This window comes from Achromobacter ruhlandii (assembly GCF_902859695.1).
Taxonomy (GTDB): domain Bacteria; phylum Pseudomonadota; class Gammaproteobacteria; order Burkholderiales; family Burkholderiaceae_B; genus Achromobacter; species Achromobacter ruhlandii.
The window spans coordinates 337,022-447,250 of the sequence record NZ_CADIJL010000003.1; the positions used below are offsets into that span (position 1 = coordinate 337,022).

107 protein-coding genes, 2 tRNA genes and 1 pseudogene (2 of these 110 only partly in view) are annotated in these 110,229 nt (G+C 67.9%); 62 read left to right on the top strand and 48 right to left on the bottom strand.

Going from position 1 to position 110,229, the window contains the following annotated elements:
• The 5 genes in view from lptB to HV742_RS05975 are tightly spaced (at most 33 nt apart) and all read right to left on the bottom strand, a layout consistent with a single transcriptional unit that may run on beyond the window.
• On the bottom strand, positions 1–533 hold the 5' portion of the coding sequence (gene lptB / locus HV742_RS05955) for an LPS export ABC transporter ATP-binding protein (RefSeq protein ID WP_049076872.1). 262 nt of this gene lie to the left of the window's left edge; only the first 533 of its 795 coding nucleotides appear in the window; it begins with the start codon at positions 531–533; the stop codon falls past the left edge of the window.
• A 33-nt stretch (positions 534–566) separates the two neighbouring features.
• Positions 567–1,211 (bottom strand): lipopolysaccharide transport periplasmic protein LptA, encoded by a 645-nt coding sequence (gene lptA, locus HV742_RS05960; protein WP_049076870.1) that lies wholly within the window; start codon positions 1,209–1,211, stop codon positions 567–569.
• Positions 1,208–1,840, bottom strand: coding sequence for an LPS export ABC transporter periplasmic protein LptC (lptC, locus tag HV742_RS05965; protein ID WP_054419996.1), 633 nt, complete (start codon positions 1,838–1,840; stop codon positions 1,208–1,210). The genes lptA and lptC overlap by 4 nt, the downstream gene beginning before the upstream one ends.
• Positions 1,841–1,871: 31 nt before the next feature.
• On the bottom strand, positions 1,872–2,480 hold the full coding sequence (locus HV742_RS05970) for a KdsC family phosphatase (RefSeq protein ID WP_080977522.1): 609 nt from the start codon (positions 2,478–2,480) through the stop codon (positions 1,872–1,874).
• Positions 2,477–3,466, bottom strand: a complete 990-nt coding sequence (locus HV742_RS05975) for a KpsF/GutQ family sugar-phosphate isomerase (RefSeq protein ID WP_175144669.1) — start codon at positions 3,464–3,466, stop codon at positions 2,477–2,479. Before HV742_RS05975 ends, HV742_RS05970 begins: the two co-directional genes overlap by 4 nt.
• Before the next feature lie 105 nt (positions 3,467–3,571).
• On the opposite strand from HV742_RS05975, the gene purT reads away from it, so the two are divergent.
• The 8 genes from purT to HV742_RS06015 all read left to right on the top strand — a co-directional run bounded on the left by purT (position 3,572) and on the right by HV742_RS06015 (position 12,669).
• Complete coding sequence (purT, locus tag HV742_RS05980) at positions 3,572–4,789, top strand: formate-dependent phosphoribosylglycinamide formyltransferase (protein ID WP_175144670.1); 1,218 nt, start codon at positions 3,572–3,574, stop codon at positions 4,787–4,789.
• Between the two features lie 274 nt (positions 4,790–5,063).
• Complete coding sequence (locus HV742_RS05985) at positions 5,064–5,609, top strand: GbsR/MarR family transcriptional regulator (RefSeq protein ID WP_175144671.1); 546 nt, start codon at positions 5,064–5,066, stop codon at positions 5,607–5,609.
• A 129-nt stretch (positions 5,610–5,738) separates the two neighbouring features.
• On the top strand, positions 5,739–7,313 hold the full coding sequence (locus HV742_RS05990; RefSeq protein WP_049076857.1) for a cytochrome ubiquinol oxidase subunit I: 1,575 nt from the start codon (positions 5,739–5,741) through the stop codon (positions 7,311–7,313).
• Between the two features lie 13 nt (positions 7,314–7,326).
• Entirely contained in the window at positions 7,327–8,478 is a 1,152-nt protein-coding gene (gene cydB / locus HV742_RS05995) for a cytochrome d ubiquinol oxidase subunit II (protein ID WP_068981173.1), read from the top strand.
• Between the two features lie 17 nt (positions 8,479–8,495).
• Positions 8,496–8,621 carry a cytochrome bd-I oxidase subunit CydX gene (cydX, locus tag HV742_RS06000; protein WP_006389893.1) on the top strand — a complete coding sequence of 42 codons (126 nt, stop codon included), beginning with the start codon at positions 8,496–8,498 and terminating at the stop codon, positions 8,619–8,621.
• Positions 8,618–10,369 (top strand): thiol reductant ABC exporter subunit CydD, encoded by a 1,752-nt coding sequence (gene cydD, locus HV742_RS06005; RefSeq protein WP_175144672.1) that lies wholly within the window; start codon positions 8,618–8,620, stop codon positions 10,367–10,369. The genes cydX and cydD overlap by 4 nt, the downstream gene beginning before the upstream one ends.
• Positions 10,366–12,063 (top strand): thiol reductant ABC exporter subunit CydC, encoded by a 1,698-nt coding sequence (gene cydC / locus HV742_RS06010; RefSeq protein ID WP_059272783.1) that lies wholly within the window; start codon positions 10,366–10,368, stop codon positions 12,061–12,063. Before cydD ends, cydC begins: the two co-directional genes overlap by 4 nt.
• A gap of 54 nt (positions 12,064–12,117) precedes the next feature.
• On the top strand, positions 12,118–12,669 hold the full coding sequence (locus HV742_RS06015; protein ID WP_006391794.1) for an adenine phosphoribosyltransferase: 552 nt from the start codon (positions 12,118–12,120) through the stop codon (positions 12,667–12,669).
• Positions 12,670–12,687: 18 nt separating this feature from the next.
• Here HV742_RS06015 and HV742_RS06020 read toward each other — a convergent pair whose 3' ends face one another.
• Positions 12,688–13,578: a LysR family transcriptional regulator gene (locus HV742_RS06020; RefSeq protein WP_049076849.1), complete on the bottom strand. Its 891-nt coding sequence runs from the start codon at positions 13,576–13,578 to the stop codon at positions 12,688–12,690.
• A gap of 383 nt (positions 13,579–13,961) precedes the next feature.
• Between HV742_RS06020 and HV742_RS06025 the strand changes: the two genes are divergently transcribed.
• Both HV742_RS06025 and HV742_RS06030 read left to right on the top strand, forming a co-directional pair.
• The gene (locus tag HV742_RS06025; protein WP_049076847.1) at positions 13,962–14,345 is read left to right on the top strand and encodes a DUF4148 domain-containing protein; all 384 of its coding nucleotides are present in this window, start codon (positions 13,962–13,964) and stop codon (positions 14,343–14,345) included.
• Positions 14,346–14,777: 432 nt separating this feature from the next.
• Complete coding sequence (locus HV742_RS06030; RefSeq protein WP_175144673.1) at positions 14,778–15,902, top strand: porin; 1,125 nt, start codon at positions 14,778–14,780, stop codon at positions 15,900–15,902.
• 171 nt (positions 15,903–16,073) lie between these two features.
• Here the strand turns inward: HV742_RS06030 and ilvA are convergent.
• Positions 16,074–17,645: pseudogene (gene ilvA, locus HV742_RS06035) on the bottom strand (threonine ammonia-lyase, biosynthetic); the annotation flags it as partial.
• Between the two features lie 108 nt (positions 17,646–17,753).
• Between ilvA and HV742_RS06040 the strand changes: the two are divergent.
• The 3 genes from HV742_RS06040 to HV742_RS06050 all read left to right on the top strand — a co-directional run bounded on the left by HV742_RS06040 (position 17,754) and on the right by HV742_RS06050 (position 24,506).
• Entirely contained in the window at positions 17,754–18,278 is a 525-nt protein-coding gene (locus HV742_RS06040; RefSeq protein WP_049076839.1) for a YqaA family protein, read from the top strand.
• Positions 18,279–18,411: 133 nt separating this feature from the next.
• A complete protein-coding gene (locus tag HV742_RS06045; RefSeq protein ID WP_063581670.1) occupies positions 18,412–22,371 on the top strand; it encodes a DUF3683 domain-containing protein in 3,960 nt (1,319 codons plus the stop codon).
• Between the two features lie 161 nt (positions 22,372–22,532).
• Positions 22,533–24,506: a DUF3857 domain-containing transglutaminase family protein gene (locus HV742_RS06050; RefSeq protein WP_254600982.1), complete on the top strand. Its 1,974-nt coding sequence runs from the start codon at positions 22,533–22,535 to the stop codon at positions 24,504–24,506.
• On the opposite strand, the gene HV742_RS06055 is transcribed toward HV742_RS06050, so the two are convergent.
• Both HV742_RS06055 and HV742_RS06060 read right to left on the bottom strand, forming a co-directional pair.
• The gene (locus HV742_RS06055) at positions 24,493–25,461 is read right to left on the bottom strand and encodes a Bug family tripartite tricarboxylate transporter substrate binding protein (protein ID WP_175144674.1); all 969 of its coding nucleotides are present in this window, start codon (positions 25,459–25,461) and stop codon (positions 24,493–24,495) included. The genes HV742_RS06050 and HV742_RS06055 overlap by 14 nt on opposite strands.
• Positions 25,462–25,546: 85 nt before the next feature.
• On the bottom strand, positions 25,547–26,266 hold the full coding sequence (locus HV742_RS06060) for a YggS family pyridoxal phosphate-dependent enzyme (protein WP_175144675.1): 720 nt from the start codon (positions 26,264–26,266) through the stop codon (positions 25,547–25,549).
• 214 nt (positions 26,267–26,480) lie between these two features.
• On the opposite strand from HV742_RS06060, the gene HV742_RS06065 reads away from it, so the two are divergent.
• Positions 26,481–27,722 (top strand): aminotransferase-like domain-containing protein, encoded by a 1,242-nt coding sequence (locus tag HV742_RS06065; RefSeq protein WP_100507629.1) that lies wholly within the window; start codon positions 26,481–26,483, stop codon positions 27,720–27,722.
• Between the two features lie 127 nt (positions 27,723–27,849).
• Positions 27,850–28,866: an amino acid ABC transporter substrate-binding protein gene (locus HV742_RS06070; RefSeq protein WP_175144676.1), complete on the top strand. Its 1,017-nt coding sequence runs from the start codon at positions 27,850–27,852 to the stop codon at positions 28,864–28,866.
• 109 nt (positions 28,867–28,975) lie between these two features.
• Here the strand turns inward: HV742_RS06070 and HV742_RS06075 are convergent, their stop codons facing one another.
• From HV742_RS06075 to dprA, 3 genes are all read right to left on the bottom strand, one after another.
• Entirely contained in the window at positions 28,976–29,449 is a 474-nt protein-coding gene (locus tag HV742_RS06075) for a hypothetical protein (RefSeq protein WP_175144677.1), read from the bottom strand.
• A gap of 96 nt (positions 29,450–29,545) precedes the next feature.
• Positions 29,546–30,454: a hydroxymethylglutaryl-CoA lyase gene (locus HV742_RS06080; protein WP_049076821.1), complete on the bottom strand. Its 909-nt coding sequence runs from the start codon at positions 30,452–30,454 to the stop codon at positions 29,546–29,548.
• Between the two features lie 149 nt (positions 30,455–30,603).
• On the bottom strand, positions 30,604–31,719 hold the full coding sequence (gene dprA, locus HV742_RS06085; protein ID WP_175144678.1) for a DNA-processing protein DprA: 1,116 nt from the start codon (positions 31,717–31,719) through the stop codon (positions 30,604–30,606).
• Positions 31,720–31,976: 257 nt separating this feature from the next.
• Between dprA and def the strand changes: the two genes are divergently transcribed.
• Both def and fmt read left to right on the top strand, forming a co-directional pair.
• Complete coding sequence (gene def / locus HV742_RS06090) at positions 31,977–32,489, top strand: peptide deformylase (RefSeq protein ID WP_006389914.1); 513 nt, start codon at positions 31,977–31,979, stop codon at positions 32,487–32,489.
• 29 nt (positions 32,490–32,518) lie between these two features.
• The gene (gene fmt / locus HV742_RS06095) at positions 32,519–33,460 is read left to right on the top strand and encodes a methionyl-tRNA formyltransferase (protein ID WP_175144679.1); all 942 of its coding nucleotides are present in this window, start codon (positions 32,519–32,521) and stop codon (positions 33,458–33,460) included.
• Between the two features lie 58 nt (positions 33,461–33,518).
• Here fmt and HV742_RS06100 read toward each other — a convergent pair whose 3' ends face one another.
• The 4 genes from HV742_RS06100 to HV742_RS06115 are packed head-to-tail and all read right to left on the bottom strand — an operon-like array spanning position 33,519 to position 35,889.
• Positions 33,519–34,034 (bottom strand): class IV adenylate cyclase, encoded by a 516-nt coding sequence (locus tag HV742_RS06100; protein WP_054417863.1) that lies wholly within the window; start codon positions 34,032–34,034, stop codon positions 33,519–33,521.
• A gap of 22 nt (positions 34,035–34,056) precedes the next feature.
• On the bottom strand, positions 34,057–34,683 hold the full coding sequence (locus tag HV742_RS06105; RefSeq protein WP_100505053.1) for an HAD hydrolase-like protein: 627 nt from the start codon (positions 34,681–34,683) through the stop codon (positions 34,057–34,059).
• Positions 34,684–34,703: 20 nt separating this feature from the next.
• Entirely contained in the window at positions 34,704–35,264 is a 561-nt protein-coding gene (locus HV742_RS06110) for a hypothetical protein (protein ID WP_100505054.1), read from the bottom strand.
• A gap of 22 nt (positions 35,265–35,286) precedes the next feature.
• Positions 35,287–35,889 (bottom strand): LOG family protein, encoded by a 603-nt coding sequence (locus HV742_RS06115; protein WP_049076806.1) that lies wholly within the window; start codon positions 35,887–35,889, stop codon positions 35,287–35,289.
• A gap of 228 nt (positions 35,890–36,117) precedes the next feature.
• Between HV742_RS06115 and HV742_RS06120 the strand changes: the two genes are divergently transcribed.
• The gene (locus tag HV742_RS06120; RefSeq protein ID WP_049076804.1) at positions 36,118–36,678 is read left to right on the top strand and encodes a ferritin-like domain-containing protein; all 561 of its coding nucleotides are present in this window, start codon (positions 36,118–36,120) and stop codon (positions 36,676–36,678) included.
• A 99-nt stretch (positions 36,679–36,777) separates the two neighbouring features.
• Here the strand turns inward: HV742_RS06120 and HV742_RS06125 are convergent, their stop codons facing one another.
• On the bottom strand, positions 36,778–37,164 hold the full coding sequence (locus tag HV742_RS06125; RefSeq protein WP_063581663.1) for a winged helix-turn-helix transcriptional regulator: 387 nt from the start codon (positions 37,162–37,164) through the stop codon (positions 36,778–36,780).
• 95 nt (positions 37,165–37,259) lie between these two features.
• Here HV742_RS06125 and HV742_RS06130 point away from each other — a divergent pair, with 95 nt between their 5' ends.
• A complete protein-coding gene (locus tag HV742_RS06130; RefSeq protein ID WP_049076802.1) occupies positions 37,260–37,577 on the top strand; it encodes a DMT family transporter in 318 nt (105 codons plus the stop codon).
• A 38-nt stretch (positions 37,578–37,615) separates the two neighbouring features.
• Here HV742_RS06130 and rimO read toward each other — a convergent pair whose 3' ends face one another.
• Entirely contained in the window at positions 37,616–38,932 is a 1,317-nt protein-coding gene (rimO, locus tag HV742_RS06135; protein ID WP_049076800.1) for a 30S ribosomal protein S12 methylthiotransferase RimO, read from the bottom strand.
• Positions 38,933–39,081: 149 nt separating this feature from the next.
• Complete coding sequence (locus HV742_RS06140; RefSeq protein ID WP_049076798.1) at positions 39,082–39,714, bottom strand: LysE family translocator; 633 nt, start codon at positions 39,712–39,714, stop codon at positions 39,082–39,084.
• Between the two features lie 130 nt (positions 39,715–39,844).
• Between HV742_RS06140 and rsmB the strand changes: the two genes are divergently transcribed.
• From rsmB to HV742_RS06175, 7 genes are all read left to right on the top strand, one after another.
• On the top strand, positions 39,845–41,182 hold the full coding sequence (gene rsmB, locus HV742_RS06145; protein WP_175144680.1) for a 16S rRNA (cytosine(967)-C(5))-methyltransferase RsmB: 1,338 nt from the start codon (positions 39,845–39,847) through the stop codon (positions 41,180–41,182).
• Positions 41,183–41,221: 39 nt separating this feature from the next.
• The gene (locus HV742_RS06150; protein ID WP_100505058.1) at positions 41,222–41,812 is read left to right on the top strand and encodes a DUF4390 domain-containing protein; all 591 of its coding nucleotides are present in this window, start codon (positions 41,222–41,224) and stop codon (positions 41,810–41,812) included.
• On the top strand, positions 41,809–44,130 hold the full coding sequence (locus HV742_RS06155) for a sensor histidine kinase (RefSeq protein WP_049076790.1): 2,322 nt from the start codon (positions 41,809–41,811) through the stop codon (positions 44,128–44,130). The genes HV742_RS06150 and HV742_RS06155 overlap by 4 nt, the downstream gene beginning before the upstream one ends.
• An 11-nt stretch (positions 44,131–44,141) precedes the next feature.
• Positions 44,142–44,831 carry a response regulator gene (locus HV742_RS06160; protein ID WP_049076780.1) on the top strand — a complete coding sequence of 230 codons (690 nt, stop codon included), beginning with the start codon at positions 44,142–44,144 and terminating at the stop codon, positions 44,829–44,831.
• On the top strand, positions 44,828–46,207 hold the full coding sequence (gene trkA, locus HV742_RS06165; RefSeq protein WP_049076778.1) for a Trk system potassium transporter TrkA: 1,380 nt from the start codon (positions 44,828–44,830) through the stop codon (positions 46,205–46,207). Before HV742_RS06160 ends, trkA begins: the two co-directional genes overlap by 4 nt.
• Positions 46,208–46,259: 52 nt before the next feature.
• Complete coding sequence (locus HV742_RS06170) at positions 46,260–47,729, top strand: TrkH family potassium uptake protein (RefSeq protein WP_049076775.1); 1,470 nt, start codon at positions 46,260–46,262, stop codon at positions 47,727–47,729.
• Between the two features lie 376 nt (positions 47,730–48,105).
• On the top strand, positions 48,106–49,350 hold the full coding sequence (locus HV742_RS06175) for a YbdK family carboxylate-amine ligase (RefSeq protein WP_049076772.1): 1,245 nt from the start codon (positions 48,106–48,108) through the stop codon (positions 49,348–49,350).
• Positions 49,351–49,428: 78 nt separating this feature from the next.
• Here the strand turns inward: HV742_RS06175 and HV742_RS06180 are convergent, their stop codons facing one another.
• A complete protein-coding gene (locus tag HV742_RS06180) occupies positions 49,429–50,361 on the bottom strand; it encodes a methyltransferase domain-containing protein (RefSeq protein ID WP_049076769.1) in 933 nt (310 codons plus the stop codon).
• A 311-nt stretch (positions 50,362–50,672) separates the two neighbouring features.
• Here HV742_RS06180 and HV742_RS06185 point away from each other — a divergent pair, with 311 nt between their 5' ends.
• Together HV742_RS06185 and HV742_RS06190 are read left to right on the top strand one after the other, a co-directional pair.
• The gene (locus HV742_RS06185; protein ID WP_367647921.1) at positions 50,673–51,170 is read left to right on the top strand and encodes a ComF family protein; all 498 of its coding nucleotides are present in this window, start codon (positions 50,673–50,675) and stop codon (positions 51,168–51,170) included.
• Positions 51,171–51,287: 117 nt separating this feature from the next.
• Positions 51,288–51,758 (top strand): tRNA (cytidine(34)-2'-O)-methyltransferase, encoded by a 471-nt coding sequence (locus tag HV742_RS06190; RefSeq protein WP_054417870.1) that lies wholly within the window; start codon positions 51,288–51,290, stop codon positions 51,756–51,758.
• A 53-nt stretch (positions 51,759–51,811) separates the two neighbouring features.
• Here HV742_RS06190 and HV742_RS06195 read toward each other — a convergent pair whose 3' ends face one another.
• From HV742_RS06195 to HV742_RS06215, 5 genes are read right to left on the bottom strand one after another with little or no spacing between them, the layout of a single operon-like run.
• The gene (locus HV742_RS06195) at positions 51,812–52,807 is read right to left on the bottom strand and encodes a Bug family tripartite tricarboxylate transporter substrate binding protein (RefSeq protein WP_049076764.1); all 996 of its coding nucleotides are present in this window, start codon (positions 52,805–52,807) and stop codon (positions 51,812–51,814) included.
• A 59-nt stretch (positions 52,808–52,866) separates the two neighbouring features.
• Positions 52,867–53,916, bottom strand: a complete 1,050-nt coding sequence (locus tag HV742_RS06200) for an NAD(P)H-dependent glycerol-3-phosphate dehydrogenase (protein WP_175144681.1) — start codon at positions 53,914–53,916, stop codon at positions 52,867–52,869.
• Between the two features lie 18 nt (positions 53,917–53,934).
• Complete coding sequence (gene secB / locus HV742_RS06205; protein ID WP_049076759.1) at positions 53,935–54,468, bottom strand: protein-export chaperone SecB; 534 nt, start codon at positions 54,466–54,468, stop codon at positions 53,935–53,937.
• 36 nt (positions 54,469–54,504) lie between these two features.
• Entirely contained in the window at positions 54,505–54,762 is a 258-nt protein-coding gene (gene grxC, locus HV742_RS06210) for a glutaredoxin 3 (RefSeq protein WP_068950383.1), read from the bottom strand.
• 50 nt (positions 54,763–54,812) lie between these two features.
• The gene (locus HV742_RS06215; RefSeq protein ID WP_049076757.1) at positions 54,813–55,235 is read right to left on the bottom strand and encodes a rhodanese-like domain-containing protein; all 423 of its coding nucleotides are present in this window, start codon (positions 55,233–55,235) and stop codon (positions 54,813–54,815) included.
• Positions 55,236–55,396: 161 nt separating this feature from the next.
• On the opposite strand from HV742_RS06215, the gene gpmA reads away from it, so the two are divergent.
• The 7 genes from gpmA (at position 55,397) to HV742_RS06250 (ending at position 63,527) form a co-directional block, all read left to right on the top strand.
• Positions 55,397–56,149: a 2,3-diphosphoglycerate-dependent phosphoglycerate mutase gene (gene gpmA / locus HV742_RS06220; protein ID WP_049076754.1), complete on the top strand. Its 753-nt coding sequence runs from the start codon at positions 55,397–55,399 to the stop codon at positions 56,147–56,149.
• Between the two features lie 3 nt (positions 56,150–56,152).
• A complete protein-coding gene (locus HV742_RS06225; RefSeq protein ID WP_175144682.1) occupies positions 56,153–57,754 on the top strand; it encodes a murein hydrolase activator EnvC family protein in 1,602 nt (533 codons plus the stop codon).
• A 41-nt stretch (positions 57,755–57,795) separates the two neighbouring features.
• Positions 57,796–59,241 (top strand): S41 family peptidase, encoded by a 1,446-nt coding sequence (locus HV742_RS06230; RefSeq protein ID WP_049076753.1) that lies wholly within the window; start codon positions 57,796–57,798, stop codon positions 59,239–59,241.
• Complete coding sequence (locus HV742_RS06235) at positions 59,238–59,993, top strand: HesA/MoeB/ThiF family protein (RefSeq protein WP_049076750.1); 756 nt, start codon at positions 59,238–59,240, stop codon at positions 59,991–59,993. The genes HV742_RS06230 and HV742_RS06235 overlap by 4 nt, the downstream gene beginning before the upstream one ends.
• Positions 59,994–60,122: 129 nt before the next feature.
• Positions 60,123–61,313, top strand: a complete 1,191-nt coding sequence (locus HV742_RS06240) for a GGDEF domain-containing protein (protein ID WP_049076749.1) — start codon at positions 60,123–60,125, stop codon at positions 61,311–61,313.
• 85 nt (positions 61,314–61,398) lie between these two features.
• Positions 61,399–62,118, top strand: coding sequence for a FadR/GntR family transcriptional regulator (locus HV742_RS06245; protein ID WP_169535759.1), 720 nt, complete (start codon positions 61,399–61,401; stop codon positions 62,116–62,118).
• Positions 62,115–63,527 carry an FAD-binding oxidoreductase gene (locus HV742_RS06250; protein ID WP_175144683.1) on the top strand — a complete coding sequence of 471 codons (1,413 nt, stop codon included), beginning with the start codon at positions 62,115–62,117 and terminating at the stop codon, positions 63,525–63,527. The genes HV742_RS06245 and HV742_RS06250 overlap by 4 nt, the downstream gene beginning before the upstream one ends.
• A 321-nt stretch (positions 63,528–63,848) precedes the next feature.
• On the opposite strand, the gene thiC is transcribed toward HV742_RS06250, so the two are convergent.
• Entirely contained in the window at positions 63,849–65,762 is a 1,914-nt protein-coding gene (gene thiC, locus HV742_RS06255) for a phosphomethylpyrimidine synthase ThiC (protein WP_049076743.1), read from the bottom strand.
• 372 nt (positions 65,763–66,134) lie between these two features.
• On the opposite strand from thiC, the gene HV742_RS06260 reads away from it, so the two are divergent.
• Complete coding sequence (locus HV742_RS06260; RefSeq protein WP_054417875.1) at positions 66,135–66,698, top strand: SecDF P1 head subdomain-containing protein; 564 nt, start codon at positions 66,135–66,137, stop codon at positions 66,696–66,698.
• 74 nt (positions 66,699–66,772) lie between these two features.
• On the opposite strand, the gene HV742_RS06265 is transcribed toward HV742_RS06260, so the two are convergent.
• Positions 66,773–67,222 carry a helix-turn-helix domain-containing protein gene (locus HV742_RS06265; protein WP_049076739.1) on the bottom strand — a complete coding sequence of 150 codons (450 nt, stop codon included), beginning with the start codon at positions 67,220–67,222 and terminating at the stop codon, positions 66,773–66,775.
• A 139-nt stretch (positions 67,223–67,361) separates the two neighbouring features.
• On the opposite strand from HV742_RS06265, the gene HV742_RS06270 reads away from it, so the two are divergent.
• On the top strand, positions 67,362–68,006 hold the full coding sequence (locus HV742_RS06270; RefSeq protein WP_231891625.1) for a winged helix-turn-helix domain-containing protein: 645 nt from the start codon (positions 67,362–67,364) through the stop codon (positions 68,004–68,006).
• A gap of 13 nt (positions 68,007–68,019) precedes the next feature.
• Here the strand turns inward: HV742_RS06270 and proB are convergent, their stop codons facing one another.
• The 4 genes from proB to rplU form a co-directional block, all read right to left on the bottom strand.
• Positions 68,020–69,156, bottom strand: coding sequence for a glutamate 5-kinase (gene proB, locus HV742_RS06275; protein ID WP_064524041.1), 1,137 nt, complete (start codon positions 69,154–69,156; stop codon positions 68,020–68,022).
• Between the two features lie 58 nt (positions 69,157–69,214).
• Positions 69,215–70,351: a GTPase ObgE gene (gene obgE / locus HV742_RS06280; RefSeq protein WP_049076732.1), complete on the bottom strand. Its 1,137-nt coding sequence runs from the start codon at positions 70,349–70,351 to the stop codon at positions 69,215–69,217.
• Positions 70,352–70,693: 342 nt separating this feature from the next.
• Complete coding sequence (gene rpmA, locus HV742_RS06285) at positions 70,694–70,954, bottom strand: 50S ribosomal protein L27 (protein WP_006389959.1); 261 nt, start codon at positions 70,952–70,954, stop codon at positions 70,694–70,696.
• Positions 70,955–70,989: 35 nt separating this feature from the next.
• Positions 70,990–71,301, bottom strand: a complete 312-nt coding sequence (gene rplU / locus HV742_RS06290) for a 50S ribosomal protein L21 (protein ID WP_006389960.1) — start codon at positions 71,299–71,301, stop codon at positions 70,990–70,992.
• A gap of 471 nt (positions 71,302–71,772) precedes the next feature.
• Here rplU and ispB point away from each other — a divergent pair, with 471 nt between their 5' ends.
• From ispB to HV742_RS06305, 3 genes are all read left to right on the top strand, one after another.
• Positions 71,773–72,738 (top strand): octaprenyl diphosphate synthase, encoded by a 966-nt coding sequence (gene ispB / locus HV742_RS06295; RefSeq protein ID WP_054417878.1) that lies wholly within the window; start codon positions 71,773–71,775, stop codon positions 72,736–72,738.
• A gap of 161 nt (positions 72,739–72,899) precedes the next feature.
• Positions 72,900–72,976 (top strand) — tRNA-Pro (locus HV742_RS06300).
• 115 nt (positions 72,977–73,091) lie between these two features.
• Positions 73,092–73,706: a DUF3182 family protein gene (locus HV742_RS06305; RefSeq protein WP_175144684.1), complete on the top strand. Its 615-nt coding sequence runs from the start codon at positions 73,092–73,094 to the stop codon at positions 73,704–73,706.
• A 75-nt stretch (positions 73,707–73,781) separates the two neighbouring features.
• On the opposite strand, the gene HV742_RS06310 is transcribed toward HV742_RS06305, so the two are convergent.
• The 4 genes from HV742_RS06310 to HV742_RS06325 form a co-directional block, all read right to left on the bottom strand.
• Positions 73,782–74,597: a carbon-nitrogen hydrolase family protein gene (locus HV742_RS06310; protein WP_217482370.1), complete on the bottom strand. Its 816-nt coding sequence runs from the start codon at positions 74,595–74,597 to the stop codon at positions 73,782–73,784.
• Positions 74,598–74,609: 12 nt separating this feature from the next.
• The gene (locus HV742_RS06315) at positions 74,610–75,473 is read right to left on the bottom strand and encodes a serine hydrolase (protein WP_175144685.1); all 864 of its coding nucleotides are present in this window, start codon (positions 75,471–75,473) and stop codon (positions 74,610–74,612) included.
• Between the two features lie 11 nt (positions 75,474–75,484).
• Entirely contained in the window at positions 75,485–76,930 is a 1,446-nt protein-coding gene (locus HV742_RS06320; RefSeq protein ID WP_175144686.1) for a gluconate:proton symporter, read from the bottom strand.
• A 435-nt stretch (positions 76,931–77,365) separates the two neighbouring features.
• The gene (locus HV742_RS06325; RefSeq protein ID WP_175144687.1) at positions 77,366–77,752 is read right to left on the bottom strand and encodes a MerR family transcriptional regulator; all 387 of its coding nucleotides are present in this window, start codon (positions 77,750–77,752) and stop codon (positions 77,366–77,368) included.
• A 90-nt stretch (positions 77,753–77,842) separates the two neighbouring features.
• Here HV742_RS06325 and HV742_RS06330 point away from each other — a divergent pair, with 90 nt between their 5' ends.
• Positions 77,843–78,751 (top strand): alpha/beta fold hydrolase, encoded by a 909-nt coding sequence (locus HV742_RS06330; RefSeq protein ID WP_175144688.1) that lies wholly within the window; start codon positions 77,843–77,845, stop codon positions 78,749–78,751.
• 48 nt (positions 78,752–78,799) lie between these two features.
• Here the strand turns inward: HV742_RS06330 and HV742_RS06335 are convergent, their stop codons facing one another.
• Positions 78,800–79,234 (bottom strand): SecDF P1 head subdomain-containing protein, encoded by a 435-nt coding sequence (locus tag HV742_RS06335; protein WP_175144689.1) that lies wholly within the window; start codon positions 79,232–79,234, stop codon positions 78,800–78,802.
• A 194-nt stretch (positions 79,235–79,428) separates the two neighbouring features.
• On the opposite strand from HV742_RS06335, the gene HV742_RS06340 reads away from it, so the two are divergent.
• The 6 genes from HV742_RS06340 to otnK all read left to right on the top strand — a co-directional run bounded on the left by HV742_RS06340 (position 79,429) and on the right by otnK (position 84,638).
• A complete protein-coding gene (locus HV742_RS06340) occupies positions 79,429–79,875 on the top strand; it encodes a hypothetical protein (protein WP_049076714.1) in 447 nt (148 codons plus the stop codon).
• 166 nt (positions 79,876–80,041) lie between these two features.
• Positions 80,042–80,680 carry a 3-oxo-tetronate 4-phosphate decarboxylase gene (gene otnC / locus HV742_RS06345; protein ID WP_175144690.1) on the top strand — a complete coding sequence of 213 codons (639 nt, stop codon included), beginning with the start codon at positions 80,042–80,044 and terminating at the stop codon, positions 80,678–80,680.
• A gap of 31 nt (positions 80,681–80,711) precedes the next feature.
• On the top strand, positions 80,712–81,503 hold the full coding sequence (gene otnI / locus HV742_RS06350; RefSeq protein WP_100505074.1) for a 2-oxo-tetronate isomerase: 792 nt from the start codon (positions 80,712–80,714) through the stop codon (positions 81,501–81,503).
• Positions 81,500–82,477 (top strand): D-erythronate dehydrogenase, encoded by a 978-nt coding sequence (gene denD, locus HV742_RS06355; RefSeq protein WP_059272752.1) that lies wholly within the window; start codon positions 81,500–81,502, stop codon positions 82,475–82,477. Before otnI (HV742_RS06350) ends, denD begins: the two co-directional genes overlap by 4 nt.
• Entirely contained in the window at positions 82,474–83,379 is a 906-nt protein-coding gene (gene ltnD, locus HV742_RS06360; protein ID WP_049076707.1) for an L-threonate dehydrogenase, read from the top strand. The genes denD and ltnD overlap by 4 nt, the downstream gene beginning before the upstream one ends.
• On the top strand, positions 83,376–84,638 hold the full coding sequence (otnK, locus tag HV742_RS06365; protein ID WP_175144691.1) for a 3-oxo-tetronate kinase: 1,263 nt from the start codon (positions 83,376–83,378) through the stop codon (positions 84,636–84,638). The genes ltnD and otnK overlap by 4 nt, the downstream gene beginning before the upstream one ends.
• Positions 84,639–84,684: 46 nt before the next feature.
• Here otnK and HV742_RS06370 read toward each other — a convergent pair whose 3' ends face one another.
• Both HV742_RS06370 and HV742_RS06375 read right to left on the bottom strand, forming a co-directional pair.
• On the bottom strand, positions 84,685–85,392 hold the full coding sequence (locus tag HV742_RS06370) for a FadR/GntR family transcriptional regulator (RefSeq protein WP_175144692.1): 708 nt from the start codon (positions 85,390–85,392) through the stop codon (positions 84,685–84,687).
• A gap of 49 nt (positions 85,393–85,441) precedes the next feature.
• Positions 85,442–86,362 carry a LysR substrate-binding domain-containing protein gene (locus tag HV742_RS06375; protein WP_231891624.1) on the bottom strand — a complete coding sequence of 307 codons (921 nt, stop codon included), beginning with the start codon at positions 86,360–86,362 and terminating at the stop codon, positions 85,442–85,444.
• Positions 86,363–86,538: 176 nt separating this feature from the next.
• Here HV742_RS06375 and HV742_RS06380 point away from each other — a divergent pair, with 176 nt between their 5' ends.
• From HV742_RS06380 to HV742_RS06400, 5 genes are all read left to right on the top strand, one after another.
• Entirely contained in the window at positions 86,539–87,870 is a 1,332-nt protein-coding gene (locus HV742_RS06380) for an MFS transporter (protein ID WP_049076697.1), read from the top strand.
• Positions 87,870–88,961 (top strand): M14 family metallopeptidase, encoded by a 1,092-nt coding sequence (locus tag HV742_RS06385; RefSeq protein ID WP_049076688.1) that lies wholly within the window; start codon positions 87,870–87,872, stop codon positions 88,959–88,961. Before HV742_RS06380 ends, HV742_RS06385 begins: the two co-directional genes overlap by 1 nt.
• A 153-nt stretch (positions 88,962–89,114) precedes the next feature.
• Positions 89,115–91,202: a TonB-dependent receptor domain-containing protein gene (locus tag HV742_RS06390; protein WP_437340585.1), complete on the top strand. Its 2,088-nt coding sequence runs from the start codon at positions 89,115–89,117 to the stop codon at positions 91,200–91,202.
• A 78-nt stretch (positions 91,203–91,280) separates the two neighbouring features.
• On the top strand, positions 91,281–92,066 hold the full coding sequence (otnI, locus tag HV742_RS06395; RefSeq protein WP_049076684.1) for a 2-oxo-tetronate isomerase: 786 nt from the start codon (positions 91,281–91,283) through the stop codon (positions 92,064–92,066).
• Between the two features lie 119 nt (positions 92,067–92,185).
• Entirely contained in the window at positions 92,186–93,169 is a 984-nt protein-coding gene (locus HV742_RS06400) for a Bug family tripartite tricarboxylate transporter substrate binding protein (RefSeq protein WP_049076683.1), read from the top strand.
• Positions 93,170–93,297: 128 nt separating this feature from the next.
• On the opposite strand, the gene HV742_RS06405 is transcribed toward HV742_RS06400, so the two are convergent.
• A complete protein-coding gene (locus tag HV742_RS06405; RefSeq protein WP_175144694.1) occupies positions 93,298–94,194 on the bottom strand; it encodes an EamA family transporter in 897 nt (298 codons plus the stop codon).
• 22 nt (positions 94,195–94,216) lie between these two features.
• Positions 94,217–94,861, bottom strand: coding sequence for a LysE family translocator (locus HV742_RS06410; RefSeq protein WP_081273596.1), 645 nt, complete (start codon positions 94,859–94,861; stop codon positions 94,217–94,219).
• A 195-nt stretch (positions 94,862–95,056) separates the two neighbouring features.
• On the opposite strand from HV742_RS06410, the gene HV742_RS06415 reads away from it, so the two are divergent.
• Positions 95,057–95,533 carry an Lrp/AsnC family transcriptional regulator gene (locus HV742_RS06415; protein WP_063581637.1) on the top strand — a complete coding sequence of 159 codons (477 nt, stop codon included), beginning with the start codon at positions 95,057–95,059 and terminating at the stop codon, positions 95,531–95,533.
• 78 nt (positions 95,534–95,611) lie between these two features.
• Positions 95,612–96,220, top strand: coding sequence for a LysE family translocator (locus HV742_RS06420; RefSeq protein ID WP_175144695.1), 609 nt, complete (start codon positions 95,612–95,614; stop codon positions 96,218–96,220).
• A gap of 201 nt (positions 96,221–96,421) precedes the next feature.
• Here HV742_RS06420 and HV742_RS06425 read toward each other — a convergent pair.
• Positions 96,422–96,497: transfer RNA gene (locus tag HV742_RS06425), tRNA-Phe, on the bottom strand.
• A 327-nt stretch (positions 96,498–96,824) separates the two neighbouring features.
• Here HV742_RS06425 and hemA point away from each other — a divergent pair.
• The 5 genes from hemA (at position 96,825) to HV742_RS06450 (ending at position 101,164) form a co-directional block, all read left to right on the top strand.
• The gene (gene hemA, locus HV742_RS06430; protein WP_006391699.1) at positions 96,825–98,099 is read left to right on the top strand and encodes a glutamyl-tRNA reductase; all 1,275 of its coding nucleotides are present in this window, start codon (positions 96,825–96,827) and stop codon (positions 98,097–98,099) included.
• 82 nt (positions 98,100–98,181) lie between these two features.
• Positions 98,182–99,264, top strand: a complete 1,083-nt coding sequence (gene prfA, locus HV742_RS06435) for a peptide chain release factor 1 (RefSeq protein ID WP_049076675.1) — start codon at positions 98,182–98,184, stop codon at positions 99,262–99,264.
• A gap of 38 nt (positions 99,265–99,302) precedes the next feature.
• The gene (gene prmC, locus HV742_RS06440) at positions 99,303–100,130 is read left to right on the top strand and encodes a peptide chain release factor N(5)-glutamine methyltransferase (RefSeq protein WP_175144696.1); all 828 of its coding nucleotides are present in this window, start codon (positions 99,303–99,305) and stop codon (positions 100,128–100,130) included.
• Positions 100,131–100,269: 139 nt separating this feature from the next.
• Positions 100,270–100,596, top strand: a complete 327-nt coding sequence (gene grxD, locus HV742_RS06445; protein WP_020926055.1) for a Grx4 family monothiol glutaredoxin — start codon at positions 100,270–100,272, stop codon at positions 100,594–100,596.
• 4 nt (positions 100,597–100,600) lie between these two features.
• Positions 100,601–101,164 carry a UbiX family flavin prenyltransferase gene (locus HV742_RS06450; RefSeq protein WP_020926056.1) on the top strand — a complete coding sequence of 188 codons (564 nt, stop codon included), beginning with the start codon at positions 100,601–100,603 and terminating at the stop codon, positions 101,162–101,164.
• Between the two features lie 104 nt (positions 101,165–101,268).
• Here HV742_RS06450 and HV742_RS06455 read toward each other — a convergent pair whose 3' ends face one another.
• Positions 101,269–102,348: a DUF6817 domain-containing protein gene (locus HV742_RS06455; RefSeq protein ID WP_175144697.1), complete on the bottom strand. Its 1,080-nt coding sequence runs from the start codon at positions 102,346–102,348 to the stop codon at positions 101,269–101,271.
• Between the two features lie 180 nt (positions 102,349–102,528).
• On the opposite strand from HV742_RS06455, the gene HV742_RS06460 reads away from it, so the two are divergent.
• Together HV742_RS06460 and HV742_RS06465 are read left to right on the top strand one after the other, a co-directional pair.
• A complete protein-coding gene (locus HV742_RS06460) occupies positions 102,529–103,326 on the top strand; it encodes a MetQ/NlpA family ABC transporter substrate-binding protein (RefSeq protein ID WP_175144698.1) in 798 nt (265 codons plus the stop codon).
• A gap of 3 nt (positions 103,327–103,329) precedes the next feature.
• Complete coding sequence (locus HV742_RS06465; protein ID WP_175144699.1) at positions 103,330–103,869, top strand: 1,2-dihydroxy-3-keto-5-methylthiopentene dioxygenase; 540 nt, start codon at positions 103,330–103,332, stop codon at positions 103,867–103,869.
• 111 nt (positions 103,870–103,980) lie between these two features.
• Here HV742_RS06465 and HV742_RS06470 read toward each other — a convergent pair whose 3' ends face one another.
• The 4 genes from HV742_RS06470 to HV742_RS06485 are packed head-to-tail and all read right to left on the bottom strand — an operon-like array spanning position 103,981 to position 108,084.
• Positions 103,981–104,796, bottom strand: coding sequence for an SDR family NAD(P)-dependent oxidoreductase (locus tag HV742_RS06470; RefSeq protein WP_175144700.1), 816 nt, complete (start codon positions 104,794–104,796; stop codon positions 103,981–103,983).
• The gene (locus HV742_RS06475; protein ID WP_175144701.1) at positions 104,793–105,581 is read right to left on the bottom strand and encodes a citryl-CoA lyase; all 789 of its coding nucleotides are present in this window, start codon (positions 105,579–105,581) and stop codon (positions 104,793–104,795) included. Before HV742_RS06475 ends, HV742_RS06470 begins: the two co-directional genes overlap by 4 nt.
• A complete protein-coding gene (locus tag HV742_RS06480) occupies positions 105,578–107,083 on the bottom strand; it encodes a class I adenylate-forming enzyme family protein (RefSeq protein WP_175144702.1) in 1,506 nt (501 codons plus the stop codon). The genes HV742_RS06475 and HV742_RS06480 overlap by 4 nt, the downstream gene beginning before the upstream one ends.
• Before the next feature lie 11 nt (positions 107,084–107,094).
• Positions 107,095–108,084 (bottom strand): Bug family tripartite tricarboxylate transporter substrate binding protein, encoded by a 990-nt coding sequence (locus tag HV742_RS06485; protein ID WP_054417904.1) that lies wholly within the window; start codon positions 108,082–108,084, stop codon positions 107,095–107,097.
• 102 nt (positions 108,085–108,186) lie between these two features.
• Between HV742_RS06485 and HV742_RS06490 the strand changes: the two genes are divergently transcribed.
• Entirely contained in the window at positions 108,187–108,990 is an 804-nt protein-coding gene (locus HV742_RS06490; protein ID WP_024070597.1) for an IclR family transcriptional regulator, read from the top strand.
• A gap of 50 nt (positions 108,991–109,040) precedes the next feature.
• Here HV742_RS06490 and HV742_RS06495 read toward each other — a convergent pair whose 3' ends face one another.
• Both HV742_RS06495 and HV742_RS06500 read right to left on the bottom strand, forming a co-directional pair.
• Positions 109,041–109,586, bottom strand: a complete 546-nt coding sequence (locus HV742_RS06495) for a DUF934 domain-containing protein (RefSeq protein WP_063584765.1) — start codon at positions 109,584–109,586, stop codon at positions 109,041–109,043.
• Positions 109,579–110,229: the 3' portion of a nitrite/sulfite reductase gene (locus tag HV742_RS06500; protein WP_175144703.1), read on the bottom strand. 1,086 nt of this gene lie beyond the right edge of the window; only the last 651 of its 1,737 coding nucleotides appear in the window; its start codon lies off the right edge, out of view; its stop codon occupies positions 109,579–109,581. The genes HV742_RS06495 and HV742_RS06500 overlap by 8 nt, the downstream gene beginning before the upstream one ends.

Consider the following 110,229-nt stretch of genomic DNA (forward strand, 5'->3'; position numbering starts at 1 on the left):
CTGGTGGCCAGCGCGCGCGCGATTTCGACGCGGCGGCGCTCGCCGCCCGACAGCGAAATGGCGGCGTTGCTGCGGATGTGGCCGATCTGCAGCTCTTCGAGCAGCAGTTCCATCTGCTCGTTGATCTTGGGCGTGGACAGCGTGCGGCCGTCCGGCCCGATCTGCAGTTCGAGGACCGCGCGGATGTTCTGCTCGACCGTCAGGCGGCGGAACACCGAGGCGTCCTGGGGCAGGTACGACAGTCCCATGCGGGCGCGCTTGTGGATCGGCATCGCGGTGATGACCGAGCCATCGATCTCGATACGACCGGCGTCGGCCGGCACCAGGCCCACGATCATGTAGAAGCTGGTGGTCTTGCCCGCGCCGTTGGGGCCGAGCAGGCCGACCACTTCGCCGCTGGACACGGACAGGGACACGTCCTGCACCACCGTGCGGCCGTTGTAGGTCTTGCGCAAGCCGGTTGCGCGCAGGCTGCCCTGCTTGACGCCCGAAGGGGCGGAGGTCACGGGAGTCTGCACTGAAGGTTGGTTCATCGTGGCTGCGTGTGGATGACGTGGGAGGCGCTTTCAGCGCCCCTTCTTCGATTCTTGCTGCTTGCGGCATTCGGCCACCGCGGCGTCCGACTTGGCGCGCGGCTCGGCCACGGAGCGCACGCGGCCGCCGGCGGCCGCCGAGTTCGGGCCGCCCTGGGCTTCATAGGTGCCGCTCTTTTCGTTGTAGCGTACGCGATCGCCGCGAATGGTGTCGAAAGGCTTGCCGCAGACATAGCGCACCACCACGGCCTGGCCGATCAGGTCGAAGGTGCTCTTGGTGCCATCGTATTCGGCGCGCAGGCCCTTGCCTTCGATCAGTTCGTAGGTCTCGGGACGTTCCTGGCGGATGGTCACCACCTTGCCCTTGTTGGCGGTGGCGGTGCCGTACTGGTTGCCGGCCGCGTCCTCATGCATTTCCAGCGTGTCGGAGGTCAGCGTCATCAACCCGCGCGTCATGTTGACGTTGCCGGTGAACACGCTTTGCTTTTTCACGTCGTCGTAGTGCAGCGTGTCCGACAGGATCGTCGTGGTGGGCTCCTCGGCGGGCGCGGTCTTGCTCGAACCGGCGGCGGCCGGCTTGGGGTCGGCCGCGAGCGCCGGCGCCATCGCCGATGCCATCAGCAGCACCGCGCCCAGCAGGCGCGTGGTGGGGGCAATGCGAATCCGGAGGTCGGTCATGGTTTCTTCTGGTCAGAGGAGTTGGCAGGGGTTTCGGCGGGACGGCGCGATTTGTTTTCCGTGCCGGCGATTTCCACGTCCGTGGAGGCCGACACCTGCAGTTGGCGTGTCTTGTTGTTGTAGTGCATGCCCTTGCCGTTCATGCGCGAGCGGCCCTTGATGACCTCGGCCGGCAGGTCGGTGTAGACCACGTCGTCGTCGGGCAGGAGGATCAGTTGCTGGCTGCGCACGTCCAGGACGTCGTTGTTGGCATCGGGCTGGCGGTGCACGTGCGCATCGCCGTTCATGACGATGCGCTTGCCGCCTTGTTCCATGACGGCCGTCTTGGACACGCCCACGGTGATCGGGCTGGCTTCGCGCTGGCCGATGGCCCGCGGCTGGGTGATGTGATAGGAGTCGTCGTCCGGGAAGTGCTCGGCGTATTCGCCCTCCAGCCGGTTGATGGGACGGCCGGTGGGGTCGGTGCGCAGCATCACGAAATTACGCGACCAGGCGTCCATTTCGTGCGTGACGCGGCGCGGCGGATCCGTCTGGATCGCGCGCTGCGCGTAGTCGGCGGCCCAATACGTGCTGGCGACGAGCACCAGCAGCAGGAACAGCGCGATCAGGGAAGGGAAACGATCTTTCATCGGTATGCGAAGGGGTGATGGGCGCGCCGACTTACTGGATGGCGCCCGGGCCGAGCAGCCCCGGCGCCGCCAGGAAACCGCCCAGCCGGCCTTGGGAGGCCAACAGCAGGTCGCAGCATTCGCGCACCGCGCCCCCGCCGCCCGGTTGCGTGGCGATCCAGTGGGCCGCCTGGCTGACGTAGCCCGGCGCGTTCGGCACGCTGGCGGCGAAGCCTGCGCGTTGCATCGCCGGCAGGTCGATGATGTCATCGCCCATATAGCCGGTCTGGTTCAGTTGGACCGCGCTGCGCTGCGCAAGTTCGGCCAGCGCCGCGCCCTTGTCGCGTACGCCCTGCATGACCTCCGAAATGCCCAGTTCGGCGGCGCGGCGGGCCACGATGGGGCCGGAACGGCCGGTCATCAGCGCGACCTTCAGGCCACCTTCCATCAGCAGGCGCAGCCCGTGGCCGTCTAGCGAGTGGAAGCGCTTCTGGACTTCGCCGGTCTCGCCGTAATACAGGCTGCCGTCGGTCAGCACGCCGTCGACGTCGAAGACCATCAGGCGCACGGCGGCGGCGCGTTCGCGCACGCCCGGCGCAATACGGGCCAGGACCAGGGCTTCGGCGGGGTGGGTGATCGAAGGAGGGAGAGTCATAGTCATACCACTTTGGCGGCCATCAGGTCGTGCATGTGCAAGGCGCCGAGCAGGGCGCCGTCGGCGTCCAGCACCAGCATTTGATTGAGCCGCAGTTCGTCCATCTGGCGCGCGGCCTCGACGGCCAGCGCGTCCGGGTTGATGCTGCGCGGCGAGCGCGTCATGCCGGCTTCGACGTTCAGGCTGCGGATGTCGCCGTAGCGTGCGATCAGGCGGCGCAGGTCGCCATCGGTGAAGATGCCCACCGGGCGGTGTTGCGGGTCGCAGACGACCGTCATGCCCATGCCCTTGGCCGACATGACTTCGAGCGCCTGCGAGACCGGCGTGCCCAGCGCCACCACGGGCAGGGCGTCGCCCTGGCGCATGACGTTGCGCACGTGGGTCAGCAGCCGGCGACCGAGCGCCCCGCCGGGATGCGAGCGGGCAAAATCCTGCGGACCGAAGCCGCGCGCTTCGAGACAGGCCACGGCCAGCGCGTCGCCCAGGGCCAGCGCCGTGGTGGTGCTGGCGGTGGGCGCCAGGTTCAGCGGGCAGGCTTCCTGGGACACGCTGGCGTCCAGGTGGACGTCGGCGAGCCGCGCCAGCTCGGACTGCGGGTTGCCGGTAATGGCCACCAGGCTGGCGCCCATGCGGCGCACGACCGGCAGGATGGTGAGCAGTTCCTGGCCCGACCCGGAGTACGAAATGGCGATCAGGACATCGTCGCGGGTGATCATGCCCAGGTCGCCGTGCACCGCTTCGGCCGCGTGCACGAAAAAGGCGGGCGTGCCGGTGGAAGCGAAGGTGGCGGCGATCTTGCGGGCGATGTGGCCGGTCTTGCCGATGCCGCTGACGACCACGCGCCCACGGCAGGCGAGCAGCATGGCGACGACCTGCGCGAAGCGGTCGTCCAGCCGCGCGGACAGGTCCAGGATGCCCTGGCTTTCGATTTGCAGCGTCCTGCGCGCGGATGCCAGCGCAGACTCGGACGATGTGGTGGGATGGTCGGTCATCAGGGGATTTTAATATCAGGTTGCGGGTTTGCCCCGGGCTGGGGGGTATGGCATCCTGGCGGCTCTTTCATCCGGCTATCAATCTTTCCTTTCCAGGCCCGCTCCATGTCCAGCATTCCCAGCCCCGTCCTTGGCACGCCCCTGTCTCCCCTGGCCACCCGCGTCATGCTGCTCGGCTCGGGCGAACTGGGCAAAGAGGTCATCATCGCCCTGCAGCGCCTGGGCGTGGAAGTGATTGCGGTGGATCGGTACGCCGACGCGCCGGGTCACCAGGTGGCGCACCGCGCCCATGTGGTGTCGATGACGGACCCGGCGGCCCTGGAAAAGATCATCCGGCAGGAGCAGCCGCACGTTATTGTCCCCGAAATCGAGGCCATTGCCACCAATTTGCTGGTGGACCTGGAAGCGGCCGGCGTGGCGCGGGTCACCCCGACCGCCCGGGCGGCGCAATTGACCATGAACCGCGAGGGCATCCGCCGGCTGGCCGCCGAGACCCTGGGTCTGCCCACTTCGCCCTACGCCTTCGTCGATACCGAAGACGAACTGCGCCAGGCCATCGATGGCGGCATCGGCTACCCCTGCGTCATCAAGCCGGTCATGTCCTCGTCGGGCAAGGGCCAGTCCGTCATCAAGGGCGCGGACGACCTGGCCGCGGCCTGGCGCTATGCCCAGGAAGGCGGCCGGGTGGGCGGCGGCCGCGCCATCGTCGAGGGTTTCATCCGCTTCGACTACGAAATCACGCTGCTGACCGTGCGCGCCCGGGGCGTCGATGGCCAGGTCGAGACCCGCTACTGCGAGCCGATCGGCCACAAGCAGGTCGACGGCGACTACGTCGAGAGCTGGCAGCCCCATCCCATGTCGCCCGCGGCGCTGGAGCGTGCCCGCGAGATCGCCCTTGCCGTGACGGCCGAGCTGGGCGGCCTTGGAATTTTCGGCGTCGAACTGTTCGTGGCCGGCGACCAGGTGTGGTTCTCGGAAGTCAGCCCGCGCCCGCACGACACCGGCATGGTCACCATGATCACCCAGGTTCAGAACGAATTCGAGCTGCACGCCCGCGCCCTGCTGGGCCTGCCGGTGGACACCTCGCTGCGCCAGCCCGGCGCCAGCAGCGTCATCTATGGCGGGGTCGAGGCCAAGGCCGTGTCGTTCCACAACGTGGCCCAGGCGCTGGCCGAGCCCGGCACCGACATCCGCCTGTTCGGCAAGCCCGAGTCCTTCGTCAAGCGTCGCATGGGCGTGGGCCTGGCGGTCGCCGAGGACGTGGCCGCCGCGCGCGCCAAGGCCAAGCGCGTGTCGGCCGCCGTCACCGTCAAAGCCGGCTGACGCCCCAGCCCGCTCCGGGTCACACGCCCGGGCTGCCTGTCGTTTGCAAGCCACCCGCCTATCGGCGGGTGGCTTTTTTCGTCGTGCGCCCACAACAGATTGCGACTGATTTCGAGGGCGGGGCGGCAGAATTGTCATCCCTTGCGGCTATACCCCTGCTACCGGTGTGGTTTGTGTTTTCGCACAGTTTGTTCGATAATTTCAGGAATTTCTGAAAACGGCGTAACTATTTATTTATGTTTGCCGTCGTTGCATTTGCTGGCCTGGATGGATCATGGTGCTTACCCCTCAAAACGAACGTTTCGTCCTGCACTTTGGCGAAATGGGCAGCCGTTGGGGCGTGAACCGCACCGTCGGCCAGATCTACGCCTTGCTGTTCCTGGCGCCCCAGCCCCTGCATGCCGACGACATCGCCGAAACGCTGGGCTTTTCCCGTTCGAACGTCAGCCTGGGCCTGAAAGAGCTGCAGTCCTGGCGCCTGGTGAAGCTGGTGCACCAGGTCGGCGACCGCCGCGACTACTTCGAGACGCCCAAGGATGTCTGGGAGATCTTCCGCATCCTGATGGAAGAGAAGCGCAAGCGCGAAATCGATCCCACCCTGACCTTGCTGCGAGACACCCTGCTGGAGCCCCCCGCGGGGCCCGACGGCGCCTATGCGCAGCAACGCATGACCGAAATGCTGGAGCTCATCGAACTGTCCACCGGGTGGTTCGATGAGGTTCAACGTCTGCCGCCGGAGACACTGCAGAACCTGATGAAGCTGGGTTCCAAGGTGCAGAAAGTGCTGGGCTTCGCCGGCAAGTTGCGGGGCAAAGGCTGATCGCCGATCCGCCCCGATTTTTTCAGGAAACCTCTATGAAGCTGTATACAACGCCCTTATCATGGCGCCAGAGACGGCCTGGGAACCATGCCGGTTGCTGTGGCTACTCACCTGCATGGGAGCGCCCCAATGATTGATCTCGACGTCGTCAACCTGTCGCGATTCCAGTTTGCCGCGACCGCGCTGTACCACTTCCTCTTCGTCCCCCTCACGCTCGGCCTGTCGTTCATCCTGGCCATCATGGAAAGCGTGTACGTCATGACTGGCCGCCCCATCTGGAAGCGGATGACGATGTTCTGGGGCACCCTGTTCGGCATCAACTTCGCGCTGGGCGTGGCCACGGGCGTGGTCATGGAGTTCCAGTTCGGCATGAACTGGTCGTACTACAGCCACTACGTGGGCGACATCTTCGGCGCGCCGCTGGCGCTCGAAGGGCTGATGGCCTTCTTCCTGGAAGCCACCTTCGTCGGCCTGTTCTTCTTCGGCTGGAATCGCATGTCCAAGGTCAGCCACCTGGTGGTGACCTGGCTGGTGGCGTTCGGCACCAACTTCTCGGCGCTGTGGATTCTCATCGCCAACGGCTGGATGCAGAACCCGGTGGGCGCGGTGTTCAACCCCGACACCATGCGCATGGAAATGACCGACTTCGCCGCGGTGATCTTCAATCCGGTGGCGCAGGCCAAGTTCGTGCACACGGTCAGCGCGGGCTACGTGGCCGGCGCCATGTTCGTCATGGCGATCAGTGCCTGGTATCTGCTCAAGGGCCGCCATACCGACCTGGCCAAGCGCTCGATGGCGGTGGCCGCCAGCTTCGGCCTGGCGTCGGCGCTGTCGGTCGTCGTGCTGGGTGACGAGAGCGGCTATCTCACCACCGAACACCAGAAGATGAAGATCGCGGCCATGGAATCCATGTGGCACACCGAGCCGGCGCCCGCGTCCTTCAACCTGATTGCGCTGCCCAATCAGGCCGAACGCAAGAACGACTTCGCCATCGAGATTCCCTACGTCATGGGCCTCATCGGCACGCGCTCGCTGACGACCCCGCTGCTGGGCATCAACGACCTGATCCTGCGCGCCGAGAATCGCATCCGCGACGGCATGGTGGCGTACGACGCCCTGCAGAAGATCCGCGCCAATCCCAAGGATGTGGACGCCCGCATGGTGTTCGACCGCACCTGGCCCGACCTCGGCTACGCGTTGCTGGTCAAGCGCTACCAGACCGACATGAGCAAGGTCACCGAAGAGGACATCAAGAAGGCCGCGGTGGATACCGTGCCGAACGTGGCGCCGCTGTTCTGGGCGTTCCGCATCATGGTGGCCGTGGGCATGTACCTGATCCTGTTCTTCGGCGTGGCATTCTGGCTGGCCTCGCGCGGTCGCCTGGACAGCCGCCGCGGCCTGCTGAAGGTGGCGCTGTGGAGCCTGCCCATGCCCTGGATCGCCATCGAGAGCGGCTGGTTCGTGGCCGAGTATGGCCGCCAGCCGTGGGTGATCGAAGGCGTGCTGCCGACGTACTACGCGGCGTCCGGCCTGACTATCGCCGACCTGGCCATCAGCCTGACGATCTTCCTGGTGCTGTACACCGTGCTGCTGATCATCGGTGTGAAGGTCATGCTGCACGCCGTGCGCAAGGGCCCGAAATCCGACGCGCCGGTCCCGGCCAGCGCCGCCGCCGATCCCGTCCACGCCGCCGTGCGCGCTTAAGGGGAGAGAAACAATGGATACCCTTATTCCTTTCGACTACGCCACCCTGCGGGTGGTCTGGTGGGTGCTGCTGGGCGCGCTGCTGATCGGCTTCGCCGTGATGGACGGCTTCGACCTGGGCGTGGCGGCGCTGCTGCCGGTAGTCGCCAAGACCGATGCCGAACGCCGCGTGGTGATCAACGTGGTCGGCCCCGTGTGGGAAGGCAACCAGGTGTGGCTGATCACCGCGGGCGGCGCCATCTTCGCCGCCTGGCCGCTGTTGTATGCCGCCTCTTTCTCGGGCTTCTACCTGGCGATGATGCTGGCGCTGATCGCGCTGATCCTGCGTCCCGTCGGCTTCAAGTACCGCAGCAAGATGGAAGGCACCCGCTGGCGCAATAGCTGGGATGGCGTGCTGTGCTTCTCGGGCGTGGTGGCCTCGCTGGTGTTCGGCGTGGCCGTGGGCAACATCATCCTGGGCGTGCCGTTCACGTTCGACGAGAACGCGCTGCGCATGGTGTACCAGGGCCACTTCTACCAGCTGTTCACGCCGTTCGCGCTGCTGTGCGGCGTGCTGAGCGTGGTGATGCTGGCGATGCACGGCGCCGTGCTGCTGGCCTGGCGCACCGAGGATCCGGTGTCGTCGCGGGCGCGCAACTGGGGCCGCCTGTGCGCGCTGCTGGTCCTGGTGCTGTTCGCCGCCGGCGGGTTCTGGGTGACGGCCCTGGATGGCCACGCCATCACCAGCGCCGTCGACATGCAGGGGCCGTCGGATCCCATGCTCAAGAGCGTCACCGTGCAGGCCGGCGCGTGGATGGCCAACTATGCCAAGTGGCCGCTGATGTGGATCGCGCCCGCGCTGGGCGTGGCCGGCGCGGTGCTGGTACTGCTGCTGTTGACGATGCGCGCCAACGTGCTGTCGTTCCTGGCTTCGGCGGTCTCGATCACCGGCATCATCCTGACGGTCGGCTTCTCGCTGTTCCCGTTCCTGATGCCGTCGTCGAGCAATCCGCAGGCCGGCCTGACGGTGTGGGACGCGTCGTCCAGCCACATGACGCTGTGGATCATGGTGATCGCCGTGGTCGTCTTCCTGCCGATCGTGACGCTCTACACCGCCTGGGTGTACCGCGTCATGCGCGGCAAGGTGACCCACGCATCCGTGGGCGACACGCCCAATTCGTACTGAGCTAAGGAGCCTTCACCATGTGGTATTTCTCATGGGTACTCGGCCTGGGACTGGCGTGTGCGTTCGCCATCCTCAATGCAATGTGGTTCGAGCTGCGCGAAGGTCACTCGCATGACCCGCGTGCCAGCCGTGACGACGAGTGAGCGGCCGCGCCAGCAGCCTGGAGCATGACCCCTCCGCCAGCCTGCGCAAGCCGCCGCGCGAGCAATCGCGCTGGCTGAGGGGGCTGGCCGGGGCGGCCCGGCTGCCGCTGATGCTGGCGGGCGCGGCGCCGCTGGCGTCGGGCGCGTTGCTGGTGGTCCAGGCCTGGCTGCTGGCCAGCGTGCTGGACGCCGCCATCGTGCGGCAGGCGCCGCGCCTGGAGCTGCTTGGCCAGATCCTGGCCATCGCCGCGCTGATGCTGGCGCGCGCCTGCATCACCTGGGCGGGCGAGCGCGCCGGGGCCGATGCCGCCGAACGCATCAAGTGCCACGTGCGCCAGGCGCTGTTCGCGCGCCTGCTGCGCCAGGGCCCGGACTGGAGCCGCAAGCAGGCGTCGGGCGAGATCGCCAGCGCCCTGGTGGATCAGGTCGAGGCGCTAGACGGCTTCTTTTCCAAGTATCTGCCGACCATGGCCGCGGCGGCTTTGCTGCCCGTGGCCTTTTCCGTGCTGCTGTTGCCGGTGGATGTGATCGCGGGGCTGGTGCTGCTGATCACGGCGCCCCTGATTCCGTTGTTCATGGCCCTGGTCGGCTGGGGCGCGCAGGGCGCCAGCCGCCGCCATCTGCGGGCCTTCGCACGCCTGTCGGGTTTCTTCGCCGACCGGCTGCGCGGCCTGTCCACCTTGAAACTCTATGGACGCGCCGAGGCCGAGGCGGCGTCGGTCGCCGCCGCCAGCGACGCGCTGCGCCAGCGTACCCTTTCCGTGCTGCGCATCGCGTTCCTGTCGTCGGCCGTGCTGGAATTCTTCGCCGCGCTGGGGGTGGCTGGCGTAGCCGTCTATATCGGCCTGAGCTATCTGGGATTCCTCGACCTGCGCTGGTCGCCCTTCACGCTGCAGGCCGGCCTGTTCTGCCTGCTGATGGCGCCCGAGGTCTACGCGCCGTTGCGCCAGTTCGCGGCGCACTACCATGACCGCGCCACGGCACTGGCCGCGGTATCGCAGATCGCCACCCTGTTCGACGGCTTGCCGCAAGTGCGGAGCGAGGCCGCGGCCCGTGCGCCCGAGGCGGCGCCGCTGTCAGGCACAGGCGGCGCGCGCCTGGCGGTGGCGGGCCTGACGATGGCCGCGCCCGGCCGACCGCAACCGGTGCTGTCCGAGGCGGCGCTGGCGCTGGCGCCGGGTGAGCGGGTGGCCCTGATGGGTCCCAGCGGAATCGGCAAGTCCACCTTGATCGAAGCCCTTGCGCGCCTGCGTCCGAGCCAGGGCGACATCCGCCTGGACGGCGTGCCGCTGGCGCAATGGGACGAGGCCGCGCTGCGCGCGCGGGTGGCGCTGATCGGGCAGAAGCCGCAATTGCTGGCCGGGTCCATCGCCGACAACATCCGGTTGGGCCGGCCGGACGCTTCCGACGACGCGGTCAGAGAGGCCGCGCGTCGCGCCTGCGTGCTGGAGTTTGCGCAAAACCTGCCGCAAGGGTTGGATACGCCCCTGGGCAGCCGAGGCCATGGCCTGTCCGGCGGCCAGGCGCAACGCGTCGCGCTGGCGCGGCTGTTCCTGCGCGATCCGGGCCTGATCCTGCTGGATGAGCCGACCGCCCATCTGGACGAAGCGACGCAAGCGCGCGTGTTGGACGAGATCCTGGCGTTCGCCGATGGCCGCACACTGCTGCTGGCGACGCATTCGCCCTTGGTCGCGGCGCGTTTCGCCCGGGTACTGCGTGTGGCTGATGCCAAGGTGAAAGACGCATGAAGAATCTGTTGTTGTTGCTGCCCCTGTACGCGCGCCGCAAGGGCGGGCTGCTGCTCGCCCTGTTCTGTGCGCTGGCGACCGTGGCGGCCGGCGTGGGCCTGCTGGGCGTGTCCGGCTGGTTCCTGACCGGCGCGGCGTTGGCGGGGGCCGGCGGCGCTTTCAACCTGTTCGCGCCGTCCGCGCTGGTGCGCGGCCTGTCGTTCCTGCGGATCGTGTCGCGCTATGCCGACCGCGTGGTCGGCCATGCCGCGACGTTGCGATTGCTGGCGGATCTGCGCGCAGTGGTCTTCACGGCGCTGATCCGGCTGACGCCGCGCCAACTGGCACGCTATCGCAGCGGCGATCTCGTGGCGCGCATGACGGGTGACGTCGACGCGCTGGACACGGTCTTTCTATTTGTGTTGGCGCCCCTTGCCACCGCCATCCTGGCCGGCGCCGTATTGACGGCGGTGCTGGGGTACTGGGTGCCGGCGGCGGCACTGGTGTTCGCGCTGGCCTTGCTAGTGGTGTGCGCGCTGGTGCCATGGTGGTTGCTGCGCGCGGCGCGCAGGCCCGGCGCGGCTGCGCAGGAAAGCGCGGCCGGCCTGCGGGCGGCCGCGTTGGACGCGGTCGACGGCCACGCCGATATGGTGGCGTTGCACGCGCAGGCCCAGACCCTCGCGCATTTCGAGCGCCTGTGCGAGGCCAGCGCCAGGGCGCGCGGCAGCCAGGCGCGCGTGGCTGCCCGCGGGCAATGGTTTCTGCAGGCAGCCGCCGGCGTGTCGGTATTGGCCGTGCTGTGGTTCGGCCTCGCGCAATACGAGGCGGGCGCGCTGGAGGGGCCGTTGCTGGTGGGCCTGTTGCTGGCCGTGATCGGCATCTTCGAGGTGGCTGGTCCGATCATGCGCGGCGCCTCGCGCATGGGCTCGGCGCTGTCCGCCGCCGCGCGCATCCGTGATGTGGCGCAGCGCGAGCCGGACATGCGTGATCCCGCCACACCCAGTCCCTTGCCGCAGCGCGGCGCGCTGGAGCTGGTCGGTGTGGACTTCGCCTATCCGGCGCGCGCCGGGGAGTCGCCGGCGCCATTGCTGCGCCAGCTGGATCTGCGCGTGGAAGCGGGGGAGCGCGTGGCCATCCTGGGGCCGAGCGGCGTGGGCAAGTCGACGCTGCTGCACCTGCTGCTGCGCCTGGAGGATCCGCTGGCCGGCCAGGTACGCTATGCCGGCGTCGACGCCCGCGCCTGTGCGCAGGCGGACTGGCACCGACGCATCGCGCTGCTGTCGCAGGACGCGCCGGTCTTCCTGGGCACCTTGCGCACCAACCTGCTTATCGGCGATCCGCGGGCCGATGACGCGGCGCTGTGGCGCGCGCTGGATGCCGCCCGCCTGGGCGAGTTCGTGCGAGGCCTGCCCGACGGCCTGGACACCTGGGCCGGCGAAACCGGTTCGCTGCTCTCGGCCGGGCAGGCGCGGCGCCTGTGCCTGGCGCGGGCGCTGTTGTCACCGGCGGCGGTCATCGTGCTGGACGAACCGACGGCCGGACTGGACGCGGCGGCCGAGGCGGCGTTCCTTGCGGACTTGGGCCACGCCGCGCAGGGCCGTGCCGTGGTGCTGGCGACGCATGCGGCCCTGCCGCCCGGCGCGGTCGATCGCTGTTGCATGCTGCGCGGCGGACAATTGCATGACGTGTCATCGCCGGAGGCAATCCTGGCTTAAGCGCGGATGCGCGGTTATAGTTCGCCTTGCTTCAATTCTTCAGGGCCGTCTTCCATGCAGACCGACAACGCCGAGTACATCCGGCGCACCATCCGCAGCGTTCCAGACTGGCCCCAACCCGGTGTCATTTTTCGTGACATCACGCCCGTGCTGCAGGATCCGCGCGCGTTCCGGGTGCTGATTGACCTTTTCGTCTATCGCTACATGCGCCAGCGCCTGGATCTGGTCGCGGGCGTGGACGCGCGCGGCTTCATCATTGGCAGCGTGCTCGCCTATGAACTGAACCTGGGCTTCGTGCCGGTGCGCAAGAAGGGCAAGCTGCCCTACCGAACCGTGGCCGAGGAATATTCGCTGGAATACGGCAACGCCGCGGTCGAGATGCACACCGATTCTGTGCGCACCGGCCAGCGCGTCCTGTTGGTCGATGACCTCATCGCCACTGGCGGCACCATGCTGGCGGCCATCAAGCTGTTGCAGCGCCTGGGCGCCAACGTGGTCGAGGCCGCCGCCATCATCGACCTGCCCGAACTGGGTGGCTCGGCCAAGATCGCGGCCACCGGCACGCCGCTGTACACGGTCTGTCAATACGACAGCGCCTCCGTCTGAACGGCTGGCGCGCGGGAATCAGGCGTCGGACAGCCGCGGCTGGATGAAGTCCAGGAACGCCTTGGTCTTGGCCGGCAGCATGCGCGAGGGCAGCAGGGCGAACAAGGGCAGGGGCGTCAGGCTCCAGTCGGGCAGCACGCGCACCAGTCCGGCCTGCTGGATCGCCCGTTCCATCGCATCGAACACCAGCAGGGGCGTGATGCCCAGGCCCTGTCCTGCCAGGCGTCCGAGCATGCCGACGTTGTTGGCTGACAGCCGGCCCGATACCTGCACCCGCTCCACCTTGTCACCCGAATGCAGCATCCAGAAGGACGATTCGTCGCGCATCGTCGGACGCAGGCATTCGTGATGACTCAGGTCGGCCGGCACGCGCGGCTCGCCGTGGCGCGCCAGGTAGTCGGGCGAGGCGTATAGCTGATGCGCCATCAGCACGATCTTGCGCGAGATCAGGCTGGAATCGGGCTGCTGCCCGAAGCGCAGGATCAGGTCGAACGGATTGCTGATGGGGTCGATCGGCCGCATGCTGAGATCGAAGTCGCATTCGATATCGGGATGCTGTTCGCGGAATTCGCGGATGACGGCGGGCAGGAACAACTGCGCCAGACTGGTTGGCAACGAGATGCGCAGGCGGCCCTTGGGCTGCACCGCCATGTCGAGCAACTGGTCATGGGCGATACGGGCTTCTTCGACGATGTGGCGGCAGCGCTCGAAGTAGATGGCGCCGGCTTCGGTCAGGTCGATCTTGCGGGTGCTGCGGTTCAGCAGGCGCATGCCCACGCTGCGCTCCAGTTCGCTGACCCGGCGTGAGAGCGTGGATGTCGGGATATTCAGCGCTTCCGCGGCGTGGCTGAAATTCTTGCGCTTGGCGACCTCGACGAAGAGCGCGATGTCGTTAAGCTGGATATCCATGGGGCCCTCAAATTCAAAATTCCATTTCTGGCAGGTTCATATGATAAGTGGAATTATTGTCCCGACAGTGGAAATGTCTATTTAGCGAGGACAAGGCAATCCCGTGCCACGTGGTGAACGCATGTTCCACGGCCTGGCTGGCGCGCAGCTGAATGCCGAGGTGCGCCGGCGGCAGCGGAGTGGCCCGGTGGATTGCGCAATTGATGCGCAGCTTTGACGGATACGCTTTGCAATTGTCCCGTCCATGCAAATATGTTCACCAAAATAAGGGTTTTTACTAGGAGCTGATCGCCAGATACTTCACCCCAAGCAATCGAATTGTCACATTGCCGCTGCCGCCCTGGCAGCGGACGGTGTGCCAGGTTTAGGATGGAGTCATCACAATGAAAGCCCTAGCTACCGCACTCATGGTTACCGCAACGCTGGCGGGCATGTCCGCCGCCCATGCCGATGGCAAGACCCGCGAACAGGTCCAGCAGGAATACCAGGCCGCCAAGGCTGCCGGCCAGGTCACGTTCGGCGAACAGGACTATCCGCCCGCCATCGCGCAGCAAGGCACCATGACGCGCGAGCAGGTGCGGCAGGAGCTGCAAAGCGCCAAGGTGGCAGGCCAGGTCACCAGCGGCGAACTGGACTACCCGCCGCGCGCCGCGGCGCCGCAAACGGTCGGCAAGACTCGCGAGCAGGTGCGTGAAGAACTCGCCCAGGCCAAAGCCCGCGGCGAATACACCTTCGGCGAACTGGACTATCCGCCCAAGGGCCGTTGATCGCTGGAGCACGGTCCCCACGAAACCCCTTGCTCGCCAAGGGGTTTTTCGTCTCGGGACGCAGGCGGCAGGACGCGCGCGCTGTGGCGTATATGCCGCAAAACTGTGCGGCCAGTTCAACATGTGATGTCGCTCGACAGCCGAAAACGGTGGCGCCCCGGAAGTCGTGACGCGCCAATTGCGAGCAAGGATTCACATTTGATATCAAGGCGTTAAGGCGCCTTCGCGGGCATCTCGGCAGCGCGGGTGGCAGGCATTATCCCACCCATGGAAAGTTGTTCTTCGAAATCCGGATTACTTCAAATTGTTCCTGAGCCGAAACTAGATTCAGTGCAGACGCCGCTCGCTTTTTTTCGCAGCGGCACGCAGACCACGGCGGGTTTCGCCGCGCGGATGCGTCCATGCCTTTATCTCGCCATTTTGGGGACTTTTATGAAGAAGACGCTATTGGCCGTCGCGTTGCTGACCGGCTTCGCCGGTGCCGCGCAAGCCGCCGACTCCGTGACGCTGTACGGCCTGATCGATGCCGGTGTCGGTTACGAACAAGTGAAATTCAACGGTCATTCGCAAAGCCGCATCGCCGGCGTGCAGGGCGTGAGCAGCGGTTCGCGCTTCGGCCTGCGCGGCTCGGAAGACCTGGGCGACGGCCTGCGCGCCGTGTTCAACCTGGAAGGCGGCTTTGGCCCGATGAACGGCCAATCGCTGCAGAACGGCCGCCTCTGGGGCCGCCAGGCCACCGTCGGCCTGGACAGCGATTCGTGGGGCCGCCTCGAGTTCGGCCGCCAGACCAACCTGGCTTCGAAGTACTTCGGCTCGATCGACCCGTTCTCGATCAGCTACAACACCGCCAACCTGGGCACCACGTTCAGCAGCGCCAACACCATGCGCCTGGACAACATGGTGCTGTACCAGACCCCCAGCATGGACGGTTTCAAGGTGGGCGTGGGCTACTCGTTCAGCGCCGATGACACCGTCGAAGACGGCGTCAAGGAAAAGCACCAGACCGGCTTCGCCACGGGCAACAACAACCGTGTCCTGACCGTGGGCGCCCAATACCTGAACGGTCCGCTGAACCTGGCCGCGGCCTACGACCGCTTCAATCCGTCCAATGACAGCATCGGCGGCAAGTCCAGCTCGCGCGTCCAGGAATACATCATCGGCGGCACCTACGACTTCGAAGTGGTGAAGCTGGCGGCGGCGTTCAGCCAGACCCGCGACGGCTGGTTCATCGGCCAGAACATGGGCACGACGCCGGACGGCATGCAGAAGCTGGGCTCGTTCAAGCTGGCTGACGGCTTCCGCGCCAACTCCTACATGATCGGCGCCACCGTGCCCCTGGGCCGCCACGCCATCTTCGGTTCCTGGCAGCGCGCCACGCCGAACAACAACAAGCTGACCGGCGACGACGCGACGTTCAACGTCTACAGCCTGGGCTACACGTACGACTTCACCAAGCGCACCAACCTGTACGCGTACGCCTCCTACGGCGACAACTACGCGTTCCAGCACGATGCGCGCGACACCGCGTTCGCGGTGGGTCTGCGTCACCGTTTCTAAGCGAGGGTATCGGCCCGACCGCACCTTGCTGAATGCGCGGCACATCTCCGTGAGCCGCCGAGTGACAGCGAACCCCCCCCTTCAGGTTGCGGCCGGGCGAGTCCTGAGCAGAGAAGGGAAGGGCCTCCATGTGGAGGCCCTCTCGTTTTTGGGCGCCTGCTTTTTCGAGGCTTACAGGAACAGCTTGTAGGCCGGGTTGTCGGTCTCGTTCCAGTGGGGGTAGCCGAGGTCGGCCACGAAGTTGCGGAACTGCTTTTTATCGGCCGGCGGCACCTGGATGCCGATCAGGATGCGGCCGTAGTCGGCGCCCTGGTTGCGATAGTGGAACAGGCTGATGTTCCATTCCGGGTTCATGGCGTTCAGGAAACGCATCAGCGCGCCCGGGCGTTCCGGGAACTCGAAGCGGTAGAGCAGCTCGTCGCGCGCCTGCGCGGACCGGCCGCCGACCATGTGGCGCAAGTGGGTCTTGGCCATTTCGTCGTGAGTCAGGTCGAGCGTGTCGAAGCCGTGGCGGCGGAAGTGATTGGCGATCTTCGCGGGTTCGGCCGGCGAGGACACCTGCAGGCCGACGAACACGTGGGCGCGGTCCGAATCGGAAATGCGGTAGTTGAACTCGGTCACGCTGCGTTCGCCGACCAGTTCGCAGAAGCGGCGGAAGCTGCCGCGCTGTTCCGGCATGGTGACGGCGAAGACCGCCTCGCGCATTTCGCCGACCTCGGCGCGTTCGGCCACGAAGCGCAGGCGGTCGAAGTTCATGTTGGCGCCGCAGGCGATGGCGACCAGCGTCTTGTCCTTGAGCTTGTGTTCGGCGGCGTATTGCTTGGCGCCGGCCACGGCCATGGCGCCGGCGGGCTCCAGCACGCTGCGCGTGTCCTGGAACACGTCCTTGATGGCGGCGCAGATGGAATCGGTGTCCACCACCACGAAATCGTCGACGTACTTGCGCGTGAGCTTGAAGGTCTCTGCGCCCACCAGCTTGACGGCCGTGCCGTCGGAGAACAACCCGACGTCGTTCAACTGCACGCGGCGGCCGGCACGCACGCTGCGCAGCATGGCGTCGGAATCTTCGGTCTGCACGCCGATGATCTTGATCTCGGGGCGCAGCTGCTTGATGTAGGCGGCCACGCCGGCGATCAGGCCGCCGCCGCCGATGGCCACGAAGATGGCGTCGATCGGGCCGGGGTGCTGGCGCAGGATCTCCATGCCGACCGTGCCCTGGCCGGCGATCACGTCGGGATCGTCGAACGGGTGCACGAAGGTCAATTTCTCTTTCTTTTCCAGCGTTTGCGCGTGGGCATAGGCGTCGGAGAAGCTTTCGCCGGCCAGCACCACTTCGCCGCCCAGGCGGCGCACCGCGTCGATCTTGACCTGCGGGCTGGTGGTGGGCATGACGATGACCGCGCGGCAGCCGAGCCGGGAGGCGGCCAGCGCCACGCCCTGGGCGTGGTTGCCGGCCGAGGCCGCGATCACGCCGCGGTTGCGCGCCGCCGGCGTCAGGTTGGCCATCTTGTTGTACGCCCCGCGCAGCTTGAAGCTGAATACGGCCTGCGTGTCCTCGCGCTTGAGCAGGATCGTGTTCGCCATGCGCTGCGACAACAGCGGCGCGGATTCGAGCGGCGATTCGACCGCGACGTCGTAGACCTTGGAGGTCAGGATGCGTTTCAGATAATCGGTGGACATGGACTGCGCGTGGGTAGGGGCGAAAAAAGGTCGGCGCGCGGAGACGGCCGCGCACGCCGGGGCGTGAGCGCGATTATTGCAGGGAAAGCCGCGATGCCCGACGGTTTTCCGGCGCTTTCGCCATGGACCGGACAGGCGCGGGGGCCGTGCGCGGCTACACTCGTCGCCATCATGGAAGAAAGCCTGCTCTCCGCCATCCACTGGCTGCTGAACCTGTTGGCCCTGCCGTCGGTGGGCCTGTCCGCCATCTTCGCCGTGTCGCTGATCTCGGCCACGTTGCTGCCGCTTGGCTCGGAGCCGGCGGTGTTCGGCTATATCAAGCTGTCGCCCGACATGTTCTGGCCCGCCATCCTGGTGGCGACCGCCGGCAACACCATCGGCGGCGCCATCAGTTACGCCATGGGCCTGGGCGCGGAAAAGGCCGTCGAGCGCTGGAAGGAGCGTCACCCCCATGCGCCGGCCCAATCCCGCATGCGCGGGCGCTGGCACGAGCGCGCCCATGACTGGATACACCGCATGGGGCCGCCGGCGCTGCTGCTGTCCTGGCTGCCGGCCGTGGGCGATCCGCTGTGCGCCGTGGCCGGCTGGCTGCGGCTGCCGTTCTGGCCCTGCGTGGCCTATATGGCCATCGGCAAGTTCCTGCGCTACCTGGCCATGACGGCGAGCCTGCTGTGGCTGTTCCCCGGGCAGGTCTAGGTGCTGACGCCCCGCTTAATTGGGGACGCATAAACATGCCATTGTCCCGTTTCTGGACGCTTCCCAGGGGGTATTCGGGGGCGGTTCCGGCCAATGGCATAAAATAATTTTTTAAGGGCCCCCTCTTGCCGCCATGAACGCCCCACTCGCCAGCCACATCTTGAACGGGGCGACGCCGCCCACAGCACCCGCGCGACTGCGCGAAATTCCCTACAACTACACGTCGTTCTCCGATCGCGAGATCGTCGGCCGGCTGCTGGGCGATGACGCCTGGAGCCTGTTGACCGACCTGCGCGGCGAACGCCGCACCGGGCGCTCCGCCCGCATGCTGTACGAGGTGCTGGGCGACATCTGGGTGGTGCGCCGCAATCCGTACCTGCAGGACGACCTGCTGGACAACCCCAAGCGTCGCAAGCAGCTGATCGACGCACTGCACCATCGGCTGGGCGAGATCGACCGCCGCCGCGAACCCGGCGCGCCGGCCGAGGCCGGCCACGATCCGCATCGCGACGAAAAGGTGCTGGGCCTGCTGGGCCGGGCGCGTTCGGCCATCGCCGCCTTCGAGGGCGAGTTCGACCAGACCGCCATGCTGCGCAAGCAGGCGCAGAAGGTGCTGGGCCGCATCACCGCGCGCGACAACATCAAGTTCGACGGCCTGTCGCGCGTGTCGCACGTGACCGACGCCACCGACTGGCGCGTGGAATACCCGTTCGTGGTGCTGACGCCGGACTCGGAAGACGAGATCGCCGCGCTGGTCACCGCCTGTATCGAGCTGGGCCTGACCATCGTGCCGCGTGGCGGCGGCACCGGCTATACCGGCGGCGCGATTCCGCTGACCTGGAAGTCGGCCGTCATCAATACCGAGAAATTCGACAAGCTGGGCAAGGTCGAGTCCTGTATCCTGCCCGGGCTCACCGAGCCCGTGGCCGTCATCCATGCCGGCGCCGGCGTGGTGACCAAGCGGGTGTCGGAAGCGGCCGAGGCGGCCGGCTTCGTGTTCGCCGTGGACCCGACCTCGGCCGAGGCCTCGTGCGTGGGCGGCAACATCGCCATGAACGCCGGCGGCAAGAAGGCCGTGCTGTGGGGCACCGCGCTCGACAACCTGGCCTGGTGGCGCATGGTCGATCCGGACGGCAACTGGCTCGAAGTGACGCGCCTGGACCACAACATGGGCAAGATCCATGACGTGGAGGTGGCCCGCTTCGAACTCAAGTGGTTCGACGGCCGTGGCAAGCCGGGCGAGCGCCTGCTCAAGACCGAGACCCTGGAAATCGCCGGCCGCGTGTTCCGCAAGGAAGGCCTGGGCAAGGACGTCACCGACAAATTCCTGGCCGGCCTGCCGGGCATCCAGAAGGAAGGCTGCGACGGCCTGATCACGTCGGCGCGCTGGGTCCTGCACCGCATGCCCAAGCATACGCGCACGGTCTGCATGGAATTCTTCGGCCAGGCGCGCGACGCGATTCCGTCGATCGTCGAGGTCAAGGGCTACCTGGACGGCGAGGGCCGCGCCCGCGGCGCCATCCTGGCCGGCCTGGAGCATCTGGACGAGCGCTATCTGCGCGCGGTCGGCTACGCCACCAAGAGCAAGCGCGGTTCGCTGCCCAAGATGGTGCTGATCGGCGATATCGTCGGCGACGACGAGGACGCCGTGGCCGCGGCCGCCAGCGAAGTGGTGCGCCTGGCCAACACCCGCCACGGCGAAGGCTTCGTGGCGGTGAGCGCCGAGGCCCGCAAGAAGTTCTGGCTCGACCGTTCGCGCACCGCCGCGATCGCGCGCCACACCAACGCCTTCAAGATCAACGAAGACGTGGTGATCCCGCTGCCGCGCATGGGCGAGTACACCGACCATATCGAGCGCATCAACATCGAGCTGTCGACGCGCAACAAGCTGCGCCTGCTGGACGCGCTGGACGACTATCTCTGTACGCCGCTGCCGGTCGGCAAGGCGGAAGACGCCGCCGACGACGAGACCCGCGCCGAGGTGCTGGCCGAGCGCACGCGCCAGGCCATCGAGCTGCTGGCCGCCGCGCGCCAGCGTTGGCAGTGGCTGCTGGACAATCTGGACCTGCCGTTGGCCGACGCCATGCCGCAGCTGGACGGCCTGGGCATGTCGCATCTGCACGCCACGCTGACCGAGCGCCTGGCGGCGCAGCCGCAGGCGCGCGTGTTCGATGTGGTGCAGGACCGCACCATTCGCGTGTCGTGGAAGACCGAGGTGCTGGCCGGCCTGCAGGCCGCGTTCTCGGGCGCGGCGCGCAAGCCGATCCTGGACGAACTGGTGGCGATCCACGGCCGCGTGCTCAAGAGCCGCGTGTTCGTGGCGTTGCACATGCACGCTGGCGACGGTAACGTCCACACCAATATCCCGGTCAACTCGGACGACTACGGCATGCTGCAGGAGGCCCACCAGGCCGTCGAGCGCATCATGCAGATCGCGCGCGACCTGGACGGCGTGATCTCGGGCGAGCATGGCATCGGCCTGACCAAGTATGAGTTCCTGACGGAAGCCGAGCTGGCGCCGTTCCAGGACTACAAGCGCCGCGTCGACCCCAATGGCCACTTCAACGCCGGCAAGCTGATGCCGGGCGCCGACCTGCGCCACGCCTGGACGCCCAGCTTCAACCTGATGGGCCACGAGTCGCTGATCATGCAGCAGAGCGACATCGGCGCCATCTCGGATTCGATCAAGGACTGCCTGCGCTGCGGCAAGTGCAAGCCGGTGTGCGCCACCCACGTGCCGCGCGCCAACCTGCTGTATTCGCCGCGCAACAAGATCCTGGCGACCTCGCTGCTGGTCGAGGCCTTCCTGTACGAAGAGCAGACCCGCCGCGGCGTCAGCCTGAAGCACTGGGAAGAATTCGAGGACGTGGCCGACCACTGCACCGTCTGCCACAAGTGCTACAACCCCTGTCCGGTCGACATCGACTTCGGCGACGTGTCGATGAACATGCGCGCCGTGCTGCGGCGCATGGGCCGCAAGTCGTTCAATCCGGGCACGGCCAGCGCCATGTTCTTCCTGAACGCCAAGGATCCGGCCACCATCAATGCCACCCGCAAGGCGATGGTGGGCGTGGGCTACAAGGTGCAGCGCGCCGCGCACGATCTGCTGTCGGGCCTGGTGAAGAAGCAGACCTCGGCGCCGCCGGCGACCGTGGGCAAGCCGCCGCTGCGCGAGCAGGTGGTGCACTTCGTTAACAAGAAGATGCCGGGCGGGCTGCCCAAGCAGGCCGCGCGCAAGCTGCTCGATATCGAGGACGCGAACTACGTGCCGATCATCCGCGATCCCAAGGCCACCACGGCCGACACGGAAGCGGTGTTCTACTTCCCGGGCTGCGGGTCGGAGCGCCTGTTCTCGCAGGTCGGCCTGGCCACGCAGGCGATGCTGTGGCATGCCGGCGTGCAGACCGTCCTGCCGCCGGGCTACCTGTGCTGCGGTTATCCGCAGCGCGGCAACGGCATGACCGACAAGGCCGAGCAGATCATCACCGACAACCGGGTGCTGTTCCACCGCGTTGCCAACACGCTGAACTACCTGGACATCAAGACCGTGGTGGTCAGCTGCGGCACCTGCTACGACCAACTGGCCGGCTACGAGTTCGAGAAGATCTTCCCGGGCTGCCGCCTGATCGACATCCACGAATACCTGCTGGAAAAGGGCATCAAGCTGGAAGGCGCCAAGGGCGTGCGCTACATGTATCACGATCCCTGCCACACGCCGATGAAGCTGCAGGATCCGATGAAGACCGTGCGTTCTCTGGTGGGCGACGGCGCGGTCAAGAGCGACCGCTGCTGTGGCGAGTCGGGCACGCTCGCCGTCAGCCGGCCGGACATCTCGACCCAGGTGCGCTTTCGCAAACAGGAAGAGCTGCTCAAGGGCGATGCCGCGCTGCGCAGCGATGGCTTCACGGGTGACGTCAAGGTGCTGACCTCGTGCCCGTCGTGCCTGCAGGGGCTGTCGCGCTACCAGGGCGACACCGGCATGGATGCCGACTACATCGTGGTCGAGATGGCGCGCCACATTCTCGGCGAAGGCTGGATGGAAGACTACGTGCGCCGCGCCAACGCGGGCGGCATCGAGCGCGTGCTGGTGTAAGCGCCGCCGTTGTGGCGTCAGGACGCAACGCCCGGCGGTGACGCCGGGCGTTTTGCTTTGGGTGGACTGCTGTGGCCTCCCGTAGCAATGGAAAGCTTGTGTTGCTATTTTATTGCAAATAGCATTGCGTCTCAGTTGTAGATTAAGGCGACGCATTTTCCATGCCTGTTTTCCCCCGTGCCCCCATCCTGGCCGCCGTCCTGGCAGCCACGGCCAGCCTGCCGGCTCATGCCGCGCGCCAACCGATTGCCGAGGCGCCCCTTTCCGGTGAAACCGAATTCCACTGCCACTTCGATCAGGACAACAGCACCGAGTGCGTCAGCACTTACCGCTATACCATCCTGACGCTGGCCGGGCGCGACCTGGTCTCGCGCATCGACCGCAGCTACGCCGAGAACGATACGCTCAAGGTCGAGCGCGCCGAACTGATCCAACCGGGCGAAAAGCCCGTGCCGCTGACCGCCGCGCAGATCGATACCCGCATGGCGCCCAATCCGGACCAGGGGTTCCTGCGGGAGAAGCAGACCTCGCTGGCCTTTCCCAACCTGCGGGTAGGCAGCACCATCGTCTATACCCTGCGCGAACGCTTCGCCGGCATTCCGTCGGCCACGCAGTTCCACTACGTGCTGGACCTGCAACCGCGCGCCGTGCGGCAGGAGCGTTTCCGGGCCGAGTTCAGCGCCGACCGCCCGATGGTGTGGCGGGGCCGGTCCATGGACGCCTATCGCGTCGAGGCGACGCCCGATGCCAGGCACATCACGGTGGAGCTGAAGGCCACGCCCTACTACTACGCTTACGTCAATGAGTCGGACCAGGGTTATCTGCGGCAGTCGCCGCGCCTGGAGATCGGCAGTTCCGACGCGCTGCAGGACTATTTCGGCCCGTTCGCCAGGCGCTACAACGAGATCCTGGCGGCCGCCTTGCCACCGAACGCCGCCGCCGCGGTCGCGGCGCAGCGCGGCCAGCCCGCGCCCAAGGCCGTGGCCGGCCTGATGCGCCATCTGCACGAACACTATCGCTACCTGGGCGACTGGCGCAGTAGCGAGCGCGGCCAGATCCCGTTCGCGCTGGACGAGATCGAGCGCCGCGGCTATGGCGACTGCAAGGATCTGGCGGTGTTGCTGGTGGCCATGTTGCGCGCGGCCGGCATCGACGCCGAACCCGCGCTGGTGACGCGCGGCACCATGGCGCCCGACCTCCTGCTGCCGGGACTGGCGGCGCCCAACCATGCCATCGTGCGTGCCCAAGTGCAGGGCGCGACCTGGTGGCTGGATCCCACCAACCCGGTGTTCGTGCCGGGTTTCACCATGCCCGACATCCAGCAGCGCTGGGCGTTTGTCATGGACGATCAAGGCCATATGCGGCGCGAGGACATCGCGCTGGAAGCGCCGGCGGCGGGCGTCGTGGTGACACGCAACGAGCAATTCGGCAAAGGCGGGCAAGCACAGGTGCGCGCGTCGGTCGAGGTCGGGCGGATGGTGGCGGCGGAAGTCAGCGTGGGCGACCTGCAGAACGGCGCCACGGCGATGGACCAGGCGCTATGCCGCAGCTTCGCCGCCGAGAACCGCGATTGCCGGCTGCAACGCGCCGCCAGTGACTTCGTGGTGCCGGCCGTCTATCGCATCGACGCCACGCTGGTGGACCTGCGGGCGTTGGAACGCGTCGGCGGGCAGTATGTGCACGCGCAGTCGCACCTGGGCGATGATTGGGAATCCTTCGCCCGCTATCGCCAGACTGGCCAGCTGGCGGATATCTACCTCGGCACGCCGGAGATATCGTCGTACGAGGTGACGCTGGCGGGCGGCCAGGTCGATGCGCGGGCGCTGCATTGCCAGGTGCGCTCGCCCTGGATCGACGTCGACCTGGATGGCAAGCCTGCCGACTCGGGCTACCAGTATCGCTACCGCAGCGTCCGCAAGGTCAGCTGGTTCAGCCATGGCGACATCATGTCGGAGGCGTTCGGCCAGGCCATCGAGCAGGGCCGGCAATGCGTGGAGTCCCTGCGCCTGGCGGTCAGGCTGCCGCGCGAGCGACCGGCCAGCGGGCCGTTGCCGGCAGCGCCAGGAGCACCAAAGAAAAACGCGGCCCCGTGGGGCCGCGTTTTTCATGGGCGGGGCGGGCTCATTCGAGCTTGATGTTGGCCTTCTTGATCACCTCGGCCCAAGTGGCGCGTTCCTGGTCGGCATAGGCCTTGAAGTCCTGCGCCGACATCGGCATCGGGATGACGCCCATGTCCAGCATCTTCTGCGACACGGCCGGCGATTTGAGCGCGGCATCGAGTTCGGCGGACAGCTTCTTGACCACCGGTTCCGGCAGACCGGCGGGGGCGACCAGGCCCTGCCAGGCGTAGGCGGTGAAGTCGGGCACGCCCTGTTCAGCCATGGTGGGCGCGTCCGGCAGCACGGCAACGCGCTCGGGCGTGGCCGCGGCCAGCACGCGCAGCTTGCCGGCCTTGACGTTGGGCAGGCCGGCGGCCAGGTCGATGAACATCACGTCCACCTGTCCGCCCAGCAGGTCCTGGATGGCGGGCGCCGCGCCCTTGTAGGGCACGTGCAGCAGGTTGGCGCCGGTGCGCTGCTTGAACAATTCCAGCGCCAGGTGATGCGGAGAACCGGCGCCAGCGGAGGCGGCGGTCAGCTTGCCGGGCTCCTTCTTGGCGGCCTGGATCACGTCGTTGACCGTCTTGTAGGGCGAATTGACGTTCACCGCCAGCAGCAGCGGGAACTTGGCGATGCCGCCGACGTAGGTGAACTTGGACGGATCGTAGGCCAGCTTGGCGTACAGCGTCGGGTTGTACGCCAGGGTGCCGGAGTCGGCCGTGCCGATGACGTAGCCGGAGGGGTCGGCCTGCGAGATCGCGGTGGCGCCGATGATGGTGGCCGCGCCGGGGCGGTTCTCGACCACGATGGTCTGGCCCAGCGGTTTTTCGATGCCGCTGGCCACGGTGCGCGCGACCACGTCGGCGCCGCCGCCGGCCGGGTAGGGCACGATCCAGCGAATGGGTTGGGTGGGCCAGGATTGGGCCGAGGCCGCGGTGGCGGCCAGCGACAGGGCGGCAAGCGCCAACAGGCGCCGGGCGTGCTTGTGCATGGGGAGTCTCCTCGTTTTTTTGCGAGGGTATTATGCCCCGGGCCGGCGGCAATATGCGTGTGTTTCGAGGCCCCGATTCAGCGGCTTATTGCGGATCCGGGTAGCTGCGGGCGCCGAAGAGGGCGGTGCCGATGCGCACTTCGGTCGAGCCTTCCTCGATCGCCAGTTCGAAGTCGCCGCTCATGCCCATCGACAGCCGCTCCAGCGACACGCCGGCAATGTCCGCTTGGCGCAACTGGTCGCGCAGTTCGCGCAGGGCGCGGAAGCAGGCGCGAACTTCCTGCGGTTCGGGCGAGTTCACGGCCATCGTCATCAGGCCCTGCACGCGCAGCGTGGGGAAGTCCGCCACGATGCGGCGCAGGAAGCCCGCCACCTGGTCTGGCGCCATGCCGTACTTGCTGGGTTCGGTCGAGGTTTTCACCTGGACCAGCACGTCGAGGGTCCGGCCCTCGTTGAGCAGGCGGCGGTGCAGTGCTTCGGCCAGGTCCAGGCGGTCCAGCGATTGCAGCTCGGCGGCGTCGCGCGCGGCGTCCTTGGCCTTGTTGGTCTGCAGGTGCCCGATCAGTACCCAGTGCAGGCCCTGGCCGGCCAGGGCGGCGGCCTTCTGGCGCAATTCCTGGGTTTTGTTCTCGCCGAAGCGGGTCAGGCCCAGCGCCATGGCCTCGCGGATGGCGTCGACCTCGAAGGTCTTGCTGACGGGCAGCAGGGTCACGCTGTCCGGCGCGCGGCCGGCGCGCTGGCAGGCCTGTGCAATGCGTTGTCGGATCCCGGCCAGGCGGGCGGCCATGGTGTCTACATCGGTCATGCGGTTCTCTTGGGAACGGAATGTCCCATAGTGTAGGACGCGCGCGCACCGTTTCGCCACACCGGGCCGCGCGCCACGCTATCTTCGTTGACCCTGTCCGAATCGCAGGCTTAGAATTTCAGGATATTTGTTTAGATTTCAATGTTCTAAACCCGCCGGCGCGGTCCTCGCGGACCGCGCGATTCCCTCCTCCCTTTCGCCGTTTCCCTTCGCCATGTCCAGCGCCGCGCCCGAGTACGCATTTGCCACGCCCTTCCTGAATCCCCCCGCTTCGCCGATCCGATCGCTCATGCCCTACGCGCTGCGTCCCGGCACGATCTCGCTGGCGGGCGGCTACCCCGCGCAGGAGCTGTTCGACGTGGATGGTCTGTCGATCGCCTCGACGCAGGTGCTGGCGCGTCTGGGCGCCTGCCTGCAGTACTCGAACATCGATGGCCAGGCCAGCCTGCGCCATGAGCTGGCGCGGCTTTCGGCGGCGCGCGGGCTGCAATGCAACGCGGATACGGAACTGGCCGTCACGGGCGGCTCGCAACAGGCGCTGGCGCTGTTGAGCCGGGTGATGCTGCAACCGGGCGACCACGCCATCATCGAATCGCCCGCCTTCCCCAATTCCGTGCAGGCGCTGCGCTACACCGGCGCCACCGTGCACACCGTGTCGTCGGGCCCGGATGGCATCGACATCGACGCGCTCGACGAGCTGGCCACCCGCGTCAAGCCCAAGGTCGTGTGCGTGGTGGCGTCGTTTTCCAACCCCTGCGGCGCCACCCTGTCACGCCAGCGCCGCCTGCGCCTGCTGGAACTGGCGGTCAAGCATCGCTTCCTGATCGTCGAAGACGACCCCTACAGCGAACTGCGCTTCGCCGGCGAAGCGGTGCCGCCCATCATGGCGCTGGCCGAAGGCGAGGCGCGCAACTGGGCCGTGTACCTGGCCAGCATGTCCAAGACCATGGCGCCGGCCCTGCGCATCGGCTGGCTGGTGGCGCCGGCCGAGATCCGCCGCCGCTGCGTCGGCGCCAAAGCTGCCGACGACATGGCTTCGTCCGCCTGGATCCAGGAAGTGGTGGCACAGTACCTGGCCAACGGCCGCTACGAAGAACACGTGCCGCGCATCCGCGCCGCCTACGGCCAGCGCTGCGACGCCATGGCCACGGCCCTGGCGCGCGAGCTGGACGGCCGCATCACCTTCAGCAAGCCCGAAGGCGGCATGTTCTTCTGGGCCCGCCTGACCGGCGAGGTCGACGCCACCCGCCTGCTGCCCTATGCCATCGAGCACGAAGTGGTCTACGTGCCGGGCAAGGCGTTCTACGCCGACCCGGCGCAGGCCGACCTGCACGCCATGCGCATGTCGTTCGCCACCATGAACGAAAGCCAGATCGCGCAGGGCATGGAGCGCCTGAGCCGCGCCCTGGACGCCTGCGAGGCCAACCTGCCGGTGTCTATTTCGCTCGCGGCGTGATATACCCAAATAAGCGCTTGTTATTTGGCGCGGGCGCTTCATGCCGATAAGCTTCTCGCCTCGGCGCGCTTGCGGGCCCCGCTTCAATGGGGCGCTCGCGCGTCCTGGAACCACAGGAAAACAAGTCATGAACATTGCAAAAGGGTTGGCAGGCGCGGCGTTGTTGTTCGCCGTGGCACAAGGGGCGCAGGCGGCCACGCTGGACGTCGTGCGCCAGCGCGGGGCGGTCGCCTGCGGCACCACCACGGGCTTCGCCGGCTTTTCCGCGCCCGACGCACAGGGCAAGTGGCAGGGCCTGGACGTGGACCTGTGCCGCGCGATCGCCGCGGCCGTGTTCGGCGATGCCAACAAGATCAAGGTGGTGCCGCTGAACTCGCAGCAGCGCTTTACCGCGCTGCAGTCCGGCGAAGTCGACGTGCTGACCCGCAATACCACCGTGACGCAGCAGCGCGATACGGCGCTGGGCATCATCCACGCCGGCATCAACTTCTACGACGGTCAGGGCTTCCTGGTGCCCAAGTCGCTTGGCGTCAAGAGCGCCAAGGAAATCAACGGCGCCACGATCTGCCTGCAGACCGGCACCTCCAACGAGAACACGCTGGCCGACTGGGCGCGCGCCAACAACGTCACCTACAAGCCGGTGGTGATCGAGACCTTCAACGAAGTGGTCAACGCCTTTGCCGCGGGCCGCTGCGACGTGTTCTCCACCGACGCCTCGGGCCTGGCCTCGATCCGCATCTCCAAGCTGCAGAACCCCGATGACTACGTGGTGCTGCCCGAGATCATCTCGAAGGAGCCGCTGGGCCCGTTCGTGCGCCAGGGCGATGATGCCTGGCTGAACATCGTGCGGTGGTCGCTGTCGGCCATGATCGAGGCCGAGGAATACGGCGTGACTTCCCAGAACGTCGACGAGCAGGTCAAGAGCAACAACCCCAACATCAAGCGCATCCTGGGCGTGACGCCCGGCGGCGGCGCCAACCTGGGGCTGGACGAGAAGTGGGCCTACAACATCGTCAAGCAGGTCGGCAACTACGGCGAGAGCTTCGAGCGCAACGTCGGCCAGGGCAGTCCGCTGAAGATCAAGCGCGGCCTGAATGCGCAATGGACGCAGGGCGGCCTGATGTACGCGCTGCCGATTCGCTGAGCGTGGCTTGGACCGGCCCGCGCGCCGGTTTCGGTCAAAGAAAAACCGATGCCGCGGCATCGGTTTTTCTTTGAGGGGAGGTGGCGCCTGCGGCGCGTTGCGCGGCGCGTCAGCGGCGCCGGTACACCTGCGCGATCCGGGTGAACGCCGCGCGCAGTTCGCGCGTGCCGCCCTGGAAAATCACCGGTCGGCCGCGGTGCGTGAACACCACCAGCCGCTTGGAAAAGATCATCGGCACGAAGCGGACTTCGCGCACGTCTTCCCAGGCGACCTCGCGGCGCGCGAACCAGGTCTGGCGCAGGCCGCGTTCGTCGATGGTGGTGATGGATGTCTGCATGTGCCAGGACACGAACAGCAGGCCGATGAAGCACAGGCCCACCACGATGGCCATCATGCCGTCCAGCGCCTGTCCCGGGGCGCGGATGGCGGTGGTGACCACCTGCACGCCCAGCACGGCCAGGATGACCCAGGTGAGAATGCGCACCCAATCGGGCCAGGCCTGCCCGGACAGGGGCAGCGGGCCGATGGCGCGCAGCAGGGCGGCGTGTTCCTCGGGCGAGGGCGGCTGGGCGGGGCAAGTCATGCGGCTGCGGAATTCCGATAGCGTTGCGAGAAGACGTGCGCCGGGTGGCCCCGACGCTCACGCGAAACGCGCGCAGCCATTCTACGGGTTTTCGCTTCAGGCGGCCCGCTTGGCGGCAATCGCATTGCCGGCACGGCTGGAACCCTTGCGGTTCAGGTTGGCCGACATCCATTGGCCGATATCGACCACCGCGTCGAAATCCACGCCGGTATCGATGTCCAGGCCGCGCAGCATGTACAGCACGTCTTCCGTGGCGACGTTGCCGGTCGCGCCCTTGGCGTAGGGGCAGCCGCCCAGGCCGGCCACCGAGGCGTGGAAGATCGAGATGCCGGTTTCCAGCGACGCCAGGATGTTGGCCAGCGCCTGGCCGTAGGTGTCATGGAAATGGCCCGAGACGCGCGCCGGGTCCACCACGCGGGTGACCGCGGCCATCACGTCGCGCACGCGCCGCGGCGTGCCCACGCCGATGGTGTCGGCCACGTCGATCTCGTCGACCTGCATGGCCAGATAGCGCTGGGCCACGTCCACCACGGATTCGATCGGCACTTCGCCCTGGTAGGGACAGCCCAGCGCGCAGCTGATGCTGCCGCGCACGCGGATGCCGGCCTCGCGGGCGGCCTGCACCACGGGTTCGAAGCGCGCGATGGATTCGGCGATCGAGCAATTGATGTTTTTCTGCGAGAAGGCCTCGCTGGCCGCGCCGAAGATGACGATCTCGTCCGCGCGGGCCGCCAGCGCCCCCTCGAAGCCCTTCATGTTGGGCGTCAGCACCGAGTAGATCGTGCCCGGCCGGCGCTGGATACGCGCCATGACGTCGGCGCCATCGGCCATCTGCGGCACCCATTTGGGCGACACGAACGAGGCCGCCTCGACGTTGGGAAAGCCGGCGGCCGCGAGGCGGTCGATCAGTTCCACCTTGATGTCGGTGGGCACGAATTCCTTTTCATTCTGCAGGCCGTCGCGGGGCGAAACCTCGACGATCTTGACGCGTGTGGGCAATGCCATGTCTCTTCCTGTATCGGTATCGGGGGCGGCCGCGGTGGCGGCCCGGTGCCAGGGACAATATTAGCGCCATCGCATCCGGCCCCGGGCGCGGCCCGCCTAGCGGGCGTTCGTGCGCCGGTCATGGCGCCATCTGGCCTTGGGCGGCGCCGTTATTTCAGGCGCTGGAAACGGCCATCGTCCAGGCGCGCGACGCGCGCGGCCAGTTCGAGTTCGAGCAATTGCGCTTGCAGCGTGGCGGTGTCCAGGCCGCAGCGCGCCTGCAGCGCGTCCAGATGCAGAGGGTCGAACCCCAGGGCTTCGAGTACCGGATGGTCCGGCGCCGCCTCTTCGGCCGGGGCGGCCGATCGACGGGTCCCCGGCTGCGGCGCGCCGCCGAGTTCGTCGGTGATGTCGGCGGCGGTTTCCACCAGCTTGGCGCCCTGGCGGATCAGCGCATGGCAGCCTCGCGACAGTGGCGAATGGATCGAGCCGGGAATGGCGAATACCTCGCGCCCGCTTTCACCGGCCAGCCGCGCGGTGATCAACGATCCGCTCTGCCTGGCCGCCTCGACCACCAGCACGCCGCGCGCCAGCCCGGCCACGATGCGGTTGCGCTTGGGAAAGTGGTGCGGCAGGGCGCCGGTGCCCAGCGGCAGTTCCGACACCAGCGCGCCGCGCGCGGCGATGCGGTGAGCCAGGTCGCGGTGCCGGGCCGGATAGATGCGGTCGATGCCGGTGCCCATCACGGCGACGGTGCCGGCGCCGTCGGGGCCGGCGTCCAGGGCGCCTTCGTGGGCCGCGGCGTCGATGCCCAGCGCCAGTCCGCTGACCACGCGCCAGCCGTTGGCGGCCAGGTGGCGAGCGAAGGCGCGGGCGTTTTCCTGGCCGCCGGGCGTGGCATTGCGCGCGCCCACCACCGCCAGAGCGGGGCCTTGCAGATAGGCCGGATCGCCGTTCACATAGAGCAGGATGGGCGGGTCGGCAATGGTGAGCAGGCTTTGCGGGTACTCCGGGTCGGACAGCGTCAGGATGTGGTGGCCGGGCGCCTCGACCCATTGCAGGGCGCTGTCGACCTGGGCCGCCATGTCGGCCGGCATGGGCGCGGCCAGCTGGCGTGCCAGCGGCTCCGGCAGTTGGCGCGCCAGGGCGGTGGCGCACTGGGCGTAGATCTGTTCGGGCAGCCCCAGGGCGCCCAGGAGCGTGCAGGCGGTGGCGGAACCGATGCCCGGTTCCAGGGACAGGCGCAGCCAGGCGGACAATTCAGCGGCGGTGTGGGTGAGCGGCATGGGCAAGGGGCGCCGGGCGGGCCGGCGCGGCAAAAGCATGGGGCGGGGCGCGCGTGGGCGTGCCGGACGTCCGAGAGTGTCGCACGGCGACCGGGCGCGGCCGCGCGGAGCGGATCGAATCGTCCCGGCCGGCAGCGGCCAAAATCGGGGCCGGGACGGCCGCCGATAATCCCTGGCTTAGCCGAAAACTATTAGAAATCAAGAATCTAATGAATTAAACTGTTGGTCAGACACCAATTACCGACGATCCCTTTTCAATGGCTTTACTTCCTATTCTTCGCTACCCGGATCCGCGCTTGCACAAAAAGGCCAAGCCGGTCGCCGAGGTCGATGACCGCATCCGCCAACTGGTGCGCGACATGGCCGAAACCATGTACGACGCGCCGGGCGTGGGCCTGGCCGCGACGCAGGTCGACGTGCACGAGCGCGTGGTCGTCATCGACGTGTCCGAAGAAAGCAACCAACTGCTGGTGCTGATCAATCCCGAGATCACCTGGCGCAGCGACGATTACAAGATCTACGAGGAAGGCTGCCTGTCGGTTCCCGGCATCTACGACGAAGTCGAGCGCGCCTCGCGCATCCGCTGCAAGGCGCTGGACATCGATGGCAAGCCCTTCGAGTTCGACGCCGACGGCCTGCTGGCCGTGTGCGTGCAGCACGAGCTCGACCATCTGGAAGGCAAGGTGTTCGTCGAATACCTGTCCAACCTGAAGCAGAATCGCATCAAGACCAAGCTGAAAAAGGCCGAGCGCGAAGCGCTGCGCGCCTGAGCCCGTTTCCTTTCTCCCGGTCCGACCCCATGCGCCTAGTCTTTGCCGGCACGCCGGAATTCGCCCGTATTGCCTTCGACGCCCTGCGGGCGGCGGGGCACGACATTCCCCTGGTCATGACCCAGCCCGACCGTCCGGCCGGACGCGGGCTCAAGTTGACGCCCAGCCCGGTCAAGCAGGCGGCGCTGGACGCCGGTATCCAGGTGGCCCAGCCGCGCAGCCTGCGGCTGGACGGCCGGTATCCCGATGAAGCCGCCGAGGCGCGGGCCCTGCTCGAACGTGTGGCGCCCGATGTCATGGTGGTGGCCGCCTATGGCCTGATCCTGCCGCAGTGGGTGCTCGACCTGCCGCGGCTGGGTTGCCTGAACATCCATGCGAGCCTGCTGCCGCGCTGGCGCGGCGCCGCGCCGATCCAGCGCGCCATCGAGGCGGGCGATGCGCGTACCGGGGTCACCATCATGCAGATGGATGCGGGCCTGGACACCGGCGACATGCTGCTGGAACGCATCGTGCCGATCGGCGCCGATACCAATGCCGCGCAATTGCACGATGCGCTGGCGCAGGCCGGCGGCGAGGCTATCGTGGCGGCCCTGGCCGCGTTGGCCCAGGGCGGCCTGGCGCCGACCCCCCAACCGCAGGACGGCGTGACCTACGCCGCCAAGCTGGACAAGGCCGAGGCCGCGCTCGACTGCAGCCAGCCGGCCGAACTGCTGGCGCGCCGTGTGCGCGCCTTCAATCCGGTGCCGGGCGCCAGCATCCGTCTGCCCGGGCTGGTCGATCCCGTGAAGGTGTGGCGCGCGCAGGCCTTGCCGCAGCCAGCCGCGGCGGCGCCGGGCAGCGTGCTGCGCGCGGATGCCGAAGGCATCGACATCGCTACCGGCGACGGCGCGCTGCGCTTGCTGGAGTTGCAGAAAGCTGGTGGCAAGCGCCAGCCGGTGGACGTGTTCGTGCGGGGCTGGCAGCCGGCCTGAGGTCGGCTGCCGCCGCGTCGCGGCAACGGGCCCCGCCGTGATGGCGGCCGGCCCGTTCTCAGGGGCGTTGGGCCAGCAGGTCCAGGTAGGCGCCCGAAAGCAGCTGATCGGGCGCGACTTGCAGGCTGGCCAGCAGTTCGTGGGCTTCGGCCATGCCGGCGTCGACGCTTTCGCCGTCGCGCAGCACCACTTCCAGTTCCAGGAATTCCCCCAGCCCCTCGACCCTGTCCAGATGGATGCGGGTGCGCCCCGCCATGAATAGCAGGCGCTGCTTGCGCACGCGGCCAATCACGCCGTGGGCCAGCGCCAGCGCTTCGCGCAAGGTGTCGGGCGATGCGGTCGGCGAGATGACGTAGAAGCTCTCCTTGGGCCCGGTAGCGTCGGCGCGGCGGTAGAAGATCAGTTCACCCGAGCCGTCGCCGAAGTCGCGCAGCTTGAGGCGGCCGCTAGCGCAGGCGAAGAAGGTGTCGTCCTGGGCGATGCTCACGGGCGCGGCGCCCGACAACGCCGCCGCCAGGGGTTCCAGGGCGGCCAGACTGGCGACGCGCGCCTTGATCTCGACATTGCGTGCCATCTCGCTTCCTTGATGGGGCCGCTCAGGCGAGCGCGGCGGGCAGGTCGGCGACCTGCAGGATCAGTTCGTCGGGGCCGCGCTCGCGCAGCGCATCCACGTGGTTGTAGCCCCAGGCCACCGAGCTCACGCGCACGCCGGCCTTGCGGGCCGCGTCGATGTCGCGCATTTCATCGCCCACCAGCACGAAGCGCTCGGGCGGGGTGCCGTGGCGCTGCAGCAGCCGGTCGATCTTGGCGGCCTTGCCGAACAGGTCGGTGCCGCATTCGTAGTCATCGAACAGGGCCGTGGTGTCGGGCCCCAGCACGCGTTGCACGTTTTCAAGGGAGTTCGAGCTGACCACCGCCAGCCGCATGCCGGCGGCCTTCAAGCGGGCCAGCGCGTCGGGAATGCCGTCGAACAGGTGCACGCTGGGATCGATTTCCTGCATCAGCGTGCGCACGTGCGCCATGATCGCGGGCAGCTTCCACAGCGGAATGCCGAGGAATTTGAGGATCTCGCCGGCGTCGCGATGGCGCAGTTGATCGCGCTCGGCGGCATCGATCTTGCGAAAGCCGTACTTGTCGGCCACCGTGTTCAGGATGGAGTTGAACCAGGGCATGGTGTCCGCCAGGGTTCCGTCGAAGTCGAAAGCTGCTATGTCGTATTTCAAGTAAACAATCCGATGCCGGGCTACAAGGGGTGAAGCAGATACTGCACCACCGGCGCCAGGTCTTCAAGCGGCGGGGCGCCGGCGACCACGCGCCGCGCGTTGGTCCAGGGGTAATCCAGCGCCAGCAACCAGCCGAAGACGGCGTCGGCGTCCGAGGGCGGCAGCGTCACCATGGTCTCGATGGTGATGGTCAGCTGGGTGGCGCGATACGGTTCCGGCTGGAAGGTCCAAGCGTACCGGCCGCAGCCCACGCGCACGTTGCCCGTGGCCTTTTCGGTCATGCCGACGATCCAGTCACAGGAATAATCAGACAGATGCGCATCTGCCTCGGGCCGCGCCAGGTAGAAGGTGTAGACGTTTTCGTAGGTCTGGCCGAACTTGCGCACCAGCGTGTCGGTGATCGCGGCCAGACCGTGTGACTCGGGCGGAAACGCGATGGCCTGCGTGCGCAGCGCCATCTTCAGGACGGCCTGCGGCGCGAAGGCGCGCGCCATGTAATGCGGGCGGTTTTCGTCCTTGGCGTGAAAGTAATCGCGCAATACGGACTCGGTGCTGGCGGGAAACGACGAACCGGTGGACATTGCGGGCTTTCCTTGGGGGCGGTTAGGGGGCGCGATGCTCGGGCTTGACCGGCTCGAACCACTTGGAGACGTTGGGCGGCTCATAGATGGCGTAGCGGTCCAGCAACGTGGCGGGATCGCTTTCCACCACCAGCATGTCGCGGTGCTGGGGGCGCATGAAGGCTTCCTCGACGGCGTGGTCGACGAACTGCATCAGCGCATCGTAGTAGCCGGCGATATTGAGCAGGCCGCAGGGTTTGCTGTGCATGCTGAGCTGGGCCCAGGTCCAGACCTCGAAGAATTCCTCGAGGGTGCCGGCGCCGCCTGGCAGCGCGATGAAGCCGTCGGCCTTTTCCATCATCATGGCCTTGCGCTCGTGCATGTTCTGCACCAGGTGCAGTTCGGTCAGGCCGCGATGGGCCTGTTCCTTTTTCTGCAGCAGTTCCGGGATCACGCCGATCACGCGGCCGCCGCCGGCCAGCACCTCGTTGGCGATGACGCCCATGATGCCAACGACCGAGCCGCCATAGACCAGGCCGAGGTCGCGCTTGACCAGTTCACGGGCCAGCACGCGGGCCTGTTCCAGGTATTCGGGGCGCGCGCCGGGATTGGAGCCGCAATAAACGCAGATGTTCTTCAGGGTCATATGGAGCTACTTATTGTCGGGCCCGTTACAGATTGCGTCACGGGCCGTCCGGGAAGCCGATAGTTTACGAGAAGCGCCGGGCGGGTTTCTGGCGCGTCGCGGGAAGGCCAGATCCGGCGCCATGGGCAATGTTTGGACACAGCATCTTTTTGCGTGGCCGGTAGACTGGGTTGTTCGGAACGACTGGAAGTCCAGCGTCGTATTGCCAACCCAAAAGGAGCTAACGATATGGAAAACACGACCCGTAACCGCGAACAGGCAAGCCGCCCCTTCGACATGGATGTGAAGGCGATCCGCGCCAAGGCGCGCCAGGACATCGAGTCCGGCGCCGTCACCGATACTTATCGCGCCGACCGCAAGACCGTGCTCAAGCTGCTGAACGAGGCGTTGGCCACCGAGATTGTCTGTGTGCTGCGCTACAAGCGCCACTTCTTCATGGCCCGCGGCCTGAATGCCGAGCCGGTGGCCGCGGAATTCGCCGAGCACGCGGCCCAGGAGCAGGATCACGCCGACAAGCTGGCCGAACGCATCGTGCAACTGGGCGGCGAGCCGAACCTGTCGCCCAAGGGCCTGCTCGAGCGCAGCCACTCCGAGTACATCGAGGGCGCCACGCTCGAGGAGATGATCAAGGAAAACCTGATCGCCGAGCGCATCGCCATCGACAGCTACCGGCAGATGATCGAGTACATCGGCGAACAGGACTCCACCACGCGCCGCCTGCTGGAAGAGATCCTGGCGGTCGAGGAAGAGCACGCCGACGACATGTCGGATTTCCTGGCCAAGCACTGAAGCGTTGCCGGCCCGCGCCGCCCGTTGCGGGGCACGGGCGCGGGTAGCGCCAGCCTGTCGACGCGGGCCGGCTTGCCGTGGCACGCCGGCCGGCGGCGGTCACGCGCGGCGCGCGGCAGCCGCATCGTGGCGGCGCGCCGCCGCATCCAGTTGCGCATGGTGCGTCTCGGCCCAGCGATCCAGCGCCACCAGCGCCACATTCAACGATTCCCCCAGTTCTGTCAGGTGATAGCGCACGTGCGGCGGCACCGTGCGCATGTCTTCGCGCCGCACCAGCCCGTGGCGCTCCAGCTCGCGCAGGGTCTGCGTCATCATCTTCTGCGAGATGCCGTCCAGCCTGCGCAGCAGTTCATTGTTGCGCAGCGGACCGCGCGCCAGCGCGGGCAGCACCAGCGGCACCCACTTGCCCGAGATCAGCTCGAGCGCGCGGCGCGACGGGCAGGCGGCGTCGAATACGTCGGCGGCAGCGGGGGAGGCGACAGCCATGGTGAATCCTTTATGGTTACCAAAAGGTGCGTACTTGTGTCTGGGTAACTATAGGCCCTAAGCTGGCCGCGTTCCCATAATCGAAGGAGGCCGCGATGGCCTGGTGGATCCTGTTGGCCGCGAGCGGCGTGGAAATCGTGATGGCGCTGGCGTTGAAGTACGCGGACGGCTGGACGCGGTTCTGGCCCAGCGCCATCGGCATCGCCGCGGCCCTGGGCAGCATCTTCCTGCTGACGCTGGCGATGCGGCACTTGCCCGCTGGCACTGCCTACGCGGTGTGGACCGGCATCGGTTCCGTGGGCATCACGGTGCTGGGGATCGTGCTGTTCGGGGATTCGCCGTCCGCCGCGCGCCTGGCGTGCATCGCGCTGATCGTGGGCGGCGTGGCGGGGCTGAAGCTGCTGGAAGCCTGAAGGCAGCCGGCGGCGGTCGCCGCCGGCTGGCAGGATGCTTAGATCGTGTCGGCCCAGAGGTCGTATTCGTCGGAGTCGGTGACGCGCACGCGCACCATGTCGCCGGCCTTGAGGACGCGGTCCGAACTGACGTAGACGCAACCGTCGATTTCCGGCGCATCGCCGGCGCTGCGGCCCACGGCGCCGTCTTCATCCACCTCGTCGATCAGCACATCGATCTCGCGGCCGACCTTGCGCGCCAGGCGCGCGGTGGAAATCGATTGCTGCAGTTCCATGAAGCGTTCCCAGCGTTCCTGCTTGACCTCGTCCGGCACCGGATTGTCGAGCAGGTTGGCGGGCGCGCCTTCCACCGGCGAATACTGGAAACAGCCGACGCGGTCGAGCTGGGCTTCCTGCATCCAGTCCAGCAGGTACTGGAAGTCTTCCTCGGTTTCGCCGGGGAAGCCGACGATGAAGGTCGAGCGGATGGTCAGGTCGGGGCAGATCTCGCGCCACTGCTTGATGCGCGCCAGCGTCTTGTCCTCGAATGCCGGACGCTTCATGGCCTTGAGGATGCGCGGGCTGGCGTGCTGGAACGGGATGTCCAGGTAGGGCAGGATCTTGCCCTCGGCCATCAGCGGAATCACTTCGTCCACGTGCGGATACGGATACACGTAGTGCAGGCGCGTCCAGACCCCCATTTCGGACAAGGCCGTACAGAGTTCGGTCATGCGGGTGCGCACCGGGCGGCCGTTCCAGAAGCCGCTGCGGTACTTGACGTCGACGCCGTAGGCGCTGGTGTCCTGCGAGATCACCAGCAGTTCCTTGACGCCGGCCTTGACCAGGCGCTCGGCTTCGCTGAGCACGTCGCCCACCGGGCGGCTGACCAGGTCGCCGCGCATCGACGGGATGATGCAGAAGCTGCAGCGGTGATTGCAGCCTTCCGAGATCTTCAGGTAGGCGTAGTGGCGCGGGGTCAGCTTGACGCCCTGCGGCGGCACCAGGTCGAGGTAGGGATTGTGGTCCTTCTTGGGCGGCGCGGCGTCGTGCACGGCGCGCACCACTTCCTCGTATTGCTGCGGGCCGGTCACGGCCAGCACGCTGGGGTGCACGTTGCGGATCACCGATTCCTCGACGCCCATGCAGCCGGTGACGATGACCTTGCCGTTCTCGGCCAGCGCTTCGCCGATGGCTTCCAGCGACTCGGCCTTGGCGCTGTCGATGAAACCACAGGTGTTGACCACCACGACGTCCGCGTCGTTGTACTCGGGCGTGACTTGGTACCCTTCGGTGCGCAGTTGGGTCAGGATGCGTTCGGAGTCGACCAGGGCTTTGGGACAGCCCAGGCTGACAAAGCCGACTTTGGGGGAAGACATGGAATACCTCGGTGGGCGCGAGCCGGCGCCAATGATCAAATACTGCGCAATTTTAGCGCGGCAGGGCGGGGGGCCGTTATTTTAGCGGGTTGCCGCAATGGCATTCCGCTGATATGCGTCCCCAATATTCGTCAGGAAAGCGCCGGTTATCAGCCGCCGCTGCGGCGGTACAGCGCCAGGGTGCCAGCCAGCCCGATCATGAGCGAGCCGCAGACCCGGTTCAGCCAGCGCAGTCCCGAGCCCTGGAAGGCGCGCACCAACTGCGCGCCCAGGGTGGCGTAGGCCAGCATGGTCAGGATGTTCATCAACGCCAGCACGCCGGCCACGGTGGCGTATTGGGGCAGCAGGGGCGCCTGGGTGTTGATGAACTGCGGCAGGAAGGCCGACATGAACAGCAGCGCCTTCGGATTGGTCAGCGCCACCACGAAGCTGCGCAGGCCCAGCTTCAGGCCCACGGGCCGGGCGGCGCCGGGTTCGGCGGCCGGCAGCACCAACGCGGCATCCGAGCGCAGCATCTTCCAGCCCAGGTAGGCCAGGTAGGCGGCGCCCGCCCACTTGATGACATGGAACGCCACTTCGGAGGCTGCCAGCACCACGCCCAGGCCGGAAGCCACCGCGCCCACCAGGATGAAGTCGGCCAGCACCGCGCCGCCCATGCCCCAGCAGGCGGTGCGCACGCCATGGCGCGAGCCGTTGCTCATGGCGAGCAGCACGGTGGGGCCGGGCGTCACGATGGCGACGGCCGAGGCCAGGATGAACAGCAGCAGCGTGGCGGTGGACATGGCGGGCTCCGTGGCAAGCGGCCAGTGTGACGCGCCCGCCGCGGTTCGTCCAGCGCCCGGCGCGGCCCCTCGGCGGGGCGAGCGGGCCGCGCCGGGCTACCATAGCGGTCTTGTCCTTTGATTTGCTGCCATGTCCACGCGTTCCGACACCCCTCATCTGGCCCCGCCGCTGTCCACCGTCCTGCTTTCCAGCGCGGGGGTCGTGGAGGAGGTCCTGGACGGCCGTTCGCTGACCGAGGCGCTGGCCGACGTCGATGGCGCCCTGCGTCCCGCCGCGCAGGCGGTGTCGTTCCACGCCATGCGCTACCTGGGCTGGGCCGACGCGGTCGGCCGCGAGCTGGTGCAGCGCTATCCCAATGTGTTGTTCGAATCGCTGCTGCTGGTGTCGCTGACGCTGCTCAAGGCCGAGGGCGAGGCCGCCTCGGCCCTGCCCGGCATGCCGGTGTACGCGCCGCACACGGTGGTGGACCAGGCGGTCACGGCCGCTTCCAGGAACCGCGGCCTGGCCTCGTTCAAGGGCTTGCTCAACGCCTGCCTGCGCCGCTTCCTGCGCGAACGGGCAGCGCTGGAGGCCGCCGTGGCCGACAGCCCCGAGGCCGAATGGAACCACCCGGGCTGGTGGGTCAAGCAACTGCGCGTGGCCTATCCGCGGCAGTGGCAGGACATCCTGCGGGCGGCCAATGTGCCGGCGCCGCTGACGTTGCGGGTCAACCGACGCCGCGCCAGCCGCGATCAGGTCCTGGCCGCATTCCACGACGCGGGCCTGGTCGCCGAGCCGGTGGGCCAGGCCGGCCTGGTGCTGGCCTCGCCGCGCCCGGTGACCCAACTGCCCGGTTTTGCCGAAGGCTGGTGGTCGGTGCAGGACGCCGGCGCCCAGTTGGCCGCCGAACTGCTGGCGCCCAAGGATGGCATGCGGGTGCTGGACGCCTGCGCCGCGCCCGGCGGCAAGACCGCCCATCTGCTGGAGCTGGCCGATATCGACCTGCTGGCCCTGGATGCCGATGCCGACCGCCTGGTCCGGGTCGGCCAGAATCTGGACCGCCTGGGCCTGGCCGGCGAGCACGTGCGCTTGCAGGCCGCCGACGCCGCGGACCTGGATTCCTGGTGGGACGGCAAGCCGTTCGACGCGGTGCTGGCGGACGTGCCGTGCACCGCCTCGGGCATCGTGCGGCGCCACCCCGACATCCGCTGGCTGCGGCGCGAGAACGACCTGCGCCGCACCGCGACGCTGCAGGCCCGCATCCTGGACGCCCTCTGGCGTACCGTGGCCCCCGGCGGCCGCCTGCTGTATGTCACCTGTTCGGTGTTCCCGATCGAAGGCACGCGCCAGGCGCTGGAATTCCTGCAGCGCCATCCCGAGGCCACGCGCCTCGATGCGCCCGGCCAACTGCTGCCAGTTGCGGTCGATGCAACACCCGTGGCACAGCACGATGGGTTTTTCTACGCCTTGTTTGCCAAGCAGTCCTGAATCGCCAAGAATAGGGGCATGACAGGGTTTCGGTGTCGTATGTCCATCATTTCACGTTCATTTCTGGGGTTATTGTTCGCATTTGCCGCGCTGTCATTGGCGCCGGCGGGTCAGGCGCACGGGTCCGAACCGAAGGTGGTGCGCGTCGAGCCGGTGGTGCGTGGCGACAAGCTTGAAATCGACGCCGACATCGAATTCGAACTGAACCAGCAGTTGCGCGATGCCGCCCAGCGCGGCGTGCCGCTCTATTTCACCGCCGACCTGACCATCACCCGCGAGCGCTGGTGGTGGTTCAACAAATCCCTGGTGGACACCTCCCGCACCTGGCGCGTGATCTATAACGCGCTGACGCGCCAGTGGCGTGCCGGCGTGGGCGAGCTGTCCTTTCCGGTGGCCTCGCTGGACGACGCCATGAGCGTGATCCGCCACGTGCGCAATTGGCAGGTGGCCGATGCCGACGATTTCGACGAAGGCGTGGTCTACGGCGGCCAGTTCCGGCTGCGGCTGGACACGTCCCTGCTGCCCCGGCCGTTCCAGGTCAATGCGCTGAACAGCAGTTCCTGGATCCAGGGCACGCCGTGGACCGATTTCTCGTTCACGTTGGGTGACAAGGAGCAAGACCCCTCATGAGGCTGCTGCTTCGGCTGGCCTTGATGGTCGGCGCCGTGAGCGGCCTGGCGTTGCTGGGCCTGCTGGCGTGGTCCACCGGCAATGCCTCGCGCTTTGCCCGCTATTACGACACCCTGTTGATCCTCAACGGCATTTTCGCCCTGGCGCTGTTTATCTGGGTGGTGGCGCTGACGGTGCGGCTGGCGCGGCAGATCCGCCGCCGGCAGTTCGGCGCCCGGCTTACCGCGCGGTTTTCGCTGGCCTTTGCCCTGATCGGCGTGGTCCCTGGCGCGCTGATCTATACCGTCTCGGTGCAGTTCATGTCGCGCTCGATCGAGTCCTGGTTCAACGTGCGGGTCGACAGCGCGCTCGAGGCCGGCCTGAACCTGGGGCGGGCCGCGCTCGATTCGCTGCTGGCGGATCTGGATGCGCGGGCCCGCTCGATGGCCGCCGAACTGAACCGCAATTCCGACACCGGCGTGACGCTGGCCCTGACCCGCCTGCGCGAAGCCAACGGCGTGCAGGAAGCCATGGTTTTCACTGGCAGCGGCCGCATGGTCGCGTTCTCCACCAGTCAGTACGGACAGTTGCTGCCGGCCATGCCGCCGCCCACCGTCATGAACCAGTTGCGCCTGTCGCGGGGTTACTCGGCCGCCGAGGCCGACGATCCGGTCAAGCCGGGCGTGGACGGCGGCCTGCATCTGCGCGTGGTGATCCCGCTGACCGGCCCGGACCGCTACGACAACCTGCTGGGCGCCGCGTCCGAGCCGCGCTGGCTGCAGTTGCTGCAGCCGGTGCCCGAGCAGATCGCGCACAACGCCAACCTGGTGCAGCAGGGCTTTCGCGACTACCAGGAACTGGCGCTGTCGCGGCTGGGCCTGCGCAAGCTGTACGGCATCACCCTGACCCTGGCGCTGCTGCTGGCCGCGTTCGGCGCCATTGCCGTGGCGTTGTCGCTGTCCAAGCGGCTGGTGCGGCCATTGTTGAGTCTGGCCGGCGGCACCCAGGCCGTGGGCGTGGGCGACTACCGGCCGCTGCCCGAGCCGCCCGAGCGCGACGAGGTCGGCCAGTTGACCCGCTCGTTCAACGCCATGACGCGCCAGCTCGACGAGGCCCGCCGCATGGTCGAGAGCAACCGCCAGCAACTCGAGCGCTCCAACGTCTACCTGGAAAGCGTGCTGTCGAACCTGTCGTCCGGGGTGCTGGTGTTCGACGAGTCCTTCCGCGTCACCACCGTCAACCAGGGCGCCCAGACCATCCTGCAGGCAGACCTGCGCTCGGTGATCGGGCGGCCGCTGGAAACCGTGGATGGCATGCTTGAATTCGCGAATATCGTGCGGCAGGCGTTTTCCACCCACGCGGCGGTGGGCTCCGAGCGCCAGCACTGGCAGCAGCAGTTCGAGATCGCGCCCAAGCAGGGCGACACACCCAATGGGCCGCAGCCGCTGACGCTGCTGGCGCGCGGCACGCACCTGCGGGTCGATGGCCGGGGCAACGGCTATCTGGTGGTGTTCGACGACATCACCGAAGTCATTTCGGCCAACCGCACCGTGGCCTGGGGCGAGGTGGCCCGCCGCCTGGCCCACGAAATCAAGAACCCGCTGACGCCGATCCAGCTGTCCGCCGAGCGCCTGGCGATGAAGCTGGAAGGCAAGTTGCCGCCGGCCGAGGCCCAGATCGTCGAGCGTTCCACCAACACCATCGTCAACCAGGTGGCCTCGCTCAAGCAGATGGTCGACGATTTCCGCGAATACGCCCGCACGCCGCCGGCGGTGATGCAGCGCATCGACTTCAACGCGCTGGTGGCGGACGTGCTGTCGCTGTACGGCTGGGAGCCGGACGGCGCGCCCTCGGTGCGCTCGGCGTCCGGCAAGGCGCTGAACCTGGATGTCAGCCTGGGCGCGGACCTGCCGGCCATCGAGGGCGATCCGACCCAGCTGCGCCAGGTGATCCACAACCTGCTGTCCAACGCCCGCGACGCCATTGCCGAGAAGGGCGGGGAAGGCCGGGTCAGCGTCACTACCCAGCTGATGCGCAGCGAGCAGCCCGACCGCGCCGACCAGCAGGCCCTGCGTTTCACGGTCGCCGACACCGGCCCGGGCTTCCCGCCGCAGGTCATGCAGCGCGCCTTCGAGCCCTACGTAACCACCAAGTCGCACGGGACTGGGTTAGGATTGGCAATCGTACGCAAGATCGTCGAAGAGCATGGCGGGCGGATCGACCTTGCCAATCGCAAGGAAGGAGGCGCGCGGATTTCCATCTTGTTGACCCGGCTCGCTCCCGGGGCCGATACTATGGACGCGCCCGCGCAAGAAAAGGATAATGCGGCTACGCAATAGGTGGATGCTTTATGGCCAGAATTCTGGTGGTTGACGACGAAGTCGGTATTCGCGAGCTTTTGTCGGAAATCCTGTACGACGAAGGACACACGGTCGAATTGGCCGAAAACGCGGCGCAAGCGCGCGCCGCGCGCCTTCGCATGCGTCCCGATCTGGTGCTGCTGGACATCTGGATGCCGGACACCGATGGCGTCAGCCTGCTCAAGGAATGGGGCTCGCAGGGCCTGCTGGACATGCCGGTCATCATGATGAGCGGCCACGCCACCATCGACACGGCGGTCGAGGCCACCCGCATCGGCGCCATGGACTTCCTCGAAAAGCCGATCACGCTGCAGCGCCTGCTCAAGACCGTGGCGGCCGGACTGGCCCGCGGCCGGGTGCCGCATGCGGCGCCCGTGGCGGCGCCCGCGGCGGCCAGCGCCACCGTGGCGCTGGAAGACGAACTCGATCCGCCGACCCTGTCGACGGCCCCCGCCAACGAGGTCCCGGTCACCGCCAACGGCCAGCTGGGCAGCATCTCGCTGGATCAGCCGCTGCGCGAGGCGCGCGACGAGTTCGAGCGCATCTACTTCGAATACCACCTGGTCCGCGAAAGCCACAGCATGACCCGCGTGTCCGAACGCACCGGCCTCGAGCGCACCCACCTCTACCGCAAGCTCAAGCAATTGGGCATCGAGTCCGCGCGCAAACGGGGCGCATGAAGATCCTGATCATCGGCGCTGGGCGGGTAGGCACCAGCGTGGCGGAAAACCTGGTGTCCGAGCAGAACGACATCACGGTGATCGATTCGGATCCGTCCCAGTTGCAGTACCTGCAAGAACACTTCGACCTGCGCGTCGTCCATGGCGACGGTTCGCAGGTGTCGGTGCTGGAAGGCGCCGGCGCGGCCGACACCGATCTGCTGATCGCTTGCGCCGCGTCCGACGCGGCCAACATGGTGGCCTGCAAGATCGCCCGCCAGCTGTTCAACATTCCCCGTCGCATCGCCCGCATCCGCTCGGGCGAGTTCTCCGAGTACCCGGAGCTGATGAGCGAAGAGGGCTTCTGCATCGACGCCATCATCAGTCCCGAGCGCAGCGTCACCACCTACCTGCACAGCCTGATCGAGTTTCCCGAGGCGCTGCAGGTGGTCGAATTCGCCGAGGGCCGCGTCAGTGTCGTGACCGTTCGCGTCGGGCATGGCAGTCCGATGGCGCACCACCCCGTGGACAAGCTGCGCGAGGTCTGGCCAGACGTCACCGCCCGGGTGATCGACGTGCTGCGCGGCGGCCGGCCGCTGCGCGCCGGCTCGGGCACCGTGATCGCGCCCGGCGACGAGGTGGTGCTGGTGGTCGACACGCGCCACGCTCGCCGCGCCGTGCGGCAGCTGCGCGAAGCCGAAAAGGCCGTGCGCCGCGTGATGATCGCCGGCGGCGGCAATATCGGCCTGCGGCTGGCGCGCGCGCTGGCCGAGGAAAACTACAGCGTGCGCATCATCGAGCGCGACCTCAAGCGCTGCGAATACCTGGCCACGCAGTTGCCCGACAGCGTGCTGGTGCTGCACGGCAGCGGCACCGACGAGGCCCTGCTGGAGCGCGAGAACATCGAGGACATGGACACCTGGCTGGCCCTGACCAGCGACGACGAGGACAACATCATGTCGTCGCTGCTGGCCAAGCGGCTGGGCGCGCGCAAGGTGATCGCGCTGATCAACCGCCAGGCCTATGGCGAGCTGATGCAGGGCAGCCATATCGATATCGCGGTGTCGCCATCGCAGGCCACCATGAGCGAGCTGCTGCGCCACGTGCGGCGCGGCGACGTGGCGGCGGTGCACCGGCTGCGCCAGGGCGTGGCCGAGGCGCTGGAAGCCATCGCCCACGGCGACCGCTCCACTTCCAAGGTGGTGGGCCGCAAGGTGGGCGAGATCAGCCTGCCCAAGGGCGCCAGCATCGGCGCGCTGGTGCGCGAGGACGAAATCATCCTGCCCGATGCCGATACCGTGATCGAAACCGACGATCACGTCATCGTCTTCGTGCCCTCGCGCAAGCAGATGCCGCGCGTGGAAAAGCTGTTCCAAGTCTCGGCGTCGTTCTTCTGATGAGCCCGCGCGTCCCGTTTCCCGACGGACCGGCGGCGGCCGGGGAGGCCGCATGAAGCGCGTCCTGGCGACCCTGCACATCCTCGGCCTGACCATGGTGATGTTCGCCCTGACCATGCTGATCCCGCTGGGGGTGGCCTACGTCGGCGGCGACGCGGCGCGTGGCGCCTTCCTGCATGGATTCCTGATTTCGGTCGGCATCGGCGTCGGCCTGGCGGCGCTGACCCGGCGGGCCCGCAGCGAGCTGCGCGCCCGCGACGGTTTCGTGCTGGTGTCGGCGGTGTGGGCCGGCCTGCCCCTGCTGGCGGCGATCCCGCTGCTGATCTACTTCCACCGCGCCGGCCTGCCGCTGTCGTTCACTGGCGCCTATTTCGAGGCCATGTCCGGGTTGACGACCACTGGCGCGACCGTGCTGACCAACCTGGACGCGCTGCCGCCGTCGATCAACCTGTGGCGCGCCACCCTGGTATGGGTGGGCGGCATGGGCATCCTGGTGCTGGCGGTGGCGATCCTGCCGCTGCTGGGCGTGGGCGGGCACCAGGTGGTGCGGGCCGAGACGCCCGGCCCCATGAAGGACGAGCGCCTGACCCCGCGCATCGCCAGCACCGCCAAGGCGCTGTACGCGGTGTACTTCGCCTTCTCGATCCTGTGCTTCCTGGCGTACCGCGCGGTTGGCCTGTCGTGGTTCGAGGCCTGGTGCCACATGGCCACGACCATGGGCCTGGGCGGCTTTTCGACCTGGGACGACGGCTTTGCCCACTTCGATTCGGTGGCGGTCGAAATGGTGGCCATGGTCTTCATGCTGATCGCCGGCATCAACTTTGCCACGCACTTCAATGCCTTCCGCCAGCGCAGCGGACGCGCCTATCTGCGCTGCCCTGAGGCGATCCCGTATCTGGTGGTGGTGCTGGGCGTGGGGCTGGTGATTTCGGTGTTCCTGTACGTCAAGGGCGTCTACCAGGAGCCCCTGGAAGCCCTGCGCTACGGCATGTTCAACACCATTTCGATGGCCACCACCACGGGTTACGCCAATACCGACTTCGCCCAGTGGCCCCTGTTCGCGCCCCTGACCATGCTGCTGTTGTCGGGGTTTGCCACCTCGGCGGGCTCGACCGGGGGCGGGATCAAGATGATCCGGGCCATCCTGCTGGTCAAACAGGCGCGCAACGAACTTGTCACAATGTTGCATCCGCATGCCGTCAGCCCGGTACGGGTCAATGGCCGGGCGGTCGAGGCCCGCACCATGTCGTCGGTGCTCGCATTCATGCTGTTCTACGGGCTGTCCATCGCTGTCTTCACCAGCCTGTTGCTGCTGTCGGGGCTGGACCCGATCACCGCGTTCTCGGCCGTGTTCGCCAGCGTCAATAACACCGGCCCCGGCCTGGGCCCGGTCGGCCCCATGGGCAATTTCGCGGTGTTGTCCGACTTTCAGATCTGGGTCTGCACCTTCGCCATGCTGATCGGCCGGCTGGAACTGCTGACCGTACTGGTGCTGTTCACCCCCATCTTCTGGCGTAAGTAGCCGGCCCTCGGACACTGCCGTCCCACGCGCGCGAGCCCTGGCGCAAGGCGGTTGCCGGCGGGCCGCCTTTACCTGGGGAAAACCCGAATCAGGGTTTTCCCGTCCCATCCCAAAAGCCCCATCCTGACTGCGCTTGCGGCGCTCACCGGCCGCCAGCCCGCGTGCTTCCTACGTTGTGAGCGCTCGCTCACTTTGTTCTAGAGGGAAAAACCGAATGCATCGCGATGTTGCACACAAATGTCACGATTTTCAATCGTTTTGCCACAAACATGCGGCTATTATGCGGTCACAAGCCGCCGTCTAGTGCCCCCCGGGAAGTTACCGGGCTTCAAGGTCGAACGGCGCACCCCCTCATCCATATCCGAAGGAGTCCGAGATGGAACAGATCCCGTTCATTTCGTCGGCCCCCAACACCCTGGGCATCGAACTCGAGCTGCAACTGATCGACCCCCGCAGTTTTGACCTCACCGCAGCCTCTGACGAGCTGCTGGCCCAAATGGCCAATCACCCCATCGCCGACCGCGTCAAACCGGAAATCACGCGGTCCATGATCGAACTGAATTCCTCGGTGCACGAGCACCCGATGGGCCTGCTGGCCGAGATGCGAGAGATGCGCGATGCGCTGGTCGAAGCCGCCGATGCCGTTGGCGTTTCGGTGGCGGGCGGCGGCGCCCACCCGTTCATGCGCTGGCAGGAACGCTCGATCTCGGATACCCCGCGCTTCCAGTACCTGGCCGAAATGTATGGTTACCTGGCGCGTCAATTTACGGTGTTCGGCCAGCATATCCACCTGGGCGTCAAAAGCGGCGACGAAGCTATCAAACTGTTGCGCCGGCTGTCGCCCTATGTGCCGCACTTCATCGCCCTGTCGGCCTCGTCGCCGTACTGCGAGGGCGTCGATACGCTGTTCTCGTGCTCGCGCCTGAACGCGGTCAACAGTTTCCCGCTGGCGGGCCACATGCCGGCGGACGTCAAGGACTGGTACCAGTTCGAGGCCCATCTGGCGCAGCTGCGCGCCTACGGGTTGGCCGAGAGCATCAAGGACCTGTACTGGGATATCCGTCCCAAGCCCGAATTCGGCACGGTCGAGATCCGCGTCTGCGACACGCCGCTGACGGTGGAGCGCGCCTGCCAGATCGCCGCGTTCGCCCAGGCGCTGGCGGTGCTGCTGATGCGCGAGGAAGATCCCAGCGACAAGGCCTGGCTGTCCTACCGGAGCAACCACTTCCAGGCCTGCCGCTTCGGCCTGCAAGGCAGCTATGTGACGCCGGATGGCCAGCGCCTGCGCCTGATGGATCACCTGCGCGCGCTGTTCCAGCGGCTGATGCCGGTGGCCGAGGAATTGGGCACGGGTGACATGATCGCGACGCTGCGCGACGACGCCATGCGCAGCGGCAACGACGCGCGCTGGTTGCGCAACCAGTTCCATCGCCTGCGCGACCTGCCGCTGGTGGTGGAGTCGATGTCGCAAGCCTGGCGGGGCGAATCGCCCCAGGTAGCCGCGCCGGCAGAGCCAACCGCGGTGCTGCGGCGGCGCATCCGCGCCACTTCCGAACCCATGCAACCTTTGTCGGCGGCGGAACCGGGAGTGACGGCGACGCTGCCCGAGCGTCTGCATTGAACTGAACGCGACAGTTGCAAGCCTTGCGCCCTGGCCGGGCGTCCCGCGCAGGCGGGCCGTCGGCCGGGGCGTGTCTCGTCAGGGCGTGCCGCGCTGGCGGCCGCCGATGGCGCTGACCGACAAACGGGTTTCCCCCGCGCTGCCGCGGTGAGTCGCGGCGCGCCAGGCGTGGCCGTAAGCCACTTCGATGCTCAGGGCGATGACGCCGTCGGGACGGCGTTGTGCTTCCAGCGCCGCGCACAGGCGTGCGCGCCAGTCGCGTCCGACCAGGCCGGCGCGGCGGCCGGCCGCGGGATTGCCGCCCAGGGCGCGCACGTCCTGCAGCAGTTTTTCCGGCGTGCGGTAGGTCAGGGTCAGGATCTCCTGGTCCATGACGGGGTCGGCGAAGCCGTTTTCCACCAGCAGGTCGCCGAAGTCGTGCATGTCGACGAAGGCCGGCGTGGCGGTGCGCAGGCCGGCATCATCGAGCGCCTGGCGCAACTCGCGCAGCGTCGCCGGGCCCAGACAGGAGAACATCGCCAGCCCGCCGACCTTGAGGATACGGCGCCATTCGCCCAGCACGGCGTGCGGTTCGCGGTGCCAGTGCAGGGCCAGGTTGGACCACACCAGTTCGTGCGATTCCGGCGCCAGGCCGGTGGCGGCCAGATCGGCGTTGACGAAGCCGGTGGCCGGGCCCCGACGCGCCAGTTTGCCGATCCAGGCGCCGAGTCCGGCGGGCGCGTGGCGCTTGCGGGCAATGTCCAGCAACGGTTCGCAATTGTCCAGACCGGTGTAGGCGGCCTCGGCATAGCGCTCGCGCAACAGGGCCAGGTTGTCGCCCGCGCCGCAGCCGGCGTCGAGCATGGCCTGCGGTTGCACGCGGATGTACTGCAGCCGGCCCAGCATGCGGCGGGCGACTTCGCCATACAGGAACTGGGCTTCCGACAGGTCGCCGCGGCGGGCGAATTGGCGCGGCACGTCGGCGGCGACGAGCGGTAGCGAGGGCGGGGTGGCGGGTGCGGGCAGGGACATTTCGGTCGCGCCCGGGCCGGTGCCGCGGGCGGATCATGGTTTCATGGGGGATGGCCCACATTATTGCCCATCCCGGCCGGGGACGCGGATTGTCCCTACAGGCGATGGGGCGGTGGCTGCTGGCCCGGGTGCCTTGCGATTGCCCCCTATGCGGGGCGCGCGTCGGCGGCGCCCGGCTATGTGAAGGCTGCGAACTCGATCTCGCCGCCGCGTCGCAGACGCCGCCCGATCCGCGCTGTCCTCGTTGCGCCCTTCGGCTGGGCCCGGACGCGCTGCATTGCGCCGCCTGCCTGGCGCGGCCGCCGGCCTTCGTGCGCACGATCGCCGCGTTCGATTACGAACCCCCCGCCGATACGCTGATCCGCCAACTCAAGACCCAGCTGCGGCTGAGCGCGGCGCCGGTGTTGGCGCGCCTGCTGGCGCATGCGGTATGGAGCGACCCGCCGCCCGCGGTGCTGCTGTTGGTGCCGGTGCCGTCCAGCCGCGCGTCGCTGCGCCGGCGCGGCCTGAACCCGGCCGGCGAGATCGCCCGTGGCCTGGCGCAGCACCTTGATTGGCCGCTGCTGCGCGGAACGTTGCTGCGGCGGCGTGAGACCCCACGGCAGACGACCCTGGGACGGCGGGCGCGGCAACAGGGCGCGCAGGGCGTGTTCCACTGCCGGCGGGACCTGTCCGGCCGCGACGTCGGCCTGGTCGATGACGTCATGACCACGGCCAGCACCGCCGATGCCGCCGCGCGCGCCTTGCTGGCGGCGGGGGCGGCCAGCGTGACCGTGCTGGTGGCGGCGCGCACGCCGCGTCCCGATTGATCCTTCGCCGCGCCGGTTCTCGGGCGCGCCGTCGGTGGGTGGTCCAAATCGGCGACAATCGCTGCTGCGCGGCCGTCCCGGACCGCGCGCCTGTCAATGTCTTGCGCGCCTTTTGCCATGTTCCACGTCATCCTCGTCTGTCCCGAGATTCCGCCCAACACGGGCAATGCGATCCGCTTGTGCGCCAATACCGGCGCCCAATTGCATCTGGTGCGCCCGTTGGGATTCGAGCTGGATGACGCCCGCATGCGGCGGGCGGGACTGGATTACCACGAATGGCAGCCGGTGCGGGTGCACGATTCCTTGCCGGAAGCGCTGGCGGATACCGGGGCGGCAGCCTCGCATATCTATGCATTGACGACTCACGCGCAGCGTAGCGTCGGGGATGTGCGGTTCGAAGCGGGCGACGTGTTCGTGTTCGGGCGCGAGAGCGCCGGACTGTCGGAAGCGCATCACGCGATGTTCGCGCCGCAGCAGCGGTTGCGGCTGCCGATGCGGGCGGGGCAGCGGAGCTTGAACCTGTCCAACGCGGTGGCAGTGACGGTTTTCGAAGCCTGGCGCCAGCTGGGCTACGAAGGGGGCGTCTGAGGCCCCGCTCGGCGAGCCGATTGACGGGCTCGCCGGCGTGGCTTGCCGCGCAATCAGTCGAGCGACAGGTTCAGCTTCTGGATGACTTGGTCCCAGCGCGCCTTTTCGTCCCGGATGCGGACGGTCAGGGCCTCGGGGGTGGAGGCGGCCGGCGTGAAGTATTGCAGCGCCATCTGCTTGCGGACCGTGTCGCTGTTGATGATGCGGGTCAGTTCGCTGTTCAGGCGCTCGATGATGGGCATCGGCGTTTCGGCGGGGGCCAGGATGGCGTTCCAGGAGATGGCTTCGAAATCGGGGTAGCCCTGTGAAGCCATGGTGGGGACGCCGGGCAGGGTGTCGCTGGGCTGCAGGCTGGTGACGGCGAGGATCTTGACCTTGCCGTCGCGGGTCTGGGGCACGGCGATGGCGGGGACCATGAAGCCGGCCTGGATGTCGCCGCCGATGATGGCGCTGATGACCTGCGGGAAGCCGGCGTAAGGGATGTGCGCCATGTCGATGCCGGCGCGCTCCTTGAACATTTCCATGGCCAGGTGGGCCGAGCTGCCGGGGCCGACGGAGCCGTAGTTCAGCGAGCTGCCGTGCTCCTTCACCATGCGCACGAAATCCTGCACCGAGTTCACATTCCTCAGATTGCCCGGCACGGTCAGCACGTTGGGGCTGGTGCCGACCAGCGTCACGGGCGCCAGGTCGAGCAGCGGGTCGTAGCCCAGTGTCTTCTTGTAGAGCGTGGGGGCGGTGACCAGCGGGCCGTTGATCGTGTAGAGCAGGGTGTAGCCGTCCGGCTTGGCCTGGGCGACGATGCGGGTGCCGATGTTGCCGCCCGCGCCGGGCTTGTTGTCGACGACGATGGGCTGGCCCAGCGCCTGCGACAGCGGTTCGGAGATGGTGCGCGCCAGGATATCGGGCGAGGAGCCGGGCGGGAACGGTACCACCAGATGGATGGGGCGTTCGGGCCAATCGGCGTGGGCGGCGGCGGGCAGGATGGCCGCCAGGCTCAGGCACAGGCCGCGCAGCAGGCGGCCGACCCGGAACTTGCGGGTATGCGTCATGAAGGATGTCTCCAGGGTGTCGGGCGTGGTGTTGTTATGGGGTGGAAGACCCGCGAGCGTCAGGTGTCGTCGCCGTGTTCGTCGCGGGCGTTGCGCGCCAGCAGCGCGGACACCGCCGTCATGGGCGCGACGCCCTCGAACAGGACGGCGCACACGGCTTCGGTGATGGGCAGTTCGACGTTGATGGCGCGCGCGCGCTCCAGCGCGGCGCGGGCGCAGCGCACGCCTTCGGCGGTGACGCCGCTGGCCAGGATGTCGGCCAGCTTGCGGCCGGCGCCGATTTCCAGTCCGACGCGGCGATTGCGTGACAGTTCGCCGGTCGCGGTCAGCACGAGGTCGCCCAGGCCGGTCAGGCCGGCGAAGGTTTCGGGCCGCGCGCCGAGCGCAACGCCAAAGCGGGTCATCTCGGCCAGGCCGCGGGTGATGAGCGCGGCGCGGGCATTGGTGCCCAGCGCCAGGCCGTCGCCAATGCCGCAGGCCACCGCGATGACGTTCTTGAGCGCGCCGCCCATTTCGACGCCGACCAGGTCGCTGCTGGCGTAGACGCGCAGCGCGGCGCCGTGCAGCGCTTGGGTGGTGGCGGCCCGCAAGTCGGCGTTGTCGCTGGCGACAGTGAGCGCCACCGGCAGGCCCTGGGCCACTTCACGGGCAAAGGAGGGGCCCGACAGGACGCCGCCGATGGCGTCGGGCAGGGCTTCGCGCACGATTTCATGCGGCAGCCGCGCCGTGTCGGCTTCAAAACCTTTGCAGGTCCAGACGATGGGGGTGTCGCGCAGGCCCAGGGCGGGCAGGCGGTGTGCCAATTCGGCGCAGGTGGCGGCCAGGCCGGCCACCGGGACGCCCAGGATGATCAATCCCGCCGCGCCGTCCTGCTTGAGGCTGCGCAGGGTCGAGTCGAGATCGGAGGAAACGGTGAGGGCCTGCGGCAGCGGGATGCCGGGCAGGTAGCGCGCGTTTTCGTGGCGGGCGGCCATGTCGGCGGCCTGCGCCGGATCGCGCGCCCAGAGTACGGTGGGGTGGCGGCGGCTCGCGGCCGCCGCCAGCGCGGTGCCCCAGCTGCCCGCGCCCAGGACGGCAACGCGCAGGCTGGGCGAGGTGGGCTGGTTCATGGAGCGCCGCGGTGCGCCTTATTGGCGGGTGGCGCTGGCGGGCAGGATGATGCCCGAGTCGCTGCCGTTGCCGTTGGCATTGCTTTGCTGCTGTTGCAGTTCGGCCAGGCGCTGCTCGTACAGGGCCTGGAAGTTGACTTCGGTCAGGTGCAGCGGCGGCATCGAGGTGCGGGTGATCGCATCGGCGATGTTGGCGCGCAGGTACGGGTACAGCATCGTCGGGCAGACGATGCCCAGCAGCGGGTCGAGCTGTTCTTCGGGAATGTTGGCGGCTTCGAAGATGCCGGCCTGGGTGCCTTCGACCAGGTACACGACCTTGTCATTGACACGGGTGGTGACGGTGACCGTGACCGTGGTTTCGAACACGGTTTCGGCCAGGCGCTGGCCGCCCACGGTGATGCTCACTTCGACCTGGGGGGCTTCTTGCTCCAGGAAGACGTGGGGCGCGTTCGGCATTTCCAGCGAAAGGTCTTTCAGGTAGACGCGCTGCAGATTGAACGAGGGCGCGTCGTTGCCGCCTTCTTGCTGGGTGTTTTGGTCTTGATCAGCCATGAGTGTTTCCGTTGGTGGGAGGGGCAAAAAGGGGCGTTAGCCGTTGAGCAATGGGGCCAGGCCGCCCGAGCGGTCCAGCGCCATCAGGTCGTCGCAACCGCCGACGTGGGTATCGCCGATGAAGATCTGCGGTACCGTGCGCCGGCCGGTGCGTTCGATCATGCGATCGCGCTGGCCGGGCTCGCGGTCGATCTGGATGATCTCCAGGTCGGTCACGCCGCGCTGCTCCAGCAGCGCCTTGGCGCGGGCGCAATAGGGACAATAGTCCTTGCTGTACATGACAACTTTATTCATAGGCGCTCCAGGCGGATTCTGTCGATAAGATGGGGGCGCGTCGCCCGGGTTCAACCCTTCTGGGTAACCGGCAGGCTGGCGGCCAGCCAGGCGCGCATGCCGCCCTCGAGCGGCACGACGTCGGCGAAGCCCTGCGCGCGCAGCTTGGCGGCGGCGCGGGCGGAATCACGGCCATTGTCGCAAACCACGACCAGCGGCTTGTTCTTGGGCAGCGAGGCGGCCTTTTGTTCCAGGTCGGCGGCCGGCACGCTGCGGGCCTGGGCGATGTGGCCGGCCTGGAACTGTTCGGCGGGGCGCACGTCGACCCACACGGCCTGGCGCTGGTTGACCATCTGGATGGCTTCCGTGGTGCTCACGGCCGAGCCGGTGCGGCCCTTGCGCAGGGCGGGAATGGCCAGCATGACGCCGGAAACGAGGGTTACGGCGACAATGAAGATGTTGTTTTTATCGAGCAAGAATTGCAGAAGGTCCACGGGGCATCCTGAAGTGCGGCGTCTAGCCTGGTAAGGGCGAACCCTGACGCGCCGCGCCGCGAAATTGACGGGTGCGCCGGGGCAAAATCAAGGGCAAAATCGCTCAATTATAAAATGAGCGCATTCCGCAACTTTAACCCGCGTTACACGCCTGCCAAACCATGCACAAACTCGTTCTCATGCGCCACGGCGAAAGCCAGTGGAATCTGGAAAACCGCTTCACCGGCTGGACCGACGTCGACCTGACCGAAACCGGCCGTGAACAGGCCCGCAAGGCGGGTGAACTGCTCAAGAAGGAAGGCTACACCTTCGATCTGGCCTACTCGTCGGTGCTCAAGCGCGCCATCCGCACCCTGTGGATCGCCCTGGACGCCATGGACGCCATGTATACCCCGGTGGGCGTGAACTGGCGCCTGAACGAGCGCCACTACGGCGCCCTGCAGGGGCTGAACAAGGCGGAAACCGCCGCCAAGTACGGCGACGAGCAGGTGCTGATCTGGCGCCGCGCCTACGCCATCGCGCCGGAACCCCTGTCGCTGGACGACGAGCGCCACCCGCGCTTTGACAGCCGCTATGCCAAGATCCCGGCCGACCAGTTGCCGGCCACCGAGTGCCTGAAGGACACCGTGGCGCGCGTGCTGCCGTTCTGGAACGAATCCATCGCCCCGGCCATCCGCGCCGGCCGCAAGGTGCTCATCGCGGCCCACGGCAACAGCCTGCGCGCGCTCATCAAGCACCTGGACAACGTGTCCGACGACGACATCGTCAACCTGAACATCCCCACCGGCCAGCCGCTGGTGTACGAATTGGATGATGACCTGCGTCCCATCCGCCACTATTATCTGGGCGATGCCGCCGAGATCGAGGCGGCCATGGCCGCCGTCGCGGCCCAGGGCAAGGCGAAGAAGGACTGATACATGGTGCGCAAGGCGGGATGGTTGTTGGCGGTCATGCTGGCCGGCGGAGCGCTGCCGGCGGGCGCCGCGCCCAACGATCTCGCCGGCCGCCAGTCCGAAGCCGAAAGGCAGCAGGCGCAGCTGCGCGACCGCATCGAGAACCTGCAAAAGGATATCGATACGCGCGAAGCGGCCCGCAAGGAAGCCGCCGACGCCCTGAAGCAGTCGGAATCGGCGATCTCCCGAATCAACCTGCGCCTGAAGGAACTGGCCGACGCCAACCGCCAGGCGACCACCGACCTGTCCGGCCTGGAAAAGCAGATCACCGCCCAGCAGGCTGTGCTGGCCAAGCGCCGCGTCGAACTGGCGGACCAACTGCGTACCCAGTACACCAGCGGCCTGTCGCCCTGGACAGCGCTGCTGTCGGGCGACGATCCCCAGGTGCTGGGGCGCAACCTCGGCTATCTGGACTATGTATCCCAGGCCCGTGCCCGCGCCGTCGAGGCCTTGCGGGCCGATATCGACCGCCTGGCGGCGCTGCAGGGGCGCGCTGACGCCCGCCGCGCCGAAATCGAAAAGCTGGTGGCGGAGACCTCCGAGCAGAAAACCGCCCTGGTCGCCCAGCAAAAGGAACGCGCCACGCTGCTGGCGCAGCTGGAAGGCCAGATCGCCGCCCAGCGCGCCGAAGCCAACAAATTGGGTCGCGACGATCAGCGACTCTCGCGCCTGATCACCGACCTGGACGCGGCCATCGTCAAGCAGGCCGAAGAGGCCCGCAAGGCCGAAGAGGCGCGCCGCCGCGCCGAGGAAGCCCGCAAGGCAGAGGAGGCCCGCCGCGCCGAAGAAGCCCGCAAGAAGGCCGAAGCCGACCGCCGCGCCGAGGAGGCCCGCAGGAAGGCCGAGGCCGACCGCAAGGCGGCCGCCGACAAGGCCGCGGCCGACAATGCCCGTCGCGACCGCAATGCGCGCGAGGCCCGCGAGGCCGCCGAAGCGCGCGAACAGGTCGAGGCCGCGTCGCGCCAGGCGCGGGGGCCCGTGGCCGTGGCCGATCCGGACGCCGCTGGCCTGCGCCCGGCCGATACCCGCCATACCCGCCTGACCGGGCAGGCCGAGGCGCCGCCTCCGGTAAAACCCGCGGATCCCCCCAAAAAGGCGGAACCCGTGGAGGCGGAATCCACTCCAACCCGTACTGCATCGGTCCAGCAGACCCCGCGCGCCGCGCCGGCAGGCGGCGGCAACGGGCTGCGCCACGGGTTGGCGGCGCCGGTGCGTGGCCAGGTGCAGGGCCGTTTCGGGGTCGATCGCCCGGACGGCGGCGTCTGGCGCGGCATCGTGCTGCGCGCGCCCGAGGGAACCCCCGTGAAGGTGGTGGCCCCCGGCACGGTGGTCTATGCCGATTGGCTGAGAGGCTTCGGCAACCTCATCATTGTGGATCATGGCCAGCAATATCTGACCGTCTATGCTTACAACCAAAGTCTGCTCAAACGGGTGGGCGATTCCGTCGCGGCGGGGGATACTATTGCTTCGGTAGGCGCAACCGGCGGCCAAGTGGAATCCGGCCTATACTTTGAAATTCGCCATCGCGGCGCTCCTGTGGATCCAGCCCAGTGGCTGGCCCAGTAAGCCAAAAACCCTCAAGGGCGAAAACCATTCGGGAAGTGTGCATGAGCACTCGCAAGTTTCGCGGTTTCGGTCTGATTGCCATCGGTGCGGTGGCAGGTGTCCTGCTCAGCGTGGGCGTCACCGCTGTCGCCCAGCGCGGCAGTCCCTTGCCGCTGGATGAACTCAGGCAACTGAGCAACGTCTTCGCCGCCATCAAGAACAACTACGTCGAGTCGGTGGACGACAAGACGCTGATCGACAATGCCATTTCCGGCATGGTGTCGAACCTGGACCCGCATTCCGCTTACCTGGATGCCGACGCCTTCCGCGAAATGCAGACGGCCACGCAGGGTGAGTTCGGCGGCCTGGGCATCGAGGTCGGCGCCGAAGACGGCTTCGTCAAGGTCATCTCGCCCATCGAAGACACCCCCGCCGCGCGCGCGGGCGTCATGGCCGGCGACCTCATCATCAAGATCGACGACACGCCCACCAAGGGCATGTCGCTGAACGACGCCGTCAAGCTCATGCGCGGCGCGCCCAAGTCGCCCATCACGCTGACCATCATGCGCGCCGACCGGCCGCAGCCGATCGTGCTCAAGATCGTGCGCGACATCATCAAGGTGCGCAGCGTGCGCAGCAAGATGCTGGACAACGGCGTGGCCTACGTGCGCATCGCCCAGTTCCAGGAGAAGACCGGCGTCGACCTGGCCAAGCAGCTCAAGGACCTGGGCGCCAAGGAAGCGCCCAAGGGCCTGGTGCTCGACCTGCGCAATGACCCGGGCGGCCTGCTGACCAGCGCCATCGGCGTGTCCGGCGCGTTCCTGCCGGCCGACGCCCTGGTGGTGTCGACCGACGGCCGCACCCCTGACGCGCGCCACAAGTACCTGGCGACCCCGTCGGAATACGCCCGCGGCGAAAGCAACTACCTGTCGGGCCTGCCGGCCTGGACCAAGACCGTGCCGATGGTGGTGCTGGTCAACGTCGGTTCGGCCTCGGCTTCCGAGATCGTGGCCGGCGCGCTGCAGGACCACAAGCGCGCCAAGGTGCTGGGCAACCGCACCTTCGGCAAGGGCTCGGTGCAGGTGATCCTGCCGCTGTCGGAAACCACCGCGGTCAAGCTCACCACGTCGCGCTACTTCACGCCCAGCGGCCGTTCGATCCAGGCCACCGGCATCGAGCCCGACTACGTCGTGGCCGACACCGCCGATGGCGACCTGTTCCGCCTGCCGCGCGAAGCCGACCTGCAACGCCACCTGTCGAACCCGGGCACGGCCAACGAAGTGAAGTCCAACTCGGACCAGGACAACGTCGACGTGCCGACCAAGGTGTTCGAATTCGGCGGCAAGGATGACTTCCAGCTGCAGCAGGCGATCAACCTGCTGGCCGGCAAGCCGGTGCAGAAGGGTTCGGCCCGCGCCCAGGCCAAGGCCGACGCCAAGCCCGGCGCCGGCACCGCCCAGCGCATGAAGATCACGCCGACCGGAGTCGAGCCCAGCAAGGACAAATGAACGACGAGCAACTGCTGCGCTACGCCCGCCATATCCTGCTCGACGAGCTGGGTATCGAAGGGCAGGAAAGACTGCTGGCGGCGCGAGTGCTTATCGTAGGGGCGGGTGGACTGGGGTCGCCCGCCGCGCTCTACCTGGCCACCGCCGGCGTCGGCGACATCACGCTGGCCGATGACGACGTCGTCGAACTCAGCAACCTGCAGCGCCAGATCCTGCACACCACTTCCAGCGTGGGCCGGCCCAAGGCCGAGTCCGGGCGCGACATGCTGGCGGCTTTCAATCCGCAGACCCGCGTGCATGCCCGTGTCGAGCGGCTGCAGGGCCAGGCCCTGTCCGACGCGGTGGCGCAGGCCGACCTGGTGCTGGACTGCACCGACAATTTCACCACTCGCCACGCCATCAACCGCGCCTGCGTGCAGCATCGCAAGCCGCTGGTGTCGGGCGCCGCCATCCGCTTCGACGGCCAGGTCAGCGTCTACGACCTGCGCGACCCGGACGCGCCGTGCTACCACTGCCTGTTTCCCGAGGCAGACGACGTCGAGGAAGCCAACTGTGCCACCATGGGCGTGTTCGCGCCGGTGGTCGGCATCATCGGCAGCATGCAGGCGGCCGAGGCCCTCAAGCTGTTGTCCGGCGTGGGTGAAAGCCTGTCGGGGCGGCTGCTGTGGCTGGACGTGCGCACCATGCAATGGCGCAGCGTCAACGTGCAGCGCGACCCTGAATGCGCCGTTTGCGGCGCCCGCGGGCACTGACGTCGCGTTATTCCGTCCCTCAAAAATCCGTCGGCCATTGCCTTCGCGGACAATATTAAAGGCTTGAAATACCTGCTATAACGCCAGCCAGCCTACCGCTCAAGGGCAGGCAGCTTTGGACGTAACGGTGTGGACACAGGATTGAGCTTCAGCCTGCCCAAGTGGCGGCTGACCCGTTGGCTGACGCATTCCGGGCAGGATACGCCCGCGGATATCCGCGCCGCCCTGATCGCCAGTCTGTTCGGCACCTTGCCGATTTTCGCGGGCGGCGTCATCAACACCCTGATGATCTCCGGCGTGGTGGCCTGGCGCCGGCCCGAGCCGCTCTATCTCTCCTGGCTGATACTCGAGGTTCTGCTGGCCGTGGTGCGCGTCACCGTGCTGCGCTCGGCCCTGCGCAATGCCGCCCGCGGCGGCAACACCCACACCGACATCTACATCGTGCTGGCCCTGCTGTGGGCCTTCAGCGTCGGTTACGGGGTCTTCGTCACTTTCCTCAATCACGACTGGCTGGCCGCCACGCTGGCGGGCGTGTCCTGCGGCGCGATGGCCGGCGGCATCTGCTTTCGCAACTACGGCGCGCCACGGCTGGTGGCGGCGATGATCTTCCTGAGCCTGGGGCCGATGTGCCTGGGCGCGCTGTTCGCCGGCGAATACGTCACCGCCATCGTTTTCATCCAGATTCCGTTCTACCTGGTCAGCATGAGCATCGCCTCGCAACGGCTGCGGCGCATCCTGGTGTCCACCATGCTCGCCGAGCGCGAGAACGAACGCCGCGCCAGCCAGGACGCCCTGACCGGCCTGGCCAACCGCGCCGGGCTAGAAGCCGCGCTCGAGCGTATCTGCACCAGCGCGCGCGAGCACGACAGCGCCGCCGCGCTGTTCTACATGGACATGGATGACTTCAAGATCATCAACGACACCCATGGCCATGCCGCCGGCGACCACGTCCTGAAGACCATTGCGCAACGCATGCGTGCCATGCTGCGCGTCGATGACGTCGCCGCCCGCATCGGCGGCGATGAATTCATCGTGCTGGCCACCGGCATCGACGCCACCGCCGCGCTGCGGCTGGGCAACCACCTGCTGCATGACGCCAGCCAGCCCATCGTGCTGGCCGATGGCACCCGCGTCAGCGTCGGGCTGTCGATCGGCATTTCGATCATCTCCGGCGCCAATCGCAAGGCCCAGGCAGTGCTCGATTCCGCCGATGCCGCGCTGTACCGCGCCAAGGCGCGCGGCGGCCGCCGCTGTTCGGTGGCGGGCCTGCCGGACGCCGAGGACGTGCTCCAGGCCGGCGACGCCACCGCAGTGGCCTGAGTCGTCTCCGCACGGGGGCAAAAGCCGGCCCGCTTCATCAAAAGTTATCAGATAACCTGAAAAGTATGCGCTATACTCGATCGCTATGCTGACCAAGAGCCTGACCCTGACCGAACAGGTCGCCCGCCAGATCGCGGGCGACATCGCCCATGGGGTCTATCCCGTGGGCGCCAAGCTGCCATCCGGCCGCGTCCTGGCCGAACAGTACGGCGTCAGTGCCGCCGTCATTCGCGAAGTCACCGAACGCCTGCGCGCGCAGGGCCTGATCCAGAGCCGCCAGGGTTCGGGTTGCGTGGTGCTGGCGCGCACCGGCGCGCAGGGCTTCCAGGTGCCCGCCGATATCGCCGTCAGCCGCGAGCAATTGGCCAATGTCTACGAACTGCGCATGGAACTGGAAGGGGGCGCGGCGGCGCTGGCGGCCGAGCGCCGCGGCGCCGCCGACCTGGACGCCATGGCGCGCGCCCTGGCCGACCTGGAACGCCACCAGCACCATCCCGAACACGGGGTCGAGCATGACATCGCCTTTCACCTGGCGATCGCGGCGGCAACCCACAACCCCTTCTACCAGGACCTGCTGCAATACCTGAACCTGCAGTTGCGCCTGGCCGTCACCACCGCGCGCGCCAACAGCCGCCAGTTGGCGGGCATGACCGATGCCGTGCACCACGAGCACGTCGCCGTGTTCGAGGCCATCCGCGAGCGGGATGCCCCGCGCGCGCGTCTCATGGCCGAAAGCCACCTGCGCCAGGCGGCCAGCCGCCTGCGCCTAGATTCCCTCTTTCCCGCCTCCAGGCAGACATCATGAGCACAACCGACATCGCCCAGCGCCTGGTCCAGGCCCTGGGTACCGACACCGTCTTCACCGCCAGCGACGATATCGCGCCCTGGCTGTCCGACTGGCGCGGCCTGTACAACGGCCACGCCCAGGCGGTGGTCCGTCCGCGCACCACCGCCGAGGTCGCCGCCTGCCTGTCGCTCTGCAACGAAGCCGGCGTGCCGGTGGTGCCGCGCGGCGGCAATACCGGCCTGTGCGGCGGCGCCACGCCCGATGCCGCGCCCGCCAACGTCGTGTTGAGCCTGGACCGCATGAACGGCGTGCGCGCCATCGATACCGTCGCCAACACCATGGTCGCCGAAGCCGGCTGCATCCTCGGCAACCTGCGCCGCGCCGCGCAGGATGCCGGCCGCCTGCTGCCGTTGAGCCTGGCCGCCGAAGACTCCAGCCAGATCGGCGGCAACGTCGCCACCAATGCCGGCGGCGTCAACGTGGTGCGCTACGGCATGGCGCGCGAGCTGGTGCTGGGCCTGGAAGCGGTGCTGCCCAACGGCGAGATCTTCAACGGCCTGCGCACGCTGCGCAAGGACAATACCGGCTACGACCTCAAGCAACTGCTGATCGGCTCCGAAGGCACGCTCGGCATCATCACGGCCGTGGCGCTGCGCCTGTATCCGCGCACCGATGTGCGTTCGGTGGTGCTGGCCGCCGTCGAATCGCCGGCCCAGGCGCTGCGGCTGTTCGAGATCCTGTTCGAGCAATGCGGCGCGCGCCTGCAGGCCTTCGAGTATTTCTCCGGCGACTGCCTCGACCTGGTCCTGACCCACGCCGCGGGCGTGCAGGAACCGTTCGACCAACGCTATCCGGCCTATGTGCTGGTCGAACTGGCCGACACCGCCGACGAAGCGGCGCTGACGGCGCTGCTGGAAAATGTGATCGGCACCGCGCTCGAGCGCGGCCTGTGCCTGGATGCCGCCGTCTCCGCGTCGCTGGCGCAGTTGCAGGCGCTATGGAAGCTGCGCGAGGAAATCTCCGAAGCGCAACGCGCCGATGGCCCGCACCTGAAGCACGATGTGTCGCTGCCCATCGAGAGCATTCCCGATTTCATGGCGTCGGCCGAAGCCCGCGTGCGCGCGCTGTACCCGGACATCCGCCCCTTCATCTTCGGCCATTTCGGGGACGGCAATCTGCATTACAACCTGTCGCGCCCCGCTGGCGCCGAGCGCGGCTGGGTGGCCGAACACGGCGCCGCCATCACCGACGCGGTCCTGGACGAGGTCAACCGCTACGGCGGCAGCATCAGTGCCGAGCACGGGATCGGGCAGCTGAAGCGGGATCATTTCCTGCATAGCAAGGACGCGCTGGAGTTGCGGTTGATGCGGGAAATCAAGCGGGTCCTGGATCCCAAGGGGATCATGAATCCGGGGAAGTTGCTGTAAGAAGGGCTTGTTGGCGGGGGGGGCGGCGCTTCGTAGGTCGCCTCTCGATCGGGCGGACCCGATGGCGGGCGCCCACGACTGCGGTCCGGAGCGTTCGCTCCGGACTGCCCCTGCCTCATCCTCGTCCTCGCCTTCGGATTCCATCGGGCGCCTCAAGAATCCAACCCTCGCAACCCAAGATCAGACCAACTCCGCAAAAAAACACCACGGATAACAAAAAAAGGCCTGGAGCAACGCATCCAGGCCTTTCATATCGCCCCAAGTCCACCAAACCGCCGCCATCAGCGACCAGCCCGGCAAAGGCAAAATCCGTTCAGAAGATCACTGCCGGTGGTAAACCTCGGCGCCCTTCTTCACGAACTCGATCGACTTCTCCTGCATGCCTTTTTGCAGCGCTTCCTTCTCGCTCACGCCTTGCGACGCCGCGTAGTCGCGCACGTCCTGCGTGATCTTCATGCTGCAGAAATGCGGCCCGCACATCGAGCAGAAGTGCGCCACCTTCATCGAGTCCTTCGGCAGCGTCTCGTCGTGGAACTCCTTGGCCGTGTCCGGATCCAGGCCCAGGTTGAACTGGTCGTCCCAACGGAACTCGAAGCGCGCCTTCGACAAGGCGTTGTCGCGGATCGCCGCGCCCGGATGGCCCTTGGCCAGGTCCGCCGCATGCGCCGCGATCTTGTACGTGATGATGCCGTCCTTCACGTCCTTCTTGTTCGGCAGCCCCAGGTGCTCCTTGGGCGTCACGTAACAGAGCATCGCCGTGCCGTACCAGCCGATCAGCGCCGCGCCGATGCCCGAGGTGATGTGGTCGTAGCCCGGCGCGATGTCGGTCGTCAGGGGGCCCAGCGTGTAGAACGGCGCCTCGTGGCAATGTTCCAGCTGCAGCTCCATGTTTTCCTTGATCATCTGCATCGGCACGTGGCCGGGGCCTTCGATCATCACCTGCACATCGTGCTTCCAGGCCACCTGCGTCAGCTCGCCCAGCGTCTTCAGTTCCGCGAACTGGGCTTCGTCGTTGGCGTCATAGCCCGAGCCCGGACGCAGGCCGTCGCCCAGCGAGAAGCTGACGTCGTAGGCCTTCATGATTTCGCAGATTTCCTCGAAGCGCTCGTACAGGAAGCTTTCCTTGTGGTGCGCCAGACACCATTTGGCCATGATCGAGCCGCCGCGCGAGACGATGCCCGTCATGCGGTCCGCCGTCATGGGGATGAACGGCAGGCGCACGCCGGCGTGGATCGTGAAGTAGTCCACGCCCTGTTCGGCCTGCTCGATCAGCGTGTCGCGGAAGATCTCCCAGGTCAGTTCCTCGGCCTTGCCGTCGACCTTTTCCAGTGCCTGATAGATCGGCACCGTGCCGATCGGCACCGGCGAATTGCGGATGATCCATTCACGCGTTTCGTGGATGTGCTTGCCCGTCGACAGATCCATGACCGTGTCGCCGCCCCAGCGGATCGCCCAGGTCATCTTCTCGACTTCCTCGCCGATGCCCGAACTGACGGCCGAGTTGCCGATGTTGGCGTTGATCTTGACCAGGAAATTGCGGCCGATCGCCATCGGCTCGACTTCCGGGTGGTTGATGTTGGCGGGAATGATGGCGCGGCCGCGCGCGATTTCGTCGCGCACGAATTCCGGCGTGATGGCGGCCGGGATGGCGGCGCCGAACGACTGGCCCGGGTGCTGGCGCAGCAGGCGCTTGACCATCTTCTCGCCGTCCGGACCGCTGTCGCGCAGCGTCTGCAGGTAGTGCTCGCGGCGCAGGCTTTCGCGGATCGCCACGTACTCCATTTCGGGCGTGATGATGCCGCGGCGCGCGTAGTGCATCTGCGAGACGTTGGCGCCGGCCACGGCGCGGCGCGGCGGGCGTTGCAGGTCAAAGCGCATGGCCGTCAGCTTGGGATCGGTCAGGCGTTGCTTGCCGTACTCGCTGGTCGGGCCGGACAGCACTTCCGTGTCGCCGCGCTCATCGATCCAGGCGCGGCGCACTTCCGGCAGGCCGCGGCGGATGTCGATCTTGACGTCGGGGTCGGTGTAGGGGCCGCTGCAATCGTAGACGGTCAGCGGCGGGTTCTTTTCGCCGCCGAACATGGTGGGCGTGTCGTCCTGCTCGATCTCGCGGAACGGGACGCGGATGTCGGGACGGGAACCGACCTCGTAGACCCGGCGGGATTTGGGCAACGGGGCGACCGCGGCCGCGTCGACTTCGGCGGTGGCGGCCAGGAATTTGGGATTGGCGTTCATGGAAAGCTCCAAGCGAATGGTTTGGAGCCGATCGGGAATGGACTCCCGCCATGCGGGCATGGCGGGAATACGGCTCCCAGCATCGGCATTATCCGTACTGGTACGAAGGGACTCTCTCAACACGTCGGGCCGTTCGGCGCGACGAGTACCCCTGCGCGAAAGCGAAGTATAGAGCCTGCCCGGCCGCCACGCGAATGCGGGTCGATGCTGCACCGCCGCAGCGCGGTCGCCGGGACGACCTGGGGCGGCTGGTAGTACCGGTTTACATTTGGAATCAGACTGCGGAGACAGTGCCATATAGGTTCTGTACACTTTTTCTCGTCAGCCGGCGGTCCGTCCGCAGGCCCCAGTCCACTCAAGAAGGAAACGAGCATGCAACTGACCCTACGCAAATTGGCGCCCGCCCTGGTGGTCATGACCCTTGCGCTTGCGGGTTGCAAGACCGCCCCGACCAAATCCGGCGCCGCCGCCACGCCCGACGCGACGGGCCAGCAGCAGCCGTCCGCGCAGCAGCCCGCCACCGCATCGGTGGTCGAGTTCTATGTGGCCCAGACCCAGTCCGCCCCGGGCCTGGTCGAAGTGAGCCTGCCCGACGGCAAGCTGTACATGCAACAGCAGCCCGTGCTGACGCGCGCCGACCTGACCGAAGCCGCCGCGCTGGTCGATCGCCAGGGCGCCAACTTCGTCGGACTGCGTTTCTCCGAAGCTGGCGCGCGCAAGCTCAATGACGTCAGCAGCCAGAACGTCGGCAACATGCTGGCGCTGGTGATCGACCGCGAACTGATCGCCGCGCCGCGTATCGGCGAACCGCTGAACCGTGGCGTGCTGGCCTTCGGCGTGCCCTCGGCCCAGGCCGCTTCCGACATCGCCGCCAAGATCCGTGGCGAAAGCGCCCCGCCCGCCGGAGGCGCCGCGCCGGCGCCCGCCAAGCCCTGAGCGGCGCAGGCACAAAAAAAGCCCGGCGATGCCGGGCTTTTTTTATCCCACTGACGACCGAGGGCCGGGGCGGGTCAGGACTTGCGGCCGCGTGGCTTGATGCCGCGGCGCGCCTGGGCCGATTCGATGAAGGTCTGCGTCAGCGCTTCGAGCGTGTTCCGGTCGTCCGCCGTCAGCGTATCGAACTGTGCCGGCGAGATGTTGGGATAGGGCCATGGGGCCAGCGGACGCGCGCGCCGCGTCATGCCGCGTGGCAACGGTTCGGACACGCCGGTGGCCGGCAGCGTGTCGCTCAGGTCGTAGCTTTCCATGGGCAGTTCCATGGGGCCCTTGCCCGTCTCCAGCCATTCGAGTTCCACCTTCAGGACCTGCGCCAACTTGCGCAGTGAACGGCTCGAATGCCGCAGCCCGCTCTCATAGCTGCCGATCGCGCTCTGCGACAGGCGGGCCATGCGCGCGAGGGTTTTCTGCGTGTAGCCACGCAGAAGACGGGCGTGCTTCAGTCGGTCTGAAAAAGTTTTCACGCGTCGATTGAAGCTTGCACCGTAGGTACTTTGGTGGATATAAATATTACTTAAGTGATAACTTCGGAAAGGCAGTGCCATGCAGGAAAGAGGTTACGTCCTGGTCGTGCAACTTGGTGGAATGCCATGCAATAAGTTCGTGCATACCTTGCGCCAATTCCAGTGGGAGGTCGGTCTGTGCCGCTCCCCGGATGGGGTGTTGGCCCGCTTGCGCAACGAGCCCGCTGACGTGGTGGTGTTACGGGGCTCGGCCGACAATCTGACTGAACTGATCGCCGCGTTGCGCCGCGCCTCACCCAACTGCGCGGTGGTCTGGCAATCGCCCGACGACTCACCCCAGGCGCGCATCGCCGCGCTTGATGCCGGTGCGCACGTTTGCGTGCCGGCGCAGGCCAACATCCCGGAATGGGATGCCGTGCTGCGCAACCAGATCCGTTGCCAGCATCCCGCCGCGGATGCCATGCCGCGCTGGCGTGTCGATGGCCGCGCCCGGATGTTGTCAGGGCCGGCGGGAGAACGCCTGCCCCTTACCAATACCGAACGCGCCTTCTTCGTCAGCCTGCTGAACGCGCCGCACCAATGCCTGCCGCGCGAGGGCTTCTTCCCCGATGCCACGCGCGACCCGATGGACGGCGCGCGGCGCGTCGACGTGTTGGTCTCGCGCCTGCGCTCCAAGGCGCGCCGGCTCAACATCGACCTGCCGGTGCTGGCGGTGCGCGGATGGGGGTATATGTTGATGCCGCAAGGGGCGCCGCCCGGCCTGGGCGCGGTCGGGCAGGACTAGGCCCCCGCTTGCCTCAAAGCACGACCAGGTTGTCGCGATGCATCAGTTCCGGATCGGTCATGCTGCCCAGGATGCGGGCGATCTGCGATGACGGCTGGCGCAGAATGCGGCGGGTATCGGCCGACGAATAATTGATCAGGCCGCGCGCGCACTCGCGGCCCTGGCCGTCGACGCAGGCCACCACGTCGCCGCGGCCGAATTCGCCTTCCACATCGACCACGCCGATCGGCAGCAGGCTCTTGCCTTCGCGCAGCAATGCCTGCACGGCGCCATCGTCCAGCACCACACGGCCACGCAGGCGCAGGTGGTCGGCCAGCCATTGCTTGCGTGCCGACCAGACCGGCAATACGGCGCGCAGTTCGCTGCCGATGCATTCGCCTTGCGCCAGGCGCGTCAGCACGTTGCGTTCGCGCCCCGAGGCGATCACGGTGTGCGCGCCGCTGTGCGCCGCGCGCTTGGCCGCCAGTACCTTGGTCAGCATGCCGCCGGTGCCGATGCCGCTGCCGGCGCCGCCAGCCATGGCTTCCAGCGCCGGATCGCCGGCCTGGGCGTGGGCCATGAACTTGGCGTCCGGATTCTTGCGCGGGTCGGAGTCGTACAGGCCGCGCTGGTCGGTCAGGATGATCAGCGTGTCGGCTTCGATCAGGTTGGTGACCAGTGCGCCCAGCGTGTCGTTGTCGCCGAGCCGGATTTCGTCGGTGACCACCGTGTCGTTTTCGTTGACGATCGGCACCACGCCCAGGCGCAGCAGCGCGAACAGCGTGCTGCGTGCGTTCAGGTAGCGGTGACGGTCGGCCAGGTCTTCGTGGGTCAGCAGGATCTGCGCGGTGCGCAGGCCGTATTCGGCGAACGCCGCTTCGTAGGCCTGGCACAAGCCCATCTGGCCCACGGCGGCCGCGGCCTGCAGTTCGTGCATTACCGACGGCCGCTTGCGCCAGCCCAGGCGGGCCATGCCTTCGGCAATGGCGCCGCTGGATACCAGCACGACCTGTTTGCCCTGCTTGTGCAGCGCGGCGATCTGAGCCGCCCAGTGCGCCACGGCAGCGCGATCCAGGCCTCGGCCTTCATTGGTGACCAGCGATGAGCCGACCTTGGCGACGAGGCGCTGGGCGTGGGTGACGACGGAAACGGCGGGTGATTCGGCAGACATGATGGCGGCGGGCTGCGGCGCGAGAAAAGGCGTAATCGAACGAGATTGCGATTATGGCTTATTCGTCGCCGCGCGGCGCGGCCGGCTTGTGGTCGGCGTCGCTGCGGGTGTCGTCGAAGCGCGGGTCTTCGGCGACGTAGGTGCCGTCGGCCTGGTCCTGCGCCAGCTGTTCCTTTTCGCGCTCGGCGTCCAGGTAGTCCTGCAGCGCGTAGATCAGGTCCTGGGTGCCATCGCCGGACAGGCCGGAGATGCCGAACACCGGGCCTTTCCAGTCGTACAGCTCGATGAAGCGGCGCTTGGTGTCCTCGGGATCGGCCACCATGTCCAGCTTGTTCAGCACCAGCCAGCGCGGCTTGGCGGCCAGCTCGGGATCGTAGCGGCGCAGTTCCTCGACGATGGCGCGGGCGTCGACCACGGCCTGCTCCACGGGATCGGCGTCGGGATCGGGGGTGGACACGTCCACCAGGTGCAGCAGCACGCGGGTGCGCGCCAGGTGGCGCAGGAACAGGTGGCCCAGGCCGGCGCCTTCGGAGGCGCCTTCGATCAGGCCAGGAATGTCGGCCACCACGAAGCTGCGCGACGGCGAGGTGCGCACCACGCCCAGGTTCGGGTGCAGCGTCGTGAACGGGTAGTCGGCGATCTTCGGCTTGGCGTTGGAGATGCGGGTGATCAGCGTGGACTTGCCGGCGTTGGGCAGGCCCAGCAGGCCGACGTCGGCCAGCACCTTCAGTTCCATGCGCAGGTAGCGGTGTTCGCCTTCCTTGCCGGGGGTCCATTGGCGCGGGGCGCGGTTGACGCTGGACTTGAAGTGCATGTTGCCCATGCCGCCCTGGCCGCCGGCGGCCAGCACGACCTTCTGGTCGTGGCGGTTCAGGTCGAACAGGACTTCGCCGGTCTCGGCGTCATGGATGATGGTGCCGACGGGCACGCGCAGCGTGATGTCGGGAGCGGCCGCGCCGTACTGGTCCGAGCCGCGGCCGTTTTCGCCGTTCTTGGCGCGGTGCAGGCGCGCATAGCGGAAGTCGATCAGCGTGTTGATGTTGCGATCGGCCACGGCGAAGATGCTGCCGCCGCGTCCGCCGTCGCCGCCGTCCGGGCCGCCCTTGGGAATGAATTTCTCGCGGCGAAAGCTCGCCACGCCATTGCCGCCTTTGCCGGCGACGACTTCGATGGTGGCTTCGTCTACGAATTTCATGATGTCTGCGCGTGTATGAATTAGAGGGCTGTGCCGCCTTGGCGGGGCATTGCCGGGAGGGCAGGGCGGAACACTCCGCTCATTCTGCCTTAAAACCGCCCGGCCTCGCGGCCGGCGGGTTCGCCATCGGGTGGCGCGGGCCGCCGCGTATTCGCGGTGGCCGGGGAGGGGAAAGGTCCCCACGCGGCGCCTTCGGCTTGCTGCCCCCCGAGGGGGCTTTTTCATCTCGAGGCGGCTCGGCGATGAAAAAGCCCTGCCGCACGCGACAGGGCTTTGCCGTTCTGGCCGGCGGCGGATCGCTGAGGCGACCGCGCCGCTGGCCGGATCGTGCGGCGTCGAGGATTACTCGGCGGCGACGATCGAAACGGTTTGCTTGTTCAACGCGCCCTTGAAGCCGAATTGAACCTTGCCGTCGACCAGCGCGAACAGGGTGTGGTCCTTGCCCATGCCGACGTTCACGCCAGCGTGGAAACGGGTGCCGCGCTGACGCACGATGATCGAACCAGCGGGAATCAGTTCACCGCCGAAAGCCTTGACGCCCAGACGCTTCGATTCTGAGTCGCGTCCGTTTCGCGTAGAGCCGCCGCCCTTTTTCTGTGCCATGTTTAGCTCCTGCTAATGTGGTGCCGAGTCGCGTCTTAAGCCGTGATGGCTTCGATGCGGATTTCGGTGTAGTTCTGACGGTGGCCCTGACGCTTCTGATAGTGCTTGCGACGGCGCATCTTGAAGATCTTGACCTTGTCGTGGCGGCCTTGCGCAAGAACCGTTGCCTTGATCACGGCGCCGGCGACGAGGGGCGTACCAACTTTCAGTTGGTCGCCTTCGCCCACGGACAGCACTTGATCCAGGGTGATTTCTTGCCCAATGTCAGCCGGTATCTGTTCTACCTTGAGTTTTTCGCCAATGGCAACACGGTACTGCTTGCCACCGGTTTTTACGACCGCGTACATGGGGTATTCCTTAAATAGGTAAATGGGTTCATTCGCTTGCCGGCCCTGCTGGGCTGGCAGTACCTGCCTGGGGTTGCCACGATGGGGTTGCCACGATGGGGTTGCCACGATGGGTTGCCACGATGGGTTGCCAAGGCTGGGCGTGCGTAATTCACCGACGTAATTCGGCCATCTCTGACCGAATCCGGGATATTAGCCCGCGGGCGGGGAAAAGTCAAAAAGCGCTTGCAGGCTAAGGGCTTAGGTGTGGCCTGGGCGCCGCGTCGGGGGGGGCTGGCGACCAAGAAAACGGGGGCGGGGCGATTCGAAACGGGGTGGCGGACGGGGCGTCCGCGCCCCGGGCAGGGGTGTCGCTACGTCCGGCTTTGGTTCCTGACAGCCCGTATAATCGCTGGTCGAATCCCTCCGCCATGCCGGCGGCCCAGCGGTAAGAGCTGTTGTGAACGGCTCGTTTCACTCTCCGGATACGTCTTGAATCTCCCCGCGCTCATTGCCCCCATAGTTGACGATATGAAAGCCGTCGATGCGGTTATCCGCGAGCGGCTGAATTCCGATGTGGTGCTGATCCGTACGATCGGCGACTACATCATTGGCGCGGGCGGCAAGCGCATGCGCCCGGCGATGGTGCTGATGGTGGCCCGGGCCCTGGGGTATCAGGGGACGCACCACCAGTTGCTGGCCGCCGTGGTGGAATTCATCCATACCGCGACCCTGCTGCATGATGACGTGGTCGACGAGTCCGACCTGCGCCGTGGCCGGGAAACCGCCAACGCGGTGTTCGGCAACGCCGCCAGTGTGCTGGTGGGGGACTATCTGTATTCGCGTTCGTTCGAGATGATGGTCGAGGCCGACTCGATGCGCATCATGAGCATCCTGTCCGAGGCCACCACGGTGATCGCCGAGGGCGAGGTGCTGCAGTTGCTGAACGTGCACGATCCGGATGTCTCGCAGGAGCGCTACCTGCAGGTCGTGCGCTACAAGACCGCCAAGCTGTTCGAGGCCGCTGCGCAGGTCGGCGCGGTGCTGGCCGGCGCCACGCCCGAGCAGGAAGCCGCGGCCGCCGCCTATGGTCGCCACGTGGGCACGGCTTTCCAATTGGTGGACGACGTGCTCGACTACAGCGGCGACGCCGCCGCGCTGGGCAAGAACGTGGGCGACGATCTGCGCGAGGGCAAGCCCACGCTGCCGCTGATCCGCGTGATGGAAGTGGGCACGCCGGCACAGCAGCAATTGATCCGCGACGCCATCAAGACGGGCGACGCCGACTTCGCCGCCGTGGCCGCCGCCATCCAGGCGACGGACGCGCTGGAGCACGCCCGCCAGGCCGCCGTGGCCGAGGCGGATCGGGCTCGCGAAGCACTTTCTTCGTATCCCGTTTCCCCTTTTCTAAATTCTCTGTTAGAATTCTGCGCTTTCGCGGTGAATCGAGATCGCTAGTTGAAAACAGCACTGCAAGCGCTGCTTTGAGCAAGGTTGGAATTCACGAGGCGGGAAGGGCAAAACCTTCAAGCCGAAGCGAAAAGATGATTTGGTTGCACTGAGCGCAACGAAGTCAGTAGCTGTAAGGTGTGGGAGATGTATAAGCCCATGCCCAGACTCGGGGCGTAGCTCAGCCTGGTAGAGTACTGCGTTCGGGACGCAGGAGTCGGAGGTTCGAATCCTCTCGCCCCGACCACTTATCTGTGGTCGAATTCTTGAAGGTGTTTCCCGACACCTTTGGCTGAAAGCCGGTACCGCGCAAGCGTTGCCGGCTTTTTTGCGTGGGCACGCCGTTTGCTGGCGTGGCGCCCATGAACTCGTTTTCTCTTGCAGACGGCCCGCTCGTGGTCGCTTATCCTCGCCGCGCCCGGGCGTCCGAGCACGAAGTGGCGTCGCATGACGCCCTGGCGGCGCGTCTGGCCGCGCTGTTGGGCGGGCGCCATGTTCCCGATTACCGGCCCAGTCGCCATCGCGGCGGCCCGGTGCCGTATTACGTGCCTGACCGCAGTATCGCCGGGGCGGCGCGCGCGACCATCCTGGGTATCGCGGGCATCGCCGACCTCTATGGTGGGGTCGTGCCGCATGCCTTCGTCGCCACCAAATCCATCAGCCATGGCCTGGCGCGGCCGGATGCCAGCGTCTACGTCGCGCCGGAAGAGAACCGCGCGTTGAAGGCGTGCACGGCGTTCGCCGGCGACGTGCTGTTGGTCGAGGCGGAACACGACAGCTATATCCCGCATTCGACCATCATGAGCTATCGCTCCGCGTTTCGCCGATCGCACTCGTTGACGCACCGGATCATCGACGGCGCCGACCACGCGCTGACGGAAAAACCGGCGCAACGCGCCTATACCTCGATACTGGTGAACTGGGTGACCGAAATGGTCATGGGCGCCCGCATGGGCGAGGGGCGGGCGCGCTATTGAGCGGTCGCGGTCGGGCTGGCGCGTAGCGCGCAAGGCCGCCACCGACGTCGGCATTGGCGCCTTCCGCGGCGCGGGTCAACCCGGGTAGAGATCGGTGCGGCGATGCGCCCAGGCAGGCAGGCCGGCGCGCAGCGTGGCGACGCGCTCCGGGTCGAGGTCGGCCATGACGTAGCCGGTGCGGTCCGGCATGCAGGCCAGCACCGTGCCCCAGGGGTCGATGATCATGCTGCGGCCCAGGCAGGGCAGGCCCGGGCCGTCGCCGCCGATCTGGGCGGCGGCGATCACGTAGCACTGGTTCTCGATGGCGCGGGCGCGCAGCAGGGTTTCCCAATGATCGCGCCCGGTGTGCAGGTTGAAGGCCGCGGGCACCATCAGCACGTTGGCGCCGCGTGCGCGCAGCGCGCGGTAGAGTTCGGCGAAACGCAGGTCGTAGCAGATGCTCAGGCCCAGCGTCAGGCCCGCGGCCTCGACGGTCCGCAGGTGCGCGCCGGGCGCGAAGTCGGCGGATTCGCGGTAAGGAATGCCGTCGACCACCGCGTCGTACAGGTGGACCTTGCGGTAGGAGGCGGCGATGCTGCCGTCGGGGGCGAAGGTGACGCCGGTGTTGCCGAGCCGGTCCTGGTCCGCCAGGCGTTCATGCATCGAGCCCAGGTGGATCCAGCAAGCGTGGCGTTGCGCCAGCGCGGCGATGCGCGCCGTGACCGCGCCGGGGATCGGACTGGCGGCGGCGCGCAGCGTTGGCGTGTCGCCGCGCACATCGCTGTACTCGGGCGTGACGATCAGTTTCGCGCCGTCGTTGGCCGCGGCCGTTATCCAATGTTCCAGCGCCGCCAGGTTGGCATCGCGGTCACGGCGGCTATCGAGCTGGATGGCTGCCACTCTGATGGACATGCGGGCTCCTTGTCAGTGTGTGTGTGCCTGGGCTTTCAGGCCGAGCGCGACCGCGCGCGCGATCTGCCCCAGCAGGGTTGCGCCTTCGCCGCCCTGAAGCGTCTGCGCGGTCTGCCAGTCGGTGAAGCCGTCGGCCAGCACCGCCAGCACCACGCTGCGGTCCGCCACGGTGAGGATGCCGGCGTCATGGCGCAGGCCCGGCAGCTGGCCGGCCTTGCTGGCCAGGTGGGCCGGCGCCGGCAGCGCGGCGCCGAAGTGGGCGCGTTCGCGCTGGTCGGCCAGCAGGTCGAGCGCGAAGGTCCGCAGGGGCGGCGGCAGCATGCCGTCGCGCAGCATCCAGCAGAGCGCGGCGGTGGTGTCGCCGGCGCTGGTGTAGTTGTCGCGGCCGGCTTCGCGCGCGGCGGCGTCCATCATGCGGCGCTGCAGGCAGGTCGCCTCCAGGTTGGCGCGCTGATTCCATTGATTGATCGCGTCGGAGCCCAACAGATCGATCAGCGCGTTGGTGGCGACGTTGTCGCTGAGCACGATCATCAGCCGCGCCAGTTCGGCCAGCGACAGGGTGGTGACACTGGGCAACTGGGCGAGGATGCCGGTGCCGCCGGCGCGCTCGGCGCATGCGGGCAGGGCCAGCGGCTGTTCGAGCGCGTAGCGGCCCTTGGCCACCGCTTCGAGCAGCGCCAGCAGGATGGGCACCTTGATGATGCTGGCCGATGGCTGCATGCGGTCGGCCTGGCGCGCCAGCACGACGCCGCCATCCAGGTCGCGCAGGCTCAGCGAGACCCGCGCGGGCGTGGCCGCGAGCAAAGGCGTCAGCGCCGCGTCGACGTGCTGGCGCAAGGCGTCGCGGTCCAGCGCTTGCGATCCCAAGGGGAACATGGTCGATCTCCTCAGACCAGGAAGAAGAACAGGGACGAGAACAGGCAGAGGTTCACCAGGATCACCGCCCAGCCGTTGTAGAGCATGTATTTGAGCTCGCCCGAGCGCGCCAGGCCCATCTGGCCGAACATGTCCGAGGTGGGGAACGGACCGAACCAGTCGATCTGCGAACTGCCCAGGATAACCGCCGTGGTGGCCGCGGGGCCGACGCCGGCGGCCGCCAGCAACGGGCCGAAGATCTTGGCGGTGAAGGTCATCTGCGCCACCGCCGCGCCGGGAATGTGGCCGATGACGTTGAACCACAGCACGATGACGCACAGCATGGCGCCGCTGATGCCGGCCAGGTGCGGCTTGGCCAGCTCCAGCACGGCGTGGTAGGCGTTGAGCTGGTCCACCAGCACCAGCACCGGGTTGAACAGCCAGAAGAGGAAGAAGATCCAGATCAGTTTGCCGGCGCCCGCGTACATCGCCTGCAGAATCGCGCGCGGACCCATGCCGCCGGCCAGCCCGGTGGTGGTGGCCAGCGCCACCATGACGATGATGGCGAAGGCATAACCCGCCTTGGCGAGCACGCCGACGATCGCCAGGAGAACGATGGTCAGGCAGAACGCCCACGCCGCCCGCACGGCGCTGCGCGAGGGGACCGCATCGAGGTCGAAGGCGGCCGCGCCGGCGCCGGCTTCGTCGTATTGGTGGCTGGCCTCGGTCTTTTTCTGGATGCGGCCCGACATGAACCAGCCGGCCAGCAGCGTCGCCACGGCCATCGGGATGCCCGCCACCATCAGGTACTGCGGATAGCTCAATCCGGTCAGGCCGGTCACCGTGACCACGTTGGGCGTGAAGGGGCCCAGCACCAGTCCGGCGGAGCCCGCGGTCTGGAACAGGGCGGCCACCGTGGGCGGCGACAGGCGCACGGCGGCGGCGATCGGAATGACCACCGCGGCGATGATGGCGTTGCCGCCCGCCAGGGTGCCCAGGGCGCCGCAGATCAGGGTCGACGTCACCATGATGCCCAGGCGCACGCGCACCTGGTTCGACAGGCCGATGCGGCGCACGATGGCGCGCACCATCTGTTCCGCCGCGCCGGTGCGCGCGGCGACCTCGCCCACGCCGGCGCCCAGCACGATGATCAGGCCGACCACCGCGATGAACGAGCCCAGCGATTCGGCCAGCAGCTTGCCCATGGCGATGGGCGTGGTGCCGGTCATGATGGCGCCGAGCACGATGGCGGCGATGGTGGACAGCACGATGTCCACGCCCAGCAGCGCGATGATGGCGAACACCAGCACGGGCGTCAGGCCCCACAGGCTGGCCTGGCCCGGCATGGCGTAGTGGGTGTAAAGCGCGATGGCCAGTCCGACCAGGAATACCGCGATGGCGGCATTGCGCCGGCGCGGGTGCAGCGTGCCGCCGGCGGGCGGGCGAGGCGCCGCCGCCGTCTGTGCCAATGAGGTCATGTCTTCTCCGTCCCTATCATCTCTGTGGCCAGGCCGTGACGCGCTGCGCGTCCGGCGGTTGTCGGCCTATTGTTGTGATCCTGCCTTGCAATGTTGCAGGCATGGATGCCCAGCGGTCCAACGTCCAGGCCGCCGGGCCCCATCGGTGGGCCTGACGCTGGACGGTGAGAGTGTGGGCGCGGCGGGCGACAGGTTCAAATGAGTGGAGCGGGTGCGGCCATAACCAAAGGTTATGCGTTCGGCGCGGTGGTATCGCCGTCAGTGACCGCGACGTCATGCCGAAACGGTTGGCGGTGGAGGGCGAAGCGCGCGTCCGCGATCGCTGGCAGGCGGTGTTCCCGGACCTGCGCCGGTCGACGGCGGCCAGGGCGGCGATGGATTTCCTGGCGGCGCGCGCGGCAGGAGCGCGCCTGCGCGCCGCAGGGCGTGGCGCCGCTATCGCTGGGGCGCTGCCGCGCCCTCGGCCAGCATCTCGCGCAGGCGGGCGCGGCGGCGTTCGAGGTCGGCGATCTGTCGTTCGACCGAGGCCAGTCGCTGGCGTTGCACCGCGGAGGTTTCCGGGCAGGCGGCCGCGCCTTCGATCATGCGCATGCAATCGGGAAAGCCCTGGATCTCGGCAAGGCTGAAGCCGGTCGCGATCAGGCGCTGGATCTGCCGCACCTGGCCGATCGCCGCGGGCGCGAAGCTGCGGTAGCCGTTGTCGGCTCGGGTGCAGGTCAGCAGGCCGTGCGCGTCGTAATGGCGGATCGAGCGCAGGCTGGCGCCGGTGGCGCGGGCGAGGGCGCCGATCGACATCGGCTTGGCGGCGGGCTGGGGTGTCATGGCAAACATTCACGAAACGACCGCTTGACTCTAACACCGGTGTGACGGTTGAGACTGTGATTCCCCTTTTGTCTTCCAGGAGTCAGTTCCATGCCGGGCCGCCTGTTTTTCCGCTGCTTGCGCCACCTGCTGGTGGCCGTCGCCCTGCTGTCGACGAACGCCTTGGCGTTTGCCGACAGCCGTCAGTACACCGCCGTCGCGCCGGATGGCGTGACCCTTGCCATCCAGGAGGCCGGCGATCCGGCCGGCCCCGCCATCGTGTTCATCCACGGTCTGCTGGGCAGCCGCCTCAGCTGGGAGGCGCAGTTGTCCAGCCCGTTGTTGCAGCGCTATCGCCTGATCACCTACGACCTGCGCGGCCATGGCCAGTCCGGCAAGCCGACCGCGCCGCTGGCCTACACCGACGGACGCCGCTGGGCCGACGACCTGGCGACCGTGATCGCGGCCTCGGGCGCGCGCCGGCCGGTGCTGGTGGGGTGGTCGCTGGGCGCGGCCGTGACCACCAACTACCTGGCCGCGCATGGCGACGCGGACATTGCCGGCGCGGTCTACGTCGGGGGCGTGATCGAACTGCAGGCCGGCCAGATCGCGTCGCACCCGGCGGTGTATCGCGGCATGGCGTCGGCCGACCTGAAGACGCACCTGGATGCCGAGCGCGCCTTTCTGGCGCTGTGCTTCGCGACGCAGCCGGACGCGGCCACGTTCGAACGCCTGTTGGCCAATGCCGCCCTGGCCTCGTCCGAGATGCAGGCCGCGGTGCCGGCCATGACGATCGCGGCGCGCGAAGGGTTGGGCGCGATGCACAAGCCGCTGTGGCTCATCTATGGCGCGCGCGATGCGCTGGTGCGCGCCGTGCCGTCGATGGAACGGGCCCGGCAACTGAATCCGCGCCTGCGGACCACGCTGTATGCGACGGCGGGACACGCGCCGTTCGTGGAAGAGGCCGAGCGGTTCAACCGGGACCTGGCGGCCTTCGTCGACGCGGCCGCCAGGCGCTGACGTTCGCGGTGCGCGGAGGCCGTCGGCCGCGGGCGGGCGCGGATCGGCTCAAGCGCCGGGAGATGGCGTGGATCGCTTGGTGGGCCGGGTGGGGAAGTCGCCCGGCGTGCTGCCTTCGTCGTCCACCGTGAGGCCGCCGCCGGAAGTGATGCCGCGGGCGATCTCGTCGGCGGATTTGCCGGCAAAGCCGTGTTCGCCAGCGACGATGCGGAAGCTGTCGCCTTCCAGCGGGCTTTGCAGCGTGGCCGAGGAAAGCAGCACGCCATTCGAGCGCAGCTGGATGCGTTTGCCGACGCGGTCGCGGGTGAAGTTGGCCAGGGCCTGGCGGCTGTCGGGGTGCAGCACCACGTCGACGTAGCGCATCGACGTCTGCGGGTCGATACCGGCGGTGGCCTTCTCCGCCCGCAGGGCCACGCTTTCGGCGTGGGTTGCGGCGGCGGCCAGCAGCAGGGCGGCGCAGGCGAGGGATCGGAAAGCGGTCATGGGCGGGCTCCGGGTGGCGGGCGGATCGATGACGGCATCCTAGCCCGATCGGCGCCGGCGCATATTACGACTTGTATGCGAACGCTGGCATTGCCCGCCGCCGGTCACGGTTTGGCGATTCCTGTCTGGCCGCTAATATGGCGGCTCGATGAACGCTCCCGGCCGTGACCGGCCGCCCCGAGGAAACCCCCGCCATGAAACCGTCCGCCCCCTGGTTCCTGTCCTGCCTGCTGTTGGCGGGCGCCGCCCATGCGGGCTCGGCGCCGGCCGAGTTGTCGTGTGTTTCGGAAAGCGGCAAGGTGGCGCTGCGAGGCACCATCCCGTCGCCGTCGTCCGAGGAACTCAGCCTGACGCTGACGTACGGCAACGCCAAGCAGGCTTTTGATTCGGGCGATGATCCGGCCTACGTGGTGTCGGATTTCCCGCTGGGCGTGTTCACGCTGGTCGCGCCGGACGACACCTGGCCGCTGACGCTGTATGCGTTGCCGGCCACCGTTGCGGTCAAGAAGGTCGCCAATGGCGATATCGCGGGCACCTTCCAGGCCAAGCTGACCGGGCCGCGTCCGGGGGGAACGACCGCTTCGGGAATGGGCAACCCGCTCACGGCGATCCTGAATTGCGATTACCGGTATTCGCTGTAGCGGCCGGCGCCCGGTAGCCGCGCCGGGGCGCGGGCCGCCCCATCGGGTAATCCCGCTACCGGGGATTTCGGCAAAATTTGTATGATGACCCTATGAATTTTGCGAGGGAGATCCGCATGCCGCAAGTCGTTTTCGTCGCCCGTGGCCGTCTCGCGGGCGGCGCCCGATGACGCCGGAAGCCCGTATCCGCGAGGAAATCTGCACGGTCGGCGCCAGCCTCTACCAACGCGGCTACACCGTCGGCGCGGCAGGCAACATCAGCGCGCGGCTCGATGACGGCTGGCTGATCACCCCCACCGATGCCTGCCTGGGCCGGCTCGATCCGGCCGAACTGGCCAAGGTCGATCTGGCCGGCAACCACGTCTCGGGCGGCACACCGTCCAAGACCCTGGCGCTGCACCAGGGCATCTACCAGGCCGACCCGGCCACGCGCGGCGTGGTGCATACGCATTCGACTCATCTGGTGGCGTTGACGCTGGCGGGAGTCTGGCGCCAGGACGAAGTGCTGCCGCCGATCACGCCCTATCAGGTGATGAAGGTCGGCCGCATTCCCCTGATTCCCTATCGGCGTCCCGGCGACCCGGCGGCGGCCGCGCAGGTGGCGGCGTTGGCCGCCCAGGTGCGCGGGGTGCTGTTCGAGCGCCTGGGGCCGGTGGTGTGGGAGCGTTCGGTGTCGCACGCCTCCTACGCGTTGGAGGAACTGGAGGAAACCGCGCGCCTGTGGCTGATGGCCCAGCCGCGCCCCGCCCCCTTGTCCGAGGCCGCCATCGACGAACTGCGCGCCGTGTTCGGTGCGCGCTACTGACCCGCGCCCACCTCAACCCGAAGGAGCCGACATGCCGCGCCTGGCCGCGAACCTGAGCATGATGTACGCGGAGCACCCGTTTTTGGAGCGATTCGCCGCCGCCGCGCGCGACGGCTTCCAGGGCGTGGAGTTCCTGTTTCCCTACGATCATCCGGCCGCGGAAATCCGCGCGCGCCTGGACAGCCACGGACTGGCGCAGGCGCTGTTCAACGCGCCGCCGGGCGACTGGGCCGGCGGCGAGCGCGGGATCGCCGCGTTGCCGGGCCGCGAGGACGAGTTCCGCCGCGGACTGGACCGGGCGCTGGAGTACGCGACGGCCTTGGGCAATCGCAGCCTGCATGTGATGGCCGGGCTGGTCCCCGCCGGGCAGGACCGCGCCGCGCATCGCCAGGTGTATCTGCGCAACCTGGAACTCGCCGCGCGCGTTGCCGCCACGGCCGGCGTGACCATCCTGATCGAGCCGATCAATCCGCGCGACATGCCGGGCTATTTCCTGACGCGCCAGGACGAGGCCCAGGCGATCCGCGCCGAAGTCGGCGCCGACAACCTGCGGGTGCAGTTCGATTGCTACCACTGCCAGATCGTCGAGGGCGACCTGGCGGTGAAGCTGCGCCGCGACATGCCGGGCATCGGCCATATCCAGATCGCCGGCGTGCCGGATCGCCACGAGCCCGACCTGGGTGAACTGAACTACCCGTATCTGCTGGCGCTGGTCGACGCGCTGGGCTACACGGGCTGGATCGGCTGCGAGTACCGGCCCGCGGGCGACACCACGGCGGGACTGGGCTGGGCCAGCCCCTATCTCGCGGGAGGCGGGCGATGAAGATACTGATCACCGGCGGCGCTGGTTTCCTGGGCCAGCGCCTGGCGCGCAAGCTGCTGGAGCAAGGCCGCCTGTCGCTGGACGGCGAGCGCGCGCCCATCACCCAGATCGACCTGCTCGACGTCACCCGGACCGATGCCATCAACGACACGCGGGTGCGGTCGATCGAAGGCGACGTCGCGGATCCGGCCTGCCTGCAGGCCCTGATCGGCGCCGATACGGCGGTGATCTTCCACCTGGCGGCCATCGTCAGCGGTCAGGCCGAATCCGATTTCGACCTGGGCATGCGCATCAACCTGGATGCCTCGCGCGCGCTGCTGGAGGCGTGCCGCCAGCGCGGCCATCGGCCGCGGGTGGTGTTCACCAGTTCGGTGGCGGTGTACGGCGGGGCGTTGCCGGAAACGGTGCGCGACGACACCGCGCTCAATCCGCAATCTTCGTATGGCACGCAAAAGGCGATCGCCGAACTGCTGCTGGCCGACTACACGCGCCGCGGCTTCGTCGACGGCCGGGCGTTGCGCCTGCCCACGATCAGCGTGCGTCCGGGCCGGCCCAACGCGGCGGCCTCGTCGTTCGCCAGCGGCATCATCCGCGAACCGCTCAATGGCGAACCGGCGACCTGCCCGGTGGCCGCCGATACGCGTCTGTGGCTGTTGTCGCCGCGCCGCGCGGTGCAGGCGCTGATCGCCGGCTGCGAACTGGATGCGGGGGCGGTGGCGGATCGCCGGCCCATCAACCTGCCAGGGGTATCGGTGACCGCGGCGGAGATGGTGCGGGCCTTGCGCGAAATCGCGGGCGACGCGGTGGCCGACCGCGTCGGCTGGCAGGCCGATGCGCGGGTGCAGGCCATCGTCGGCAGCTGGCCGGGGCGTTGGGATACCGCGCGCGCGGCGGACCTGGGTTTGGCGGGTGACGGCGATTTCGCCGAAATCATCCGCGCCTATATCAGTGACGACTTGCGGGGGAAGGTATGAGCCAGTCCAACGAAGCGCGCGCGGTCGGTGTGATCGGCCTCGGGGCGATGGGCGCGGGCATCGCGCAGAGCCTGCGGCGCGGCGGGTGCCGGGTGCATGCCTATGACATCCGGCCCGGCGTCGCGGCGGCATTCGCGGAACAGGGGGGCGTGGCTTGCGAGACGCTGGCGGATATGGCCGCCGCCTGCGACGTCGTGGTCAGCGTGGTGGTGAACGCGCAGCAGACCGAAAGCGTGCTGTTTGGCGAAGGCGGCATTGCCACCGCCCTGCGGCCCGGCAGCGTGTTCGTGATGTGCTCGACGGTGGACCCGGCCTGGTCGAGCGCGCTGGAGTCGCGCCTGGCCGCGCAGGGCATCCACTACCTGGACGCGCCGATCTCCGGCGGCGCCGCCAAGGCCGCCGCGGGCCAGATGACCATGATGACCGCCGGCGCCCCGGCCGCCTACGCCGCCTGCGGCAACGTGCTGGAGGCCATGGCGGGCAAGGTCTACCGCTTGGGCGAGCGCGCCGGCGCGGGCAGCAAGGTCAAGATCATCAATCAGCTGCTGGCCGGCGTGCACATCGCCGTCGCGGCCGAGGCCATGGCGTTGGGCCTGCGCGAAGGGGTCGACGCCGCTGCCTTGTACGAGGTGATCACCCACAGCGCCGGCAACAGCTGGATGTTCGAGAACCGCATGGCGCACGTGCTGGCGGGCGACTACACGCCGCTGTCGGCGGTGGACATCTTCGTGAAGGACCTGGGGCTGGTGCTGGACACCGCGCGCCACAGCAGGTTTCCGCTGCCGCTGGCGTCCACCGCGCACCAGATGTTCATGCAGGCGTCGGCTGCCGGGCACGGGCGCGAGGACGACAGCGCGGTCATCAAGATCTTTCCCGGAATCACCCTGCCGGAGTCCGCATGACGATCAAACTGGGCTGCGTCGCCGACGACTTCACTGGCGCCACCGACCTGGCCAACAACCTGGTGCGCGCCGGCATGCGCACCGTGCAGGCCATCGGTGTACCGAGCGGGCCCCTGGAGACGCCGGCGGACGCGGTGGTGGTGGCGCTCAAGACCCGCACCTTGCCCGCCGACGAGGCGGTGGCGCAATCGCTGGCGGCGCTGGCCTGGCTGCGGGCGCAGGGCGCCGGGCAGATCTATTTCAAGTACTGCTCGACCTTCGATAGCACGGCGCAGGGCAACATCGGCCCGGTGGCCGACGCGTTGATGGCGGCGCTGGAGACGGATTTCACCATTGCCACGCCGGCCTTTCCCGACAACCAGCGCACGGTGTTCAAGGGCTATCTGTTCGCCGGCGACGTGCTGCTGAATGAGTCGGGCATGCAGCATCATCCCTTGACCCCGATGACCGATCCGAACCTGGTGCGGGTGTTGTCGGCGCAGACCCGCCGCAAGGTCGGCCTGATCGACTATGCGGTGGTGGCGCGTGGCAGCGATGCGATTCGCGGCCGCATCGACGCGCTGCGAAGCGAAGGCGTGGAGATCGCCATTGTGGATGCCATCTGCAATGACGACCTGTTGGCGCTGGGGCCGGCGCTCAAGGACATGCCGCTGGTGACGGCCGGGTCGGGCGTGGCGATCGGCCTGCCCGGCAACTGGGGCCTGGCGCCGGGCGCGGCCGCCGCATTGCCGCGCGAACCGGGCGCCCAGGCGGTGGTGGCGGGCAGTTGCTCAAGCGCGACCCAGGGCCAGGTGGCCGCGTTTATCGCGGCGGGCCGGCCGGCGCTGGCGCTTGATCCATTGCGTCTCGCCGCGGGCGACGATGTCGTGGCGCAGGCGCTGGCCTGGGCCGCGCCGCGCCTGTCCGACGGCCCGCTCTTGATCTATTCCACGGCACGGCCCGATGCCGTGCAGGCGGCGCAGGCCAGCCTGGGCGCGGCGCGCGCCGGCGCGCTGGTCGAGGAGGCCATCGCGCGGATCGCGGCGGGCCTGGCGCGGCTCGGGGTGCGGCAGTTGATCGTCGCCGGGGGCGAGACCTCGGGCGCGGTGGTGCAGGCGCTGGGGCTGACGCAACTGGCCATCGGTGAGCAGATCGATCCGGGCGTGCCGTGGTGCGCCGGCTACGCGCAGGCGGCGCAAGCGCGCATCAGCATCGCCTTGAAGTCGGGCAATTTCGGCGGCGTTGATTTCTTCACGCGGGCCTTCCGTCGGGCTGCCTGATGGTCAATCGCTGATTCCCGTGCCGCGCCCTGGCGCGCCGGTGCGTTCAACGATGCGCCTGACGCAGTCGCTTGGCGGCGTTGACCATGTGGATGCGCGCGGCTTCGCGCGCCGCTTCCACGTCCTGGCGCCGGATGGCTTCGACGATGGCTTCGTGTTCCCGCAGCACCGCGCGCAGCTGGTCGGCGTGGCGCGCCTCGTTGCCGCGCGTGACGCGGGTGGCGGCTTCGAGATACTGGCTGACGAAGGCCAGGGTGGCGAGAAAATACGGATTGCCGGTGGCGCGGGCGATGCTGCGATGGAAGGCCACGTCTTGCGCGACGCCGTCGCCGCCGTTGTCCACCGCCGCGGTGATGGCGGCCAGCGCGTCGTCGATTGCGGCCATGTCGCGCTTGCCGCGCTGGGCGGCCGCCTGCGCCGCGATTTCGGTTTCCAGCGCGCGGCGCAGATCGACGACGTGCAGCACCGCGTCCAGTGAGCCCAATTCGGCCGCGTCGATGCGCAACGCGCGGTTGCCGCCCTGGCCGGTGACGAATACGCCGCTGCCCTGGCGCGCTTCGACGATGCCGTCCTGGCGCAGGCGCGACACCGCTTCGCGGATGACGGTGCGGCTGACGCCGAATTGCTCGGCCAGGCGCGTTTCGGTGGGCAGTTTTTCGCCGGGCAGCACGCGGCCCGCGTCGATCTCGGCGAGCAATTGCTTGGCCACTGTGTCGGTCAGCGAGGGAGGCGCGTGGAGTCGGGGAAAGGCCATGGCATGGGGCCGTGAGAAGAGGGCGCGGCACCGCCCCGGGACAGGGGCTTCATGATAACCCGGCGGCTCCGGCCGCCGCGCGGGCGCGGTTCAGGCAGTCGATGAAAAGCTGCGCGGCCGGCGTCGGCGGGGAGTCGGCGCGCGTCAGGATCGATACCCGCGCCGCCGGCAGCGGGTGCGCCAGCGGCAGGATGCACAAGGACGTCGGCGCCAGCACGCGGTGCAGGCCATTGCGCACGAAAAACCCCACCGCGTCGCTCTGTCCCAGGATCGCCAGGGCGATGGCGATGGACTGGCACGGGATCACATCGGCGGGCGGCGGCAGGCCGCGTTCGGCGTAGGCCAGGCGCAGCAGATTGGTGGGCGTCTGCGTATTGCCGGGCATCAGCCATAGCAGGTCGCGCAGCTCGGCCAGGTCGGTTGCGTGGCGCAGGGGATGGTCGGCGCGCGCGCCCACCGCCAGCGGCAGGGTGAACAGGGTGGTGCGGGCAAAGCCGTCGTAGATGTCGCCGTCGTATTCGGTCTGGACCACGAGGTCGTAGCGGCCCGTCTCCAGCTGTTCATGGCTGTAGGGCGGCGCCACCTCATGAAAGGCTACCGCGACGCGCGGCATGCGGGCGCGGAACGCCGCCAGCGCGGCCGGCAGTATCGGCAGCACCGACGAACTGATGGCCAGGTTGAGCGTGCCGCCCTCGCCGTCGCGCATCTGGTCGATGTCTTCCTGCGCGCGCCGCGCTTCCTGCAGGATCAGCACGGCGCGCTTGTGCAGCGCCTGGCCATAAGGCGTCAGCTCCACCCCCTTGGCGCTGCGCCGCACCAGTTCCGCGCCCAGGCTCTGTTCCAGTTCGCGCAGGCTGCGCGTGGCCGCCGGCTGGGTCACGCACAGGGCGCGGGCGGCGGCGCGGATGCTGCCATGTTCGGCGATCAGCACGAAGGCGCGCAACTGGCGCAGGTTCATCGGGGCGGGCACGGCGGGCTATAAGCAAAAGTCATCACTGCGCGAAAAATACTGTCTTTTGCGTTTCGGCGGCCATCCGTATATTCACTAGGGCCTGTCCACACTAAAAGGAGCTTTAGTGTGAACAGGCCCTAGCCACGGCTTCGGAAACACGGGCCGGCATAGAGATCGGACATCAAGGGGAAAACATGTCTATCGCCATCGCGGCCGGCGCCGGCGCGCGCAGCCTGCATACGCCATCCATGCGCCGGCGGGTCATCGCCGGCACCACCATCGGCAACGCGCTCGAATTCTTCGACTTCACGGTCTTCACCTTCCTGATGCTGGTCATCGGGCCGCTGTTCTTTCCGGCGGCCTCCAGCTACGGGCAATTGCTGCTGACCACGGCTACTTTCGGCGTCGGCTTCCTGATGCGGCCGGTGGGCGGCATGCTGATCGGCTCTTACGCCGACCGCCATGGCCGCCGCGCCGCCATGACCTTGACGCTGTGGTTGATGGGCCTGGGTTGTGCGCTGATCGCCGCCGCGCCCACCCATGCGCAGATGGGGCTGCTGGGGCCGGTGATGATGGTGCTGGCGCGGCTGATCCAAGGCTTCGCCGCCGGGGGCGAGGTCGGCGCCTCGACCACGTTGCTGGTCGAGCACGCGCCGCCGTCGCGGCGTGGGTTCTATTCCAGCTGGCAGTTCGGCAGCCAGTCCCTCGGCGTGGCGCTGGGGGCGGTGGTGGTGGGGACGCTGACCGCCGCGCTGACCGCCGAGCAGATGCAGGCCTGGGGCTGGCGCGTGCCGTTCGTGATCGGCATCCTGACGGTGCCGGTGGGCGCCTACATCCGCCGCAATCTCGAAGAGACGCTGCACGTCGATGAGCCGGATGCGCGCCGGCCGCGCGGCGGCGGCCACCAGCCGCTGCGCCGCATCTTCGCCGAGCACAAGACCGAGGTCGCCAAGGGCATCCTGCTGATGATCGGCGGCATGGTCTGCGCGCAGATCATCGGCTTCTACATGCCGTCGTACGCGCATCGCGAACTGGGGTTGCCGGCGACCTCGACCTTGTCGGCCAGCGTGGTGGTGGGCGCGGTCGGCTTCCTGTTCGCGCCGCTGGTCGGCATGCTGGCCGACCGCGTCGGGCGCAAGCGGGTGATCTTCTGGTCGCGGGTGACGACGGTGGCGGTGCTGCTGCCGTGTTTCGAATGGCTGATCGCCGCGCCCAGCAGCATGCGGCTGATGCTGGTGGTGGCGCTGCTGTCGATCCTGCTGGCGCTGCAATCCGCGCCCGGCATCACCATGCTGCCCGAACTGTTCCCGAAGTCCGTGCGTACCACTGGCATGTCGGTGGTGTACGGTCTGGGGATTTCCGTGTTCGGCGGCTTCGCCCAATTCTTCGTGACCTGGCTGCTGCACGTGACCGGCAATCCCATGGCGCCCGCCTGGTACCTGATGGTGGCGGTGGCGCTTTCCACGGTGGTGTTGTTCTGGATCCGCGACCGCACCGGCGACGATATCGACAACCAGGAGGCCTGATGCAATCCGCTACGCCCTATTTTTCCCGCAGCTACGCCGAAGCGCGCGCGCGCTTCACGGCGGCGGCCCGGCCGCTGGCCGCGCAGTTCGCGTCCTATCCCGTCGCGCCCCTGGGGCGCGAGGGCGAGGCGCTGGCCACCGACGTGGCGCTGATCGGCGACAAGACAGCCACGCGCCTGCTGATCATGACTTCCGCGACCCACGGCGTGGAGGGCTTCTGTGGCTCAGGTTGCCAGCTGGCCCTGCTGGACGACGCCGAGATGCTGGAACGCGCGCGCCAGGCCGGCGTGGCGCTGTTGCTGGTGCATGCGGTGAACCCGCATGGCTTCTCGTGGATCGCGCGCACCGACGAGGGCAATGTCGACCTGAACCGCAACGCGCAGCCCTTTGACGGGCAGCCGTTGCCGGCCAATCCGGAGTACGGGCGCATCCACGAATTGCTGCTGCCCGAGCAGTGGCCGCCGTCGGACAGCAACCGCGAGCAGATCGCCGCCTACATCGCCGGAAACGGCCTGCCGGCCTTCAAGCAGGCCGTCACCCGCGGTCAATACACGCATGCCGATGGCCTGTTCTATGGCGGCGACCGCCCGGCCGCCTCGCTGTCGAACCTGCGCCGCATCCTCCAGCAGCATGCGGCCGCATACAGGCAGATCGGCTGGATCGACGTGCACACGGGGCTGGGACCGCGTGGCCATGGCGAGAAGATCTACGCGGGCCGCCGCGACGAGGCCGAAGTGGCGCGCGCGCGCCGCTGGTGGGGCACCGACATCGCCGTGCCGTACCAGGGCACGTCGGCCTCGGTGGACATTACCGGGCACCTGGCGGGCCTGATCTACCAGGCCTGCCCGGATTCGGTGCCGACGCTGATGGCGCTGGAATATGGCACGCAGCCCGCCGAGCAAGTGGTGGATGCGCTGCGTGGCCGCAATTGGCTGCGCGCGCATCCCGACGCCGCGCCGGCGCTGCGCGACCAGATCCTGCGCACGACGCTGGAAGCGTTCTATTGCGATGCGCCGGACTGGCATGGCGCGGTGCTCGGCCAGAGCCGGGTGGCGGTGCTGCAAGCCGTGCTGGGCCTGGCGGGGGACTGACACTTGCCGGCAAGGCCGATTCGCGGGAATCGGCCTTGCTTTGTCATCGAGATGTTATATCATCCTTCAGCTGGTTGTAATGATATAACATCAAAGAGGCTGAAAATGACAGGCAAGACGCAGGGAAAGCAGGGGTTTCGGGGAAGGCGTGGCATGGCGCGGGCGGGGCGGATTGGCGGCGCGCGGGCGCTCAAGCCCCTGGTCTGCTCCTTGATGCTGGCCGCGCCGGTGGCGCAGGCCGAAACCGAGGCCGATCCCTCTCGCAACCGCACACTGGCGCCGATCACGGTGTCGGCCAATCCGCTGGGCTTGGACCTGAACAGCACCATGCTGCCGGCTTCCGTGCTGGAAGGCGATGAACTGGTCGAGCGCCGCGCCGGTACGCTGGGCGAGACCCTCAAGAGCCTGCCGGGCGTGAACAGCGATACCTTTGGCGGCGGCGCCAGCCGCCCGGTGATCCGTGGCCAGACCGCGCCGCGCGTGAAGGTGCTGTCCGACGGCTCCGAGGTGATGGACGCGTCCGGTATTTCGCCGGACCACGCGGTGACGGTGGAACCCCTGCTGGCCGAGCGCATCGAGGTGCTGCGCGGCCCGGCCACGCTGTTGTACGGCGGCGGCGCGATTGGTGGCGTGGTGAATGTGGTGGACAAGAAGGTGCCCACCGCCGTGCCGGAGAAGGGCGTGGAGATGGAAGCCGAGTTGCGCGGCGCCACCGGCACCAAGGAGCGCGCCGGCGCCGTGGGCATCACCGCCGGCGAAGGCCAGTTCGCCGTGCGGGTCGAGGGCATGAAGCGGCGCACCAGCGACTACGACGTGCCGGACTGGCCCGGCGGCAAGCTGGCCGGGTCGTATAGCGAGTCCACGCAGGGCACGGTCGGGATGTCGTGGATCACGCCGCGCGGCTACGTCGGCCTGGCTTTCACGCACCTGGAAAGCAAGTATGGCCTGCCCGGCCATAATCACGAGTACGAAGGCTGCCATCCGCACGGCACCCACCTGCATTGCGGCGGCCACGACCATGACCATGATCATGGCGACGAAGACGAGGAAGGCCACGACCATGATCACGGCCACGAACACGGCGGCGTGCCCTACGTCAAGCTGCGCAGCAACCGCCTGGACCTGCGCGCCGAATACCAGGACCCGTTCGCCGGCTTCGAGAAGATCCGCGTGCGCGGCGGCCTGACCGATTACCAGCATGAGGAAATCGAGGGCGGCCAGGTGGGCACCCGCTTCAAGAACAAGGGCTACGACCTGCGCGTGGAGCTGCAGCACAAGCCGGTGGCTGGCTGGCGCGGCGTGATCGGCCTGCAGAATGCCTACAGCGACTTCCGCGCCGATGGCGAGGAAGCCTTCCTGCCGCGCAGCCGCACCCGTTCGAACGGTTTGTTCGTGCTGGAGGAATACCAGTTGAACGACTGGCGTTTCGAAGTCGGCGCGCGCCAGGACTGGCAGCGCATCGCGCCGTCTGGCGGCGCTTCGCGCAGCCGCCTGTCGGGCACCTCGCTGTCGGCCGCGGCCATCTGGGACTTCGCGCCGCAGTATTCGGTGGCCCTGTCGCTGTCGCGCTCGCAGCGCTTGCCGACCGCCCAGGAGCTGTATGCCGATGGCGTGCACCTGGCCACCAATACCTATGAGCTGGGCAACTCGGGCCTGGGCCGCGAGACCTCGCGCAACATCGACCTGACGCTGCGCAAGCACTCGGGCGACACGACGTTCTCGGCCAGCGTGTTCCACAACAAGGTCAAGAACTACATCTACGCCAACACGCTGGACCGTTACGAGGATTTCCGCCTGATCGAATACACCCAGCGCGACGCCGAGTTCACCGGGGTGGAAGGCGAGCTGCGGCACCAGTTCACGCCGGTGTTCTCGGCGGCGGTGTTCGGCGACTACGTGCGCGGCAAGCTGACCGGCGGCGACGGCAACCTGCCGCGCATCCCGGCGGCGCGCGCGGGCCTGCGCGGCAACGTCAAGTGGCAGCAGTGGTCGGGCGGCGTCGAGTACGCCCGCGTGTTCTCGCAAAAGGACATCGCCGCGTACGAAAGCAGCACGCCGGGCTACAACCTGGTCAATGCGGTGGTGGCGTACCGCGGCCGCTACGGCGCCACGGGTTACGAGGTCTACCTGCGCGGCACCAACCTGCTGAACAAGCTGGCCTACAACCATGCCTCGTTCATCTCGTCGGTGGCGCCGCTGCCCGGACGCAGCGTGATGCTGGGGATGCGCCTGACCTACTGAGGGGAACCGGCGCGACCGGGCTTCGCGGGCGGGCGGATGTGCTAAGTTCCAGCCATGCCGCCCGCCCCGGAGTCCGCCATGCTGAAGTTCGCCGCCAACCTGTCGATGATGTACCCGGAACATGCGTTCCTGGACCGCTACGCGGCCGCCGCGGCCGATGGCTTCGCGGGCGTGGAATGCATGTTTCCTTATGAGGCGCCGGCCGCCTTCGTGCGTGAGCGCATGGATGGCGCCGGCGTGTCGCAGGTGTTGTTCAATGCGCCGCCGGGGGTGAGCGCGCGCGGCGAACGTGGGCTGGCCGCGCTGCCGGGCCGCCAGGACGAATTCCGCGCCGGTATCGAACAGGCGCTGGGTTATGCCACCGCATTGGCCTGTGCCCGGGTGCACGTGATGGCCGGCGTCGCCCCCGATGGCGTCTCGCGCGACGCCATGCTGGACTGCTACCGCGAGAATCTCGACTGGGCCGCGCGCCAGGCGCGCTCGGCCGGCGTGACCGTGCTGATCGAGCCCATCAACACGCGCGACATTCCCGGCTATTTCCTCAATCGCCAGGACCAGGCCCACGAGGTGGTGCAGGCGGTCAACGCGCCCAACCTGAAAGTGCAGATGGACCTTTACCACTGCCAGATCGTCGAGGGCGACGTCACCGCGAAACTGCGCCAGTACCTGCCCACGGGGCGGGTCGGGCACCTGCAGATCGCCGGGGTGCCGCTGCGGCAGGAGCCCGATCGCGGCGAACTGGATTACGGCTGGATCTTCTCGGTGCTGCGCGAACTGGACTACGCGGGCTGGATCGGTTGCGAATACCGTCCGGCGGCGGGCACCTCCGCCGGCCTGCGTTGGCTGGCCGCGGCCCGCGCCTGAGCGGCGGGCGGCGCTTGGCCATGAACCTTTTGCCATGATCGCCGCGCATGCCGTGCTCGCCGCTGCGTGAAAATATAGTTAATATGTTAATTAAATCAAGAATTCCGGGAGACAACCGCATGTCCAGAAGAGGTTTCATCCGCTGCGCGCTGGGAACCTTGGCCGCCGCCGCATTCGCCACGAGCGCCATGCCCGCGCTGGCTGGCGAATTTCCCGATCACCCGATCCGCTGGCTGGTGCCGTTCAGCGCGGGCGGCGGCAGCGACCTGGCCACCCGCATCGTTGCCAGGCACGTCAGCCAGACGTTGGGCCAGCCGGTGGTGGTGGAGAACCGTCCGGGCGCCGCCACCATCGTCGCCGCCCAGGAAACCGCGCGCGCCGCGCCCGATGGCTACACACTGATGACCGCCGGCATGAGCACGCTGGCGCTCAATCCGTGGCTCTACAAGCAATTGCCGTACGACCCATGGAAGGACCTGAAGCCGGTCTCGACGCTGGTGGCGCTGCCCATCGTGCTGGTGGCCTCGCCGGCTTCCGAGCTGAAGAACATGCCCGAAGTGATGGCGTACCTGTCCGACGACAAGAAGGCCAGCTACGCCTCGCTGGGCGTGGGCAGCCCGCACCATCTGGCGATGGAGTTGTTCCTGTCGATGTTCGGCGCCAAGGCCACGGCGATTCCCTACAAGGGCACGCCGCCGGCGTTGCAGGACGTGGCGGCGGGCGTGGTGCCGCTGATGATGGCCGACATGGCGGCCGCGCGGCCGTTGATCCAGGCGGGCAAGCTGCGCGCCATCGCGGTGCCGGCAAACGAGCGCTCGGAACAACTGCCCGACGTGCCCACCTTCGGCGAGGCCGGCGGCCCGCCGCTGGAAGCGACCGCCTGGCAGGGCGTCGTGGCGCCGGCGCGCACGCCCAAGGCGGTGGTCGACAAGCTCAGCGGCGCGATCCAGGCGGCGTTGAAGTCGCCCGAGGTGATCACGCAGCTCAAGCTGCAGGGCATGGAGCCGATGGGCAGCTCGTCGAACGATTTCTTCGACTACGCGCATCGCGAATACGAGAACTGGGGCGCGGTGATCCGCCAGAAGAATATCTCGGTGGATTGAGCGGCGGGCGATGGCCGCGCCGTTCGTGTGCCGTGGGCAAGGCCCCTTCGGCAGGCGCTGCCTGGCCGCCCGGGTCTTGCCGGCAGCCGTCCGCGGCGGCGCGATGAGGCTGACTGCGCAGCAACCGCCTAGTTCGTCGCCGCGCGCTTTTGCCGCCGCGCGGTGGCGGCGCAGCCGGCCGAGGCGATGATGATGCCGCAGATCGCCAGCCACTGCGTGCCGGACAGGTGTTCGTTCAGCACGATGACGCCGGCCAGCGCGCCCATGGCGGGCTCCATGCTCAGCAGCACGCCAAAGGTCTTCTGCGGCAGGCGTCGCAATGCCACCATCTCCAGCGAATAGGGCAGGGCGCTCGACAGGATGCCGACCGCCACCCCGGCCAGGATCAGTTTGGGATCCAGCAGCGCCATGCCGGCGTGGGCCGCGCCCACCGGCAGCGCCACCATGGTGGCCGCCAGCAGGCCCAGCGAGGTCGCCTGGCCGCCGTGCACGTTGCCAGCCATCTTGCCGAAGATGATGTACAGCGCCCAGCACACCGCCGCGCCCAGCGCATAAGCGATCCCGACGGGATCGAGGTCGTGCATCGACTGGCCGGTCGGGACCAGCAGCACCAGCCCGGCCAGCGCGCAGGCGATCCAGACGAAGTCGATGGCGCGCCGCGACAGCACCACCGCCAGGGTCAGCGGCCCGGTGAATTCGATGGCGATCGCCACGCCCAGCGGCAGGGTGCGCAGCGCCATGTAGAACAGCAGGTTCATGCAGGCCAGCGTCACGCCGTACAGCGCGATCTTGGCGGCGTTGCGCGCGGTCAGCGGGAAGCGCCATGGGCGCCAGAACGCGATGAGGATGATGGCGCCGATGACGATGCGATAGGCCGTCGTGCCTTGCGCGCCCACCTCGGGAAACAACGACTTGGCGAACGACGTGCCGACGCACAGCGAGGCCATGGCGCCGATCAGCGACAGGGTCGGCATCAGGGTGGAGGCGGAGGCATCGCGTCCGGAGGGAAGGGTGGCGGCGGTCATGGTGCTGCGTCTGCGGAAAGAATCAGGGGTTCAAGGTCAGGGCGGTGGAGTAGAGCACGTACAGGGCCAGTGCCAGCATGATCGCGCCCAGCAGTCCCTGCTGCATGCGCAGGAACCACGGGTTGCGGCCGACCCAGCCGCGGATGCGCGACGCGCCGTAGGCAAAGCAGCTGCCATACGGCAGGCTCAACGCCTTCATGGTCACGCCCAGCACCAGCATCTGGATCCACACCGGGCCGTTGTCCGGCGTGGTGAACTGCGGCAGGAAGGCGATCATGAACAGCAGCACCTTCGGGTTCAGCAGATTGGTCATGAAGCCCTGCCAGAACGCGTCGCGCGCCTCGCCGGGCCGCGCGGCCAGGGACACGTCGGCGTCGCGGGCGCAGCGCAGCATGGCCTTGATGCCCAGGTAGCCCAGGTACAGGCCGCCCGCCGCCTTGATCGCCAGGAACAGCGTCGGAAACGCCTGCAGCACCGAGGCCAGTCCCAGCACCACGGCCGGCACCTGGATGAAACCCGCCGCCACATTGCCCAGCACGCTGTGGAAGGCTGGCCGGAATCCCTGGGTCATGCCTCGCGACAGCGTCAGCGCCATGTCGGGGCCGGGAGTGAGTTTCAACGCCGCGTCGGCGGCCAGGAAGAGCAGGAAAAGCTGGAGTGACGGCATGGGAATCGGGCTGCGCCTGGTCGCGAGGGCGGCCAGAGGGTTCCCAGTGTAAGCAAGGCGGGTGATTAATTCCTGCAGCCGGCGGTGCGCAAATGAAGTTTCCCGTCGAATTTGGGGGCGGGTCGTGCGGCGCGCCCGTTTAGAATCAGCCTACAGGCCCGCGCGGCCTGGACCGCCGCGGCGCCGAGACCCCCCATGGAACTAGACGATTTCGACCTTCAGATCCTGCAAAGCCTGCAGGAAGACAACCAGCGCACCAGCCAGGAGGTGGCCGAGCGCGTGAACCTGTCGCCGGTATCGTGCCTGCGGCGCATGAAGCGGCTGCGCGAGTCCGGGGCGGTGCTGGGCGATGTGTCGGTGGTGGACCCGGCGGCGGTGGGGCGCGACATCATGATGGTGGTGTTGGTGTCGCTCGAGAGCGAGCGCGCCGATAAGCTGGACACCTTCAAGCGCGCGATGCGCAACGCGCCGGAGATCATGCAGTGCCTGGCGGTCACGGGCGAAGTGGATTTCGTCGTCACCATGACCGTGCGCGACATGGCGGAGTACGACGCCTTCGCGCAGCGCCACTTCTGGGGCGACCCCAATGTGAAGCGCTTTTCGACGCTGGTGGTGATGAACCGCGTCAAGTACGGTCTGGCGGTGCCGACCACGCAGCCGGACGAGGCATAGCGGGCTCGCCGCCGATTGCGCGGCCCGCGCCGGCGGCGCTAGACTGGCCGCCTCCCTCTCTTTCCGTGTCTCACCGCCATGGCATTGCATAGCTGGCTCATCTACCTGGTTGCCGTGATCGGCCTGTCGATCACTCCCGGCCCCAACACCTTGCTGGCGCTGACCCACGGCGCGCTGCACGGGCATCGCAAGGCGCTGTGCACCATCGCTGGCGGCGCGGTCGGCTTCATTGCGCTGATCGCCTTGTCGATGCTGGGCATCAGTGCATTGCTCAAGGCCTGGGGGCCGGCGCTGACGGTGCTGAAGTGGGCCGGCGGCGCCTATCTGGTCTGGCTCGGCATCCAGCTGTGGCGCTCGCCCGGCGTGCAACTGCGTCCGGCGCCCGACATGCCGCGGCTGCGCGGCACGCGCATGTTCAGCCAGGGTTTTCTGTCGGCGATCGCCAATCCCAAGGCGCTGCTGTTCTACGGCGCGTTCCTGCCGCAATTCATCGATCCGGGGCGCAGCCTGTTGACGCAATTCTTGATCATGGCCGCGACCTTCGTGGCCATCGAGTTCGTGGTGGAGTACGTGTTGGCGCGCCTGGCGCACCGCGTGCGGCCGTGGCTGGAGCGCGCGGGGCGGCGCTTCAACAAGGTGTGCGGGGGATTGTTCGCGGCGATGGGGGCGGCGTTGCCGGGGTCTTGATCATCGTGCATTGCCGGGCGCCGGCCGGCGCTGCGGTGGCGGGCTCGCACCACAAGCCTGCGCCGCGGGCCTGCGCCACCAACCGGCACCACCACCGGCACCACCAACCCGCGCATTACAGACCTGCGCATTACAGACCTGCATCACAAACCGGCCCCACAATGCAAAAGCCCGACTCCAAGGAGCCGGGCTTTTTAATTCTGGTGGCCTGGGGCGGAATCGAACCACCGACACGCGGATTTTCAATCCGCTGCTCTACCAACTGAGCTACCAGGCCAACGAAGTCCGCAACTATACACAATTTTTTGGACTTGTGCCAGTCGCCTCGAAAAAAGTTTGAAGAATTTCCGGGGCGCCTTCCAACGTGGAAAGGGGTAAGGGGCGCATACTACCGCAAACGGCCATTGCATGGGGGCGATGCAAGGTCACGTGGCGGGGCGACACGGGTCGCGAGGGGTGCGACGCAGGGTCGCGGTCGGGACGCCAAATGGCGTGGGGATAACCCGCGGGAGTATAATCATGGCCGGTCCGCTGTTACATGCACGCTGCACCGCATGGGCTTTGCGGGGACCACAGCTCTAATACTCACGGCCTTGTCCTTTACATGTCGGTAGCTGTCCTAGCCTTCGGTCTGAATCACACGTCCGCGCCGGTGTCGGTTCGCGAACGCGTGTCCATGCCCGTCGATCTGGTCAAGCCGGCGCTGGAAGGCCTGCGCTCCGCGTTCGGCGGGTCGGTGCGCGAAGCCGCCATCCTGTCGACCTGCAACCGCACCGAAATCTATTGCGCTGCCGACGGCCACGTGGCCGACCAGTTGCCCGCGTGGCTGGCCGAGCACAACCGGCTGGACGCCGGCACGCTGCGCCCGCATCTGTACCGTCACCAGCAGGACGACGCCGTGCGCCACGCCTTCCGCGTGGCCAGCGGGCTCGATTCCATGGTGCTGGGCGAAACCCAGATCGTCGGCCAGATGAAGGACGCCGTGCGCGCGGCTGGCGAAGCCGGTTCGCTCGGCACGCTGCTGCACCAGATGTTCCAGCGCACCTTCTCGGTGGCCAAGGAAGTCCGCTCGCAGACCGCCATCGGCGCGCAGTCGGTGTCCATGGCCGCCGCCGCGGTGCGCCTGGCCGAACGCGTGTTCGGCAACCTGGACCAGGCCCGCACGCTGTTCATCGGCGCGGGCGAAATGATCGAGCTGTGCGCCACCCACTTCGCCGCGCAGCGTCCGCGCAGCATGGTGGTGGCCAATCGCACGGCCGAGCGCGCCGAGCTGCTGGCCAACCGCTTCTCGGCCAGCACCATGAAGCTGTCGGACCTGACCGACCGCCTGTCCGAATTCGACGTGGTCGTCTCCTGTACGGCCAGCTCCCTGCCCATCCTCGGTTTGGGGATGGTGGAACGGGCCACGCGCCTGCGCCGCCACCGCCCCATGGTGATGATCGACCTGGCCGTGCCGCGCGACATCGAACCCGAGGTCGGCCGCCTGGACGACGTCTACCTGTATTCCGTCGACGACCTGGGCCGCCTGGTCCAGACCGGCACCGACGCCCGCCGCGCCGCCGTGGTGCAGGCCGAGGCCATCATCGAAACCCGCGTCCAGGGCTTCATGCACTGGATGCAATCGCGCGAAGTGGTGCCCGTCATCCGCGACCTGCACCAGGCCGCCGAAGATGTCAGCGCCGCCGAACTCGAACGCGCCCGCCGCCTGCTGGCGCGCGGCGAATCGCCGGAAGCCGTGCTCGAGCAGCTGGCCCACGGCCTGACCCAGAAATACCTGCATGGTCCGCTGGCGGCGTTGAACCGCAGCGAAGGCGAGGACCGCAAGCAGCTGCTTGCCTGGATGCCGCGCCTGTTCCCCGGCCGCGACTCGCGCCGTTAGCGGCGCTGCCTCCGCCCCGCCTTGCGGCGGGCGCTCGTTGCGGGCGCCCGCCATTTCCGTTTTCCCTTGCTGAATTCCCATCATGAAATCTTCCATGCGCAGCCGGCTGGAGCATCTGTGTCACCGCCTGATCGAGGTGGACGCGCTGCTGGCCGAACCGGAAACCGCGGCCGACATGGACCGCTTCCGCAAGCTTTCGCGCGAGCGCGCCGAGCTGGAGCCGGTGGTCGAGGCCTTCACCGCTTTCGTGCGCGGCGAGGAAGACCTGGCGACCGCGCAGGAGATGCTGTCCGATCCCGAGCTGAAGGCGATGGCCGAGGACGAGATCAAGAGCGGCCGCGTCAAGCTCGAATCGCTGGAAGCGGCGCTGCAATTGCTGCTACTGCCGCGCGACCCCAATGACGGCCGCAGCGTGTTCCTGGAAATCCGCGCCGGCACCGGCGGCGATGAAAGCGCGCTGTTCTCGGGCGACCTGCTGCGCATGTACACGCGCTACGCCGAGCAGCGCGGCTGGCGCGTCGAGCTGATGTCGGAAAGCCCGTCGGAGCTGGGCGGCTACAAGGAAGTGATCGCGCGCATCGAAGGCGACGGCGCCTATGGCCGCCTGAAATTCGAATCGGGCGCGCACCGCGTGCAGCGCGTGCCCGCCACCGAGGCGCAGGGCCGCATCCACACCTCGGCCTGCACGGTGGCCATCATGGCCGAAGCCGACGAGATGTCGGAGATCGTCATCAACCCGAGCGACCTGCGCATCGACACCTTCCGCGCCAGCGGCGCGGGCGGCCAGCACATCAACAAGACCGATTCGGCCGTGCGCATCACGCACTTGCCCACCGGACTGGTGGTGGAATGCCAGGACGACCGCTCGCAGCACCGCAACAAGGACAAGGCCATGCAGGTGCTGGCCGCGCGCCTTAAGGACAAGGAAACGCGCGAGCGCCAGAGCAAGGAAGCGGCCGAGCGCAAGAGCCTGATCGGCTCCGGCGACCGTTCCGAGCGTATCCGCACCTACAACTTCCCGCAGGGCCGCGTCACCGACCACCGCATCAACCTGACGCTGTACAAGCTGCAGCAGATCATGGAAGGCGATCTGGAGGAGCTGACCGGCGCCCTGATCGCCGAGCACCAGGCCGAGCAGCTGGCGGCGCTGGGCGACGATATCTGAGCGGCTGGCGGGCCCCCTTCGGCGAGCACCCTTCGACCATGACGACCCAGATCAAGAGCCTGTTGCTGGATACGCGCCTGCCCCGGCTCGAGGTGCGCATGCTGCTCGAGCACGTGCTGGCCAAGCCGCGCGCCTGGCTGCTGGCGCATGACACCGATCCGCTGGCGCCGGAAACGGCCGCGGCCTACCAGGCGCTGGCGCAGCGCCGCCTGGCCGGCGAGCCGATGGCCTATCTGCTGGGCCAGCGCGAGTTCATGGGGCACATGTTCCGCGTCACGCCCGACGTGCTGATCCCGCGCCCGGACACCGAGGTGCTGGTGGAAACCGCGCTGGAATGCGTGGCCGGACAGTCCGCGCCCGCCGTGCTGGACCTGGGCACGGGCAGCGGCGCCATCGCCATCTCGATCGCCCTGGCGCGCCGTGATGCCCGCGTGATGGCCAGCGACGTCAGCGCCGCCGCGCTGGCCGTGGCCGCGGGCAATGCCTGGGAGCTGACGGCCTCGGTGCGCTTCGTCGAGGGCAGCTGGTACGACGCGGTGCCGGCAGGCGAGGGCTTCGACCTGATCGTGTCCAACCCGCCCTATGTCGCCAGCGACGATCCGCACCTGGGGCAGGGCGACGTGCGCTTCGAGCCGCGTGGCGCGTTGACCGACGGCGCCGATGGCCTGGAAGACCTGCGCCGCATCGTGGCTGGCGCCCATCGCCACCTGAAGGCGGGGGGCGCGCTGTGGATGGAGCACGGTTGGGACCAGGCCGAGGCCGTGCGCGGCCTGCTGGCCGCCGCGGGCTTCACGGACGTCCACAGCCGGCGCGACCTGGCCGCTATCGAGCGCATTTCCGGCGGACGCTGGCCGGGGCGCGGCTGACGCCGGGCCGGCGATTTGTAACCGGCAGCCGCGCCGCAAGCGGCCGATTCCCGGGGGCGGCCCCGGGGTATCCGGGACGAAATCCCGCCTGTACCTATAATTGGCGTATTCCGTTATGCCTCCTGTCCAAGAGACCACCATGAGCGACGTTCAAGAATTCATCCGCGAAACCGTGACCCAGCACCCCGTCGTGCTGTTCATGAAGGGCACCGCCCAATTCCCGCAATGCGGCTTTTCCGGCAAGGCCATCCAGATCCTCAAGAGCTGTGGCGTCAAGAAGCTGGTCACCGTGAATGTGCTGGAGGACGACGAAGTCCGCCAGGGCATCAAGGAATTCTCGAACTGGCCCACCATTCCGCAGTTGTACGTGGCCGGCGAATTCATCGGCGGTTCGGACATCATGAATGAGATGAACGAGTCGGGCGAGCTCAAGACCCTGCTGGAGCAATCCGGCGCCACGGCCTGATTCCATGCGGCGACTGGTCGTCGGCATCACGGGGGCCACCGGCTCCCTGTACGCGGTGCGCATGCTGCAGGCGCTGCGCGGCGTGGACGACGTCGAGACGCACCTCGTGGTGTCGGCCTCGGGCGTGCTGAACATCAAGCACGAACTCGATGTCAGCCGCCATGATGTCTACGCGCTGGCCGACCACGTGCACAGCGTGCGCGATGTGGGCGCCACGCTGGCCAGCGGCGCGTTCCAGACGGCCGGCATGGTCATCGTGCCGTGCTCGATGCGCACGCTGGCGGCCGTGGCCCATGGCCTGTCCGACAACCTCATCACGCGCGCGGCCGACGTTACGCTCAAGGAGCGCCGCCGCCTGGTGATGATGGTGCGCGAAACGCCATTCAATCTGGCGCACCTGCGCAACATGACCGCCGTCACCGAGATGGGCGGCATCGTGTTCCCGCCGCTGCCGGCGTTCTATCACCGGCCGGCCAGCATCGAAGAGATGGTGGACCACACCGTGGCCCGGGTGCTGGAGCTGTTCGACATCCATGTGCCCGGTCCGCACTGGGAAGGCATGAAATAAGCGCCGTCGCGGCCCACGGGCCGTGAAGGTCAAACGCCCCGGGGTATCCCCGGGGCGTTTTCGTTTTGTCTTGCGTGTGGTTGCCGTGGTTCAGCGCGCCGCGATCACGCCACCAGCCCCAGGCCGTTCAGGGCCGCCAGGTTCTCCGGCCAGCGGCGCGCGCGGGCGTTCTGCAGTTCGATGCGGGCCCAGGCCATCCAGCCGGCCCACTCGATGCGCTTGTCCCAGGCGGTGCCCCAGGCCTGCAAGGCAGCCAGGCCGGCGGCCGCGTGGCCTTCGGCGGCTTCGAAGTCGCCCGCCGTCAGCGCCAGTTGCGCCAGCAGCAGGCGCGGCTCGGCGACCCACGGGTTGTGCGCCACCGCGGCTTCCAGCATGTGGCGCGCGGTGTCCATTTCGGTCTGCGGGTGCATGCGGGTGACGACCTGCCAGTAGAGCGCGCTGGCGGCGGCCTCGTCGCGCGGGCTGAGCGTGGCGCGGCAATGGTCGAACGCGGGTGGCACGGGGATGCCGGTATCGGCCGGCAGCGTCGACAGCGGCACCAGCAGGTGCGACAGCATCGACAGGATGTTCGACGGCGGCTTCAGCGGGCCGGGCCACAGCGAGGCGGCCCAGTGTGATTTGAGGTCGCGGCGCTGCTGCTGCGGATAGCCGGCGAAGATCTCGTCCTGCCAGCTGTGCCACTGTTCGCCGATGTCGGCGGCCGACACCACGATGAAGGCGGCGACCTGGCGCGGCGTGAAGGTGAAGACCTGGCCGTCGGCCCCTTCCAGCGTCAGCCCCTCGGGCCCCTGGCCCTGGCCCTGGCCTTGCAGGATGGCCTGCACGAAGCGGGTGCGCGGCATGGCGCAGAACAGGCTGACCCATTCCTCGGCTTCGGCGCCCAGCGCCTCGCGCAGCGTGCTGCGTTCGCGCTCGCGGTCGAACAGGGTGAGATCGACGTACTCGTTGCCATACACGCTGTGGAACAGGCCCAGCAGCCGCACTTCGCGCGGCTGGTTCCACAGCGCCAGGGTGCGGTAGACGCCCAGCAGGTGGTGCTTGAAGGTGCCGGCCTTGTGCCAGTCTTCGCCGGCGCTGCGGGCAAACAGCAGGTCGAGCAGGACGGGCAGGTCGGCATCGACGGCGGCATAGTGGTCGGCCAGCAGGGCGCGCGCGTGCGGATGCAGTTCGTTGGGGGTGGACATGACAATGACGGCAAGGGGTTGGGAATCCAGCCGCTATTGTGTCGTGCGCAAGCGTGCTTGTCATGGCGCGGCGCTTATATGGAAATACGCATATCAATATGAAAATTCATCGCTTTCGGTTTTGAAGGACGCTCACTAGAATCCGGGGCTTCCCTTTCTTGTTCGATTGCCGAGATTCCCATGCGTCTACGCCACACCCTGGCCGCCCTTGCCACCCTGATCGGATTCGCCGCCGCCGCGCCGGCCATGGCGCAGGACGCCGAACTGAAAGTCGGCGTGACCGTCGGCCCGCACGCCCAGATCGGCGAAGTGGTGCAGCAGGTCGCGGCCAGGCAGGGCCTGAAGGTCAAGCTGGTCGAGTTCAGCGATTTCATCCAGCCCAACGCCGCGCTGGACGCCAAGGAACTGGACCTGAACATCTACCAGCACAAGCCCTTCCTGGAATCGCAGAACAAGGCGCGCGGCTACAAGCTGGTGCCGGTGGCCACGGCCGTGGTGCAGCAGATGGGCATCTATTCCAAGCGCGTGAAGTCGCTGGACGACCTGCAGCCGGGCGCCAAGGTGGCGATCCCCAACGACCCGACCAACTGCGCCCGCGCGCTGCTGGTGCTGCAGGCGGCCAAGCTCATCAAGCTCAAGGACGGCGTGACCGTGACGGCCTCGCTGTTCGACGTGGTCGACAACCCCAAGAAGCTCAAGTTCGTCGAGATCGAGGCCGCGCAGCTGCCGCACTCGCTGGCCGACGTGGACGCCGCCGCGGTGAATTCGGCCTACGCCATCCCCGCCGGCCTGTCGCCCGCCAAGGACGCGCTGGCGCTGGAAAGCAAGGATGCGCCGTTCGCCGCCGTGGTCATCGCCGCGCGCGAGGACAACAAGAACGATCCGCGCATCGCGCGCTTCATCAAGGCCTACCAGTCCGACGAGGTGAAGGCCTTCGTGGCGCAGAAGTTCCCTGGCGCGTATTCCACCTCCTGGTAAGCGATGTCGACGCTGACGATCTATCCGCAGGACGATCCAGCCGCCGGCCGGCGGCTGGATGACGCCGGCGAGATCCGGCGCGAGCTGGCCGCCATCGGGGTGACCTTCGAGCGCTGGCAGGCACGGGCGCCGGTGGCGCCCGGCGCGCCGCAGGCCGAAGTGCTGGCGGCGTATCGGCCCGAGATCGAACGGCTGGTGGCCGAGCGCGGCTATCGCAGCGTCGACGTGGTCAGCCTGGACCCGGCGCATCCCGAGCGCGAGGCCTTGCGCCGCAAGTTCCTGGCCGAGCACACGCACGCCGATGATGAGGTGCGCTTCTTCGTCGCCGGCAGCGGCCTGTTCACGCTGCATGCCGCCGGCCGCGTCTACGCGGTGCTGTGTGAGCAGGATGACCTGATCTCGGTGCCAGCCGGCTTGCCACACTGGTTCGACATGGGCTCGGCGCCCGCGTTCACCTGTATCCGGCTATTCAATGATCCGGCGGGCTGGGTGGCGCGGTTCACGGGCGACGAGATCGCCACGCGTTTTCCGGTGCTGCCCTGACGGCGCGAGGGCGCGGCGCGCCGTGACGACGCGGCCTGATCGTGTCCTTCGCCTCAAGCGGTCCGGCTACGCGCCCGGACCGCGCCGCCGCGTTCTTCCTTGCGATTCGCTCTAAGCGTATTTGCCCGTCAGGCCCCCATCCACCAGCAGTTCCGTGCCGGTGATGTACGACGCTTCATCCGACGCCAGGAACGCCACCGCGTTCGCCACTTCCCACGGCGTGCCCATGCGGCCCATCGGCACCTGCCGGTCGCGCGCCTTGCGCGCCGCCTCCAGGTCGTCCTTGGCGAACATGCCGGCCACGTTCTTCGCGACGCGCGGCGTATCGATCAGGCCCGGAATCACCGTGTTCACGCGAATGCCGTCGGCCGCGTATTGCTGCGCCGCCATGCGGGCGAAGTGGATAACCGCGGCCTTGCTGACGCTGTAGGCCAGGTGGGGATACCCGGTGTAGCGGATGCCGGCGATCGACGATACGGTGACGATGGCGCCGCCGCCCTGTGCCCGCATCACGGGCGCCATCAGGCGCGTGGCGATCAGCAGGCTGGTGACGTTGACGCGCTGGATGTGATCCCAATCCGCCAGGTCGATGTCTTCCGGGCCGCCGACCTTGCCGATGCCGGCGTTGGCCTGCAGCACGTCGATGCGGCCGTAGTGGCCGAGCGCCGCGTCCACGGCGGCCTGCATGGCGTCCGCGTCGGCCACGTCGGCCTGCACCGGCAGCGCCTGGCCGCCGGCGCGCTCGACTTCATGGGCCGCGTCCTCGGCCGCCGCCAGGTCGGCGTCCAGCGCGATGATGGCCGCGCCCTGGCGCGCCAGCGTCACGCAACTGGCCTTGCCGATGCTCCAGCCGGCGGCCGAGGAACCGGCGCCGGCCACCAGCGCGATCTTGCCCGCCAGCCGTGCGCCGGGCGCGGGCGGGATCACGACGGTTCTCCGTTGCGCTGGTGCGACTTGCCCTTGCCGACGTAGGGAATGGCGTGGTCGATGGTTTCCCAGATAAAGCGGCCGCTCGGGCTCTGCTGCTCCTCGGCCACGTGCGACACCAGGCCGGCGGCGCGCGAGATGACCGCAAAGCCGCGCATCAGCGCGGTGGGCACGCCGATCTCGCTGAGCAGCGCGGCGACCGCGCCAGTGGCGTTGATGGTGATGTGCTTGCCGTAGGTCTCGTCGATCGCCGCCGCCAGCAGCCGCAGCGCCTTGAGCGAATCACCGGGCAGGTCCGGCTCGGCCTCGGCCAGCGCCAGCAGCTTGATCGAGCGCGGGTCGTCGGGCTTGTGCAGGTGGTGGCCGAAGCCCGGCAGCGGCTGGCGGCTGGCGCGGAATTCCCGCGCGATCGCCAGCGCCTCGGCGCGGCCGTCGGCGGCCTGGCGGATGCGGTCCAGCAGGCGCGAGCAGTTCTCCATGGTGCCGACGAACTGGCTGCCGACCGCCATCAGGCCGGACGCCACCGCGCCCTGCAGGTTTTCGGGCGCGCTCATGTAGATCAGGCGGGTGGCGATGGCGCTGGGCGTGAGGCCATGCTCCATCAGGGTCACCAGCACCGCGTCGACGATGCGCATGTCCACCGGCCGCGCCTCGCGGCCCAGGATCTGCATGATCATGACTTCGGTGAAGGTCTTCTTGCCGATCAGGTCTTCCACCAGGTCGACGTCGCGGTACGACATGCCGGTGAGGTGATGGGCGCAGAGGCGGGTTTCGGGCGTGGTCATGAAGACTCCTTGAGGGCCGCGTCGCGCACGGCGTTCTTGAGCACCTTGCCGACGGGCGAGCGCGGCAGGCTGGCGTGGAGGTGAATCTGCTTGGGCGTGGCGACCGGGCCGAGCAGGGCGCGCACGTGGGCCTTGAGCGCATCGGCGTCGGCCGCGACGCCGGGATGCAGTTGCACCGCGGCGTGCACGGCCTCGCCCCATTTGTCGTCGGGCAGGCCGAACACCGAGCATTCGTAGACGGCCGGATGCGACGACAGCGCGTTCTCGACATCCACGGGATACACATTGAAGCCGCCGGTGATGATGACGTCGCGCAGGCGGTCCTTCAGGAACAGGTAGCCGCGTTCATCGATCAGGCCGGTGTCGCCCGTGTGCAGCCAGCCGTCGACGATGGTCTCGGCGGTCTTCTCGGGCAGGCGCCAGTAGCCCGACATCACCAGGTCGCCGCGCACCACCACTTCGCCGATGGCGCCGCGCGGCAGCAGCGCGCCGGCCGGGTCCATGATGGCGACGTCCGACAGCCAGGTGACGCGGCCGACCGAGGCCCGGTTGTCGGGCGATTCCAGGTCGGCGGGGCGCAGCACCGTGACGATCTGCGGCGCCTCGGTCTGGCCGTAGGTGGTGCCCAGCACCGGGCCGAAGAAGGCGCGGGCGCGTTCGATTTTTTCGGGCGGCATGGGCGCGCCGCCATAGATCAGGTTGCGCAGCTTGGGGAAATCGGCGCGCGACACGCCCGGCTGCGCCATGATCATGTAGATCAGCGTCGGCGGCATGAAGCTGAGCGTGCCGCCGCGTTCGCGGAAGGCGGCGGTGATGGCGGCCGGCGTGGCGCTGTCCAGCAGCACGTGCGCGCCGCCGCGCGCCAGCACGGGCAGCAGGTAGGTGCCCGTGCCGTGCGTCACCGGCGCGGCGACCACGTAGCGGTCCTCGTGCGTCAGGCCCCAACTGTGGATCTGGTTGATGATGGCGGCGTTCCAGGCGTGATAGGGCTGCATCACGCCCTTGGGCAGGCCGGTGGTGCCGCCGGTGAACTTGATTGCCTGGGTGGCCTCGCGCGGCAATGCGTGGCGCAGCGGCTCGCGACCGGCGCCGCCTTGCAGCAGGGCCTCGAAGGCCAGGCCGGCGATGTCCGGCGCCAGGCTGACGCGATGCGGCGCGCCCGCCGCCACCAGCGTGTCGCCGGCGTCGTCCACCATGACGATGGACGGCTCGGTGGCGTCCAGGATGCGCCCGATCTCGCGCGCCGTGCTGCGGGTGTTCAGCGGCACCCAGATCTTGCCGCTGGCCAGCACCGCCAGCAGCGCCAGGATATGACGGCTGGTGTTGCCCGCGCACAGGGCGACGCGGGTCTGTGGCGCCGGGTCCAGGTCCTGCAGCGCGGCGGCCAGCGCGCGCACGTCCGTGGCCAGCCGCGCATACGTCACCTGGCCCTCGGGCGCGTCCAGCGCCACGCGCTCCGGATACTGCTCGGCGGCGCGAAAAAAGAAATCTATCGGGTACACCCTGGTGCTCCTCAGTTGGCTTTGATGTCGGCGCGCTTGACCACTTCGCCCCATTTGTCGATTTCGCTGGCGATCTTCTTGCCGAAGGTCTGCGGCGTGTTGGGCGATTGCGGCGCGTAGAAGCCCGATTGCTGGAACGAGGCCAGCAGTGCGGGGTTGGCCAGGGCCTTGTTCATGGCCTGGTTCAGGCGCGCGATGATGGGTTGCGGCGTGCCGGCCGGCGCCATCAGGCCGAACCAGGATTCGACGTCGAAGCCGGGCAGGCCGGACTCGGCCAGCGTCGGCACGTCGGGCACGGCCGGAAGCCGCTGCGGCGAGGTGACGCCGATGGCGCGCAGCTTGCCGGCCTGCACGTGCGGCAATGACGAGGGCAGGTTGTCGAACATGGAATCGACCTGGCCGCCCAGCAGGTCGGCCACCGCCGGACCACTGCCGCGATAGGGCACGTGCAGGATGTCGGTGCCGGTCTGCATCTTGAACAGTTCGCAGGACAGGTGGATGGACGAGCCGCTGCCCGACGAGGCGCAGGTCAGCTTGCCGGGGTGGGCCTTGGCGTAGGCCAGGTATTCCGGCACCGTCTTGACCGGCAGCTTGGGGTTGACCACCAGGATGTTGGGGATGGTCGCCAGCAGGCCGATCGGCTCGAAGTCCTTGACGAAGTCGTAGTTGAGCTTGCTGTACAGCGTGCGGTTGATGGTGTTGGCGATCGACCCTACGTAGAGCGTATAGCCGTCGGGCGCGGCGCGCGCGACGATTTCGGCGCCGATGTTGCTGTTGGCGCCGGTCTTGTTCTCCACCACGATGGTCTGGCCGAGTTCCTCGTTCAGGGCCTTGGCGACCAGGCGCGCCACGATGTCGGTGGCGCCGCCCGCGGCGTAACCGACCACCAGGGTCACCGGGCGTTCGGGATAGGGTTTGGCAGCCTGGCTCGGCGCGCTGAATGCAATGGCGCCCGCCAGGGCCGCGACGCTGGCGGCCAGCCGCCTGCTGAATGTCTGCATGGTTGTCTCCGTCCTGTTTGTCTAATATCTGGACAGATCTTTGCCTGCCCGACTTCATATTGGGCTTTGATAGGCGCCTCATCAACGCAAGGTGTCCAGAAAATGAACAAACCGGAAAGCGACGACGGCGGGCCGCGGGTGTTGCGGCGCGGGCTGCGGGTGCTGGGCGTGCTGCGCCAGGCGGGCGCGGCCGGCATGCACGTGACCGACATCGCGCGCGCCGCCGGCATGCAGCGCTCCACCGTGTACCGCTACCTGGACGTGCTGGCGCAGGAGGGCTACGCGCTGCGCGAGCCGGATGCGCCGCACTGGCGCATGGCGGAGTTGGGCGTGATGATGGCCGGCGATCCGCACGCCGAAGCGGTGCGCGGCCTGCGGCCGGTGCTGCGGCAGATCAGCGACGTCAGCGGCGATTCGGCATTCCTGATCTGCCGCGCCGGCGGCGATTCGCTATGCCTGCATCGCGAGGTCGGCAACTACCCGGTGCAGGTGCTGGCGGTGACCATCGGCCATCGCCAGCCGCTGGGCGTGGGCGCGGCCGGCCTGGCGCTGCTGGGCGCCTTGCCGCCGGCCGAGGCCGACGAGGTGATCGCACAGAACGAGCAGGCCTTGCGCGCCTATGGCGGCATGACGGTGGCGCAGATGCGGCGGCTGGCCGAGAACACGCGCGACCGGGGCTGGGCGGTGGTGGGCAACGCGGCGGTGCCGGGCGTGCTGGGGGTCGGGGTGGCGTTGTGCGATGCGGGCGGTTATCCGCGTCTGGCGGTCAGCGTCTCGAGCCTGATAGACCGCATGCAGGCGCCGCGCCAGCGCGCCATTGCCGAGTTGATCCGCACGCAGTTGGGGCAGGACGAGGTCAGGCGCCAGCGCTGGAGCTTGCCCGGCGTGGTCGACGAGGCGGATTGAACGATAAGGGTTCGGTCCGGCCTCGATGGGATCGAGGCCGGCTGCGCGTGTCAGGCCTGCGCCGGCGCGGGCGCGCGGTAGGTCTTCTGGTAGTGCACTGTGAAGGTCTTGAACGCTTCCAGCGCCTTGCGCGGGTCGTGGCCCGGCTTGACCAGGAAGCTGTCGAAGCCGACGCGCGCCTGGTAGTGGATGGTGTCGATCATCACATCGCCGACCGCGCGCAGTTCGCCCGTCCAGTGATAACGGGTGCGCAGCAGTTGCGCCAGCGAATAGCCGCGGCCGTCGGTGTAGACGGGGAAGTCCACCGCGATGAAGGCGATGCCCGCCGGATCGAGCGTGCCATCGGCTTCCAGCAGGTCGCGCAGGTCGGCGTCCGGTTCCAGCAGGACCGCGACCGGATGGCGATGGCGCCGCAGCGTGGCGTGCGAGGCCTTCCAGGTGGCCAGCGGCACGATCCAGCCGGGCTCGTCGGTCGGCACCTGGCCGTCGGCCGCGACCTCGGGGTCGGGCACGAAGGGGCGGGCGCTGTCGGCTTCCAGCCGGCCGTTGCGGATCAGGTGCGGGCCGGGCGCGTCGTGGGCGTAGGGCTCAGACATGGGCGGCCTCCTGGGCGGGCTTGGCAAAGGCGGGGTCGGAATACACGTCTTGCTTGAAGGGATCGATGCCGACGCGGTCCACCACGTCGATGAAGCGTTCTTCCTCGCTGTCGCGCAGGCCCAGGTAGGTGCGGATCAGGCGGTCGACCACGCCAGGCACCTGGTCGCGGGCGAACGAGGGGCCGATGATGCGGCCGATGGCGGCGCCGCCGCCCTTTGTGGATTCGATGTCGGGCAGGGGCTTGGCGGCGCCGTTCTGGCGGCCGCCGATGGTGACCTGGTACCACTCTTCGCCGGCCTTATCGACCCCCAGGATGCCGATGTGGCCGACGTGGTGGTGGCCGCAGGAGTTGATGCAGCCGGAGATGTTCAGGTCCAGCTCGCCGATCTCGAACAGGTAGTCGAGGTTGTCGAACTGGCGCTGGATGGCCTCGGCCACGGGGATCGACACCGCATTGGCGAGCGCGCAGAAATCCCCGCCCGGACAGGCGATGATGTTGGTCAGCAGGCCGACGTTGGGAGTGGCCAGGTTCAGCGCTTCGAGCTTGCCCCACAGCTCGTGCAGGCGCGCGCGGCGCACGTCGGCCAGGATCAGGTTCTGCTCGTGCGACACGCGCAGTTCGCCGAAGCCGTATTCATCGGC

Excerpts from the sequence above, each read along its gene's own strand:
- lptA (WP_049076870.1), bottom strand. The coding sequence starts at position 1,211 with ATGACCGACCTCCGGATTCGCATTGCCCCCACCACGCGCCTGCTGGGC.
- lptC (WP_054419996.1), bottom strand. The coding sequence starts at position 1,840 with ATGAAAGATCGTTTCCCTTCCCTGATCGCGCTGTTCCTGCTGCTGGTG.
- HV742_RS05970 (WP_080977522.1), bottom strand. The coding sequence starts at position 2,480 with ATGACTATGACTCTCCCTCCTTCGATCACCCACCCCGCCGAAGCCCTG.
- HV742_RS05975 (WP_175144669.1), bottom strand. The coding sequence starts at position 3,466 with ATGACCGACCATCCCACCACATCGTCCGAGTCTGCGCTGGCATCCGCG.
- purT (WP_175144670.1), top strand. The coding sequence starts at position 3,572 with ATGTCCAGCATTCCCAGCCCCGTCCTTGGCACGCCCCTGTCTCCCCTG.
- HV742_RS05985 (WP_175144671.1), top strand. The coding sequence starts at position 5,064 with ATGGTGCTTACCCCTCAAAACGAACGTTTCGTCCTGCACTTTGGCGAA.
- HV742_RS05990 (WP_049076857.1), top strand. The coding sequence starts at position 5,739 with ATGATTGATCTCGACGTCGTCAACCTGTCGCGATTCCAGTTTGCCGCG.
- cydB (WP_068981173.1), top strand. The coding sequence starts at position 7,327 with ATGGATACCCTTATTCCTTTCGACTACGCCACCCTGCGGGTGGTCTGG.
- cydX (WP_006389893.1), top strand. The coding sequence starts at position 8,496 with ATGTGGTATTTCTCATGGGTACTCGGCCTGGGACTGGCGTGTGCGTTC.
- cydC (WP_059272783.1), top strand. The coding sequence starts at position 10,366 with ATGAAGAATCTGTTGTTGTTGCTGCCCCTGTACGCGCGCCGCAAGGGC.
- HV742_RS06015 (WP_006391794.1), top strand. The coding sequence starts at position 12,118 with ATGCAGACCGACAACGCCGAGTACATCCGGCGCACCATCCGCAGCGTT.
- HV742_RS06020 (WP_049076849.1), bottom strand. The coding sequence starts at position 13,578 with ATGGATATCCAGCTTAACGACATCGCGCTCTTCGTCGAGGTCGCCAAG.
- HV742_RS06025 (WP_049076847.1), top strand. The coding sequence starts at position 13,962 with ATGAAAGCCCTAGCTACCGCACTCATGGTTACCGCAACGCTGGCGGGC.
- HV742_RS06030 (WP_175144673.1), top strand. The coding sequence starts at position 14,778 with ATGAAGAAGACGCTATTGGCCGTCGCGTTGCTGACCGGCTTCGCCGGT.
- HV742_RS06040 (WP_049076839.1), top strand. The coding sequence starts at position 17,754 with ATGGAAGAAAGCCTGCTCTCCGCCATCCACTGGCTGCTGAACCTGTTG.
- HV742_RS06045 (WP_063581670.1), top strand. The coding sequence starts at position 18,412 with ATGAACGCCCCACTCGCCAGCCACATCTTGAACGGGGCGACGCCGCCC.
- HV742_RS06050 (WP_254600982.1), top strand. The coding sequence starts at position 22,533 with ATGCCTGTTTTCCCCCGTGCCCCCATCCTGGCCGCCGTCCTGGCAGCC.
- HV742_RS06055 (WP_175144674.1), bottom strand. The coding sequence starts at position 25,461 with ATGCACAAGCACGCCCGGCGCCTGTTGGCGCTTGCCGCCCTGTCGCTG.
- HV742_RS06060 (WP_175144675.1), bottom strand. The coding sequence starts at position 26,266 with ATGACCGATGTAGACACCATGGCCGCCCGCCTGGCCGGGATCCGACAA.
- HV742_RS06065 (WP_100507629.1), top strand. The coding sequence starts at position 26,481 with ATGTCCAGCGCCGCGCCCGAGTACGCATTTGCCACGCCCTTCCTGAAT.
- HV742_RS06070 (WP_175144676.1), top strand. The coding sequence starts at position 27,850 with ATGAACATTGCAAAAGGGTTGGCAGGCGCGGCGTTGTTGTTCGCCGTG.
- HV742_RS06075 (WP_175144677.1), bottom strand. The coding sequence starts at position 29,449 with ATGACTTGCCCCGCCCAGCCGCCCTCGCCCGAGGAACACGCCGCCCTG.
- HV742_RS06080 (WP_049076821.1), bottom strand. The coding sequence starts at position 30,454 with ATGGCATTGCCCACACGCGTCAAGATCGTCGAGGTTTCGCCCCGCGAC.
- dprA (WP_175144678.1), bottom strand. The coding sequence starts at position 31,719 with ATGCCGCTCACCCACACCGCCGCTGAATTGTCCGCCTGGCTGCGCCTG.
- def (WP_006389914.1), top strand. The coding sequence starts at position 31,977 with ATGGCTTTACTTCCTATTCTTCGCTACCCGGATCCGCGCTTGCACAAA.
- fmt (WP_175144679.1), top strand. The coding sequence starts at position 32,519 with ATGCGCCTAGTCTTTGCCGGCACGCCGGAATTCGCCCGTATTGCCTTC.
- HV742_RS06100 (WP_054417863.1), bottom strand. The coding sequence starts at position 34,034 with ATGGCACGCAATGTCGAGATCAAGGCGCGCGTCGCCAGTCTGGCCGCC.
- HV742_RS06110 (WP_100505054.1), bottom strand. The coding sequence starts at position 35,264 with ATGTCCACCGGTTCGTCGTTTCCCGCCAGCACCGAGTCCGTATTGCGC.
- HV742_RS06115 (WP_049076806.1), bottom strand. The coding sequence starts at position 35,889 with ATGACCCTGAAGAACATCTGCGTTTATTGCGGCTCCAATCCCGGCGCG.
- HV742_RS06120 (WP_049076804.1), top strand. The coding sequence starts at position 36,118 with ATGGAAAACACGACCCGTAACCGCGAACAGGCAAGCCGCCCCTTCGAC.
- HV742_RS06125 (WP_063581663.1), bottom strand. The coding sequence starts at position 37,164 with ATGGCTGTCGCCTCCCCCGCTGCCGCCGACGTATTCGACGCCGCCTGC.
- HV742_RS06130 (WP_049076802.1), top strand. The coding sequence starts at position 37,260 with ATGGCCTGGTGGATCCTGTTGGCCGCGAGCGGCGTGGAAATCGTGATG.
- rimO (WP_049076800.1), bottom strand. The coding sequence starts at position 38,932 with ATGTCTTCCCCCAAAGTCGGCTTTGTCAGCCTGGGCTGTCCCAAAGCC.
- HV742_RS06140 (WP_049076798.1), bottom strand. The coding sequence starts at position 39,714 with ATGTCCACCGCCACGCTGCTGCTGTTCATCCTGGCCTCGGCCGTCGCC.
- rsmB (WP_175144680.1), top strand. The coding sequence starts at position 39,845 with ATGTCCACGCGTTCCGACACCCCTCATCTGGCCCCGCCGCTGTCCACC.
- HV742_RS06150 (WP_100505058.1), top strand. The coding sequence starts at position 41,222 with ATGTCCATCATTTCACGTTCATTTCTGGGGTTATTGTTCGCATTTGCC.
- HV742_RS06155 (WP_049076790.1), top strand. The coding sequence starts at position 41,809 with ATGAGGCTGCTGCTTCGGCTGGCCTTGATGGTCGGCGCCGTGAGCGGC.
- HV742_RS06160 (WP_049076780.1), top strand. The coding sequence starts at position 44,142 with ATGGCCAGAATTCTGGTGGTTGACGACGAAGTCGGTATTCGCGAGCTT.
- trkA (WP_049076778.1), top strand. The coding sequence starts at position 44,828 with ATGAAGATCCTGATCATCGGCGCTGGGCGGGTAGGCACCAGCGTGGCG.
- HV742_RS06170 (WP_049076775.1), top strand. The coding sequence starts at position 46,260 with ATGAAGCGCGTCCTGGCGACCCTGCACATCCTCGGCCTGACCATGGTG.
- HV742_RS06175 (WP_049076772.1), top strand. The coding sequence starts at position 48,106 with ATGGAACAGATCCCGTTCATTTCGTCGGCCCCCAACACCCTGGGCATC.
- HV742_RS06180 (WP_049076769.1), bottom strand. The coding sequence starts at position 50,361 with ATGTCCCTGCCCGCACCCGCCACCCCGCCCTCGCTACCGCTCGTCGCC.
- HV742_RS06190 (WP_054417870.1), top strand. The coding sequence starts at position 51,288 with ATGTTCCACGTCATCCTCGTCTGTCCCGAGATTCCGCCCAACACGGGC.
- HV742_RS06195 (WP_049076764.1), bottom strand. The coding sequence starts at position 52,807 with ATGACGCATACCCGCAAGTTCCGGGTCGGCCGCCTGCTGCGCGGCCTG.
- HV742_RS06200 (WP_175144681.1), bottom strand. The coding sequence starts at position 53,916 with ATGAACCAGCCCACCTCGCCCAGCCTGCGCGTTGCCGTCCTGGGCGCG.
- secB (WP_049076759.1), bottom strand. The coding sequence starts at position 54,468 with ATGGCTGATCAAGACCAAAACACCCAGCAAGAAGGCGGCAACGACGCG.
- grxC (WP_068950383.1), bottom strand. The coding sequence starts at position 54,762 with ATGAATAAAGTTGTCATGTACAGCAAGGACTATTGTCCCTATTGCGCC.
- gpmA (WP_049076754.1), top strand. The coding sequence starts at position 55,397 with ATGCACAAACTCGTTCTCATGCGCCACGGCGAAAGCCAGTGGAATCTG.
- HV742_RS06225 (WP_175144682.1), top strand. The coding sequence starts at position 56,153 with ATGGTGCGCAAGGCGGGATGGTTGTTGGCGGTCATGCTGGCCGGCGGA.
- HV742_RS06230 (WP_049076753.1), top strand. The coding sequence starts at position 57,796 with ATGAGCACTCGCAAGTTTCGCGGTTTCGGTCTGATTGCCATCGGTGCG.
- HV742_RS06235 (WP_049076750.1), top strand. The coding sequence starts at position 59,238 with ATGAACGACGAGCAACTGCTGCGCTACGCCCGCCATATCCTGCTCGAC.
- HV742_RS06245 (WP_169535759.1), top strand. The coding sequence starts at position 61,399 with ATGCTGACCAAGAGCCTGACCCTGACCGAACAGGTCGCCCGCCAGATC.
- HV742_RS06250 (WP_175144683.1), top strand. The coding sequence starts at position 62,115 with ATGAGCACAACCGACATCGCCCAGCGCCTGGTCCAGGCCCTGGGTACC.
- thiC (WP_049076743.1), bottom strand. The coding sequence starts at position 65,762 with ATGAACGCCAATCCCAAATTCCTGGCCGCCACCGCCGAAGTCGACGCG.
- HV742_RS06260 (WP_054417875.1), top strand. The coding sequence starts at position 66,135 with ATGCAACTGACCCTACGCAAATTGGCGCCCGCCCTGGTGGTCATGACC.
- proB (WP_064524041.1), bottom strand. The coding sequence starts at position 69,156 with ATGTCTGCCGAATCACCCGCCGTTTCCGTCGTCACCCACGCCCAGCGC.
- obgE (WP_049076732.1), bottom strand. The coding sequence starts at position 70,351 with ATGAAATTCGTAGACGAAGCCACCATCGAAGTCGTCGCCGGCAAAGGC.
- rpmA (WP_006389959.1), bottom strand. The coding sequence starts at position 70,954 with ATGGCACAGAAAAAGGGCGGCGGCTCTACGCGAAACGGACGCGACTCA.
- rplU (WP_006389960.1), bottom strand. The coding sequence starts at position 71,301 with ATGTACGCGGTCGTAAAAACCGGTGGCAAGCAGTACCGTGTTGCCATT.
- HV742_RS06305 (WP_175144684.1), top strand. The coding sequence starts at position 73,092 with ATGAACTCGTTTTCTCTTGCAGACGGCCCGCTCGTGGTCGCTTATCCT.
- HV742_RS06310 (WP_217482370.1), bottom strand. The coding sequence starts at position 74,597 with ATGTCCATCAGAGTGGCAGCCATCCAGCTCGATAGCCGCCGTGACCGC.
- HV742_RS06315 (WP_175144685.1), bottom strand. The coding sequence starts at position 75,473 with ATGTTCCCCTTGGGATCGCAAGCGCTGGACCGCGACGCCTTGCGCCAG.
- HV742_RS06320 (WP_175144686.1), bottom strand. The coding sequence starts at position 76,930 with ATGACCTCATTGGCACAGACGGCGGCGGCGCCTCGCCCGCCCGCCGGC.
- HV742_RS06325 (WP_175144687.1), bottom strand. The coding sequence starts at position 77,752 with ATGACACCCCAGCCCGCCGCCAAGCCGATGTCGATCGGCGCCCTCGCC.
- HV742_RS06330 (WP_175144688.1), top strand. The coding sequence starts at position 77,843 with ATGCCGGGCCGCCTGTTTTTCCGCTGCTTGCGCCACCTGCTGGTGGCC.
- HV742_RS06335 (WP_175144689.1), bottom strand. The coding sequence starts at position 79,234 with ATGACCGCTTTCCGATCCCTCGCCTGCGCCGCCCTGCTGCTGGCCGCC.
- HV742_RS06340 (WP_049076714.1), top strand. The coding sequence starts at position 79,429 with ATGAAACCGTCCGCCCCCTGGTTCCTGTCCTGCCTGCTGTTGGCGGGC.
- otnC (WP_175144690.1), top strand. The coding sequence starts at position 80,042 with ATGACGCCGGAAGCCCGTATCCGCGAGGAAATCTGCACGGTCGGCGCC.
- otnI (WP_100505074.1), top strand. The coding sequence starts at position 80,712 with ATGCCGCGCCTGGCCGCGAACCTGAGCATGATGTACGCGGAGCACCCG.
- denD (WP_059272752.1), top strand. The coding sequence starts at position 81,500 with ATGAAGATACTGATCACCGGCGGCGCTGGTTTCCTGGGCCAGCGCCTG.
- ltnD (WP_049076707.1), top strand. The coding sequence starts at position 82,474 with ATGAGCCAGTCCAACGAAGCGCGCGCGGTCGGTGTGATCGGCCTCGGG.
- otnK (WP_175144691.1), top strand. The coding sequence starts at position 83,376 with ATGACGATCAAACTGGGCTGCGTCGCCGACGACTTCACTGGCGCCACC.
- HV742_RS06370 (WP_175144692.1), bottom strand. The coding sequence starts at position 85,392 with ATGGCCTTTCCCCGACTCCACGCGCCTCCCTCGCTGACCGACACAGTG.
- HV742_RS06380 (WP_049076697.1), top strand. The coding sequence starts at position 86,539 with ATGTCTATCGCCATCGCGGCCGGCGCCGGCGCGCGCAGCCTGCATACG.
- HV742_RS06385 (WP_049076688.1), top strand. The coding sequence starts at position 87,870 with ATGCAATCCGCTACGCCCTATTTTTCCCGCAGCTACGCCGAAGCGCGC.
- HV742_RS06390 (WP_437340585.1), top strand. The coding sequence starts at position 89,115 with ATGGCGCGGGCGGGGCGGATTGGCGGCGCGCGGGCGCTCAAGCCCCTG.
- otnI (WP_049076684.1), top strand. The coding sequence starts at position 91,281 with ATGCTGAAGTTCGCCGCCAACCTGTCGATGATGTACCCGGAACATGCG.
- HV742_RS06400 (WP_049076683.1), top strand. The coding sequence starts at position 92,186 with ATGTCCAGAAGAGGTTTCATCCGCTGCGCGCTGGGAACCTTGGCCGCC.
- HV742_RS06405 (WP_175144694.1), bottom strand. The coding sequence starts at position 94,194 with ATGACCGCCGCCACCCTTCCCTCCGGACGCGATGCCTCCGCCTCCACC.
- HV742_RS06410 (WP_081273596.1), bottom strand. The coding sequence starts at position 94,861 with ATGCCGTCACTCCAGCTTTTCCTGCTCTTCCTGGCCGCCGACGCGGCG.
- HV742_RS06415 (WP_063581637.1), top strand. The coding sequence starts at position 95,057 with ATGGAACTAGACGATTTCGACCTTCAGATCCTGCAAAGCCTGCAGGAA.
- HV742_RS06420 (WP_175144695.1), top strand. The coding sequence starts at position 95,612 with ATGGCATTGCATAGCTGGCTCATCTACCTGGTTGCCGTGATCGGCCTG.
- hemA (WP_006391699.1), top strand. The coding sequence starts at position 96,825 with ATGTCGGTAGCTGTCCTAGCCTTCGGTCTGAATCACACGTCCGCGCCG.
- prfA (WP_049076675.1), top strand. The coding sequence starts at position 98,182 with ATGAAATCTTCCATGCGCAGCCGGCTGGAGCATCTGTGTCACCGCCTG.
- prmC (WP_175144696.1), top strand. The coding sequence starts at position 99,303 with ATGACGACCCAGATCAAGAGCCTGTTGCTGGATACGCGCCTGCCCCGG.
- grxD (WP_020926055.1), top strand. The coding sequence starts at position 100,270 with ATGAGCGACGTTCAAGAATTCATCCGCGAAACCGTGACCCAGCACCCC.
- HV742_RS06450 (WP_020926056.1), top strand. The coding sequence starts at position 100,601 with ATGCGGCGACTGGTCGTCGGCATCACGGGGGCCACCGGCTCCCTGTAC.
- HV742_RS06455 (WP_175144697.1), bottom strand. The coding sequence starts at position 102,348 with ATGTCCACCCCCAACGAACTGCATCCGCACGCGCGCGCCCTGCTGGCC.
- HV742_RS06460 (WP_175144698.1), top strand. The coding sequence starts at position 102,529 with ATGCGTCTACGCCACACCCTGGCCGCCCTTGCCACCCTGATCGGATTC.
- HV742_RS06465 (WP_175144699.1), top strand. The coding sequence starts at position 103,330 with ATGTCGACGCTGACGATCTATCCGCAGGACGATCCAGCCGCCGGCCGG.
- HV742_RS06475 (WP_175144701.1), bottom strand. The coding sequence starts at position 105,581 with ATGACCACGCCCGAAACCCGCCTCTGCGCCCATCACCTCACCGGCATG.
- HV742_RS06485 (WP_054417904.1), bottom strand. The coding sequence starts at position 108,084 with ATGCAGACATTCAGCAGGCGGCTGGCCGCCAGCGTCGCGGCCCTGGCG.
- HV742_RS06490 (WP_024070597.1), top strand. The coding sequence starts at position 108,187 with ATGAACAAACCGGAAAGCGACGACGGCGGGCCGCGGGTGTTGCGGCGC.
- HV742_RS06495 (WP_063584765.1), bottom strand. The coding sequence starts at position 109,586 with ATGTCTGAGCCCTACGCCCACGACGCGCCCGGCCCGCACCTGATCCGC.